Origin of the sequence: Abyssisolibacter fermentans (genome assembly GCF_001559865.1) — a bacterium.
Taxonomy (GTDB): domain Bacteria; phylum Bacillota; class Clostridia; order Tissierellales; family MCWD3; genus Abyssisolibacter; species Abyssisolibacter fermentans.
The window spans coordinates 173,015-276,689 of the sequence record NZ_LOHE01000090.1; the positions used below are offsets into that span (position 1 = coordinate 173,015).

The following is a 103,675-nucleotide window of genomic DNA, read 5'->3' on the forward strand; positions in this document are numbered from 1 at the left end:
CTAGGTTCGTATTTAGAAACTTCTATCTGCAAAGAATCTATTTCATCAGATGGAATATACGGGGGATTAGAAACAATTATATCAAAGCTTTTTTCTAATTCTTTATTTAACAACGGGCTTAACATGTCACCTTTGTATAGCTTAACTCTTTGTTTAACTTCTAAGTTTTCACTATTCCTCGTTGTTATCTTTAGAGCATTTTCACTAATATCCACACTATGCACTTTACATCTTGTTTCATATTTAGCTAAGCTTAGCCCTATCGCTCCACTTCCTGAGCCTATGTCAGCTATATTTATACTGCGTTTCTTAATAAAATTTTCACCTTTCATAATCTCCAATATTTTTTCAACTAATATTTCTGTATCCGGTCTGGGTATCAAAACATTTTCATCTACATAAAAATCTAGTCCCATAAACTCCTGCTTATTAGTTATATATTGAAGAGGACAACCTTTATATCTTTTTTCAAGTAGTTTATTAAATTCTTCAGCTTTTTGTAAATCTATTGTATCATTCATGTGGCAGTATAAAAATACTTTATCAACTTCTAATACATGACATAATAGCAGTTGTACATCTAATAGAGGGCTTGCTATTTTAGCAGTCTCTAATTTTTTTACCCCTTCATTGATTAAATCTCTAATGCTTATCAACATTAGGTTCCTCTTCTTCTATTACACCTTTTAATGCTGCTATACCTACTTCAAGCTGAGAATCATCAGGTTCATTTGTAGTTATTTTTTGTAGTAATAAGCCAGGATATGAAACTATAAAAGCAAATTTCGACTGACTTTTTCCAGTATATCTATTTATTTCATATGATATTCCTGCTATTACAGGAAGCATCACAATACGAGAAATAAACCTTAATAATGGGTTTGGCCATCCAAATAATGAAAAAACTAAAATACTAATAATCATAACAGTAAATAAAAAACTAGTACCACATCTTGGGTGCAGTGTTGTATATTTTCTAGCATTATCAACAGTTAATTCTTCATTATTTTCATAGCAGTGTATTGTTTTGTGTTCAGCACCATGATATTCAAAAACTCTTTTTATATCTTTAAGCTTTGAAACAGAGAATATATATATTAGGAATATTATAACTCTAATCAGTCCTTCAATTAAATTAAGTCCAATTGCGTTATTTATTTTACTTTTTAATAAATTAGTTATAAAGGATGGTCCTAACATAAATATTCCTATGGAAATCAACAATGATATGAACACAGAAAAATATATGATTACATCTTCAACTTTATCTTTAAATATCTTTTCCAAAAACTTATCGAATTTGCTTGGTTCATAATCTTCTTCCTCATAAAATTTAGCAGAGTACATCAATGCTTTTGTTCCTATTATCATAGCCTCAATTAAAGCTACTGAACCTCTAAAAAAAGGTAACCCCAAAAATTTATACTTTTCGGTAACTGGTGTTATCTTTCTTTTGTCAACTTCTATTTCACCATCAGGCTTTCTTACAGCTACAGAAACACTATTTTTACCTTTCATCATAACGCCCTCAATAATAGCCTGACCACCAACGTTTTTAGGTTCAACTTTTTGATATATTTTACTTCTATCAACTTTTAGTTTTCCCATATTTTTTCTCCTTCTAATGTTAATAATATAAACCCAGATTATTCATAGAAAATTAAATACTCTACTGCATCCTTCTGATTATAAGCTATCCATTAAATTCTCGACATACCTACTTGGTATGCCTTCGAATTCACTGGAATCTTCTAATTCAAAAACTTACAGCATATTTTTCAAAGTTATATGAATAATCAGGGTTAAGTATTACAAGATTTAAATATCTTTATCTTAATACTCATAACATTATTATATAGCATTATCCTATTTATTACAATTATTATACTCTTCGAACTTTTCATAATAACATTTTGCACAAAGAGATTGGTATTCTATAAGATCATTATCATCAATAGCAATCTGCTCTCCTTTAAAAACAAATTTACCATTTATTTTTCTTCCATTAAAAATTGCTTTCTTTCCACAAGTACATATTGTTTTTAATTCTTCTATACTATGTGCTAACTCTAAGAGTCTTGTACTTCCTGGGAAACCATTCATTTGAAAATCTGTTCTTAATCCATAACATATTGTTGGTATATTTAATTTTACAGCTATATTAAACAACTGCTGTGCTTGTTCTTGGGTGAAAAATTGTGCTTCATCAACTAAAATACAGTCAATGTTTTCTTGTTTATTTAACAATAAAATATGGTTATAAATATCAACCTCTTTAGTAGCCAATAAATCTACCTTTCTTTCTACTCCAAGTCTGGAACTAATCTTATCATCACCTTTAGTATCTATGCAAGGCTTTATCAATATGATTTTCATTCCTCTTTCTTCATAATTATGTGCTACTTGCAGTAAATTCGTAGATTTTCCACAATTCATTGCTCCATATCTAAAATATAGTTTGCTCATAAAAAATATCCTCCAAATTTTCTATTTATCATAAGATTTATGTTAACACAAATTATTATAGAAAATTATTAAACATTGTCAGTATATTTTGATTTTCTGCTTAAAAATAAAGGTTAGAAGATTATTTCTTCTAACCTGTTATTAACTAATTTATAAATATACTATTACTTCATGCCGTATTTCTTCTTGAATTTATCAACACGTCCACCTTTATCTACAAATTTTTGACGTCCTGTATAGAATGGATGGCACTCTGAACAAACTTCAACCTTTAAGCTATCTTTTACTGAACCTGTTTCAAATTCATTGCCGCATGCACAACGCACTTTAACTTTTTTATATTCTGGATGAATTCCTTTTTTCATCAAAATCACCTCTTTTCTCACATACCAAGCTTATTTATGAGTATCTACTTTTCAACTAATATAGTATATCATATTAGTAAATCCTATGCAACAATAATTCCTGTTTTAATTACACTCAATTTATTACATTTTATTTAATATATTTACAAACTCTTTATTATTATTGGTTGATATTAATTTGTCTATCATCATTTCTGTTACTTCTGCAGTAGAAGCATTGCTCATTGATTTTCTAATATTCCATATTGTTGCAAGTTCTTCTGAAGATAATAATAAATCTTCTCTTCTTGTACCAGATTTATTAATATCAATAGCAGGAAATATTCTTTTCTCAGATAACTTTCTATCTAAATGAACCTCCATATTACCAGTTCCTTTAAATTCTTCAAAAATCACATCATCCATTCTACTTCCTGTTTCGATTAATGCAGTAGCTAATATAGTTAAACTTCCACCAAATTCAATATTTCTAGCTGCCCCAAAGAATCTTTTAGGCTTATGCAAAGCACCAGGATCTAAACCTCCTGATAATGTTCTGCCAGTAGGAGGTATTGTAAGGTTATACGCTCTTGCAAGTCTCGTAATACTATCTAATAAAATTACAACATCCTTACCATGTTCAACAAGACGTTTAGCTCTTTCTAGTACCATCTCTGCAACTTTTGTATGGTGTTTTGGTACTTCATCAAATGTAGAATAAACTACATCTGCTTTGACTGATCTTTGCATATCTGTTACTTCTTCTGGTCGTTCATCAATTAATAATATTATTATTTCTATGTTAGGATGATTAGAAGCTATACTATTTGCTATCTTTTTAAGTAATATGGTTTTACCAGCTTTAGGAGGTGCTACTATCATACCTCTTTGACCTTTACCTATTGGTGCTATTAAATCAATTATTCTTGTAGATAATTCCCTCGCAGAAGTCTCTAGTGTCATTTTCTCATTTGGATATATAGGAGTAAGCGTTTCGAAATCTCGCCTTTTATTACATAATTCCGGATCTTCACCATTTATTTTTTTAACATATAATAATGCTTTATATTTCTCACTAGATTTTGGTGGTCTCGTAACACCAAACACTTTGTCACCAGTTTTTAAATTGAATCTTCTTATTTGAGACGGGGAAACATATATATCATTCTCACTAGATAAGTAGTTTTGACATCTTAAAAAACCATATCCATCGGTGTGAAGCTCTAATATACCATCAGCTGTATTCACTTCACCAGTTTTATTTATTTCATCACATAATCTTTCAGGTATACCTGCCTTGTTAGTATCAATACGTTTTTTTTCATACTCTTCCTTAGATTTATTATTATCATATCTTCTTTTCGGTTTAGTTTCTTCTTTATCTATAGTTTTATTAACCTCTACTTTTTTTACTTCTTTTTTAGTTTCATTATCAGTATTTTTCTGCATAATCAATTCTAGTAGTTCATTCTTTTTGTATTTTGTATATCCTTTTAGCCCTATAGCTTTTGCTATCTCTCTTAGTTCATTTAGTTTCTTACTACCAAGTTCATCATTACTATTCAAATTTATTTTCACCTCCGAAAAAACACAAAACAGCCACATATAAAACATAGATATATATTAAATAATAGGATTTTAAAAGAAAAGCTTTCAAAGACAGGCCAATCAATTTCATCATAGCACTTTCTCTTAATTTAGTCAACAATTACATAATCCCAGATTATTCATGAAAAATTATGAGTAGTGAACCCAAATCTTGATTTCGTGTTAATCACTTATTCTATAAAGGAACTGAATAGGAAATTCATCAATAATGTTCCTTCTGATTATAAGATATCCATTGAGTGGCTTGTATTCCAACTCGGTATGCCTTCGAATTCACTAATTAAGCGTTATAAATAATTAGAGATAATTTATATAATCCAGATTATTAATTGCTAAAGCACTTGTGTTATGATTTTATCCATAAATTATAAAATATAAACATAAGTAAAGAACTAAAATCTTCGGTTTTAAATCACTCACTTATTTGAAAAATAAGCCTAATTTCCTATTAATAACTATTCTATATTTGAATATGCAAGCAAAATCTATAAAAAATAGTTAGTATATATTGTATAATCTTATTTATTTAATTTTATGTAAATATCCTAAAAAGCTATGTATTATTAATTAGATAAATGTTAAAGTGATACCTAATCTTACTTATGTTTATTCATAAGTTCAGATAATACATCACTCTTGTCAAGCTTATGATATGCTTTAACAAATCTTACTGTACCTGTTTTTGACCTCATTACTATTGATTCTGTTAAGGCTGTATTATTCTCTTGATATATAACACCTTTTAATAATTCTCCATCACTTATACCAGTAGCACTAAAAAATACATCATCACCCTTAATAAGATCATCTAATCTTAGTACCTTATTTATATCTTCATCTGTTAAATTTAAATCTCTACATCTTTCCAATTCTTCATCTGACCTAATATTAAGCTTACTCTGAAACTCTCCACCCATGCATTTTAAAGCTGCTGCTGCTAAAACACCTTCCGGTGCTCCACCAATACCCATCAACATATCTACTCCTGTGTTGTCAAAGGCAGTCGCAATACATGCTGCAACATCGCCTTCAGAAAATAGTTTAATTCTAGCTCCAACTCTTCTTATTTCTTTAATTAAATCGTAATGTCTTTGTCTGTCCTGAACTATGACAGTCAAATCTCCAATGTTTTTATTGAGAGCTTTTGCAACTGCTTTAATATTTTCCTCAGTTGAAGCTTCAATGTCTATACATCCTGCAGCTTTGGGTCCTACTGCTATTTTTTTCATATAAGTATCAGGAGCATGTAGTAAACATCCTTTTGGTGCTATTGCTATAACTGCTATAGCATTTGGCAATCCCTTTGCAACAAGAGTAGTACCATCTAACGGGTCTACAGCTATATCAACCTCTAAAGAACCTTCTTTAGCTGCTCCTATAGTTTCTCCTATGTATAACATAGGTGCTTTGTCTTTTTCACCTTCACCAATAACAACTGTCCCTTTAACATCAACCATATCAAAAGCAGCTCTCATTCCATCTACAGCAGCTTGGTCAGCAGAAATCTTATCTCCTCTTCCCATATATTTAGCAGATGCCAAAGCAGCTGTTTCTGTAACTCTAACTAATGAAATAGCTAAATTTCTATCCATAAAAATCCCTCCAAAGTTTTTTATGTAATAAACCATATTATCTCTAAGTTTATTCAAAAAATACTTTATAATACCTATTTATTGTAATATGACTCTAATAAAATGCATCTATTTAGCATCATTTTTTACAATAATAAATTTTTTGAGTTAGTAAATTTAGCTAAGAACAATTATCAAAATAAGAAATAATTTTATATCCTTCTTTTTAGAAATGTACTTAAAATAAAAATTGATAAAGTAATAATTGATTTGAAAATATTCATGGTCAAATGTTGTTTTATTTTTCATTTTTACGTAAAAAACTGTCTTGAAATAATCAACTAATCATCCCAAGACAGTCATAGTATTATTTGTTTACACTTTCCCAATCTTTCAAAAAACGTTCTATTCCATTGTCTGTTAAAGGATGCTTGACCATAGCTTTGAACACCTTATATGGTATAGTTGCTATATGTGCACCTTCTTTTGCAGCTTTGATAACATGCATTGGAGTTCTAATACTTGCTGTTATTATTTCTGTCTTAATACCATGAAGATCAAAAACATCTACTATATCTCTAATAATATCTAAACCCTCATTACCAATGTCGTCCATTCTACCAACAAAGGGACTTACATAGGTAGCACCTGCTCTTGCTGCTAATAACGCTTGCGCGGCTGAAAATACTAAAGTAACATTTGTTTTAATACCTTTTTTAGTCAATTCTTTTACAGCCTTCAACCCTTCATCTGTCATAGGGATTTTAATTACTATATTAGGATGAATTTTTGCAAGCTCCTCAGCTTCTGTAAGCATATCATCTTTTTTTAAGCTTATTACTTCTGCACTTATAGGGCCATCAACTATTTCGATTATTTCTGAAATTACTTGTTTGAAGTCTCTTCCCTCTTTTGCAATTAATGATGGATTCGTTGTTACTCCACAAATTACACCCCACTCATTAATCTCTTTAATTTCATCAATATTTGCAGTATCAATAAACAGCTTCATAATCAGAATTTGCCTCCTTTTTTATTTCCAAGCTTTGCCTTCTGATCCAAACATCTTCATTTTTTCTGCTATTACTTGTGTCATTTCCTTTCTTGCAGCTCCAACAATTTTTCTTGGATCATATACATCAGGATTTTCTTCTACAAACTTTCTAACAGCTCTATTAAATGCCATTCTTATATCTGTATCAATATTGATTTTGTTTATTCCTAAGCTTACAGCTTTCCTAATGCTATCCTCTGGTACTCCTGAAGAACCATGTAATACTAGCGGAATATTTAATCTTTCTTTTATTACCTTGATTCTATCAAAATCTAATTTAGGCTCTCCTTTATAAGGACCATGTGCTGTTCCAACAGCTATAGCTAAAAAGTCTACTCCTGTTTCTTTTACAAATCTCTCTGCTTCATCAGGGTCTGTAAAAGTAGCTTCTCTTTCATCTACTGTTATATCGTCTTCTGTACCACCAATTTTTCCTAATTCAGCCTCTGCTGAAACTCCTACTGCATGGGCAATTTCAACAATATTTTTTGTTATTTCTATGTTTTTGTCTAATTCATGTTTAGAAGCATCAATCATAACTGATGTAAATCCATTTCTAATGCACTGCATAATTTGAACAAAATCTGTACCGTGGTCTAAGTGTATCGCTACTGGAACTGATGCATTTCTAGCTGCTACCTTAGCCATTTCTGCTATGTACTCAACTCCTGCGTATTTTAATCCTCCTTGGCTTGCCTGCATAATTACTGGAGATTGTGTTTGTTCAGCTGCTTCAATTATAGCTTGAACTATCTCCATATTGTTTACATTAAAAGCTCCTACTGCATAACCGTTCTCATGTGCATGTTTCATTAAATCTGATCCTGATACTAACAATGTAACTCCTCCTTTACCTTGTGCCCAGATTATTCACAGAAAATAATACTACACTGCATATTATTCAATGATAATCCAAGCTAATAATTATATTATCTGCAAATTTAACGATTTTTACTTATCTGTCACATATATTATAATATATATTCAAACAAAAGCAAGTGTTATAACTAAACACTTGCTTTTTTAAAGCTGGAAACCCCAATTTCAATTTGGCATCAATCTAATATTCCTGCTAAGGAATTGAGCAGAAATTTCCTCTTTTCTGCCTATTAAAGCCATATTATTAAAATTATATTTTATAAACACTTTAATTTAGATATATTTTCCAAACTATTGTATATTCCTATTTTAAACCTAGTATTTCTCTTGCTTCATCTGGTGTTGCTACCTCTCTGCCCAGTTCTTTAGCTAATCGAGCTATTCTCTCTACTAACTGAGCATTGGATTTTGCAATCTCACCTTTTTTATAATATATATTATCTTCAAATCCTACTCTTACATGTCCTCCCAGCATTATACTTGCTGTTGCTAACGGTAATTCATATCTACCTATTCCTGCAACTGTCCAAGTACTTCCAGCTGGTATACTTTCTACTAAGTATAATAAATCTCTCAATTCTCCAGGTATTGCACCTGGAACTCCCATAACGAAATCAAAGTGCATTGGTGTTTTTACTAAGCCTTTTTTAGCTAATCTGATAGCATTGTTTATCATGCCTCTTTCAAAAACTTCTATTTCTGGTTTAACACCTAGCTCTTTCATTCTTAAAGCAAACTTTTCCATATAGTCTTGAGAATTCATAAATACATCTGCACCAAAATTACATGTTCCTGCACTTAAAGTAGCCATTTCTGGTTTTAGCTCAACAGGTTGTAATCGTTCTTCTGGACTGTGCCACACTGCCCCACCTGTTGAAGGTTGAAATATTACTGGACATCTTTTTTCTACTTCTTCTTTTATAGCTTTATAAGTATTAAAATCTTGAGTAGGCTTTCCATCCTTATCTCTTGCATGAATATGAACAATACTAACTCCTGCTTTATACGCTTCATATGCAGCTTCCCCTATCTCCTGTGGTGTAATAGGAAGATTAGGTTGTTGCTCTCTTGTAACTTCAGCTCCTGTTAAAGCTGCTGTTATTATAAGTTTTTGCATAAAATATTCCCCCCAAAGAATAAATTAATTAGCTAGTTAATCCTATTTTCTTTGCTTATCTTTTGGCACTACGCATGTTCCTACAGCTTTGCAAACTATAATAGGTTCATCTAATGCATCACAAGCAGAATCATTTATATCAGGTCTAGGAATTATAACCTTCCTAGCTTCAAATTCCATTTTTCTAGAACTGTTACCCACTTTAGTTATTGTTCCTACAGCTTCAATATAATCTCCTGCATAAACAGGTGCTAAAAACTGTACATCTTCATAACCAGCAAATAAACCTTCATCTCCATCATTTCTTATAAGTAGTTCTGTTGCAACATCACCAAAAAGCTGAAGCATCTTAGCTCCATCTACTAGATTGCCACCATAATGAGCATCATGCATACTCATTCTTAATCTAATCATAGCTTTTTCCATTGTCCTTCCCCCTAAACACAATATTTAAAACCTTATCTCAATAACAAGCTTATAACTTTTATAATAAATTGTAAACCCCTAACCTATACCATTAATTAATATATCCAAAAATTTATCTAATTCTTCTTCACTTAATTCATTATCATCTACCATTATTTTCTTTATAAAGTATTGTGCTATCGAACCATTTAGTATCATACATACCATATCTGCATCAACATCACTTCTTATTTGACCATTATCTATAGCTTCCTTAGTAATTGTTTTAAATAAATTTAATGCTTTAATCCTAGAATCATGTATATTAGAGCATAAATCATTTGGCATATTTATTTCTGATTGCATTATTCTTATTAAAAAGCTGTGTTTGCACATATATTTCCAATGAAACTTTGAAAATTCTCTTATTTTATCATGAAAATCATTATTTGATTGAAGTATTACCAATGCCTCTTCTATATATTGATGTGTACCTTCCTTTATTAGATTTTCAAATAGAGATTTTTTACTCTCAAAATATTCATATACTGTTCCCTTACCAACACCAGCATCTTTTGCAATATCATATATTTTAGCTTTATAAAACCCATTTTTAGAAAAATTCTTTAAAGCAGATTCTAATATAGCCTTTCGCTTATCAACTTTTGATGCCATTTGATTCATCCTTTCATACTAATTACTTTTTCCTTTTATTTTCCTAGTTAAAAAAACCTTTATATCATCAAATATAGTATACACTACAGGTATAAAAACAAGTATTAAAAATGTAGAAAGTAACATACCACCTATAACTACTGAACCTAAAGGTGCTAAAGCCTCTGAGCCTTCACCTATACCTATAGCTATAGGCACTAAACCTAACACTGTCGTAAATGTAGTCATTAGTATAGGTCTTAGTCTAATTGGTCCAGCATTTAATATAGCTGCTTCTCTATCCTCGCCCTCACTTCTTCTTGTATTAATATAATCTACTAATACAATAGAATCATTAACAACTATACCTGTTAAAATTATAAAACCTATTATAGCAGGCACACTTACAGCTCTTTGAGAAATAAATAAACCTAATGCACCTCCTGCAAATGCTAAAGGCACTGACAACATTATTACAAACGGATGTAATAGTGATTCAAACTGTGAAGCCAGTATCATATATACAAGTAATATCGCCAATACTAACGCTAATCCTAAATCTTTAAATGCATCAACTAATTCCTTGTTTTGACCTTCTATCTCATAAACATAACCTTGTGGCATCTCATAGTTACTAAGTTTTTCTTTGACATCTGTTCCTACACTACCAAGGTCTCTTCCAATTATACTGCCTGTTATTTTAACAACTCTAGCTTGACCTTCTCTATTAATAGAAATAGGACCTCTTTTGATATCTACTTCTGCAACTAATCCTAAAGGTATACTAATTCCTGCTGGAGTTTGTATATTTAAGTGTTTTAACTGTGATATACTTTCTGTATATACACCACTTCCCTTAACTATAACATCTATCTCGTCTCCTTCGTATTTATACCTTGTAGATATTTTACCTTTGGCAGTTGATTTAACTGCATTAGCAATTTGTCCTGCTGATAATCCATAGCTAGATGCATTAAGCCTGTTTATAACTACTTGAACCTCTGGTATACCTTCGCTCATATCACTTGTAACTTCAATAGTTCCTTCTACCTCTTGAATTATATTTTTAATATCTTCGCCTATATCTTTTAATGTTTCTAAATTATCACCTTTAACACTTATGCTGACTGGCGCTCCTCCAAATGCACCACCCATCATTGCCGAAGATACTTTAACTTCAATATCAGCACCTGGTATATCCTTTACTAAATTCCTAACTTCATCTGCTATTTCACTAGTAGCTCTATCTCTTTTGTTAAGATCTTCTGTCATTACAAATATAGTAGCTGTATTCTCTGATTGACTTGTTATACCCATGCCACCATTTGAACCAATAGCTGAATAAATAATCTTTAAGTCCTTTACGTTGGTTAAAATGTTTTCTATTTCAGACACGACTTCTGTTGTTTTTTCTAATTCAACTCCTGTTGGCAAAGTTACATTAATATTAAACTGTCCCTCGTCAGATTCCGGGAAAAATTCAGCACCTACTGTAACTAGCGAAGAAATTGATCCTATAAATATTATTAATGCTAATAATACCGAAAGCTTTCTATGCGTAATACAATATGATAATAGTCTTTTATACCTTTTAACTAACTTCTCATATACTTTATCAAATGCCTTGTATAAGACTGCATTGAACTTAAGGTATTCACTATAATCACCAGCTTCTTTCTTGCTAACTTTTAATATCTTAGATGACAGCATTGGAATTAAAGTTAATGAAACAACCAAAGATGCTACTAAAGATAATGTAACCGTTAATGCAAGTTCTCTAAATATAGTTGATGTAATTCCTTCAACATAGACTATTGGCAAGAACACTGCAATAGTTGTTAATGTAGACGCAGTTACTGCCATTCCGACTTCTTTAGCTCCTTTTATTGCAGCCTCTGCTCTAGAATAGCCATCTTGTCTATATCTATAGATATTTTCTAAAACAACTATAGCATTATCAACAAGCATTCCAACACCTAACGCTAAACCTCCTAATGTCATTAGATTTAGTGTAATATCACTCATATATAATAATACAAAAGTGACAATTATTGAAACAGGTATAGATGTTCCTATTATAAAAGTTGTTCTTAGATTTTTTAAGAAAATATATAAAATAATAATTGCTAATAATGCGCCAAATAAAGCGTCTTTTACTACTCCATTTATAGCTGCTTTTATATATTGTGACTGATCTATTACAGATTCTATTTTTATATTTTGATATTCATTTTTTATTTTTTTAAGTTCATTATTAACCTTATCTGCAACTTTTACAGTATTTGTCCCGGATTGCTTTTGCAAAGAAAGATTTATACTTCTTAGTCCATTCATCCTATTTAATGATGATGTACGCTTGCTAGTAAAATCAACCTCTGCAACATCTTTTAACTTGACCACTCCGCCGTTTCTTAATGGTATCGGTAAGTTCTTTATCTCATTAATACTTGTAAATTCACCTATCGTTCTAATTATAAGTCTCTTATCTCCTTTTTCTACTTCCCCACCAGGTAGATTAAGATTCTCAGCAGAAATAACATTAGAAACATAATCTTGTGATAAACCATAGCCTTCTGCCTTTGATTTATCCAATACTATTTCAACTTGTTTTTCATGTCCTCCAGTTACATCAACAGAAGCAACTCCTTCTAATCTCTCTAATCTTGGCTTTATTATATCTTCTGCGAAATTTTGCAAATATGCTAAATCTTTATTTCCATACAGCGAAACTTGCATTATAGGCATAGCATTTGGGTCTATTTTCATAACCATTGGTTCAGCTGCTTCATCTGGTAAAAAGCCTTTTATTAAGTCAACCTTTTCTCTCATTTCCAACGCAGCAAAATCCATATCCGTACCAAAATTAAGCTCTGCTATAACTATAGAACTACCCTCACTCGATATGGAGGTAACTTCTTTTATATTATTCATAGTAGCTATAGATTCTTCTATAGGCTTCGTTACTAGCTTTTCTATCTCCTGTGGACCAACGCCTGAATAATTTGTAATTACTATAGCTATTGGCACTTCAAAATCTGGCAATAAATCTATTGGTAGCCTTGTAAGAGACACTCCCCCTAAAAGAATGGCTATTAAGACAATCATAATAATTGTAACAGGTCTCTTAACCGCAAATTTATATATACCCATTAATTTTCACCTCTTACAACTTTTATAACTGATCCTTCTTGCACAAAATTTTGACCTTTGATTATTACTTTGTCACCAACCTTCAAACCCGATAATATTTCAACATGTATTCCATTATCTAATCCCAACTCAACTTCATTTCGCACAGCTTTATTATCACTAACGGTATATACAACATCCATATTATCTTCTTTAATAACAGCATCGCTTGGAACTGTCAAAGTATTTTCTCTAATATCAATATTCAATGACACAGCTGCAAACATACCTGCTTTAATTTTCCCAGCTTCATTATTTAGTAATATTTTCACTGGATAAAGCTGTGTTCTTGCATCTGCTGAAGGACTTACTGCATATATCTTTCCTTTTATGTTTTCTAATCCGGCTGCATTAATTGATACTAATATTTCTTTATCTTTATAAATCTGATTAACAATATCCTCTGTTATATCAACTTGAACTGATACAATCGAATCATCAACTATTGTTATAGCTGGCTGTGCAGTTGTGGCATATTCACCTTCATCTATATTTACACTTGCAATTGTACCGCTTATAGGTGCTTTTACGGTTATGTTTTTAAGTGCATCTACTGTTTGGTCATAAGCAACTTGTGCTTGATTGACACTTGCCTCTACCGCTTCTATATTCTTGTCCGAAGCTGCTAATTCTGCTTGTTCATATTGAGCCTTTGATATAGCACCTTCTTCATATAGCTGTTTAGTCCTTTCAAAGGATACCTTTGCATTTTTCACCTGTTCTCTTGTTCTTTCATAATTTACCTTTGCAGAATCTAATGATGTTTTAGCTTGAGTTACTTGTTTTTCTATGTCACTTTTATCTAATGTAAACAATACATCATCTTTTTGAACATTCTGTCCTACTTCAACATTAATTTTTACAACCTTACCTACTATTTTAGGTATTATCATAACATCCTTATCAGGATATACCTTTCCATTTACAGTTATTTCATTTGATATGGTCATTTGCTTACAGCTACTAACCTCAACTGGTATATATTTTTCTTCTTGATTTTGTTCACCATTTTCTTTACTACTGCTACATCCAGTTATTAATGTTAAAGTTAATAATATTGTTAATATAACTATTACATATTTTTTCACGGAACTTCCTCCTCCAAAACTATTTTATCAAAACTGACTAGTCAGTCAATATATCATAATAATATTTTATTGTACATACTTATGTCAAGAAATATTTTAAAATTATGTGATCTTGTAATTATATCCAAATAAATTTGCTTATAATCATAGTCTACTGTATAATAAATACAGTAGAGGAGGGATTTTTTGAAAAAGATAAAATTATTAAGTGTTTTATGTATTCTGTGTTTGATTTTATGCAGCTGTGGAGAATCTGATTCTAATTCGCCTAAAGGTACTGTTAATGCTTTTTTTGAATGTGTGCAAAATGGTAATTATGATAAATTAGCTGAGTACGTTGTTAATGCAGAGGAATATGGAATTGGACAAGTTGCTGATGAAGACGAAGACAAGGAAAAAACTGAAATCATAATTAAAGCTATGTCTAAAATCAAGTTCGAAATAAAGGACGAAGAGATTAATGACGATAATGCTGTTGTAAAGGTAAACTTAGACATTCCTAATATCGGTAATGTAATGTTAGAAGTTATGCAGGAAGCAATGGTAGCGGCTTTTTCACAGGCAGCAGATGATACATCTGAAAAAAGCCAAGAAGAAATAACAGCCGATATTGAAAAATCTATGATTGAAAAGCTACAAGGAGACATAGAAACTATATCAAAAGATTTGGAAGTTAAATTAGTTCAAAAAGACGGCAAATGGTTAATCGAAGCTGATAATGATATTGCTAATGCTGTTGCAGGTAACATGCTTGAAGCTTTTCAAGGTATGATGGATATGCAATAATTTTGTAACAACCAAATAGGTAGTTACAAAACTAAAATTAAAAAAATGTGGATAACTTACAATGAGTTAGCTCACAAGTTTTGGACGAGGGGACCCATCTCATAATCTTTGACAGCTGGGCAAGAGCCCGTTTCTTTTAGTAGATAAGAAACTCACTACTCACTGCGTTCCTAGCAGTAAGTGATTCACTCAAAATCGTAGATTTTGGTTCTCTACTTAGCAGCGATGAAGAAACGAACTCTTGAAGTCACGCTTTCAAAGAAACATGAGATGGTTCCCTAGTAACTATATTGGTGATATTTACAACTACTGTATGGGGGAAAATGAGTCGCTTTAAACATGCAAAATGGAATTTATAAGCAGCATAGAGTTCTGTGACTAACTAAACAACCAAAAAAGGGGGCAACTCAAAGAAATATTTTGAGTTGTCCCCTCTTAAAATTCTATTTTAAATCTATAGAACAAGACTTAATTATTATCTGTGTTTTCATAGATATCTTTAAATACATTCATTGAATCTTCAAGGTATTCAGATATTATGTTTTGTATATTTGAATCTTTTAGAATTATTGATATCTCTATTCTCCTGTTTTTAGCATGAGCTTCTTTACTATTACCTTTACTAATCGGTCTAAATTCAGAATATGCACTTGCGACAAAATATCTACCATATTTGTTTTCTAAATTCTTATTTGAACTCATTATATAATTCAATACAGATGTGGCTCTTTTAGCTGAAAGTTCTCTGTTGTATTGTGCTGAACTCTCTGTATCTGTATGTCCTTGGATACTGATAGCATCTATATTGCCTCTTACGCTTGAATCGTCTAGTACATTTTCAAATGCCTTTGCAAGGTTGTCCAATAATTCTTTACCTTCTTTTTTAACTGTTGAAGAGTTATAATCAAATACTAAGCCTTCGTTTATAACTATATTTCCATTGTCAGCTATAGATACAAGCTGCTCACCAGCATCATTCGTACTTCCAAGTTCGTTTTCTACAGATGCTTTAACTTTTTTAAGTACTCCTACTCTCAAGAAAGCAACCCCTTGAAGCTTAGATCTTAAATTGCCAAGTTCTTTGTTACTTTCAGCAATTATTTCTTTTTGAAGCTCTACTTCTTCCTCAGAAAGCTTTAATGCTATCTCGCCCTTTTTAACTTCTGCTCTCGCCTTATCTATTTTATCTTCCAATAATCTCAATTGTCTTTCAGCCCTACTAATTTCTGCATTTGACGCTTCCAGCATTTTCTCTTTATCTAATACCTGTTTTTTTGCATACTCAAGATTACTACCCGAAATTATATTTTGTATGTATGCCAAAATCATGAGAAAAAATAGTATTAGCGCTATTGTAGAAATCATATCTGTAAAAGAAGGCCAAAAATTTTGAGTATCACTATCCTTTACAAATCGCCTGCTTCTTGCTTTCATGTTCATTGCCTCCTTTCGTCTCCTCTATAATATCTAATTCTTTTTTTCTATTTTATCTAAAGATGTTGCTATCTGATTATATACTTCGTGACATTTTGTTAAGTTTCTCATGTTACCTTTTATATCTTCTGTAAAGTTTGCAAATGCTACGTTCATTCTTTCTATATTAGTTCTAAGATTATAGTTGAATTCTCCAAAATCTCTTGTGTTTTCTGCAAATTTATTTAAAGATTCATCAAATTTTTCTGTTGTTTTAAATAATGTCAATGAAGCATTTTCTATTGATTTAGTTGACATTGCAACATTTTCACTGTATGTTTTCATCATAAATTTGAAGCTTTCTTCTATATTGCCACTTAAATCTGTAAAGCTTTTAGTTAAGTTTGTTGATATCTCTGATAATCTGTTTTCTTTAGTTATTGTAAACTCTTTAGCAACTACGTTATCTAGATATTCTTCCATATCTACCATAACCGCTACTTTTTCTCCTTCTACATCATAGAATATCTTTAATATTGTCATAATAATAGCTGATCCTATACCAAACAATGATGTTACAAATGCAACTGACATACCTTTTACAGAGTTTATTAATCCTGAAACAACAGAATCCATAGAATTCAATACATCTGTGTTAGAGCTTGCACTTAATAATTCAACTAGCTTTCCTATTGATAGTGTTAATCCATAAAAAGTACCCAATAAACCTAATATTATCATCAATGAAACTGAAGCTTTAACAAACCTCTCTCCAAAGATTGACTTAGACAAATGATTTGAAAAATTCTTTTCTATTATTGCTTGAGTGTTAACTTGATCTATATTCTCACCAGCAGCTACTTTATAGTCATTAACAATTTGGCTTAATAATTGACTGCTGCTCTCATTACCTTCCTTTAGTGCCTTTAACTCTTTACTAATCCTTCTATACTTATTTCTAATTTTTATACTAGCTATAACAGCAACTACAAGTATAATCATTATTACTATTATAATACTCACTGCAAAAGGATTTAATTTTGTGAATAAATGTGTCATATCTCTTCCGTTGCCAAAACTCTATAAAACTCTATAAAGTCTGTTTAATTCCCTGTTCAACGTACTCCATTTTGCCTAAGCTACTTTGGTTTGTATAGTACTCCAAGGGCTTAACTTCGGATACAACGAATCCTACACCTCAAACATAACTGTTTAAGTAATTATGCTGAATATCTACTTAAATTAATCGCAGCATTGAAATCTCTATCAATTACTGCTCCACATTCTTCGCAGATATAAGTTCTTTCTGATAGTGATAATTTAGATTTTATATGACCACACTCACTACAAGTTTTTGATGATGGATACCATTTATCAGCTTCAACAAATTCAATTCCATAGAACTCACATTTATACTGAAGTTTTCTTTTGAATTCATATAACCCTTGCTGTGCTATAGCTTTAGATAGATGTTTATTCTTCATCATGCCTTTAATATTAAGTGTTTCCATAACTACTCTTGATGGCTTGGTTTTCACTATCTTAATAGTTGCTTGGTGTAAGTAATTGTTCCTAATATTAGATAATCTTCTATGAAGTAATCTAATTTGCTTTTCGAGTTTTATAATGTTGCTTGTTTTGACGAACTTCCTCCCTTCTTTATTTAATTCATATTTTCTTGATATTTTACGTTGCAACCTACGTAATCTTTTTTCTAATTTCTTAACTAATCTTGTTTTATTAATATTTTTGAAAGTCATTCCATTTGAGCATATTGCTAACTCCTTTACTCCTACATCAATTCCAATACTTTCATTAGTTAATTCCACTTTTGGATTTTCTTTCTCAATACCTACAGATATATACCAATACTTCCCATCAAAGCTTACTCTTGGATTCGTATATTTAACATTCATAGGTATTTGTTCTGCTGTTTTAATCCAACCTACTTTTTCAATCAGAACCATTTTAGATTTAACTTTTAACTTCATATTGTCATTATAGAATGATGGCTTACTTTTCTTTCGATTTTTAAATCTTGGCTTATCTGCTAATCCTTTAAAAAAACTTATGTATGCATTACACGCATCTTTTACAGCTTGTTTTGCTACATTATTTGATACTTCTTTAAGCCACCTATATTCTTCTGTTTGTTTCATTATGGTGATTTCTTTTCTTAAATCACCATCTGATATAAATTTACCACCATTCTTATAATTTTCTTCTTGTTTTACCAGTGTCCAATTATATATGAATCTTGCAGTTCCAACTGACTGCCATAATTTTTGTTCCTGTTCTACATTTGGAATAATTCTAATCTTCTTTACCAGTATCATCTTTCAATAACTCCTTAATCATTTTCTTTGCCTTATTAGCTCTTTTATCTTGAAATCCGCAACTAAAAACTGTAACAATTTGAATTAAATCCTCAACTAATTCCTGTTCTTCTGTCTTTTCTGTATTGTCTATGATTTCAATAGTAGTTCCATATTTATTACATAGATTTTCTATAAGTTCAAATCCAAACCTTATTAATCTATCCTTATACAAAATTACCACTTTATCAACTTCTGAATTAGTTATCATATCTATTAGTTGATTTAATCCTTTTTTATTGTAATTAATCCCACTTCCTATATCCTTTATAATAGCAAACTGATAACCCTTAGCATACATATAGGTTTTAACATTTTCAATTTGTCTTTCAAGGTCATCTTTTTGTTTGTGAGAACTAACTCTACAATACCCTATTACTTTTCTATTTAGTTGTTTTTCTCCTTTAATTCCTAAAAAATGATTAAGTTGCTCTTGTGAATAATATCTAAAACCACCTTTAGATATATGATGCGGTTTTTTAATTTGCCATTATTATCCCAATTTCTTAAAGTTTGTATTGTCTTATCAATCAATCTTGAAAACTCACCTATTGAATAATATTTCATTTTTATCACCTCATATAAATATTAAACTATGATTTGTATAATATTTATATAGGTTTTTATAGATATTTATATATATTTTACAACTGTTGTTACCCCCCTTGTTATTCTTAATTTTAGGGATATTATATCATATGTCATAAGACTATAATACACTTGCCACTAACTTGTAAATGAAATGATATAAAGCTATAATATTTCTTAATATGTTTGTAATATTATGCGTCTAAAAGATAAGGGGTGTCTCAAATAATGAATTGAAACACCCCATAGAAGACTAACTCAAAATACATTTGGTCTAATGTTCACTTGTAACAATGACTGTTTTAGCCTTAAATATTCCTCCATCAGACTCGCCTATTACTATAACTTTATCATGTTCATCTAAATATCTGAATCTAGTTGAATCTCCAGATATATCTATGAATGATGTTTTATCAGTTACATCTACTCTTACATCTTCTGTTTCCTTTTTATCATAATTATAAACCGATATAATCATTACATTTGCATCTTCATTTATGTAGGTAATAGTACCTTCATATTGACTGCCTATACTTGTTGCCTTAGCATCTATTTCTACAATTTCATCACTCTCAACTTCTAGCTCTACAAAGTAACCTAGTCTTAAATCATATATAGTGCTTTTTTTGTTATCTATTTCTATTTCTACATTATTTGATAGAAAATATGATACTTCTTCTTTTTCTTTATTTGTAATCGTTAATTTGTTATTTTTTGCAATAAGTATTGCTTCTATTGTACCTTCATCATCAGTTTTTATGACACTTGCTTCAATTCTGTCTATAACATTGTATTCTACTTCAAGCTCAACTTTATCACCGATTTTTAAATCTGTTATTTCAGCTGATTTTTTATTTCTTTTTATTGATGCACTATTGTCTATCTCATATTCTAAAGTTATACCATTGTTATTTTCTATAGTTAATACAGGGTCAGGCTTGAAACTTAGATCTTTTATAACACCTGTTACATCTTTGTTTTTACTCTCTGCGTCAATAGCTACAATCATATTATTTCTAACATCTATAGTAGCTATATCACCTTTATCTACTTGATATATAAAAGCATCCTTGCCGTCTAGTGTAACTTCTACGTCATCATCTACTTTAAAAGTCTCGTTATACTTTTTAGTACCTACCTTATATTCTATCTGTATTTTAACAGGATTAGCAAGTATTCTTTCTTTGATAGTTCCTTCGTATTCCTTAGATATAGTAGTACCATTTAGCTCTACGATTTTTTTGTCTTGAGTAACCTTAACTATAACATTTAAGCCTTCTGATAAATCATCAAAATCTTTTAGCTTACCATCTATATATATCTTACTATCAGGACCGGCTATATACACTACATCATCACTTTCAGGTCCATCAACTGTTATGTAAGCTTCTTTGCCAGCCAAAAGTAAGTCTGTAATACTTCCATCTATATCGACAGTTTTAACATCATTATTACTATCTTCATTGTCTCCTTCACCATCATCTATAACAGTACTTACATCATTATTTTGCATATAATCATAAGCTACACAAAGCATTTTAGCCATTACAGCTCTATTTACTGTTGATTTTGGATTAAATTTACCTTGTGCATCACCTGCTTTGTTTATTACCTCTTTTTCTATCATGACTTCGACGTAAGCTTGTACCTTTAATGCCATTAACTCTGAATCTATAAATGGAAGGTTTATTATAACCTTACTTTTTGCTTCACCTTCTAAACCCATTGCTCTAGTTAAATATATACATAGTTCATCTTTTTGTACTGTTTGAGGCACTTTAGCGACATAAAATTTGGTTTTTATTACATCCTTGCTAACTATACCAGAAGATAAACAAACAGCTACACCTTCTTTAGCCCAAGATGAAACTCCTACCTCATTCATAAATGCTTCATGCTCTTTTACAGCCTCTGCCTTTTTTTGGCTGTCCATTTTAAGCATTCTGCCTATCATTACCATTGCTTGTTCTCTAGTTACCTGACCATTTGGTCTAAATGTACCATCTCCATATCCAGTTATTATACCAGCTTCGTTCATTTTTTCTATATACGATTTTGCCCAATCAGGTACATCAGTAAATGTTTGAGCGAAAGCAGTTGTTTGCATTACTACTAAAATTGCTACAACTAATAAAATAAAATACTTACTTCTTCTAATCTTCATGCGAATGAACCGTTGCCAAAACCTTACAAAACTTTATAAAGCTTGTTTAATTCCCTTTTCAACATGTTCGATTTTGTAATTCCTAAGAATATACTACTTTCGTTTGATATAACACTCCAAGGGCTTAACTTCGGATACAACGAATCCTACACCTCAAACATAACTGTTTAAGTAGTTATGCTGAATATCTGCTTAAATTAATTGCAGCATTGAAATCTCTATCAATTACTGCTCCACATTCTTCGCAGATATAAGTTCTTTCTGATAGTGATAATTTAGATTTTATATGACCACACTCACTACAAGTTTTTGATGATGGATACCATTTATCAGCTTCAACAAATTCTATTCCATACAACTCACTTTTATACTGAAGTTGTCTTTTGAATTCATATAATCCTTGCTGTGCTATAGCTTTTGATAGATGTTTATTCTTCATCATGCCTTTAATATTAAGTGTTTCCATAACTACTCTTGATGGCTTGGTTTTCACTATCTTAGTAGTTACTTGGTGTAAGTGATTGTTCCTAATATTAGATAATCTTCTATGAAGTAATCTAATTTGCTTTTCAAGTTTTATAATGTTGCTTGTTTTGACGAACTTCCTCCCTTCTTTATTTAATTCATATTTTCTTGATATTTTACGTTGCAACCTACGTAATCTTTTTTCTAATTTCTTAACTAATCTTGTTTTATTAATATTTTTAAAAGTCATTCCATTTGAGCATACAGCAAGGTCTTTGACACCTACATCTATACCTATACTTTCATCCGTTAATTCTACTGCTTCATTTTCTTTTTCAATCCCTACAGATAAGTACCAGTACTTTCCGTCAAAGCTTACTCTTGGATTCGTATATTTTACATTCATAGGTATTTGTTCTGCTGTTTTAATCCAACCTACTTTTTCTATAAGAACTATTTTAGACTTTGCTTTTAACTTACTTGTATCATTGTAGAAATATGGCTTACTCTTCTTTCGATTTTTAAATCTTGGCTTATCTGCTAATCCTTTAAAAAAACTTTTGTATGCATTACACGCATCTTTTACAGCTTGTTTTGCTACATTATTTGATACTTCTTTAAGCCACCTATATTCTTCTGTTTGCTTCATTATGGTGATTTCTTTTCTTAAATCACCATCTGATATAAATTTACCACCATTCTTATAATTTTCTTCTTGTTTTACAAGTGTCCAATTATATATATATCTTGCAGTGCCAACTGATTGCCATAGTTTTTGTTCTTGAATAGGAGAAGGGAAAAGCCTAACTTTCTTCGCTAGTATCATCCTCTACCAACTCCTTAATCATTTTTTTAGCTTTGTTTGCTCTTTTACCTTGAAATTTAGCACTGAACACTTTACTATTTGAATCATATCTTCCACTAATTCCTGTTGCTCTGTTTTCTCTGTTGTATCTACAACCTCAATGTCGCAATTATATAAACTTGCAACATACTCTACTAATTCAAACCCAAATCTTAATAATCTATCCTCATATAAAACAACAACCTTATCAATTTCGTTTTGAGTTATACGTTTTATCTTTTTTCTTATAATTAATACCACTTCCTATATCGGTTATTATTTCAAAAGGAACTCCTTGAGCCATCAAGTATGTTTTCATATTTTGCATTTGCCTTTTAAGGTCTTCTTTTTGTTTATTACTTGAAACTCTGCAATATCCAATGACTTTTCTAGGCTTTTCTTTTATTCCTAGTATCTTGTTTAATTGTTCTTGAGAGTAATATCTGTAACCCTAACAGTGGTATGGTGTGGCTTTAATTTTCCTTTTTTATCCCAATTTCTTAATGTTTGTACTGACACATTTAATTTTTTTGACATTTCTGCTATTGATAAATACTTCAACTTAATCACCTCTTATATATATCATAAATAATTAAGCTATAAAAAATCAACACTGTTTTATAAAGTTTTATAATTTTGTTTCAACAGTTAATAACCCTCCTCCTTTTAATCACTATTTACTATATTCTTTATATTTCTGTTTTTTCCTTCATTGTAATCAATTTTTAATATTGATTATTTATTTAGAAATGAGCATAGTATTTAATCCTAGAACAAAATTTATGGACTTAATTCTATATTTAATTATACAACATTTGGGATGAATTTTACTATATTTATTAGTCTTTATTTGTAAGAACAATGTTCCATATAAAAAACTCCCACTCTAATAAGCAGGAGTTCTATATTTTAAAAATAATCTTTATTTTTTTTAATTTAATATCCTATTCCTAAGCCATATTTGAAATCAAGTTTTGCCATGTTATATGCATATATTTGTTTTGCTAAATTATATTTTGATTGTTCAAGACTAATTTGAGCACCTTTTACATCACTTGATTTTCCCTGTCCTATTTTAAAGCTAAGCTCTGAAAGCTTATAAGCTGACTCTGCTTTTGTAACAGCAAGCTCGTATGAAGCTATTTGTTTTTTAGCATTTTGCATTTGAATATAAGATGATCTAACAGCCATTTCAATACCATTTTTTGCTGTTTCTAGCTGTTTTTCTGATTGCATAACACTTATTTGCTGATCTTTATATTTAGTTGTATTTTCTGGATAATCTATTTTAACTACTTCTAGCGTTAACTTACCCAACTCTACGTTTTGCTCAGCCATATATACTGAAAAGTTGTTTTCTAAAGCTGTTTTAATCGACTCATTTAAATCTACGGCTTCTTCTTTTTCAACATCAAATTCAAATTTATCTACTAGTTTTACCTTTGTATCATAATCAAGACCTATAGTTCTATTAAAATTAAGTTTTTGTAAATCATATGCCATTACTGCATTATCATATCCAGATTTAGCATTTGATAAATTTAGCTCTGATTCTAAAAGCTGTTGTTTGGATATAGTACCTAGTTCAAACATTTTCTTGCTGTGATCATACTGTTCCTGTGATAACTTTCTGCCCTCATCTGCTATTTCTACTTGTTTTTCTGCTTGCAATATGTCAAAATATGCTTTTTCTACATCGTATTTTATTCGATTTATCTTTATTTCTTTATTTTTGTTAGCTGTTTCTAAACCTAGTTCATCTTGCTTCTCAACAACACCTTTGATCATCCTGTTATACAAGTCCCTATTATACGCTTTAAGTGATAATTTATACTCTTTATCATCATTAAATTTTTCAATTTGTCTCTTAACTTGTCTATGTGATAGTTCTGCTTTTTGAATATTTAGATTCTCTATATCCATATCCTTATTATGTTCTAATGCATAATTGACTGCTTGCTCCAAAGTCATATTAAGCTGATCAGTATTCTCTGCATATGTAGCACCTATCAATGAAAATGCTGTAAGTATTACTAAAAACATCACACTAATCTTTTTCAAGTTGATTCCTCCCTTTTTTGATTTTTATAATTTTAGATTATATCATTTATAAAATTGTGTCAATAAATTTTTAGAAATTTAATTTATATATTAATTTTGACTTAACCTGTAGTTCTTTCACTTCATAGTTTTTACTCCATATATAAATTTTTGGTCATTAAGTTATATTAACTTAAACAAAATTATTATTAATATATCTCATTAAACAAAGTAAATATCTATAATATTCTACTTGTTTACTTCTATATCTATCTTCAAAAATATGCTTTTTTTATGTATTTATTATTATGATAAGTAACATATTCACAAGTTAATTCTTTTCATCAAAATAAATTAATTAATAAACAGTTTATGATTAGTTAATAAAAAATTAATAATTAATTTTCAATTATTTAACCTCCATAATTTATTATAGACTTATGATAATTTAAAGGATGGTGATTAACATTGAATAATGATCCTAAGAATGTATTAGGAAAAATATCGAATTTTTTTATTGAAAAATTTCGAGTAGTTTATTTAATTATCGCAGCAATAATTCTATTAGGCATACAATCATATTTTGCTTTGCCTAGAGAAGAAATGCCAGAAATTGTATTGCCTTATGGAATAGTTACAGTAAATTATGCTGGTGCTGCACCTCAGGAAGTTGAAAGCTTGATTACGGATAAAATTGAAGCACAGCTTAAGGATATTGATGGTGTTGGATCAATAACGTCCACTTCAAGTAATGGTCTAGTAAATATAACTGTAGAATTCGATTTTGAGTGTGATATTAATGATAAAGTTAATGAAATGACAAACAAGATATCAGAGATTCAAAATGAATTACCTGAGGATTGTAGTACACCTATTATTAGAGGGTTTGAATCTAGTGATAAGCCTATTATGACATTAAATATAAGTGGAGATTATGACTTCATTACACTTAAAAAGGTGTCAGAGGATATACAAAGTGAGATTGAAAAAGTAGCTGGAGTTAATGAAGTTACTATGGTAGGTGGACTTGAAAGAGAAATAATTATACATGTAGATATATCAAAGCTTGCTACTTATAATATTTCAATTAACCAAATAAAGAATGCTATAGTAAACTCAAATATTAATTTTCCAGGTGGAAATATTGATTTAGATGATATGCACTATACAGTTCGTACTGTGGCACAATTTAATGAAATAAAAGAGATTGAAGATACAATCATTTCAGTTCAAAATGATACTCCGATTTATTTAAAGGATATAGCCAGTGTTGAAGATACCTATGAAGATGTTACATCTTGAAATATATCAAAAAGGATTATCAGCAGAAAGAAGTGTTACACCTACAATTACTTTATCTATAACAAGAGATAATAATTCAGATACTATTGGAATTAGTGATGAAATAAAAGAAAGAATTGTAAAACATGGCAAAGGAACAATATATCCTGAGGATGTATTTATATCTATTACAGGAGATACAGCTATAGAAGTAGATAAGGCGCTTAATGATGTAGTAGGAAATGCTCTGTCAGGACTATTGATAGTTATTATCGTACTATTCCTATTTATTGGTTTTAGAGAATCATTAATTGTAGCTTTTGTTATTCCTTTATCATTACTCTCCAGCCTTACTTTATTAGAATATAATGGCATGTCACTTAACACAATGTCATTAGTTGCATTGATTCTAGCACTAGGTATGCTTGTTGATAATGCTATTGTAATAATGGAGAATATCGATAGAATTCGAGATGAAGGTTTAGATGTAGTCAGTGCTTCTAAGATTGCTACAAATCAGGTAGCTCCGGCAGTCTTTGCTGCTACACTAACAACTATGTCTGCGTTTCTTCCTATGGCCATAACATCAGGAATAATAGGATTATTTATAAAAGCTATACCAGTAACTGTAATATTTGCTATAGCAGCTTCTTTTGTTATATCCCTTGTTATTACACCTGCTTTATGCTCAAGATTTTTGAGTAAGTATAAAGTTAAAAATAATAGCAATAAGAGTAGACTACCACTGTTGAAAAAAATAATATCAGTAGCTCTTGTATTTGTTCTTTCTTTAATTGCTTTTATGGAAAATGGAAAATTTGGGTTGTTATCATGGATTTTTGCTATTACTTTTTCAATTGCAATGTTTTATAAACAATTTAAGAATACAAATTCATCTAATGAAGAGTTAAAGATTATAAAAAGATATGCAAATTGGATGGATAAAATATTAAGAAGTAAGTCGAAGAAAATAGCTTTAATAGTTATATCTATAGTAATATTTTTCAGCAGTCTATTAACTATTCCATTAGGTCTTCTGAAGATAGAATTATTTCCTACAACAGATAGTACATCCTTTACTATAGATGTGGAAACTCCATCAGGATATTTATTGGAAGATACGGGCAATGTTGTTAGAGAAATAGAAACAGTATTATTTAACTATCCTGAAGTTGAAGCATTTGTAAGTAAGGTAGGTAGTACTGGAACGAGGTTTACGACTGCAGGAGATAATCCTAAATTTGCTGACATTTCCGTAGATTTAGTACCTGAAAACGAAAGAACTAAAAGTAGCATGGAAATAATAGATAGTTTAAGAAATGACCTGAAAAATATTGCAGGAGCTAAAATAACTCTTGAGCAAGAAGTAAAGGGACCAGAGTCAGAATATCCTATTAATATTAAGGTAATAGGCGAAGATTTGGATAAAATATCGTTAATTGCCAAAGATTTTGCAGGAATATTAAAAGAAATACCAGGTACTGCTGAAGTAAGTACAACTATAGGGGATAATCCTCCTGAAATTCAAATAGTCATAGATAAAGAAAAGACAAATTTACTAGGATTAGACGCAAGAAATATATCTGCTGAAATTAGAAATTCAATACATGGAGTTGAAGTTTCAACATTTATAGAAGATGAAGACGAAACCGATATCGTTATCCAAACAAGTAATGAAGAAATTACCTCAATTAACGATTTTGAAAAAATTTACTTTACATCAAGTAGAGGAGAGCAAATAGCTTTTTCTCAGGTTGCATCTCTTGTTGAAACAAAGGGTCTAAATGAAATTGAGCATGAAGATTTGAAAAAAATTATAAAGGTTCAAAGTAATTTAGCTAAAAATGGGAATTCCACTCAAATAATAGATGAATTTCAATCTAGAATAAGTGATTATCCTTTACCAAATGATGTTGAAATTTCATATGGTGGAGAGAATGAAGATATAAAAGAATCCTTTACAGACATGTTTAAGAATATGCTAATAGCTATTTTACTGGTATTTATTATATTAGCTATTCAATTTAATTCATTGTCACAACCAATGGTTGTATTATTCTCAGTACCGTTAGCTACAATTGGAGCACTGTTAGGTTTAATAATTACAAAAAACAATTTTGGTCTGTACTCCTTTACGGGCATAGTTGCATTAGTTGGTATAGCTGTTAATGATGCTATTGTGCTAGTCGATTATACGAATTATTTAAGAAGAAATGGATCAAGCTTAATTGAAGCAATAATTGAAGCTGGGAAAACTAGATTTATGCCAGTATTGGCTACATCAATAACTACAATAGGAGGGATACTTCCATTAGCATTAAAGGATCCTAACTATAGTCAAATGGGATATGCACTGATATTTGGGCTAGTGGCATCTACATTATTGACTCTTGTATATATTCCAATGCTATATTCAATTATTGAAGGATTTAAGGATAAAATAAGAAAAAGAGTTCCGATGTTTAGTGATAGAAGATAAGAATAGACAACTATAAAGTATAGTAAATTTTATTTGCAGCTATCTATAATCGAAAGGAGAGATTAAATTGAAGATAAAAAAATTATTAATGATATTTTTTATAATGATACCTATTACTTTGGCAGGCTGTAATAATGATTCAACTGAAAATGGTGATTCACATAATAGCATAGAACAAACAGAAGAAGCACAAGATAATAGTTTTGCTGTAGAGGTTATGAAGGTTGAAGCAAAAACTTTAACATGGGATTATAATACTATTGGTAAATTATATACTAGTGAAGAAGTAAATGTATCGAGTGAAATGAACGGAAAGGTAAAAAATATATATTTCAATGTAGGAGAGAAGGTAAAAAAAGGAGATGTTTTATATACATTAGATAATGGAGATATAAAAAATGAAGTTGACTTACAGATAAGCAAGCTTAAGACAAATTTAGAAGACTCTAAAATAAGATATGAAAATGAAGTGAAAAATTTTAATAATGTTAAATTATTATATGAATCAGGGAGTATAGCCAAAAAGGATTATGATAATGCGCAGAAAATTTATGAGCAGACAAAATTGAATTATGAACAAGCTCAAAAAGATTTATCTTCAAATTCCGTTAGCTTAAATTCAACAATAAATGATACAATAATAAAGAGCCCTATTGATGGTATTGTGTCAAATAGGAATATTGAGATTGGAGAAAAGACTTCTGTAAGCGACTTTGTTATAGTAAAATTGGATCCAATTACTGCAAAAGCTGATGTTTCTGAAAATGTTATAAATAAGATTTCTGTTGGAGATAAAGTTAGTGTAAATGTTCAGTCACAAGATTATTTAGGTACAATTAAAACCATAAGCCCTATAGGAAAAAATAATGGAAATATGTATCCTGTTGAAATTGAGATAGAAAATGAAAATTTAACATTAAAACCTGGTATGTTTGCTGGTATTTATTTTGAAATTGAGAAAATGGAAAATCAGATTGCAGTTCCTAGGAAGTCAGTATTGTCTGATGGAGATAAATACTACGTTTATATAGTTAAAGATAATCAGCCACAAAAAGTTGCTGTAGAAAAGGGTATTACTAAGGATGGATATGTTCAAATATCAGGAGAATTAACTGCTGGAGATATTTTAATAGTAAAAGGACATGAGTATATAAATGAAGAAAGCTCTATAAAAATAGTTAATGAATTTACTTTAAATAAATAGATAATAGGAAGTGTCTTAAAATATAATCCATTGAGACACTTCCTTAAAGACTTTGGAGGTATGTATGTCAATTAAGTTTAGATTAATGTTCTCTTACATTGGGATGATAGTAATACCGATTGTTTTAATTATTGTATTGAACTTTATGTTTGGCTTTTTTTATTTTGGTGAACCCAAAAGTTTTAAGAATTTGCCTGGACCTGGCAAAGTTTTAAACGAAACTCTTTATAAAAGCAGTAATTTGAATCGTAAAATCAATATGATATTATTGGATGATAAAGAAAAATTAAAGGATGCTATATACATAAAAACTTTAGGTGATGAATTTAAAGAAGTATATGCAGGAGTAGTTTTGAGAAAAGGTAGTGAGATATTATATGCTTCAGAAATGCTAGATAATGAGTTTGATTTAGATACTTTACCAAAGTTTAAAGAGGAATTTCATGAAAGCAATTTTTATAATAAGCGCAGTAGATTTGTTATGAATTCTCAAAATGATTTCTATTTTGAGGATGGGGCTGAGGCTTCAATATTTGTAGTTACAGATACTGAACTTGCTCAGCAAGATATTAACCAAAGTAGAAATATTGCCACTTTAATTATTATTTCTGTATTAATTTTAACTACCTTAGCACTCACCTATTCAATCTACAAAGATATTATAAAGGGTATAAGGGAATTAACAAATGCAGCAACTGAAATTAAAAATGGGAATTTGGATTATGAGGTAAAAAAATATTCAAAGGATGAAATAGGAGAACTCAGTCTAACATTTGAGAAAATGCGTTTAAAGCTAAAGGAATCCTTAGAGATACAAAAAAAATATGAAGAAAACAGGAAAAACCTAATATCAAATATTTCTCATGATCTTAAGACACCAATAATGTCTATAAAAGGTCATATTGAGGGAATAAAGGATGGGATTGCTCATTCTCCTGAAAGAATGGATAAATATATAGATACTATTTACGAAAAATCAAAGGATATGGAATTATTGATTAATGAACTCTTTTTGTATTCAAGATTAGACTTAGAAAAAGAAGAATTTAATTTTCAAATTATTGATATTATAGAATTTCTAAGGTTTAGTGTTGAAGATTTAAGCTTTGACTTAGAAAAAATAGGTGGAAAAATAAGATTAAAATATGATTATGAACCAATATTTGTTAATATAGATTTACAAAAGCTAAAGCGAATTATATTAAATATTGTTGGTAATTCTATAAAATATAGGGGAGAAGGACCTCTTATACTAGATATTAATGTGAAAAAGATTGATGAAGAAATAGTTGTTGAAATCAAAGATAATGGAAAGGGAATTTCTCAGGAAAATTTATCTCTTATTTTTGATAGATTCTATCGTGCAGACAAGTCTAGAAATACTTCTGTAGTTGGAAGTGGATTAGGACTTGCAATATCAAAGCAGATTGTTGAAAAGCATGGCGGTAAGATTTGGGCTGAAAGCAAAGAAAATATAGGAACTAGTATTTTCTTTTCGTTAAAAGAATGTTAGGTAGTTGCAAAACGTAAATTTAAAAATGTAGATAACTATCATCATTTTTGCTCATTAATTTTTGGCGAGGGGAACCATCTCTACACGTTATCATATAGCTTTTTCAATATGTGTATAATCTTTGACGGTTCCGACAAGAGCCCGTTTCTAAATAAAGAAGAAACTCACTACTCACTACGTTCCTAGGAATAAGTGATTTACTCAAAATCGTAGATTTTGGTTCTCTACTTAGAAGCGATGAAGAAACGAACTCTTGAAGTCACGCTTTCAAAGAAACATTAGAGAGTTCCCTAGTAACTATATTAGTGATTTTTGCAGCAGATATATGCTCTAAATGGGGAAAACTGAGTTGTTTCAATAAATTTAAATGTAGTATTTATGAATATGTAGCATTTCGTAATTAACTAATAAAAGAATGTAAAAAAGGGGAATCATTTATGAAAAAAATATTGATTATTGAAGATGATATTAGTATTGCAGAATTAGAAAAAGACTACCTTGAGATAAATGGTTTTGATGTAAAACTAGAGAATTCTGGGATGAAGGGAATAGAAAGAACTAGAAAAGAAAAATTCGATTTAATTATATTAGATTTAATGCTTCCTGGGATTGATGGTTTTCAAATATGTAAGGAATTAAGAGATGGATTGGATATTCCTATACTGATGGTTTCTGCCAAAGGAGAAGGAATTGACAAAATTAGAGGACTCGGTCTAGGGGCAGACGACTATATAACTAAGCCCTTTAGCCCTAATGAATTGGTTGCTAGAGTTAAAGCACATCTTAACAGATATGAAAGATTGACCAGTAAAGATAAGAACCAGAGTGAAATAATAGAGAACAATGGACTCTCATTAGATAGTTATTCAAAAAGAGTATATGTAAATGATAAGGAAGTTACTTTAACTTCAAAGGAATTTGATATTTTACATTTGTTAGCTAAAAACCCTAATCGTGCTTTTAGCAAAGATGAAATATTTGAAAGAATCTGGGGATTTAATTCATTGGGTGAGATATCCACCGTAACAGTTCATATTCGAAAAATACGTGAAAAAATAGAACCAGACCCTACTAATCCTAAATATATTGAAACATTATGGGGAATTGGATATAGGTTTAAATTATAAAGAAAGCTAATTTATTATAGGGCTATATATAAAAAAGTATGATTGATAGAGCCTGTAAAAGCTCTATTTAGCTAAATACTTTTACTCTCATATAGTACTATTTTACTTATAATTGCATTTTTATTGCTCGATAATAAAGTATATCTTCTTTAAATATATATAATATATGATAACTATAATCGAGAAGTTTACAAACCATCTGAATTTCTAAATTACACGCTTTTTCAATTTTATTGATAATTGCAAAAATATAAAATTAACAAAATAAAAAAGCAATAAAAATGAAATTTCTTTAGTGGTTAGATATATATTTTATAATATTTTAAAGTTAATAATTAAAGTCATAAATATAAAACATATATATTATTTTTCTATAAAAAAGCCTATTTCTACTCTAATAGAGCCCTCTTATTTTTATTTACTTTAGCTTAATCCGTCTTAAATACCTTTTCTATTGATTGATACTACTGATATTATGCCTTGTAATCGTCTTCATGTGACTCTTCACAAATAACTCTCTTTAATTTTTCAATAAATGCATGGTCTTGTTCATACACTTCTATAGCTTTATCTGTACTTAGCACAAATTCTTGTATTGTATTTTGTACTGATTTCATCTCTTTTATATCTTTTTTTACTGTTAGTAGTTCTTTATTTATATCTTTTATGTCTTCCTTTACTGTCACTAGTTTTTTATTTATATCTTTTATGTCTTCCTTTACTGTCACTAGTTCCTTATTTATATCCCTTATGTCATTTTTTATCTCATGCTGTTCTCTTTCAATATTACCAAGTTTGTCTAGTATCATAAATAGTATTTTTTCTTGATCCATTAATAAAACCCCCTTTACTTACATTTTGATTATATCAAATAGTTATGATCTAGTCAAAATCTTTAACTAATGGTATATAATGGTGGATATAGTAACTCTTTATGTTTCTATAATATAAATATTGCTGTCTTTCTTGAATATTTTTGAATCAATTCCTAGAAGAAAGTTAAATATTATATTATAAAATATAATATTTAAAGTATAATAATTAAGGTCATAATTATATGAATACATTATAAATTATTTTTCTGCAAAAAAATCCTATTTTTTGAAATATAGCTTTTCTTATTCTTACCTAGTTTTAACTTAATCTACTGAAGACCTTTTTTCTTTTGATTAATTAGTCTATTTTGATTCTTTATCTAAGTTCAATATAAATTTCTTTGCCTAATCCTTTTGCCACTTTATATAAAAAATCTAATGATGGATTATAGTTACCACTTTCTAATCTACTAATATTTGATTTCTGTGTACCAGTACGAAAAGCAAGTTCTTCTTGGGTCATGTTTTGTTCAGCTCTTGCTTTTATTATTTCTGAAATAATTGCATATCGTGGTTTAAGCTTTTCATATTCAGCTTTAAATTCTATATCTTTCATTAAATCTTCTTTAACTTTTGAAAATGACACACCTGCTTTACTCATCATAGCACCTCTTTTCGTAATCGTTTTTATATTTTATCGCTTTTTCTAACTCTATTTGAGTAGTTCATTAGATTTATTTTATACCATACAAAATGCCATTTCCAGTACGCATACATCAATTATTTATTATTCTAACCCAAGTTCTTAGGCAACACCAATTGTTACAGAAACTATTTATCCATAGCTTTACTGACTTTTCTAACTGTTTCTCTATTAACTTCCATCATCTCTGCTATTTTTCTCTGTGATAATTTTGTCTTACTAACAAGGATTTCTATAACCTTTTCTTTTAACTCTAGTTTATTTATATCTTTTATTCCGCTCTTATCTCTAAAATAGTCTTCAACAAGCCTCCAACCTTTTTCTTCTTCAATTTCTTTTTTATATCTATCTCCTTCTAAGTAAGTATTATCATCATGTATTTTATGATATTTTTTGAACTCTTCAATTAGAAATCCCTTACCTTCAATTGAAAACATATCTATTATAAAGTCAACATCTGTTATAATTGAAGATTTACTTATATAGTCATTATAGCTACTCCATTTATATTCTTCAGGTTCTTTAGTCATTTTAGCTTCAACAGGATTATTATGAATATATCTCATTAAACAAAGTAGATATCTATCATCTTCTACAGGTTCACTTCTAAACCTATCTTGAAATACATGTCCTATTTTATTGTACTTTGTGTTAAAATATGCTGCATACCTAAGGTTTATTTTTTTCATTAAATTACTTAGATTTTCTTCTTCTTTTAATAATAAATGTATATGGTTATCCATTATACAATAAGCTAATAATTTAAAGCCTGTCGCTTCTTTTATTTTCATCATTATATCCAATAATTTTGCTTTATCTCTGTTTTTTTCATATATCCTCTTTCTATTATTACCTCTCATCATTACATGATAATATCCTGATTTACTTAGTTGTCTTTTACATCTAGGCACTATTATCACCTTCCTTATTAATATAAATTTTATCAATTATTTATATTAATTTCAATATTAAGTTTTTTTTACCTTTAGCGAAATGTTCTTGCCTTATCCTAGATTTCGAATTTCAAACTCATTTATATTCAATTTTATTATTTTTGTATCGCTAGCAACACTTCACACAAAAAAAACCCTATTTCTTTCGAAATAGAGCTTCTCTTATTCTTACCTATTTATAACTTAACCCGTCTGGATTACCTGTTTTCTTTTGATTAAATATCAATGGTATTCATTTCATTCCCACCCAAAAAGAACCGTCCCCAGTGGGTGTTAAATAAGCCCTATTTCTTTTGAAATAGAGCTTCTCTTATTCTTACTTATTTATAACTTAACCCGTCTGGAATACCTTTTTCTTTTGATAGAATATCAATGCTATTTATTTCATTTCCACCCAAAAAGAACCGTCCCCAGTGGGTGTGTCATATAGTATTCTACTTCCCATTGCATTTTTATTCCTCCATACTACAGTATATTTTCCTTTTCAATTAAATGTTATCATATACGATAACTATAGTCAATAGTTTTTTACATTACTACATTCCTACTCACTCAATATAGTCTTCTCAGCTAAATTAGATGCTTATTTCTTTTATCCACTTTAATGTAAAATAAACCCTATTTCTTTCGAAATAGAGCTTCTCTTATTCTTACCTATTTATAACTTAACCCGTCTGAAATACCTGTTTTCTTTTGATTGAATATCAATGCTATTTATTTCATTCCCACCCAAAAAGAACCGTCGCCAGTGGGTGTCCATCTAGGCACTATTATCACCTTCCTTATTAATATCAATTTTATCAATTATTTATATTAATTTCAATATTTAGTTTTTTACCACTAACGGAATGTCCTTGCCTTCTCCTAGATTTTAAACTCATTTATACTCAATTTTATTATTTTTGTATCACTAGCAACACTTCACACAAAAAAACCCTATTTCTTTCGAAATAGAGTTTCTCTTATTCTTACCTAGTTATAACTTAACCTGTCTGGAATACCTGTTTCTTTTGACTAAATATTAATGGTATTTATTTTATTTCCACCCAAAAAGAACCGTCCCCAGTGGGTGTTAAATCTACATCAAACTATTAATAAAAAAGAGCATATTAAGTATTATTTTGATGCAAAATTAGCCCTATTTCTTTCGAAATAGAGCTTCTCTTATTCTTACCTATTTATAACTTAACTTCGTCTGAAATACCTGTTTCCTTTTGATTGAATATCAATGCTATTCATTTCCACCCAAAAAGAACCGTCCCCAGTGGGTATGTGTGTTGTTGAACTTAAAGCAAATGAAGGTACTCCCATTATAAATATCATGCTCATTACACATAAAATAGCTAAAAATTTTTTCACTTATTACTCCTCCTTTGATTATCATTTAAACTTGTATTTAATCTATGAGATAAATCTCATATACCTTTAATCAACTTAATAGACTTCCGAATAATTACTATATTAATTGCATATGCAATATTTATATAATAACTTTACAACATAAAAAGTTATTATAGTAACAATTTGTATTAAATATGATTTACATTTTTCACTATACTTTATTATATATTTCTACTTTTTATATATTTTTCCTTCTTTTTATATATTTAATTTATTTAACATTTACAATTATTTATTTTATATTTTTTCATTTTTATATAGGATGCATTAATTAAACTAGCTAAAAATAGGAATGATTTGTGTTGTATTCTTGGGAATAGATAACATATTCATGATTATTAAATCTACATCAAACTATTAATAAAAAAGAGCATATTAAGTATTATTTTGATGCAAAATTAGCCCTATTTCTTTCGAAATAGAGCTTCTCTTATTCTTACCTATTTATAACTTAACTTCGTCTGAAATACCTGTTTCCTTTTGATTGAATATCAATGCTATTCATTTCCACCCAAAAAGAACCGTCCCCAGTGGGTATGCAGTGGGTGTGTTGTCCAGTGGGTGGGTATTAAAAAGAACCCCTTTGGATTTCTCCGCTGGGGTCCTTCTTTGGTTGAGAACTGCTGAGTCCTCAAGTTCATTTTTAATTAATTAAGTGTTACATTAAATGTAGTATCAAAAGTATCTATACCATCATTAGCTGTTACAGTAATTATAGTTGTACCAGTTCCAACAGGTACAATTATTACTTCGCCATCATTAACTATAGCAGTTGCTGTAGCAGGTGTGCCACTAACTACAGTGTAAGTTAAGTTGTCATCATCTGCATCCTCAAATACTCCTGCTAAATCAACAGTTATATTTCCATCAACAACGTTTGCTGTAATATCACTTATAACATTCGCTACTGCTGGCTTATGGTTGATAACATATACTACTGTATAAGTCTTAGTTGCTTTTTTATCTTCTGCTGTTACTACAACAGTTGCAGTACGTTCTGCTTCAGTACCTTCAACATCTGTTGCTTGTGTTATTGTTACATCGTCTGCATTTGCACAAGTTGCTGTTGCTGTTACAGTAGGTTCAGTAGTTGTACCTTCTGCTAATACTACAGTGTATGTTTCAGTATCTGCATCGAATCCAGTTACTAAAGTTGCGTCAACATTTAAAGCTTTTAATGTTGCATCTTTACTTTCTACTACAGTAACTGGTAATTCTGAATCAAAAGTTGTAGCACCACTAGTAATTGTTACAATTACTGTGTATTCTCCAATTCCTAAACCTGCTTCTTTAATTGAACCCAATTTTATTGTTTTACCTTTTAATATTACTATATTTTCAGATGGACCTATTTTCGCAGATGCTACTTCAACAGTACCATCAGCATTATTTACAATTGTATATGTTGCATCATCTTTGTTAATGCTAACATTCGCATCTGAATCGTTAGTAAATTTAACATCTACGTCTAACTCTTCTCCATGTACAAGAGTTACTTCTGTTACAGCCTTAGTACCATCAATATAAGTTATTGTACCCTCTCCATCCTCTGGTGTAGGAGGTGCACTATTAGTTTTTACAGCATATTGTAAATATCTATCACTCTTGTCGTCAGTTTCACCTGCGAAATAAGGGATTAAATTATCTCCTACTTCTAAATCGCTAATATCTATTTCATCCATATCTTTATCATAGATAACTGCGTCGTTTGCAAATTCATAAACCTTAGCATCAGGAGTAGTAGTATCTTCTACAGTTTTCTTAGAAGTACTAATTTTTGAAATTTCAAAAGTAGTACCTGCTGTTGCTTCATCCCAATCAACTATTAGTTCAGTTTCTTGATCTACATGAATAGTTACAAGTGCATCTTCAGCAACTTTATCATTGTCTATTAATTTTTCTAAATCGCTAAACTCATCAGCATCTGTTGTAAATGCTTTAGACTCACCATTTATATCTATTTCAACATCCCACTCGTCATCACCTGCATTGTAGTCTAAATCAGTAATCATACCAGTGTATTCATCAGTCTCATTAGCGTCTCTAGAAGTTTCTCTAATTACTATTACAACTGCATCTCCATCAACTGCAATAATGTCAGCATCTTTAACTTCATCAAAATCATCTTTAACTTCTCCCCAAGTTGAAACTTCGATATCATCAACATCGTCAGAAGTTTTGTATTCTTCTATATCAAATACTACTGCGTTACTTACTAATTTTATACCATCTACATATTTTTTATCTGTTTTAAAATTAGCTGATGGCTTATCAATTTTTGAAAATTCTAAAGTATCTAATTCAGCATCTTCATCTACTGTTACTTTTACAATATCTTTGTTGTCTATATCTCCACCACCAGATATATTTTCTACAATATCTGTAAAATCAGCTTCAAGTATATCATAATCAGCTTCGTTTCCATCTTCTTTTATAATGTCAACTGGCCATGTTTTACCATCTCTAGGCGTAAAGAATTCTGAATCCTTTGTTACCATAGCATAGAATGAAGATGTATCTTCTTCTCCTAAATCTCCAGCAACGAATACTACATCACCAGCAGGATTGAAGAATATTTCAACGTCGCCTTCATCTTGCATAGTTTCTAAATCATCTTCAGTTATTGAATCTAACTCATCATCTTTGTTTACGAATTTAGTATAAGCACCAAAAGCATATTCGTCTCCATCCATTTTGAAAGAATCATCATATACTTTACCAAGTTCTCCACTTGTAGAGTCATTGTAAACTACAGCATACTCATCACCTTTGTTATAGAACACGATGTCGCCATCTTCTATATCTTCGAATGATATTGTGTTACCTTCTTTGTCAATTATTGTGTAATCTTCAAATTTAACTTCGTCACCATAGCTATAAACTATTTCTTTGCTTTCGTTAGTATTTTCAACTACGAAAGGTTTTAAAGTGTGACCATCAAAGAATATTATTTCATCATCATCATTTAAAACAACTTTTGCATAGTCAACATCATAGTCAACTTTGTCTGTTCCAACTTTTGTTTGTTTTTCACCATCGATGTAAACAACAGCGTCTTTATTGATTTCAAATGTATCATCTGTATTTATTAATTCTACATCATCATCGTCTTTTGCAGCAGCATCATAGATAACATCATCATTGATAGTGTAAGTTAAAACATCATCACCATCGCACCAAGCTGTGATTTCTAGACCGAAAGTAGCTTCAAAATCAAAACCTTCTTCAACTGTTAATTTGTCTCCATCAACAACGATTTCCATATCATCTTCATCGAAGCTTGATACAACACCAGTAACTTTGTCTGTTCCTAATTTAGATAATAACTTTGGTTCATCTTTCTTGTTTTGATAGTTACCATCTTCATCTTTTTCAACTAAGTTACAATCTAAAGTGTTGTTTAAAAGTACAAATACGTTACCTCTAATAGCATCGCCATCAACTATAGCTACATCATCAGTGATGTCTAGTTCATTAGCTTTTACTATATAGTTGTAAGGCCATTTTCCTGATAAACCTTCATCATCATAACCTAATGCTCTTACTAAGATTGTAAGTGCTTGAGCGTAAGTTATTTCGTCTCCTAAACCAAATGTTCCATCTCCATAACCTTTGATTAAACCTTTTGCAGAAGCTATGTTAATGTATCCATTTGCCCAATTAGTAGCAGGTACGTCTACGAATAAACTATCTTCTTTAGCATAGTCTACAAGATCTCCCATACCTAATGTAATAACCATAAGTTTTGCAAATTGCTCTCTTGTTATTGAGTCTTCTGGTCTGATAGTTCCATCAGTGAACCCATCAACAACTCCTAATGCCATTAATCTCTCAACAGCATCTTCATAATCTGTACCAACTACGTCACTTGGTGTTGCAGCAAAAGCCATGCTGAAAGTTCCTAATACAAGTGCGAAAGCAAGTACTAATGATAATACTTTCTTCATTTAGAAATCTCCTCCTTATAATTGTATTCATTTTTTTGAAAGAGTTAGCTTTATGTAGCTAAACTGTAACTCCCTCATAACCAGCTTAGCATTTCAAGCTACGAATGTAAAATAGTACAATCTCACATTCTACACTTAATTATAGCATCATGTTTTTTAACAGTCAATAATGTAGCAATCCTTGTAATGCAAATGTAATATTAATTGCTCATTAATAACTGCTTCTATTAAATTATATACTACTAACTGAATTTAATCCATTACAAATCCATTACAGATGGTTTACATTTTGCTTTCTTTTGATGCTTTGATGAAATCTCTGAATAATGGATGGCTTCTGGTTGGTCTTGATTTGAACTCTGGGTGGAATTGTGCTGCTACAAACCACGGATGTTCTTTTAGCTCGACTATTTCTACTAATCTTTCATCTGGTGATATTCCACTGATGATAAGTCCCTTTTGCTCTAAAGTTTCTCTGTATTGATTGCTAAATTCATATCTGTGTCTATGTCTTTCATATACTAGGCTTTCACCATATGCCTGCTCTGCTTTTGAGCCTTTGAGTATCTTACATGGATATAAACCTAATCTCATTGTACCGCCTTTGTCTTCTATATCGAGCTGTTCCGGCATTATATCTATTACTGGATACTGCGTTGTTTCATCTAATTCTGAGCTGTGTGCTCCTTTCAAGCCTGCTACATTTCTCGCAAACTCTACTACTGACATCTGCATACCTAAGCATATTCCTAAGAATGGTATGTTGTTTTCTCTGGCATATTTTGTTGCACATATCTTTCCTTCTATTCCTCTGTCTCCAAAACCTCCCGGCACTAGTATACCGTCTACCCCTTGGAGCTTCTCTGTGCAATTTGCATCGTCTATGTGTTCTGAATGTATCCAATCTATATCTATCTCTACATCGTTTGCTATCCCTGCATGTCTTAGTGCTTCTGCTACTGAAAGGTAAGCATCTTTTAATTCTACGTATTTTCCTACTAGTGCTATTTTTACTTTGCCTTGTGGATTTTTGGATTTGTTGACCATATCTGTCCAAGGCTTTAGATTTGGTTTTTCACATTGTAGGTTTAATCTCTTTATTACCATTTGAGGTAGTCCTTCTTTTTCTAACATAAGTGGTACTTCATAAAGTGTATCAGCATCTAAGTTTTGCACTACGTTGTTATGATCGAGGTTGCAGAAAAGACCTATCTTTTCTTTTACTTCTATTGTAAGTGGTTTTTCTGTTCTACATACTATTACGTCTGGTTGTATTCCTATGCTTCTCAGTTCTTTTACGCTGTGTTGTGTAGGTTTTGTTTTTATTTCGCCTGCTTTTGCTAGATATGGCACTAATGTAACGTGTATATACATTACATTGTCTCTGCCTACATCATATTTCACCTGTCTGATTGCTTCTAAAAATGGTAAACTCTCTATATCGCCTACTGTTCCTCCTATTTCTGTTATTACTACATCTACTTTTTTTTCTTTTGATACTCTATAGACCCTTTCTTTGATTTCGTTTGTTATATGAGGTATTACCTGTACTGTCCCACCTAAGTAATCGCCTTTTCTTTCTTTTGTGATTACTGACCAATATACTTTTCCTGTTGTTACATTATTACTCTTGCCTAAGTTTATATCTATAAATCTTTCGTAATGACCTAAATCTAAGTCTGTTTCTGCTCCATCATCTGTTACAAATACTTCACCATGCTGATACGGACTCATTGTACCCGGATCTACATTTATATATGGATCAAATTTTTGTATTGTTACGTTTAAACCTCTGCTTTTTAATAACTGTCCTAATGACGCTGCTGTTATTCCTTTTCCTAATGATGATACAACTCCACCTGTTATAAAGATGTATTTGGTAGACATACTATATACCTCCTTCTATTTATTTAATAACCCAGATTATTCATAGAAAATTATGAACAGTGAACCCAAATCTTGATTTGGTGTGAGTCGCTTATTCCTATGAAGGAACTGAATAGGAGCTTCATTAATAAAGTTCCTTCCGCTTATAAGAATTATACTAAATTCTCGACGTACCAACTAGGTATGCCTTCCAATTCACTACACGCCTTCTAAATCAAATTTATTCTACATTATATAAATAATCAAAGTTTTTAATAATCATTACATTATATACGTTAGTCATTTTGGCTTTTTTTAATACGTTGTTTTGATTTTAGTTCTCTTCTTAACTTTAATAGACTATATAAAAATTTCTTAATTGTCAATGGATATTTTGTGTGTTTATATGGTATTTTATTCCTGTTGGTGAGATGTTGAAATATTAAAGGTTGTTTTTAATGCATGGTTTTGATTGTTTCATTAAAAATAACTACTTTTAAGTTATATACTTAATCTTTCAATAGGAAACTCCTACTCAGTTCCTTCCTAGGAGTAAGCGGCTCACATAAAATCACAGATTTTAGTTCCCTGCTTAAAAGTCAATGGTTATTTTATGTGTTAGCAGTGATATTTAATTCTCCATGATGTGTTGTTATTTTAATCCACAATTTGCTGTCTACTATCTATTTGTTATCCACATTTATTTACTTTATCAACAATGCTGTATACTAGTTAATTTTCTGTTAAAATTCTTTGAAAATATGATATAGTCATGCTTTGTAGGTCATATAGCTCGCTACTCACTACGTTCCTATGAGTAAGTGATTCACTCAAAATCTTAGATTTTGGTTCTCTACTTAAAAGCATTGAAGAAACAAGTTCTTAAAGTCGCTCTCCGAAGAAACATTAGAGAGACCCTAGTTACATATTGGTTATACTCTTTTTCAGCTATATTTAGAGTCAAATTTAAAACATTCATATTTGTAACTTAAAAATAATAACTACTCAAACCTAAAATAATTACTACAACAACTATTTCAAACAATAAATTCACTATAGCTCAATTTGAGGTTTCTTTGTAAGAAGTAATTTTTCCAACTTATATAATCAATAAAATTTCTTTTCCTATTATATATAAAAGCTGTCTTACCATAGAATTGCTTCTACTTTAAGACAGCCTTTTTTATTTATTCTATTTGTTTTCGAGTATTTCTATTGCTTTGTTTAACTGTTTGTCCATTGCATCACTGTTTACGTACTCTATTAATGCTTCTACTAACATTGCTTGTGTATCGCTGTTTAATACTCCGTCTGTTGTCAAGTTGTTGTCATGTTGGAATTCTTTTAAGCATTGCTCTGTTCTTTTATCCAATACTCCATCTACGGTTTTTATGTCATAGCCCATGAAGTCTAGTATTTCTTCTGTTGCTAGTACTTCTAATGCTACTGAACCTATTGAACATTTTTTCTTTCCATCTAATTTTTCTATTAATATTGTTTCTATTTCTTCGTCTAAGTAATCAAATATATCTTTTACTATTACATCTGGTGTAATACCTACCTTGTCAACTTTGTTGTTATTTGGTGTAAAGTATTCTGCTTTTGTTATTTTAAAGCCTGCTTCGTTTACTAATGGTATAACTTCTTGAACTGATCCTTTTCCATAGGTTGTTGTTCCTACTATTTTTCCTGCTCTTGTATCTTGTATTGCTCCTGCGAATATTTCTGAAGCACTTGCACTACCGCCATTTACTAAGACTACTAATTCGTATTTTTTATTTTCTAACTCTGAATATTTCGTTTCTACCGTTCCATCTGCATTTTTGATGTGAACTATTGGTCCTTTTGGAACGAAGTTTTGTAAAACCATTGATACTTGGTTTAAGTATCCTCCACCGTTATTTCTTAAATCTATTATAAGTTTCTTTATTTTTTTATCATCAAATTCTTTTAGTACCTTATTCATTTCTTTGTTTGTGTTTGAATTGAATCTCTTCAATTTAATATAGCCTATATCGTCTCTTATTATTTTTGTGGTTATAGGGTTCTCTTTTATTAATGTTCTTTCCAATTCATAGTTTTGGATTGATTCTTGTTTTTCTCTTATTACACCTATTTTTACTTTTGTTCCTACTTTCCCTTTTATAAGGTCCACTGCATCATATAAGGTATAATCTACTATATTTACATCATCTACTGTTACTATCTTGTCTTTTGCTCTTATTCCAGCTTTGGCACTAGGTCCTCCATCTATTGTGTTCATTACTGTTAAATAACCGTCTTTTACTGTTACTGTTACTCCTATACCTCCAAAGTTACCTGAGGTATCTTGTGTAAGCTTTCTAAATTCTTCTGGTGTATAAAAATTGCTGTGTTCGTCTAATTGCTCAAAGACTCCTTTGTACGCTCCTTCTAAAAGCGTATTTGTATCTATTTCATCTACATAGTTTGCTTCTACATAATTTATAAGCTTACCTAAAAATACTAAACCATTTTCTAAATCATCATTTTTCTCTCTGGCTATCACTGAACCTGAGGTTAACACTATTACTAATGCCAAAACTACTACTAATCCAATTATTTTGCCCGTTCTTTTATTTTTTATCATATAGTCTCTCCCTCCTAGCATAGTTTTTTTATACATTCAAAGAGAATGTCTCAAAATAACGAATTTCTTCGTTATTGAAATATCTCACGACTAATCACGTACAATTAAGTACGCTCTTATCCGTGAGAATTTCAATGCCTTGAACTTCATTCATTTTGAAACATCCCTAAACGATCTCAAAATGCATTTCATAAAGCTGCTTTTATTTCTATTGTCTTCTCAATGCTTCTACAGGTGGAACTGATGATGCTGATACTGCTGGATATACTCCAAATAGTAATCCACTACCAAGTGCAACTACTGTCGCTATCTTGATTGACTGTATACTTACTGCTGTATTGAAACCATGACCATCAAATACATTCATGCCCCAAATTCCTGCTACTATACCTGTAATTGCACCTATGATACTTACAAATAATGCTTCTAGTAGGAATTGAATCAATAAGTCTGCTTTTTTTGCTCCTAATGCTCTTCTAACTCCTATTTCTTCTGTTCTTTCTGTTACTGCTACAAGCATGATATTCATTATACCTAAACCACCAACTAATAACGATACTGCTGCTATACCTCCTAGTAACAGTGTCATAACTCTGTTTGCGTTATCTGCTTCTTCTACTAATTGGTTTAAGTTTGTTATTGTTATTACATCTTCACCAGCTCCAGGCAGTTCTTGTTTTTTTGGTTTTTCTCTTGGTGGTATTGGCTTGCTGCTTCCATCATCCTCTATTGCTACGCCGCCTTCACTTTCTCCGCCTTCTCCACCTTCACCGCCTGTGTCTCTATGAACGGTTGGAGCATTTTGGTCTAAACCTAGCTTTCTCTTTATAATCCTTCCAAGCTGTACTACTGCTAAGTCAGCTTCATCTGCTGAACCTGCTTTTGCCCAAATCTCTTCTATGGTTCTTTTTTCTGCTATTTTTTGAGCTGATGTATATGGTATAACTACTTTGTTATCTACATCATTTGCGTTACCTGATCCTTTTTTGTCAAGTACGCCTATTATTCTATAACTATTTCCATTTAAGGAGATACTACGTCCTACTGGACTTCTACCACCGTTTAGCTGAGTTCCTATATTGTATCCCAGTACTGCGACGGGAGACCGCTGCAAAACATGCCACTTGGTAAAAAAGTGTCCGGTTAGTAATTCATGATCTCTTATATCAGGATACTGTTCGTTTACTCCTATTAGCTTCATACTCCCTCTAGCACGTTTCCATTTCATGTTGGCTTTTGTGTTAATTACAGGTGTTGCCAAATCCATTCCCTGTACTCTATCTACTAGATCAGCTATTTCCTCAGGTTTAAATTCTAATGTTGGTTCATGAACATTAATAGATATAACATTCGCACCTAAGCTTTTAAACTGCTCTACTACTGCAAGTCTAGCTCCTTCACCTATACCCATCAAGCATACTACTGATGCAACCCCTATTGCTACTCCTAGTATTGTAAGTGCAGATCTTAATGGATTTGATAGTATACCATGAGCCGCCATTCTAGCAGTAAACCACCATCTAGCTAAGAAGGAATGTATACTCTTTTTTTGAGCCATAATAAATTCCCCCTAGACTATTCATTTGATTCTGAATCGTCATTATTATCAGAACCATCATTGTTATCATCATTTTTATCTGGTAAAATAGGGTCTTTTGATTTAATATGCTGACTTGGAAGTAAGTCTGCACTACTTCCTGTTATAACCTTATCACCTTCTTTAAGTCCCTCTGTAACTTCTGCTTCTCTATCATTCATTAAACCTATTTTTACTTGTGTAAGTTTCGCTGATCCATCTTCTTGAAGAACTTCTACCATTGATTTGCCATCTTCTTCAAATAAAGCTTCTAATGGTATCAATAATACGCCTTCTGCACTACCAGCATCTATAAATGCATTTGCTTGCATTCCCGGTTTAAGCTTTTCATTACCATATACTTCTATTGAAACTTCATAATTTGTAACACCGTTGTTATTATCTCCTCTTGTATTTACATGCATTACTTTACCTTCAAATACTTCTCCTGGCATTGCATCGACTGTTACTTCTACTGGAGCGTCTTGTTTTACGTTTAGTATGTCTATATCGTCTACTTGTGTCCACATCATCATTCTACCTGTGTCAAATATAGAGCCTATCCATCCTCCAGCTCTAGCTGATTCGCCCTCTTCTGCTTCCAAGTATCCAATCATACCATCCATAGAAGCTTTTACGTCCAAATTATCAAACTTACTGTTTAAATCATTTATTTGTCTTTTTAATTCAAATATTTCGTCTAATTTATCTTGAATTGATTTCTGCATGTCTGCTCCAGCCATTGAAACTATATTGTCACCTTTTTTTATGATATCCATGTTGTGAACGAATACTTGTGTTACAATACCTTCTGCTCTATTTAGAACTCTCTTTTCTTCTCCAAAACCTTCTACATTTCCTTGATTAGTGAAAAATAATACCGTGTCTTTGTTTACTTCATCTCTTACACCTACTTGAACTTGCATGTTTGGTTGAATAAGTCCTGGATTATCTCCTTCTATTGTCATCCAATGAACGAAGCCTTTTGCTGTACCATTGTTATCTACATCAGGTACTGCGTTTTTGTTGATTTCTTTAACTATTGCTTTGTATGTACCTTCGAAGTTTGCAAATTTAAGCTCTACCTCTGAACCTGCTTTAACTAATTTGTATTCTACAGGTGATACTTTTGCTCTTACTATAAATTTTGAATCGTCTACTATTCTACTTACAACGTGTCCAAGCTTTAATTCGTCTCCTTCTTCTGCATCAAGGTTTATTACTCTACCATCTATTGGTGATTTTATTGTTATACCTTTTGAAGGATTGATATCATCAACCTCATCTATAGATACGCCTGTCATATCTGCTAATTGTTCTCTTTTTGATTTTAGTCTATCTTTTGCTTCTTTTATCTTTGAATCTAAATCTGGTGAACTTAGTCTAACTAATAATTGATCTTTTTTAACACTATCTCCATCTTCTACAAATACTTTCTCTATAACATAGTTAATTTGTGTTCCTGAGTATCTGTCTCCAGGGATTTTTATTCCACCACCATGTGTTTCATTAACCCTTCCTGAAGTATCTACCCCTACTGAAATATTTCCTTTTACAACATCCTGTGTTGAATATATTGGTCCTTGAGCCTCTGCTACGTCATTATTTGGTACTAATTCGTTGTATGCATAAAACCCTCCGAAAATAACTACTGCTAATATTAAAATTATCATTAATACACGTTGAAACATTTTCAACACCTCCTATTTCGACTTTTGTGTTACTTCTTCAATATTTTCTACTAACCCATCTCTAAGATGGTATATTTTGTGTCCATAAAGAGCTATTTCTCTTTCATGTGTTACTTGGACAATTGTTATGCCTGTATTCTCGTTTAGTTCTGTAAATATATCCATTATTTTTTTACCTGATGCTGTATCTAATGCTCCTGTTGGTTCGTCAGCCAATATTAATGCAGGTTTACTAGCTAAGGCTCTGGCTATAGCAACTCTCTGCTGCTGACCCCCTGAAAGCTGTGAAGGCAAGTGATTCATTCTATCTTCTAGTCCTACTGCTTTTAATGCCTCTTTTGCTCTTACTTTTCTTTCTTTTCCGTATATCCCTTGATAAATCAGGGGTAGTTCAACATTTTCTAAGGCATTAAGATTTGATAACAAATGGAACCTTTGAAATACAAAGCCAATAAATTGATTTCTGATTTCTGCTAGTTTTCCATCTCTCAATTTTTCTACATGTACTCCGTTAATCTTATATGTCCCTTTTGTTGGCAAATCTAAACAGCCAATTAGATTTAATATTGTAGATTTACCTGAACCGGATGGACCCATTATTGAAACGAAATCTCCTTTGTCTATAGTTAAATCCACGCCCTTTAGAGCTTGAACTTTTATTTGTCCCGTATTATAACTACGTGTTATCCCTTTTAGTTCTAAAATAGCTGTCAATATTATATACCCTCCTTTGTACATATATTTTCCCATTTATATAGACGCATAAAGCATAAAAAAAGTTTCATTTTTTTAACTATTTTTTATGGAAATTATGTAATGTTGCTTTTGCTTATTTATAACTGTAACTCATGTAATATTTTTAATCTCAATATTCATTTGGTTAAGTTATAGAATGTTGAATTTTGCCTATTTTTAAAATTACAGTATCAACCTATATTTTAGTCTATTATGTGAATTTTAGCAAATACTATTTTCTTGTTTAAGTACTTAAACCCTGTTTTTTTCATTGTTATCTCATTTATATTAAAATTGTTTTACAAATATTAAGATTCTAAAGAATTGATGATATAATAATTAATTAACAATTTTTAAGTTTTATAATTTTTAAAATGAAGCTCCTACTCACTTCGTTCCTAGCAGTAAGCGATTCACACCAAATCCATATTTGGGTTCTCTGCTTAATAAAACTCCTACTTAATTACTAGTAGGAGTACAATGAGTTCATCATATTCAATTTGTTATAATCCATAGTTTATAATATTATCTCTATATTCCTTTTTAAGTTCTGTTTGTAAATAGTTTATAAATCTATTTATAAATGCTGCTGCTTCTTCTCTAGTCATATAATCATTTGGATGTATATATCCTGCGTTACCTCTTGCTAGATTTATTTGGTTTGCTACGTATATCGATTTTTTTGCCCAAAGCGGTATGTCTTTATCGTCCTTGAAAGGCGTTGTAAATGGTGGATTTGGTGCTAATCTTTCAAGACCTATTGAACGAATTACTATTGTTACTGCTTGTGCTCTGGTAAGCTTTCCTTTTGGCATAAATGTACCATTGCCTACGCCTGTCATTATACCTCTTTCTTTGATTGCTTTTATATATTCATAATCCAAGTTTTTATTTGTTACGTCTGCAAATACTGGTGGATTTACTTCTTCTTTTGTAAAGGATCTCTTTGGTTTATCTTCTTTGTCTACAAGCTGCATTGCTTTTGATAACCATCTTGCAAATTCTGCTCTTTCTGTTGGCAGTTTGGGACCGAAAAATTTCTTTGAACTATCAAATACTCCTAAGCCTGCTAATCGTTTTATATCCCATTCTGACCATATTCCTTTTATATCTTCAAATTTAGGTATATAAAGCTTTTTCTGTGTTGGTAATGTATCAAAACGCTCTGTTGCTGTTCCTCTGTTTCTCACATCTGCTATTTCTCCATCTTTATCAAAGTATGGCATGTCATAATCATATACCATGACTGTTTCTTTTTTTTCTGTAAGTGTATAGCCTCCTGAAAAGCTTGTTTGGTATGGCAAGTTATCAAAATATTCCATATTCTTTGTTCTATTAAATGATATGTTTATTTCTGAACTGCCTGTCCAATCTATTTCGTCATCTATTACATCAGTCTGTGTTATATATTGTTTTATTTTTTGAGTTTCTGTTGCTCCCCAAAAATGATCATAACCATATATGTTACCTGTTATATCTATACTCAATTTTTTTTCACCATCATTTACTTTATACACCTTTGTTCCTAACCAGTTACCTGAGTAATAATTTACTATCGGTTGATTATCATCAATGGTGGAATTATGAAATTGGTAATCTTCTAATGTATATGTATTTCCGATACTATCACTTATTTCTTCTTTGTATTTTATTATGTTGTTTTCTTCTACTACCTGTTTTATATCTTCGGCACTTTCTATGATTCTATCTATTTCAATGTGCTTCTTCATTGTCACTGAGCCATCTTTGCTTTTCATATTTACATAGTCATATGTCAGTTTTTTATCTTTTATTGATATTTTTACTTTTCCGTACATTACTACAGGATTTCCTGTTACAAATATAACTTCTTTATACTGTTTTTCTTTTTTGTAATCTTGTTCATCCTTGTGAATACCGCCTTCAAAACCTGCATTGTTTATCTGTGCATAGGAAGGTAATGCTTGTAATAATAGTATCATGGCTAATAAAAGTATTCTTTTTTTCATATTTACACCTCCTCATCTTTGGTTATTTGATTATTATTATATCTCCTCTGCTATTCTTTCGTAAAATATACAGACTGTCACCTTTTTTAACATGATTATAGCTAACTATTTTACCATTCTTTATAAATATACATTTCTGTGTTGTTAAATCTAAGGCTGTTTCGTTTAAATTCCATTTCTTTTTAAAGAAACTATAATCCTTTACATTTTTTAAGTTTAGGCTAATATTAGCCTTGTCTATTTTTTCTACTGTAGCTGTTGATATAACCTGTGCTTTTGTGTCATTTGATATTATGTTGAGTGCTATTATCATGTTGTTATATTCTACTGCATAAGCATATTTTTTATAATAGTTATTATCTTTGTCATCTTCTTTTAGATATTTGCTGTTTAAAAAGTCATCTACTGATACTGCTTTTACCTCAGCTCCTCTTGTATCTATAATCTTTGTATCGTTACTTATTTTAAAGGTAGTTTGTTTTGTCTCATGCTGCCAATTATTATTTTCTAATATATCAATTTTATCTAAATCTATTTTATACTGACCTATATCGTCTATTCTACCTCTGTATACTACTACTCCCTCAGTATCTTCGTCTTGTACTGATATAAATGCCGCATGAGGATTTGATACTCCATAGGAATATACTAATATGTCATCACCTTTTTTCAAGTTATATGGATGTATAAGTCTGTTATCTTTAACTATGATAGTACTGTCATAGTCAAAACCTACTTTTGTATAATCTACTTTTAAAGTATTTGCTCCATATTCTATGTTTTGTATTGAATTGTTATATTTTGTCTCATAGTCATTTTTCATTACTAATTTGATTATTTGGTTTTGACCAAAATTATTTTCTACTGCTACATATGCTTCGTTTCCTGTATATTGTTTCAAGTCTTCCAAGCTTAAGCTAGTGTTTCCTGTATATATTTTGCAATTCGGACTAATCTGTATCGCCTGTTTTCCTGATTGTTTTGTCCAGCTCCCATGATTATACAGGTTAAGCTCTCCTAATATTATTTGACTACGTGATGTTATTACATCCTGTAATTGTGCTTTGTATAGCGAAGCTATTTGTATGTCTGCTGATGATATATATATGTTTAGCGGTTTATTTGTATCATACTCATCAAATTCCAGTCTTAAATAATCTCCATCTTTTATTGCATCAAAGCTTACATTTTCTCCATCTTTGATTATATGTGCATATCCATCTATTGTAAACTGCTTTACTTCATCTGGTGTTGTTAGTGTTACGACTCTACTATATTTATCCTTTGATAATACTTTTCCTGTGTAAATCTTATCTCCCGGTTGTATATACCCTTCATCACCTGTCTCAAGCTCTCCTGTTATTAATGTGATTTTGTCATTTACCAGTTTTACCGATACCTCTTGACCATATAATAAATCCTCTACGGGTATAACGTTTCCGTTGATTAATACATTTGCTCCGTTTGCTATTTCAAATTTATAGGTTATATCGTTAAAATCCTTGAAAGTTATATATTTATCTTCTACCTTTTCTATAAATACGTCTAACACTAAATTATTTGCATCTAATCTCTCTGCTAATATTACTTTGTCATTTGGATCTATGTAATACCTTATATAATCGCCATTTTTTAATTTATCCATTGTTGATAAATGCTTGCCATCTATAAATATAAATCCTTTTGAACCAATCTCATCTTTTGATTCTTGTATATAAATATTTTGAATACCGACATCATTTTTTATTCTAATCGTTTTTCCTACTACTGCATAGGTTCTGCCTGTTAGTGGATCACTATTTGTAAATATGGATTCTTCTATGTTTTCTATCATACCTGTATTAATTTTATAACCATTCTTTTGTAATAATGGTCTTGCTATCTGATACATTATTTTTGTCATTTCTGCTCTGGTTAATGAAGCTTTGGGTTTAAATTCTCCTCTACTATTGCCAGACATTATTCCACTTTGCAAAACTGCTTCTATTAATGATAAGTTACTTGGAGATATATCCTTCCAATCCTTTAAGTTATAAACATTTTGCTGCTCGCTTCCTGTTATTGGCTCTAGGTTCATTATTCTAGCTGTCCAAATAGCTACTTTTTCTCTACTGACAGGCTTTTGCCAAGTATATTTTCTTGTAATTTTCTCTTTTAACTGTTTTCTTATATTGTTTAACTGAGTCTGTGTTATGTTAAAGTTTGGTTCATATGATGCCATTTTTGAATCTACTTCGTCGTTTATTCTTTCGGTTGTAGTCTGATTTATATTAGTTATTAGATTAACTTCTTCTTGTGTTATTATACCGTTATTTATCGATGTGTCTATGTATCCTTTTATCCAATAATCATATGCTGTGAGTATGTTATATCCTGCTGTGTCTATATTTGTTACCATGTCTTGACCTTTTTGCTGAGCTTCTTGTCCTAAACCCATAAGCCTAACTAATAGTATCAGTGCTTGTTCATGAGTGAGCTTTTCATTTGGGTTGAAATGTTGTTTGCCCATACCTTTAATAATAGACAGAGCACTCATAGTATTTATATATTTTTCTGCCCAATGATTTTTTACATCTTTGAAGTTTATGTTTTTATATAAATTGTCATATGTAGATGTACCTTCAAAAGCTTGTCCTGCTTCAGCTAATACTGTTGACGTAGCTAAAACTACTATTAATAATACGGCTATTAAAACCTTCTTTTTTCTCATGCAAACACCTCATTTTCCATTATATATTGTATTTTTATTTCTCAGTGAACAAACGAGAAATTCATAGATTTTGCGTTTTCAAATATCGTTCATTTAGGGGTGTTTTAAAAACACCCCTTTTGATATTATCTATTATATATTACTATAAGCTCTTTGTCTTCCTTCATAACTATATTTATGTTATACATAGACTTTTGACCTATATAGTCAACTGTATTTGAAACCGTATAAACTTCTGGCTTTAGTTTGTTTTCCGCTTCGCTAAAGCTCATGATGCTTAGTTTTTCTTTTTTGATATTTGTTGAATCTACTAACATACTAAATGTAATTCCTTCTAGGAGACTAAAAGCATTTTTGTTTTTACTTTCTTGAATAGCTATACTCACGTTATAACAATCTGATACTGATTTTTGTTTTCTTGTTAGTCCTTTTGTTATTCTTGATTTTTCTTTTGACTCCATTTGATTTATGTTTAATATAATGTTGGTATCTTTTGTTTTGTCAAGATATTTATAGGCACTAACTTTTAAGTTCACTAATGGAACATAAACTTTAAAATCTTTTTTTATTACGTAAACATAGCCTACACCTGCACTTATAGCTTTCATAGGTACACTTATAGATACTGTTTTGCTTTTACTGTAAATATCATCTCTTAAATCTATTATATATTCGCTTTGCTTGTATTTTTCAGGTAATTTTATAAATATGCTGTTTTGACTCACTGATAATTCTGTTTTTTCTTGTACTTCATCTAAATATTTGTCGTCAGCATCATCTTCGTCTTCTTCTTTTGTTGTACAATTAGCATATGCATATCCTTTTGATTCGTCGTATTTATTGACTGACCATAGTTTAAAATAATATTTAGTGTCTGGCTCTAAATCTTTTATATAATATTCCAGCTTTGTTGTTTCTCCTATATAGCAATAATCTCTACTATCTTTTGATTTACCATATATTTTATACTTGTCAGCTTCTTGTGTTTCATCCCATTTTAGCACTACTGATCTTTCATTTCCAGGTATCGCTACAAATCCTGTTGGATCGCTTGGTCTTGGAAGCACATATTTTATTCCATTCTCTAAAACTGCTATACCTCCATCTTTATTTACTATTTTGACATCCTTGTAACCCAAGTCCTTGATTGTTGCAACGGGTGTTTCTGCTTTTATTGTATTTGCATCAACAATTATTACTTTAGGACACGCTAATTCTCCAAAATAAACTTCTGCATCTAGCATAAACTGACTTCCTTTTATTGTTACTTCCTGTCCTCCTGTTATAAATACTTCGCTTGGTGTTATACTGTTAGCATCTATTGTAGGATACGATATATATTCAAATGCATCTTCTTTTACATTACTTGTTCTATAATCGACATTTTCGATATATACATCCACTAAACCCAAGATATCACTTGGCGGTACTTTTACGACTAGTTTATTTATAGTCCTTTCTAATACTTCTGCTCCAGAGCCATCTGCACTAGAACCAAATATTACTTTTACTTTTTCTGCAAAATTCTTCCCTTTTATTGTTACTGTATATCCTCCTGCTGCACTTCCTTTTGCTGGCTCTATGCTTGTTATTTCAGGCTTGTCACCACTAATCTGTAAATACCTATAGTATACGTTTATATTTTCTGTTGTTGCTCTTGCACCATCTTCATTTTGGACTTCTATCAAATAATCCAAATCTGTGCTTAAGTTGGGATTCATTATATGAGGTTTTACTAATATCCTATTTTCATTGATATATTCAAAATCTTCTTCTTTTAATGGATATCCTCCTATCCTAACTGTTATCCCTTCTTTTATAAAATCTGTACCCATTATATTAAATGGTTGTCCTCCTGTTGTAGGTGCTTGTACTATATGTCTTGAACCTTCGTCTTTAAATGGTACTCCTGTTATTGCTGTTATTGTTGGATTGCTTATTGGGTTTTTGTATGTGTAAGAAACAGCATTTGAAACACTGTCTGGGTTTTCTACTACTACCTCAACTGTTTCAACTGTATGGTAATTAGGTGACTTTAATTCTATTTGGTCATTGTATTTTAAAAATGAACTTTTTGAATAACCTCTACTTACTAATACTCTGCCATCATCTACTTCTACTTTTATATATTCATAACCAACGTAATTCGAAGATGTACCATCAGTATTTTCGAGCTTAGCTACATCTATGAACTTAGTTTCATCATTATAAATATATGTTTGTTTATAAGTCTTGTCCCCATTCTTGTCGCTTACTCTTATTGTTGGTGTTAATAAAATATTGCCTGTTGCACTGTCTAATACATAATCTACTGTCAATCCACCTTTTAATTCAACATGTGCTCGTCCGTTTATTATCCTTCCTGAATTGTTCTCATCCTTCGCTAGTTCTTTATTAGATATATTCCCAAATTTCACTAAATATATATTTTCTTTATCTATTATGTTTTCATCTACATCAAATATTTCTATAAGACTTTTTTTGAATCCGCTACCTATTATATTTACTGTTTCATTCCCTTCTTTTTTACCCATGTTTGGTGTTATCATAGATATTTTAGGGTTTGATTTTCTATATGTGTATGATACTGTGTTTGACTTTCCTGAATCATTGTTTATTAAACATATATCTACTGTTCCTGCTTTTGGATATGGCGGTGCTATTACTTGTATATAACCTGTTGCTGAGTTAAAAACAACTATTTTTGCTTCTAAGTTACCAAAATATACTGTTGGTAATACTGGTGAATCATAATAATAATCATATTTATCATGTATTAAGTCTTTTTTATATTTTGAATCCACATCTGCTTGTGTACTCATATTGTCCCAATGTGTATCTTCGTCTAAATCATCAAATTCAAAATCAGATTCTCCTATCTCTCCCTTATAAGGCTCATAGAATCTAAAATCATATCCAAATATATCTACTATTTCCCCTCCTGCTGCACTACCTTCAACTGGATAAATTTCATCTATTCTTGGCGTACTGTTTGCTATAATATATGTGAATCCATCATCTTTTACAGCTTTACCTCCATCTTCATTTACTATAACTACAGGCACTGTTTTTCTGTCTGTTATAAAGTCTTCATCAACATTGCCCGGATACTTAGGCACTATAACTGTCAGTTCCTTCATATTATTGCTTATTGTAACGTCTTTATCTGGTACTTTGATTCCTCCTATATATACAGAACCAGTGCTTTGGAACTGATCTCCTGTTATTTTAATTGGTGTGCCACCCTCTGTTGTGCCTTGTTTCGGAACTATGCTTATTATTTCCGGATTTGACTGAGGACTTTTAAAATATAGAAATCCATCTTCGTCATATTTTGTATCGCTTTTTGTATCTGGGTTTTTGACTGTAACGTCGTACCATTTTTGTATGTCTAATGCTGGTACCTTAAACCATATTTCGTTTTTATTTATTACTCTTGTTCTATGTCCTGTTATAATATTATTTGCATCAACATAATATGGCGTTACTATATCTAATTTTACATTTGTATTGTCTTTATCTATTACAACTTGCGTTCTATCTGCACTTATTTCATAAGTATATTTAGTGGTATTTTTTATAGCTACTAATTCATCTGAGTCTATTTTTATATTATATTCTAAATCATTCCCATTACTTATTTTAATATTGCCTCTTTGATCCACAAACATTTTTAAGTATTTATTGTGCAAGCTATCATAGAAAAATATACTATCGTAATAATCTGCAACCTGTATTTTTTTAGATCCATTTTCAAGTTTTTTTATTGATAATAATTCATAATCAAACTTCGCCTCTAGACTTACTGAATCAACTGTTATGTTATTATCATTTACTGTTACGCTTACATCTATTGAACCGTCTTTTATACATGTATAATTACCATCTTCATCTACTGAAATTGTGTAATATGTGCCATTTCTTGATAATACAGCATTTTTATCCGAATCTATTGTAACCGAATAAATATTATCAGGTGATGCTGTCTCTGAAACTGTTGCATATTCATAGTATTTTGAAATATTTAATTCATTGTCTTTTATTTGTAAAAGTTTTTCATCATTTAATTCAGGTAATGTGTATGATATTGGTTTTTCAGGTACTTCGGGATTCCCGTTATATGTGTTTACATCTTTGTTATCCAGTAAAACTCTTGTACCTAACAGGTTATATATACCCATACCTGATATGTCTGCTACTGTTAAATCAGGTCTAAAAAAGTTTGTCCCTTTTACAACTACTAACGTTCCTTTTGAGCCCTTGTTTGGTCCTATCGTGTCAATTTCAGGATCTTGATTGCTGGATTTAACATATACAAACTCTGCACTGTCTGAACCTCCATCTAAGTTCATAACCTGCAAGATGGTAATTCCTTCTCTTCCGCTTGGTGCATTAAATGTAAGCGTACCTTCTGTTGTTATAGGGTCTGTATCTCTTATTACTCCATTTACTTCTTTACCATCTATGAATACTTTAACACCATCTTGAAAATTTGTTCCTATTACTACTATTTTTTCTCCACCATTTATTGTTACTATGTTTGGTTTGACATCTATAATTTCAGGACTATCTGCTGTTTTGACAAATGTTATTCCAGTTCTTTCGTTGTTTTCAGAAACCATTGGACCATTGTTTTCTGTGCCTTTTATTGGGTTTGCTATTGCAACTGCTGATTTTACACCTATAAGCCCTTGTTTTAACTGTATTCCTGACGGTATTTTTACAACTATTATTGATCCTGTTTCATTTCCTGCTACCCCGTCTACTTTATTACCAAGATCATCTAAAACCTCAAAGGTTGCTCCAGGAATTGGATTACCAACACTGTCGACAACTATATCTTCGCTTCCTTGTCTTTTTAAGTATATTTCTCCGTCATTTACTGTTGTTCCATTAACTCCCAACACCACTATTGGATAATTAACCTTTACTTCAGGATCCCCTGTCGTTGTATCTGTATAACTATAGACTTTAAAATTTTTACCTTGTATGCATATGACAGTATCTTCTTTTATTGAGTATGGATTATCTCCAACTACTTGAATTTTGTTTGGAGTTACCATTTCTATTTCTGGTTCAACAAAACTAGCTTCAAAAGTATATGCATCTTCTTTAACTGCTGTTTCTGTGATAACTACTTTACCACCTGATTCAAGTTCTAGAGTTGTAGTAATTTCAATGACTACATCTTTTACAGGGTCTTTTAATTCATCAGCTGATATTGGTTTTGTCTTAACATACAGTTTATCAAAGCCATCTGCACCTGAATTAAATTCATTTTTGTCAATATCTGCTTGCAAAAATAATGCGTTTCTACCTATTGTAACTAATAGCTTTCTCTCTATACTCTTTACATCTTTTTTATTATATTGGATGTCATTAGCATTATATGTAATCTTTAATTTTTCATCATCCACTGCTACGCTGTCATATTCTAAATTGCCCGAACCACTTACTGTTAGTCCTTCTATATTTAATTCTTCTAAATATTTACCAATAATATTTACATAAGAACCTGAATCAGGTCCTGATGATGGCTGAACAAACTGTATTTGTGGGGCTATTTTTGCATCTACTACTACAAAGTTTCCTATCTCTTTTTGTTTTATTACATATTTTGTTAAGTCATCATTGTTGTTTGAACCTGTATAAGAAATTTTGTTAGTCAATATTACTTTGTATGTTTCTCCTGAGTCAAGCATGTCCGGAACTTTTATTTTTATTGTCTTTGCATCTACACTTTTAAAATATTCTCTTCCCATATATCCATACTTAAATGGGTCTGTTATATCCTTCATGAAGAATATTGAATAATCCTCATTAAATGTATCTGTTGTATTTATTGTTACTTGTGTTCCTATTTTTCCTTTATTCGGGAATATCGTTATATTATCAGGATTTACCGCTATGTCATCATATATACGAAAGGCATCTGTATATCTATATGACAAACTTACGTCTATGCCATCTTTTACATATTCTTTATCTACTCTTATGTCTTGAAGTCCGAGCCCTAAGTCTACTGTTACATCAGCAATACCACTTCCTGCTGCTCCACTAAGCTCAGTTGATATGTCTTTGTGAGTTAATGCATTTGTATATTTTACTGATATTGTTTGTTTTGGTGTTTCTGTTGTACCAATCTTATCAAAATTTATTCCTTCTATTTTAATATTGTTATTTTTTTTAACTAGTTTAGGATCTACGCCTCTTATTTCCGGCATATCATTTTCGTGTATATCGTATTGAACTCCATTAATCAAAAACATTGAACCCATATCTGAAGGATCAATTGTATATTGTACTGATGTATTACCAGGAGAATTTGGGTATAAATTAACTAATTCCCCTTCGTTATTTTGCATTTTTACAGAAACATTATCTAGGTCTTTTCCCAGTAATGTAAGATAAAATACTGTTGGTGTTTCAAATCCGCCTTTGTAAGTTTTTACTATTTCGATTTTGTTTATTACTGGCGATGCTGCATATACTTTTATTGTGCTTTGTGGCATGAGCCCTATTAGCATCATAAATACTGTTAAAATACTCAATCCTTTCTTTAGCCAGCTTTTTTTCATAGTTTCCTCCCCTTACTTGTTATTCATTGATGTTATGTACTGTATAGTTTATTGTTACATTTTGATTACAGTTGTTTTATGTTAATAAATTGTTACATTGCCAAGTGAAACACTTACTTATTTCGTTCCTAGGAGCAAGCAACTCTCATAAAATCAGAGTTTTTAATTCTCTGCTCAAACTACCTTATTTATAATATCGGCATGTTTTTATAAAATCTTTATTACTATATTATTACATATATTGTTTCTATTATATTACATGGTTTGATATAGCTTTTTTTCAGATTATGACTAAAAATGGTCGTATTCTTAAATATTTCGCCATACAAGGCATTTTCCCTTCTATTTTGAATCTTTTACATGAGTATTTCTAATGACATATTGTGTAATCTGCTTTATTTATCTGTAATAAAACTGAAACATACATGTTGCTAAAGTTCTGATATAATAGAGTTAGTCGGAGGTGAATCAGTTTTGAAAAAAAGAATATTTTTAGTAATATTCATGGTTTTAATTCTAACTTCAAATACAATAATAAATGCACAAGCTACAAATGAAGAAGTAGAAGCAGGTAATAAGCTAAAGCTTTTAGGAATATACAAAGGTTATGAAGATGGCAGCCTTAAGCTGGACAATAATATTACCAGAGCTGAATTCACTACTCTTGCAGTAAGGCTTATTTGCAAAGATAATGAGAACTTTAATAACACAGATAATGCATTCAATGATGCAGATTCTCATTGGGCAAAAAATTATATTAATACAGCCTCTGAGATAGGTTTGATTAATGGTTATCCTGACGGAAGCTTTAAACCTGACAATCAAATTTCTAATGCAGAAGTTTTAACTGTTTTGATAAGACTTCTTGGATATGATGATACTTTGGATGTAAATAAGACATGGCCTGAAAATTATATGGATAGGTCACTAAACTTAAATATTTCTGATAATGAAACCAGTCCAAGTATTATGTCTACTAGAGGTAATGTAGCTGTTTATATTAGTAGATGTCTTACTATAAACATGAAAAAAAGCTATTAATGCTTTTAATCCGACTACATAATTGATTTCAACAGAAGGAGTAAATATATATACTCACTGTTGATATAAACTCCTTAATAGTTTTTCATAAATGATAATATTATAATGAAGAATTATCGTATAAATCTCCTTCCAAATATATATAAAGATAACAGCAAGCTTTGTGCTTGCTGTTTTTTTGTTTAACATCTCTAAATTCACGCGAGTTACTTACTATATTAAATCTCTTTTTACTATTTCTGATACTATAAATGTTGCTACATCATCTGCAAAGCTTCCTGTTGTAAAGCCTGCGTCATAACCTAATTCTTTTGCTAGTTCATGAGATAATCTTGGTCCGCCACAGCAAAGAACTATTTTGTCTCTTATTCCTTCTGCTTCCATTATTTCAACTAACTCTGTCAAATTAGGTATATGAACATTTTTCTGTGTTACTATCTGAGAAACTAGTATTGCATCTGCATTTGTTTCTATTGCTTTAGCTACTAACTCCTCGTTCGGAACTTGACTACCCATGTTTATTGCATTTACCATCTTATATCTCTCTAGCCCATAATGACCTGCATATCCTTTCATGTTCATGATTGCATCAATTCCTACTGTATGTGCATCTGTTCCTGTACAAGCTCCTACTATGGTTATCTCTCTCTTTATATTACTTTTTATATAATCTTCAACTGCATATTTATCCATTGTTTTAACTTCTACTTTTGGAACTTCTATTTTTGTATAATCAACTGTGTGAACACAATGTCCATATACTACAAAAAATGTATATCCTCCTACGTCTTCATAATGAACTACTTCAGGATCTTCTAAGCCCATTTTTCTTGCGAGTATTCTTGCAGTCTCTTTTGCTTCATCACCATAGGGAATAGGCAATGTAAATGAAGTTTGAACCATACCATCATTTAATGTATCTCCATAAGGTTTAACTTTTGTTAAATCAACTTTTTGAACTTCTGACATTACCTATCACCTCCTAACATTAACTCTACAAACGGGTTGTAATACTTATTGTCTTTTTCCACTACTCCGTCTAAACCTTTACCGCCATCTCTTGGTCTTTTAACTGATGCAAATTTACCTTTTTCTATTGTGGAAAATAATCCTTCATTTTCTATTTCTATTAATAATTCTTCTGCTTTTTTTAGTACTTGCTGCGCTCTTGTCTGTATTATTCCGCCCTCTTTGAACTCTATTTCATCACCTAAGTTTCTAGCATTGTTGAATATATATTTTGCATTTTCTATAGCGAGCTTTCTATCATGTAAGTGCGGAGTATGAATTGCTTCTGTCATCATTCCCAATAATTGAATTCCTTGATTAGTCCATATTGATATCAAGTTAAATAGTGCATCTTGTATATGACCTTTAAATATATTGCCTGTCATAAATTTAGTTGGAGGCATATATTTAAGCGGTGCTTTTGGAAAAATCTCTCTTGCCATTTGTGCTTGAGCCAGTTCTAAAAGAAATCCGTTTTCTATGTTAGGATTCATTTCAAATGCATGACCTAGTCCCATCTGTTCTTCTGGTATTCCTGCCATTAGTGCAAATTGTTCATTCATAAGTTGTGATGCTAATACTGTATGTGCTTCTTCTACTGCATCTGAGGTAGTGAGATAATTGTCTTCTCCTGTGTTTATTATTACTCCAGCATAGCCGTTTATTATCCTTGAAAAATACTGGTCAACTAATGTTCTTTGCATGTTAATATCTCTAAATAATATTCCATATAATGCATCATTAAGCATCACATCTAATCTTTCTAATGCTCCCATTGCTGCTATTTCCGGCATACATAAGCCTGAGCAGTAATTGCACAATCTTATATATCTTCCTACTTCCTGCCCAACCTCATCTAGTGCTCGTCTCATCAATTTAAAGTTCTCTTGTGTTGCATAAGTTCCACCAAAGCCCTCTGTTGTTGCTCCATAAGGAACATAATCCAGTAAACTCTGTGCTGTTGTTCTTATTACTGCTATGACATCTGCCCCCTGTCTTGCAGCTGCCTTTGCTTGAACTATATCTTCATATATATTACCTGTTGCTACTATTACATACAAATATGGCTTTGGTCCTTCTCCTAACTGCTCTAAATAATTATCTCTTGTTTGCCTCATATTTTTTATCTTATCTACTGTAGATTTAGCTATTTCATATATTTTTTCTTTTATTTCTTCTTCAGGTGCTATATCTAATTTCATCAAATCAAGTTCATTTTGACTTACTTTTACTGCAATCTCCTGTGGCGATAAACTTGTGTTAACCATTGCATTGCCTATCCAATATGCTGTTCCCAGTGATAATCCTCCATCTTCTTTTATGTTGTCTACTACAACATTAGGAAGAGGTCTTTCTATATCATCTACTCCGTCTATGCCTAACAGCCTTGCTACCGTTCTCTCTACTGAAACTGTTGTATGCATATCTATAAATTCCTGCATTTCTTCGGCTATATTTCTGGCGGCATTTCTGGCACTATCTATAATATCCGAATTTAAATTTAGTTTGCTCATATTCCAACCTCCTTTGTTAATATTTTTCTCTCATTATTTCCTCTGCATCCGATACTATACTTTCTTCCATCCCCATTAATCTTGCTATATTTATAGCATCTCTTGGAACTTGCTCAGTATTTGTTACTTCTTTTAATCTGTAGTCCATCAACAGTCTCACTGACTCAATGCCTTCTGAGCCTACTGCTATGACAGTCTTTAGTTTTTCATAGTCAATATTTTCAAGCCCTATCACTTGCAAATGTTTAACTTTACTAATGTTTGCAACATTATCAAAATGTGTTGTTATAATACTTATGCTTGTTTTATTTAGTAAGTATTTAACTAACGCCTTTGATAAAGCGTACCCTTCTGAAGGGTTAGTTCCACTGGCAAGTTCATCTATTAATATCAAACCCCTTTTATCACTTTTCTTAATAGCTTCATTTATTCCATGTATTTCTCCCCCAAATGTACTTAAACCCATTCCTATTGACTGCATATCTCCTATTGATATGAATATGAAATCATGTAATGAAGTTTTCATGTACTTACATGGAACAAATAGTCCATACTGTGTCATTAAACAAAGCATCCCTATTAATTTTATAGATATAGTTTTTCCCCCCATGTTTGCACCTGTTATACAGGTTACTCCTTTATCTATATCTACACTAATAGGCATGTATTCATGTCCTTTACTACTTAATTCTTCTGATACCTTAAGATGCCTACCTTGCTGTATTCTAATCATATGTGTATTTTCTATTATCGGCTTTATGCTGTCTGTTTTTATTGCCATAAATGCTTTGGCTATAATAAAATCAAGATTTGCTATTTTTTCAAAGCTATCGTTCAGTTTATCCCCTAACTCAGCTATTCTATTTGATATCTGTTTTCTTACCTTTAGCTCTTCTTCTTCTTCTTTAGCTTTTAAAGTATCCATTTCTTTTAAACAATCTTCTACCTCTTCACTCATCTTTATTTTATATTTGAAACTTATGTAGGTTTCTGATGAATATTCAAGAAGACCGCTTTTTTTCACTTTTTCCAACAGCTCTAAGTCGTCTTTTGGTACTGTTATCTCTCCATTTGTTCGTACATTTAATTTTAAGTTTTGTTTTATGACAGTTTTTATTTTATTGTTTTCTTTTTTTATAGCTGATGCAAGTTCTCTTTTCTGTTTTCTTATGTCTTCTAATTCTTTTGAGTACTCATCATATATAAAAAATGTTTTTATGCCGTTTTTCTTTGGATCTAAAAGATTTTCCAGTTCATGTATTTGCTTTAAGCTAATGCTTTCAGGAAGCTTACATTCTAAGTTTTTTAATTTAATTTCAAGTTCTTTTAGTATAAATATATAAAATTTAATTTCAAACAACTCTACTATAGTTAGAATATTTTTATTTTTTGCTCTTTCTAATGAACCTCTGATATCTTTTGTATGAGCCAAACTTGATTTTATCCTAATAAATGCTTTTTGGTTTTTTCTTATTTGATTCACTACAATCTCTAATATCTCAAATTCTTCTTTTAGTTTATCTTCACTACCGCAAAGATACGGTTTTAAATTGTTTTTTTTATCTAAACCATATGGAGTTAAAACTTCTATTTTCCCAAGTATATAATCAAAATCTAACTGCTCTTTTGCCTTATTATTGATAAAATCATTCAATTTACTTCACCACCACAACTTTGCTGTGACATTTCTTCTATAATAACATCTATTACGGGAATGTCTTTAATCCTCGCTCTCATCTTTGATAAAAACTCCTTAGGATTAAAGTAATATCCTTTTGGTGAATATGGATTTAATGTTACTGCTTTAACATTAATCTTATTTAATACTTTTACTTTAAGACCTTTTCTTCTCAACTGCATCCATTTATTAGCATCTACAAATATCTTTGTACCATCTTTTACTACTACTATTACATCCTTGTTTTTTGTATTTTCTATAATATCAGCAGCTGTTTTGTTTGTTAGACTTCCTGGTAATATCACGTATAATGTATTATTTTTTATATTTGATGCTATTGTATTCCCGCAATTTATAGCTGTTTTTATGTTTAAATGATTTATTTTTAAATCCTTGTCTATAAATGTAATCTTATTGTTATCAGATTCTATTAAACTCTTTATTTTACTATCTACCTCATCTAACTGCATTAAGTTAACTGTATGAACTGTTTCTGTTATTACTCTATCCATACTTCTACTCAAGACAGCACCTGATGCTAATATTGCAGCTTCAGAAACATCTACTGAAGCTGAAGCTATTCGATTGATTGAGCCATCTACTAAAACCAGCTGAGCTCCAAACTTTAGCATCAGCTCTGAAATCGTTTTCAGCTGCGCGTTAGTTTGAGGCCCCGCTATTTGTATATTTCCCTCTTCTATAACTCTTGCTATAATTACATACCCCATTGGAGTTGTATAATCTGTTGTATAAATTATTTCTAATTTTGCGTCTCCTGTATCAAAAACATGATCTGTTGTAGTTATAATCGTGCCTTTTGGTACAAATATTAATGGTTTCTTAGTATTAGTCACTACATCTTCTTCTTCTCCATCTCTGCCAGTTGATGTTATTCCTAACACTATATCAGTTTCTAAGCTGTCCTGTATTAGTCTATTTAATACTACTGTTTTACCTGCATTTTTAGACATACCAACTATTGAAACTATCTTGCCAGCTTTTTGTATTATATCAAATAATGACATTTTATTTTTTCTTTTCTTCTAATAGATGTCTTCTCTCGGCTCTATCATTTCTTAATAATTTTGTAGGCTCTAATGATATGTCTTTACTATGCATTAAACCTGCTACTCCAGTATATATATGATTTGCTTCACTCTCTATTGTATCTAAGTTTTCAGGTCCTTCTATATATTGTGGCTCATCATAAGTTGTTATAACTCCTTCGAAGTTTCTAAGTATGACTCTATTCCTAGACATAGAAACTATATAATTAGGCATAACTGGTATCTTACCTCCTCCTCCAGGAGCATCTACTACGAATGTTGGTACTGCAAAGCCTGATGTATGTCCTCTTAATCCTTCCATTATTTCTAGACCTTTGGATACTGAAGTTCTAAAATGTTCTATTCCCATTGATAAGTCACATTGATATATATAGTATGGTCTTACTCTAATTTTCACTAACTCTTGAACTAATCTTCTCATAACATTTACACTGTCATTTATACCTCTAAGCAATACTGATTGATTACCTAATGGTATACCAGCATCTGCAAGCTTTCTACAAGCTTCCATACTTTCTTTTGTTATTTCTTTAGGATGATTAAAGTGTGTATTTAACCATATTGGATGATATTTTTTCAGCATATTAACTAAGTCGTCTGTTATTCTTTGAGGTAATACTACAGGAGTACGACTTCCTAATCTTATTATTTCTACATGAGGTATTTCTCTAAGCTTCTTGATAATATATTCTAATCTATCATCAGATACTAGTAAACAATCCCCCCCGGATAATAATACATCTCTAACTTCTGGTGTGTTTCTGATATATTCTATCGCTTTGTCTACTCTATCTAATGGTGACTCCTGGTCGTTATGTCCTGCAAATCTTCTTCTTGTGCAATGTCTACAGTACATAGAACACTGATCTGTTATTAAAAATAGTACTCTATCAGGATACCTGTGTGTTAAACCTGGAACAGGTGAATCTGTATCTTCATGTAACGGATCTAGCATATCAGAACTACTAATATGCACCTCGCCTAACGTTGGTACTGCTTGCATTCTAATAGGACAATTACGATTTTCTTTGTCCATCAATAATGCATAATATGGTGTTATACCCATTCTGAATTTTTTTAGTACTTCTTTTATGTTTTGTTCTTCTTCAGGTGATACATTGATGATTTGCTTTAGATCTTCTACAGTGTCGATTCTATTTCTGACTTGCCATTTCCAGTCATTCCACTGCTCGTCAGTTACATCTTTCCAAAGCTCTATATCTTTATATGACCTCATTTATACAAAACCTCCCTATCCCCCATTTAAAGCTTAAGCATATAACTCTTCGTACAATTTTCTCAATTCTTCACTTTCTCTCATTATCTGTAATGCTATTTCTGCATGACCTTTTGTATAACCGTTTCCTATAATCATAGTAGTGTCTCTACCTACTCCTTCTGCTCCTAATGCTGCTTTTGTAAAGCTGGTTGCCATACTAAAGAAATATATTAGACCATCATCTTTAGTTGCTAATATGCTTGACATCTCTGTATTTTGTATATTTACATTGTTAATTGTTATGTCTGCCATCTTACCATCTGTAACTTCTTCTACTTTTTTTAGAACTTCTACTGCATTAGTTGCATCTGCTTTGATATAAACATCAGCTAAGTTTACTTTTTTAACTCTTTCAAGACTTTTTTCACTATGACCTAAGCATATAACTTTTCCTGTAACTCCAACTCTCTTTTTAGCTTCGTAAAGACAAAGCATACCTGATTTACCAGTTCCCCCAATAACTAATACTGTATCTCCAGGTCCAACAAGCTTTGCTGTTTGTGCAGGTGCTCCTGCTACGTCTAGTACTGATAATGCTAAGTTTTCAGGTATATCGTTTGGAATAACTGCATAAATACCACTTTCAAATAATATTGCTTTACCTTTGATATCAACTTGATCAATGTCTTTTCTTACTTCTAATATTTCATCAATTCTTAAAGGAGTCAAAGAAAGTGATACTAATGTAGCTATCTTATCGCCAACTTTTAGGTCTGTTTTGCCTTCAAGCGCAGGACCTATTTTTTCTATTGTTCCTATAAGCATTCCGCCTGAACCTGTTACAGGATTTTGATGTTTTCCTCTTTCAGATACTATTCTTAACATTATTTCTTTAATTTTTTCTATGTCACCATTTGCTTCATTTTTGATTTGTGTAAAACTTGCTGAATCGATGTTTAATGTTTTAACATCTATTAGTATTTCATTGTCGTATATCTCCATATTATTGTCTATTTTTGTTGCTGGTTGTGGTAATTTACCCTTTGGTTCAATCACTCTATGAGTCCCGTAAGGACATCCTTTTTTCATTATTATAACCCCCTTATTCACACTATAATTTACATATATCATAAATTGTTGCAAAATCTATGCCATATAATAATTATTTTGCCCTCCCGCTAATTATTCATACTTAAGCTATTTTCTTATTATTTTTAAAATAAAAACATGCCCAATATTAGGCATGTTTCTTATTTTCTTATATTATACTTAGCTATTTTGTATTGAAGTGTTTGTCTAGGTATTTCTATTAATTTTGCTGTTTTTGATATATTCCAATCTGATTCATTAAGTGCTTGCAAGATTATGCTTTCTTCTAATTCTCTTACTGCACTTGTCAATGAAGGTATTTTATTTTGGTCAAATCTACTGAAGCTTGAGCTGTTAAATTTCTTTGGTAAATGCTCTATCCCTATTTCTTCTATATCATTAATTGATATTGCCGCTTCTATTATATGTTCTAGTTCTCTGACATTTCCTGGCCATTTATGCTGCATAAAAATCTCCATTACTTCTTTTGATACACCTTTCGTTTTCTTGTTGTATTCAACGTTAGTTTTGTTTATAAAATAATTGACTAACATTGGTATATCATCTTTTCTTTCTCTTAATGGAGGTATATTTAAGTTAATAACACTAAGTCTGTAATATAAATCATTTCTGAGTGTATTTTCTGTTATTGCCTTGCTAGGCAGTATATTTACCGCACTTATTATTCTTACATCAACCTTTGTTGTTTTCAGTGATCCAAGCCTTCTTATTGTTTTATTCTGTATAACTCTTAAAAGCTTTGCTTGCAATTCTAACGGCATAGAGTTTATTTCATCTAAGAATATTGTGCCTGTATTAGCAAGCTCAAACAAACCTGGTCTGTCTACTGCTCCTGTAAAACTTCCTTTTACTGTTCCAAACAATATGCTCTCCAGTAGATTACTTGGTAATGCTGCACAGTTTTGTGCCACAAAAGGCTTGCTTTTTCTCTTGCCTGTATTATGTATTGCTTGTACAAACAGTTCTTTTCCTGTTCCTGTTTCGCCGTATATTAATATGGGTGAATCTGTCTTTGCTGCTTTTAATGCTAGTGATTTTAGTTCTTTTATTGTCTTATTTTGCCCAATTATATCCATAAATGTACATTTGAATCCATCACAAGTATCAACACTTTTATTATCGTCGTTTTTTAATAATTCTTTTTGCAAATCTACTATTTTTTCTGATAATTCTCTAACACGTGTAATATCTTTTGATATCTCTAGCGCACCTTTTATTTTATTATTTGCTATTATTGGTACAGAGGAGTTTATTGTTGTTATCTTATCCCCTTTATAATTGATAAACGTTTGCTCAACATTAAAAACAGGTTCTCTTGTATTGATAACCTTAAGTAGTGTGCTGGTTTCATCCGATAGGGAAGGATAAATATCTAATATATGCTTACCTTTCACATCATCTTTGTTTATTCCATCCAATCTTTGAGCCGCTTTATTGTAATATACACTTTTCCCTTTGTTGTCTATAATGTGAATTCCCTCATCCATGTAGTCTAATATTTCAAAAATATTTTCTCTAAAGAAAAGGTCCTTCATATCGAGCCTCCTTTGCTTAATATTCGGCACATGTGCCCAATATTTAGCACTCATAACGCTAAATATTAGTTTAATAATTTTTTATAACAACAGAAGCAATTACGTAGTAATTGCAACACACCGTTTCAACAAGGGTGGAGATATCTTACGCCTTGTTATATTTATTATCTTATCATATTTTTAGCAAATTCATTATTTTTTCTACAACTTCTGTGTATATTTTTAGTATGAATAGATTAACTTCTATTCTATTTTTGTTCATTTTTCTAATCAATAATTTATTATTATACTCATAAAATATATCGCTTAATTCTTTTAGAAATGCTAGAAGTTTATAAGGTTCATAGTATTTTACTGCTTCTGTTATAACGTCTCCTATTGTTAAATATTTGAGGAATAACTCTCTTGCTTTATTATCATCAAATAAATATTCTGCATTTATATTATTATAGTTATATCCTTCGTTTTTAAGTAATTTTATTATATTATTAGCTCTTAAATATGGGTATGTCACATAGTTATATGGATTATTTAAGCTATTTGTAAATGCTTTGTCTAATGATATGTTTACAAGTGTTGATCTATTTTTGCTACATGAATAAAAAAACATATTTTCTACACTTAAATTTACAAAACATTCTTCGTCTTGTTGAAATGGCTTAACTACTATATTGGTCTTGTCTTTGTTTTGTTTTCTACTCACATTTATAATTTTGACATCCTTATTACCATTTTGTTTTTTATTTATTATTTCTATAATATTATTCATCTGCTCCGTTATTAAATAAGCTCTATTATACATGTTATTTTTTGCTTTGTCGATATATTTAAATAAACAATTTTCTATGCTTATTTTATGAATTAATATACTATTTTCAATCAATTCTCTACCATATATTTCAAACCATTTGTCTGTAAGAATGAAATTTATAAATCCGGGTTCTATAAAATCTATCCTTTTTATATTTAGTGAAGTATATGAAATTTGACCTTTTATTATTTGGTATACTTCTCTAGGTGTTCTATTTAGCTTTTTTGAGAATTTTAATGCAATGTTACTTGTTAAATGTCCAAATTCTTTTGATTTAGGTACTGAAATGTCAACTTCTTCGTCTACATTGAGTATATTTTTCATCTCATTTTGTAATTCTGTATATATTTTGTTCATTTATATATCCTCTTACATTATTTCAATTGATAATGTATTTGCACTCTCTGCTATCTTGGATATGTTTAACCTATAACTCATCTCGATTTTACCTTTGCCATTATCACTAATATCCATGTTAAGCTTGTTTGTTAGAACTTCCATCGTCATTTCTCCATATGCTGTGATGTAATCTGTTACATGTTTTTTTCCTTTTTCAAATATTAGTTTTGAGCTATTTGTTCCGAATCTTCTCATTTGTACTTTATGTTCTTGTATTTTTAGAGTTGTTGTTGAACCTTGCATTCCAGATATTTCCGATTCATCATAAACTACATAATATATATCATTTTTTTTATAAAATTTGCCTTCTGTTATTAATTCTATTGTATTTTCTTCTCCTTGTAAGCCAGTTTGTTTTCCTACTATCTTTACTTTTACATCCTTCATATTATCTTCCTTTCATTAGTGCTTCTAATAGATCTATATTTAATATTTTATAATTCCATATTAATTATATTACATATCTCAGATTATTCATAGAATATTATGAGCAGTGAACTAAAATCTCTGATTTTATGTGAATCGCTTACTCCTAGGAAAAATGAGTAGGAGTTACATATCGCCGCTTACTCCTATGAAGGAACGGAATAGGAGATTCATTAATAAGTATTCCTTATGATTATAACAAGGCGCAAGATGCCCTCACCTCTATAGGTAGCGGGTATAAATTATATTTAACAGGTGGTGCGCAATCTTGCGCCTTGTTGAAACGGTGTGTTGCAATTATTACGTAATTGCCTTCGTTGTTATAAGAAGTCCATTAAATTCTCGACATACCAACTCGGTATACCTTCGAATTCAAATTTAGATGTACCTCAGACTTATTACTTCGTCTGAATAAGCGATTCACCCTAAATTAAAATTTAGGTTCTCTGCTCATAATTCAGAACTATACATCATATTATTCAAAGTTATATGAATAATCAGGGATCATTTATAGTTTTTGCTTGTATAAAATTAAAAAGAAGCTGTTTTTAACTAAAGATCACTTTTTGTTTAAAACAGCTTCTCTTATTCTATATCATCAATATACCATTCTTGCCCATTATAATCTTTAATATTTTTTGTTCTCTTCCAGTTTCTGCATTTATATATACTATAAAATCAAAGCCTTTATATTTCCCTTTGAATTCATAACATAAAACATCTTTTTGCCCTCTATCTGGTATTATTGCTAATCTTACGCTAGATATATCAAAATTGTATCTCACTTTTTCTCTAGCCTGTTCTTGTGTCAATGTTGGAGGTGGTATGCTTCGTTCATGATGACTTTTTAGGTAATTTGATGCATCTATTCCTATAATCTCTCCTGTATCTAGTGCAACCTTAACTTTTATCAAATCAGAATATACTGTGATATCATTTTCTTTATATGCATAGTTAAATAAGATAAAGCCATCATACTCTTGTGAATAATTAGGCTCCATGCTACTATAACCTATATTGTTCAAGAACTCTACTGCCTTTTTACCCGCATCTTCTGATGATAAGGTTCGCTCTTTAATTTCTTTACTATGCTCCATCCATATAATTTTACCGCCTGTTCTGCTGACTCCTATATACGCTGTAGTATCATCTTTCATTTTGACGGCAAAGGTATAAGCTGGTATGCTGATTGTTTTCAATTTTTCTCCCATTTCTAGTGCTTCTATACTTTTTACGCCTTTGAATTCTAAAAACTTTCTCGCTATATCTTCTGCTTTTTTTTGATCTACTGTTCCTTCTCCTAATCCTCTAGGTTTTATATTTAGTACTTGATCTGAAAATGGTCCATCATATATTAGTTCTGGATACTGGGTCATTTGTTCTTCTTCATATTTTGTAATCCCTGTATCAAACATTACTTTATTTGATTCTTTTATTTCTTTATCATTATATTGCACTGACTGCATATCTATTTCTCCATTTACTACCTTTGCAAAAGTTTGTTCCATTTCTGCAGATAAGGTACTCATATAATCTTGTAGTTTAAATAAGGTTTGCCTTTGTTTGTTGTCTAGTTCTTTTTCATCTAAGTGATCTTGTATTAATGCATAGCTATAATCAGCTACATGATTTAAGAATTTTTCTGTATTTGCTAATTCTTTATGCATCAATGGTAATTGTGTTAATCTATCTTGTGCAAAATATGCTTGCTGATAAATCTGGGATAATAGTAGTATGTTTCTCTCTCTTGATTCGGATAATAGTGCTTTTTCTAATGATGTTTGTACTGTTTCTATGTTATCCTTCATGTCATAAAAATATCTTTGGTACTGGCTATTTAAGCTTCTTTTGTAAATAATCTTTTGTCTGTACTGCGTATATCCCCATCCTATGGCTACAACTAAAGCTAAGCTTAGTATCATAGACAATGTACCATATCTTCTTTTTTTCATAACCATCATCCTTTCTAGTTACCAAACCAATGTTTACCGATTTTTACGACTACTTCTCTTGACCATATCCATGAACTTGTTGCAGTTGCTGGATTCCAATAGTATCTACATCCATAAGTAGGATCCCATCCATTCATTGCGTCTTCAGCAGCTTTTATTGATTCCTGATCAGGTGATAAATTTATCTGGCCATCGTATACTGCTGTAAAAGCTCCTGGTTGATATATTACACTAGCTATGGTATTTGGAAATGACGGGTGTTCTACTCTATTTAATATTACTGCTGCTACTGCTACTTTTCCTATGTATGATTCGCCTCTTGCTTCTCCATGAATAGCTCTTGCAAGCATATAAATATTATCATTATTATTTACACTACTGCCTGATGGTTTCTTTATATTTATACCAAGTGCTGCATAAGTTTTTGGTCCTACTATTCCATCAGCTAATAACCCATTTTTCTTTTGAAAGTTTATTATTGCCCTATAGGTATCTTCTCCGTATATCCCATCTGCCGCACCATCTAGGTATTTCCACTTTTTCAGTTTTGTTTGAACTTCTCTTACATCATCACCTCTTGCTCCCCAATACAAGTTTCTAGACGACATAGCTCTTGCAAGGTGTATCTGTGACGCACTGACTGAATCTTGATTTTGCATATATATTATTGTCCCTGATAAAACAACTATTACCGCCAGACTTGTTATTAGCAATAATTTTTTCATCTAATTTAGCCTCCTTATATAATGATCTATTATCTATTCATTATTTTCTGTAAAAAGGCTATCATTTATTCAATAATGTGATTTATATAACAAAAAAAGGACTAACTCAAAATATTTTTTTGAGTCGCCCTTTTGGGTTATTTCAAAATGAGCAAAGTTCAAGGCTATTTTTTTAATATTGCTGAAACTCCTACTCATTACATTCCTAGGAGTAAGCAACTCACTAGAAATCATAGATTTCTGTTCGTTACTCATCTCAGAAATTTGCCATTTTGAGATAACCTCCTATTTTTTAGCTCTAGCCCCTACCAACACATTTGCTAATTTAATTTTTGTTTCTTCTAATATTTCTACAACTTTTGATTTCAGTTTAACTTCTGATTGAACATAATTTTCTGATTTAACTATCATATTGTACTCTTCTTGTGTTAAAATGCTCTTAAGCTCTGCTTCTGATCTCTTATCTGTCAAACCATTACTAACGTCTATATAGCATAAGGGTGGAAACATGACACACCACCAATTTTTACCCTTACCATTTCCTAATACTATTCTTACTGCTTCGTACTCTCCAGCTGGTAAAACTATATTTCCATATTTTTTTGTTGGGAAATGGCATTTTTGCAAATACACTTTTGATTTATAGTCTCTTGTATTTTCTAAAATAACAGCATCTGCAATTTCTTGTATATAATCTATATTTTCTCTAATGATATTTCTTGATTCTTCTATGTCTGTTACATTTTCTATTTTAGAGCCTATTTTTTTTAGAACACTATCTCTAACCTTTAATTTCAATGCCTGATCATACTCAGAATCACTGTTAGCTATTACATGAAAACGAATAAGTTTTTCCTTATAAGTATTTTCTGCCATAGCTGTATTAGTGTTGTTATCTTTAAAAAAAACTGCTATTAAAAAAGTTAAACATATTATAATTGCTGTTATTCTTGTAAAAAATACTATCTTCTTTGATTTTTTCATCTAATCACCCCAATATATTAATATTGTATCTGTACCATAATTCTTTCTTTACTTAAAGTATTAACAAAAAGTACAATTATTAAACTTACATTTGAAATATTTCCAAGGTAATATTTGTTTATTTAATCGTTGCTATTTATCGTCCCAAGGAATATAATATGGTTAATTAAATTTATGTAAAGTGAGGTGTTTACTGTAAATAAAATAATAATTAATATTGTTTTAATAGTAACAATATCTTCATGTTTAATCGGATGTAATAGTACAGATAAAAAAATTGAAGAATCTATAATTAAAGCTGAAGTACTAGATAAAAAATTTGCAAATTTTCAAATTAGCTATGATGATTATATGAGTGAAATTGAAGATATTTATAATAGTAAATACTACACAGAAGATGAACATATTAAAAGAACTCATCCTATTATAGACATTAATAAAGAGAATTATATCAAAGCTCAAAAGCAAGCAACTAAAGATGCCATAAGATATGATGCAGAAATTCAGATTTCTAAAGTTTATAATGATAAAAATAATATGAAGATTGTTTTTACTAAAGTAAAAATAATACCTAGAAACAAGAACTTACCAATTCAACATCTTTCAAAAAAATATTATTTTTCAAAGGAAAATAATGAATGGAAGATTATTGGTAAAGATGCTATGTGTTACTACGAAAAATTTGACAAACCTATAATGTATACCACTTTTGATGGAAAGCCTATAGAATATATTCAAAAGGTAAATCTATTTCCTTAGCTTAGATAATATTGCAAATAACATAATGAATTGTAAAATATAAGTAAGCAATTTCACTAAAACTCTAACTAAAAAATACATACAACAAATTGTATGTATTTTTTAGTATAGTTGCACATAAGAATTCTCATATAACCGTTCAAAACTACTTAATCATCCCAATCCTTCTTATTTTAACGTCTACTTCAACTTTTAACATTATATTTCGAAACTTTTTATCCCAATCTTTTTTATAATCCTCCCAAATTTCAGGTTCGTATTTACTCAAATATTCTCCTATCCCTAAAATATCTGCATTATAATCTTTTTGGATTTTCTTTATTATTTTTAATAATTGTTCTTTTATTTCTAATTCAACTTCTTTTTCCATATCTTTGACTAAATCTGATTGCAGCATCTTTTCTTCTGTTTCTAACTTATACTGCTCAATATAACCTTCTATATTTACATCAAATTTAATTGTTAAATCCTCTTTGTTTTTCTCCACGCTTTTGCTACACTTTGAATTGGTTATAATATAAGGTACATTTATACCATTATAGTTAAAGCTTATTTCATCTAATTTTAATTCATTTAATAAGATCATTAAATTCTCATTTTCAAAATTATCTAAATATCCTATAAATCTATATTCTCTGAGTACTGCCGAGCCGTCAATTTTAAATTTGTTTTTATAAGGCCTAACAAAAGGCATTATGGCTGTTCCGTTATTATGTAGTTTTTGCAATAAATCTCCTATTGTTATTGGGAAAAATCTTCCTCCTCTTTCTTTGGCTTTTAAAAGCTCTGATATATACACTCCTAGCATAGGTTCAACTTCAGCCTCTACCTGTAGTAAATCTTTAGCCTTTCCCTGAGCTACTAGAACGTTAGCTTTTCTTCCTATGTCCGGATCTCTTGACATACCATCAAGTATTTTTTGTAGTACAACTGGCTGTCTGACTAATTCTTCTCCTAATACTATTGCTTTTGTATGTGCTAAGAATATAGTTTTATTAGATGTAGTTGTCAGCTTTTTTGATACTTCAAACATATTATCTCCAACATCGCTTATTGTAAATATCGGTGTTCCTTGGCCTTTTTTCCCTATTGCCTTTAAATTCGGATAGACATATGTAACCTCAAATTTATTTGGCTCAGTAGATATTTCACTTTCATTGTCAGTATATTTATCTATTCCTATTACTGAAACAAAAGCCCTTTCATTTATTTCTATTTTATCCCAGCAACCTACTAGAAATAGGCTTGTTAGTATCAAAAAAAAGAGTACACAGTAATTTCTCTTATTCACTTTCAGCACTTCCTTTTTTCTTTTTCTTAATTAATGCTATCCCATAATATAAGAATGGAACTACTATTAAAAGAAAAAAAGATAAGTATTTATCTATTAATTTTATATAATCATATACTTCTGCTATATTATCAGGTAATAATGCTATAAAATATATAAATAAAATCATCGGTAAAACAAAAAAATCAAACTCTTTTGAACCTGTAACTCTTGACAGCACTTGTGCTCCACAATAAAATTGTGTTACTAATGAGCCTAATACCATTAAAACCCAAAATGCCATTACCACCCCTTCTACATTTTCAATAAATGCTCCAGGAAGATTTATCGTTTTCATTAGTGATAAAGTAGGCCATATTAAGTGAATGGTTTCTTCTTTTCCAAATCTAAAAATACTAACCAAAAATGCTAAAATATAAATTCCTAGTATGCTTAATAATGCAATTAAGTTGTGCTTAACACTACCCTCTGGATTCTTTACGTATATAGTTGTAAAATATATTATTTCAAATCCGACAAAACTAAAGAATGTTGAAGGAACGCCTTTAATTATGGTCATGAAATCCACTTGAAATACTGGTAAAATATTGCTAATATCTAGGTCAGGAAATAGAGATATCCATAATACAAATATTGGTATGATAACCAAGGGTATGATAACTTGAATTATTCTAGCTATGCATTCTATACCTTTTCTTGTAAGATATGCTGTTGTCAAAAGCATAGTGATTATTATTACTTCTAAGGGTGTATTATTTAAGAGAAACATTTTTACAACTTCAGCAAATACCCTTACTACAACAGATATGAATGCTATTGTATATGTAAGATATACTAATGATACTATATCACCTAGAAATCTACCTACTAATTCTCTTCCCATTTCTACCAATGTATAATCCTTATATAATAATACAAGCTTTGTCATAACAAACAAAACTATTATAGTCGCTAATCCCGTTATAAGTAATGTTACCCATCCGTCAGCACCTACGATTTCTGCTAAATTACTAGGTAGTGAAAGAATCCCAACGCCTATAACTGTAGATATTATCATTGCTGCATTTTGTGATTTTGTTATTTTTCTATTATTAGCTATCATTTTTTTCACCTCTTTGATTGTCTTTTTTATTTTCCCTCATCCTAACCTTGTTTTTGACCTCTAGAAATACAGGTCTTTTTTTCATCAATTTTAATGGATATTTAACATAACTATCTTCTATATCTTGTCTATAATCTAATATACTAGAGTATGGAGACAGATATGGAGTTCCAAAGCTTTTTAAATCTGCTAAATGGGTACCCAATATTATTAATGCTAACATTATTCCATATAAGCCTAAAGCTGCTGCTACTATCATCATAAAGAATCTTGCAAGTCTAATTGCGGATGAAAAGCTGTAATTTGGTAAGACAAATGATGAAATTGTTGTTAAAGCTACTATAATAACCATTAGGGGACTTACTATTCCTGCCTCAACTGAAGCCTGACCAATTACAAGTCCTCCTACAATTCCTATTGTAGTTCCTATAGGACCTGCTATTCTTGTTCCTGATTCTCTTAACAACTCTAATGTTATCTCCATCATAAATGCTTCTATAAAAGCTGGAAAAGGAACTCCCATTCTTGTAGCAGCAACATATAACGCTAGTCCTGTTGGTAACATACCAGGATGATATGATGTAATTGCTATGTATAATGCTGGAAGAATTAATGTAAGTACTAACGCTATATATCTTATTAATCTTATAAATGACGCTACTGTCCATCTATCATAGTAGTCTTCAGAAGATTGCAGCATTATATCTAGCGTTGCAGGTACTAGCAAGGCAAATGGTGTATTATCAACTACTATTGCTACTCTACCTTCGTACAAAGCTGCTGATACTGCATCTGGACGCTCTGTATTTTCAATTTGAGGAAATGGAGAAATCCAATCATCTTGAATTAGCTGTTCTATATATGAGCTGTCTATTATAGCATCTATATCAATGCTTTTAAGCCTATCGTTTACTTCTTTTAATAGTTCATTATTGCATATATCTTCTATATACATAATAGCTATGTCTGTCTTTGACCTTTTACCTATTTGGATATATTTCAGCTTAAGTTTAGGGTCTCTGATTCTTCTCCTAATTAAAGATGTATTGACTTTACCTGTCTCTACAAAACCATCTCTGGGTCCTCTTATTACTGTCTCAGTTTCTGGTTCTGATATCCCTCTTATTGGCCAACCTCTAGTACCTATAACTACCGCTTTCTTGTATCCATCTAGCAATAGTACAGTTTCTCCAATTAAAATATTATCTATTGCTTCTTGCAAATCTTCTATCTCATTAATTTCAGTCATTGCTATATTACCTTTTACTGCTAAATCATAGAGATCAAATTTATTGTCATCTACGTTCGGCTTTGTAAGTCTAGCTTGCTGCATAAGTGATTCCAGCACAAAATTACTTACCTGATCTTTATTGGCAAGTCCATCAGTGAAAATAACTGATAACTTATGATTCTGTTCTTGACCTATTTTAAATTCTCTATATATTACATCATCACAATCTTTAAGTATTTCTTTTATGTTGGATAGATTTTTTTCTATATCAGCTTCAATTGGTATTTTAATTTCTTTTTTATTTTGATCATCATCTTTCCTATTCAAAAACTTCATATATAAACTCCTTTATCCTGTCTATTTTGCTATTTTAGACAAACCATATAATACCGGTCCTAATATCATGTAAGTCAATCCGATTCCTTTAGCTATTTTAGTTTCTTTTTTTAACCCCAATCTTTCAAATCTCTTTGCATCTCCAAAATATGTAAATACGCCTATGAAAACTATTAATATGACAAAATAGATATTCGTCAAATTATTTATTTGCTTTAAAAATTCTTCCATTATATCACCTACACTTTGTTAAAACTCACTCGTAAACATATTTCTATTATTTGCTATAGATATTATAGTTATACACATTTTCTAGTCATAATGCTAATGATCTAATGATTGATTTAAAACCAATATTTTGTATTTAAGTTATATTTTTATCTATATTTTATATTTTCTCTCTAATGTGATATACTAATATAGTAAAGTGTATTTAACCAAGGATATTTTCTATTTATTTAACTTTAAGAATTGTTTAAGTAGAATAACATCTCAATGATTAGTCATTTTTAATCAATTTACCATTCTTTAATATTTCAATAAAATTCTTCTTATAAAAAATCTATTATGAAAATTTAAAGTAATTTTCAAAAATATTTTTGAGGAAATGTATTAAAATACAAAAAAATAGAATATCTAAAGGTTTTAACCTAAAAATAGTACTGAGGAGTGATGCTAGTGACAAAATGGAAAAAAAATCTTGCTAAAAGCATTGTATCGATTGATGAATTGGCTCAAAATATTCATCTTTCAAATACAGAAAGACAGGAATTAATAGAAATCTCTAAAAGGCACCCTATGAGGATTACAAAATATTACTATGATCTTATTGATTGGGATGATCCAAACGACCCTATTAGAAAACTTTCAATTCCATCTATCAAGGAACTTGATAAAGAGGGAGACTATGATACAAGTGGAGAATCTACAAACACTAAAATGCCCGGTCTTCAACATAAATATAAAGCAACAGCACTTGTACTTTCTACCAATATTTGCTTTATGTATTGCCGGTACTGTTTTAGAAAGAGAATGGTTGGTTACTCATCTGATGAAATTCTAAGTCGCTTAGATGAATCTACTTCCTACATCAAAAAACATAAAGAAATAAACAACGTTCTTATAACAGGTGGTGATGCCTTTACTCTTTCAAATGATATGATAGAAAATTATCTTAAAGAGCTAACTGAAATAGATCACCTTGATTTTATAAGATTTGGAACTCGAATACCTGTTGTTTTTCCAGAAAGAATTTATAATGACAATGAGTTATTAAATATACTGAAGCATTATAATACGAAAAAGAAAATTATCATAGTAACACAATTTAACCATCCTAAAGAATTAACAAATGAGGCCTACAAAAGTAGCCAAGCTCTCCTTAATGCCGGTCTTAACATTAGAAATCAAACAGTCCTACTCAAGGGTGTCAATGATAATCCTTTGACTTTGTCAAAGCTTTTGAATAATCTTCCAAAATTTGGGGTTCATCCTTATTATGTATTCCAATGTCGTCCTGTAAAAGGCGTAAAGAATAATTTCCAGTTACCAATTTATGAAGGTATCAAAATCATACAAGAAACAAAGCATTATTTAAATGGTATCAGTAAAGGTTTTAGATTTGCGATGTCTCATCCACGAGGTAAAATCGAAATCCTTGGCGTAACGGATAATAAATTTATTTTCAAATTTCATCAAAATAAATATGATGAAGATGAAGGAAAAATATTCTTAAGGGATATTGATAAAAAAGCACGTTGGCTCGATAAAGATCTAAATCCTATCATTTAGTATTACTATAGTTATATCTATCTCTTACCCATTCATAGAGGTAAGTGAATTCACAAGAAATCATAGATTTCTGCTCTCTATTCATAAGTAAGAGAATCATGTAAACTTTAGAATAGGTGCCTGTCATAATATAAATTTTGAGATTTCTCTTATGGCAAAGTTAAAAGCAATTGAATAATATAGGTTTAAAATACTAAAAAAACCATGATTAATCAAATGCTGTTTAATCATGGTTTTTAATAAATTATTTATGCAATTTTATACTCATAATACCTGATTTCATAATTGTTTTCCTAATAGTAGATTGATACATAGCAGGACTTTTGAGATTTTTACATATTATATTCATTTTAAGTAAATTAGCTCTCTTTTCATAATTACTTAGTACGTTTTCTGCCCTTAATTCTATGGCTTGTGCTAATTCCATTGCACTTCTAAATGCATAACTTATACCTTCTGCTGAACTAGGACTAATGAATCCCGCTGCCTCACCTACCAATATAATATTTTCCTCTCCTAAGCATATCTGATTTAATTTTTTAGGTCTCATTATAAATGCACCATTTCTTTTTACTTTGTTTTCAAGATTAAATCCATATTTAATCAATTTTTGTTTCAATAATTCAAACTTTTGTATTGCTTTACTATCGTCTTTTAGTGCGGATCCGATTATTAAATACTCTTGCTTTGGTATTATCCAAGAGTAAAAGTCTGTTATTTCTTCATCAAATATTGCACCATAATACGAATGTTCATCATTTGTAGCAAACCAATCTTGTATAGAAATATATTTTTGTGGCATTGGTTTATATTTAAACGCTTTTCTTCTTATCATAGAGTTAGCTCCGTCAGCACCAATGAGATATTTAGTTCTAAGACTGTATGATTTACCATCCTGAGTATAATTTATTACTAATTCATTATCTTTTTTTTCATATTTTTTAAATATACATCCGGTTTTAATTTCTACATTTGAACTAACTAACGATAACAACCATCTATCAAATTTTTGCCTATCAATATTAATATAATGCCTTTGATAATACTTTTCTACAGAATTATTTATATCAATAGTTCGAACGGCAAACAATTGTGGGCTTTGAAGAACCGAATTAGGAATACCAAGACCAAATTTTGCAAGCATTTTTTGTGCATCTGGAGCTAGTAAACCTCCACAACATTTCTGACTTGGGGATTCAAATTTATCTTCAAATGTTCTCTTTTCCAATATTAAAACCTTGTATTTTTTATTAATCAATCTTCCTAAAGTTGCTCCAGCAGGCCCACCTCCGACAATCACATAATCATACATTTTGCCCACTCCTTTCATATTTTACATAAGAAATATTTTCTAAAAACTATATATATCATATATCCTAAAATTATACCTGTTGAGTTTAGTATAATATCATCTATATCAAAACATCCTACTGCAAAAACTATCTGTAATATTTCAATTAGTAGACTGGAAACCACTCCAATTATCAACGTATATCTAAATTTAGATAATCTTTTAAATATTAATGGTAAGAAAAATCCTAATGGCATAAAAGCTATTATATTTCCAAAAATATTAAAAAACCATACTGTAAAATTTACTCTCTCATAATACTTAATATAATTAATTATAGTCTTTAATGGATATAAATTATAACTTATACTTGAAACTTGGACTCTATCATAAGTTCCATATGCTCGTATGAATACTTGATATATAAGAATCAGTACATATATTATAAATAATACCAATATAATACTTTTAATAATTTTTGACTTATTTTTTAGGTTTACTTTTGTATTTCCCACGCTGCACCTCTATTTAATAATTTATATATAATCCTAGATTATTTATAAAAATTAATGCTTTGTTTCTCTACCAAGAATTTTACCATAGATAGATTAAATTGTCTTCAATATCGGAATAATCGTCGAAAAATCAGATGATAATAAAATAGGAGTAAGCAACTCACACCAATAAAAAAAACGGCTTTTAGCCATTTATTTTATTCACCAATTGTATTTTTTGATTGTTTTATGATGTTATTTTTTAATGATTCTATATGTTGTTGTGCATATTCTCTTGCTTTTTCACAGTCTCTATTGACTATCGCATTAAGAATCCTCTCATGCTCTACCCCTACTTTATGAGCTAAGTCATAACTATTCATATATGTTTTTCTATATCTTCCTACTTGTTCTCTAAGATTATCAAGCATATTAATTAACCTACTATTTCTAGTCGCTTTATAAATAATATCATGAAATTCGATATCCTTTTGAAGCTTCAAATCTACATCTTTTTTATAAAAACAACTTTCAAATTCAGAATGTTTTGCTTGTAAAAGCATTAATTCTCGCTCACTCATTCTCTGTGTTGCTAAGTATGAAGCTAATCCCTCTAGTGCCATTCTAACTTCAAATATATTAATTACATCATTTAACGATACATCTGCAACATATGCTCCTTTTCTAGCTACCATTACAACTAAACCTTCTAATTCTAGTTTTCTAATAGCCTCTCTTACTGGTGTTCTACTAACTCCCAGCTTCTCTGCTAACTGTATTTCCATAAGTCTTTGTCCTGGTTTTAATACTCCCCCAATAATAGCTTCTCTCAGGTGATTAAAAACTATTTCTCTCAAAGGCTTATAATTATTTAAATTTAACCCTTCCAGTTCATTCACCGTAACCATCCTCCAATCAGATTTTATTTCTTAAATTGATTTTGTTTTTTTTACAAATGGAATAAATTTTTTAATTTCACAATAGCAATTTTCCAAATCTTCTTCATTATCAAATAATCCGAACACTGTTGGTCCACTTCCACTCATAAGACTTCCTATTGACCCATTATTTATCATTTTTTCCTTTATTGTTTTTATTATATCATATTTTTTTATTGTAACTGTTTCTAAAACATTCCCCATGTTTTTTGATAAAGTATACAAATCATTTTTTTCTATACTTTCAACTATTTTATCTATGTTTGGATGATCATTTACATTACTTAATTGAAGATTATTATATACATATGCTGTAGATACATCAATATCTGGTTTTGCAATTAATACTAGTCTATTTTTAAATGATTTTAACTCAGTAATCTCATTTCCTATCCCTTGAGCTAAAGCAGTGCCTCCACAAATACAATACGGTACATCGGCTCCTATTAAAACTCCTATTTCCATCAATTCCGTTTTTGTCAATTTCAGATTCCATAGCTTATTTAAACCAATCAATACAGCTGCTGCATCTGAGCTTCCGCCCGCTAAACCTGCGGCTATAGGTATGTTTTTTTCTATTATCACCCGTACTCCCTTTTGTATATTATACTTTGTACACATAATATTCCATGCTTTATAAGCTAAATTACTTGCATCTGTAGGTACTTTTGAACAGTTACATTCTATTTGGGCTGTGTTTCCTTCTTCAATTAATGTTACTTTGTCATATATATCTATTTGCTGCATAATCATTTTTAAGTTATGATATCCATCTTCTCTTTTCGATATAACATCTAATGAAAGATTTATTTTTGCATATGCTTTTAAAAGTAGACTGTTCATAAAATCAACTCCATTTAAGTGTTTATAATAACAACATATATAAAAACTAGATTTCGTTAGGTATATAATACTATACTATCTTATATAATCCATATCAAGGATAATCATTATCATGTTTTATTAATTATATAACATTTAGATAGTATAAAGCAAAAACTTTTTTACTAAAATTAGGCTTTCAATCTTTTAATATTTCATAATCAAACTGTTTTCTCTCCTACTCAGTTTCTTACTAGGGTTCAATCCAAATTTTTTTGGTTTCACTGCTAACAAAAACTGTCTTTAATGATTTTTATAATCATTTAAAGACAGTTAATTTTTAGTATTTTATTGTATCATTTACAGAAAATTATATTGTGTATATCTTTTTCTGAATAATAATTTTTTCACCTGGCATTATATTATCTAGTGAAATTATGTCATTTGTTAATACTAAATCATCAATAGTAGTTCTAAATTTTTTAGCTATATCCCATATTGTCTCATTTGGCTGTACCATATAAACTGTTAAACTAGGCTGCTTTAGCAAATCAATATCTTCATCTAATTCTTCCATATTTGTTACCAAACTAATACTTCTGATTCTATTAACCTTTATACTGTTCTTTAATGACATTTCTACTTCTACTTCTCTAGAATTTGTCTTGCTGTATTTAACATTGTCTAATTCTACTTTTATTTCTGCAATAGTACCTTCTTGTGCTCCATCTATATCAACATAAGATTTAAATGGTAAATCTGCGGTTGAATTTTTAATTTCATTACTATCTTCTTCTAAATACAACATTGTAAGTTCTATAACACCCTCTATTATAACTTTGTTTTCAATTGTCCGCTGGTCTGTTAGCATTGGTTTAGCATTTATATTATATATATACTTTATTATATCTGCTTCATCCACAACTTTGATATTTCCTTTAAAGACTTCTTTAGTTTTACTATGTCCTAAACATTCTATTAAATCGACATCTTGTTTTTCTAAATTATAAGCTTTTTTCACAGAGTATGTATCTATTGCTACTTCTTTTTCTTTTTGTTCAAATACTTCACATGAAACATCTACAAATGCTTCAAAATCAATAATTCTCTTGTTGCCTCCAATATCCTCATTAACTTTGGTTGTTGGCTGTAAAATTTTTAAATTAATACTTGAATCCATATCTTTTACTGCTCCTGTTATTTCAGCAAAATGTGTAAATGCAATTTCTCTTTGAATATTATTAATGTTTTCATTTCCGCCATAATAAATTATTGATACGTCAACTACTCCACCTATTATAACTTTCCCATCAACAACTTTTGTTTCCCTCTCATAAGCTCTTGCATTTACTCTTAAAATATCTATAATATCAGGCATTCCTTCTTTAATTTCAAATGCTTCTTTTACCAATGCTTTGTTACTACTATTTCCAATTACATCATTGTATTTTATATTTTCTTTTCTGACCTGTAAATCTTGTGAGCCACTTATGTTTTTAATTACTTCTATGGTATTCTGTGACTTTACCTTACTATCTAGTGTTAATACAGCTTTTACATCTACCTTATGTTCATCGTTTTTATTATATTCTAAGTGCTCTATTTCGACATCAACTTCAGGTATCATCATATCATCTGCTCCTGAAATATCTATTTCTTCATTAAAATTAGTTTTTGCCTTTATGTTGTTAATAGGCTGTTCTTCTTCCATTGATCTGTATAACAAATCAAATTTAATTTCTCCACTTACTAATAATTTATCCTTTATTATTTTTATCTCTGTGATCTCCGCTTTACCATCTAAATTTAAAATTTTATCTATTTGTGGCTTTGTATCTGGACAAAGTATTTCTCCCTCTACTAACGCTTGTATTTGTTCTTTTCCTACGGTTTGTTCTATTTTCAGTAAATCTTTAATTAATTCTACAGACATATTCACCCTCCTTATCAATTTATAAGACTCCTCTTCATTAAATGAAAGTAGGAGTTCACTCCTTATCTATATATACAGACCTATATTTATTATATATGCATGAATTTATGTTAAAATGTCCAAATAATTATTAAATTTAACAATATATCTTTGATATATTGTAAATTTGTTATATCACCGAAAGAGTTACTACTGGTTCTTCATGGGGATCAATTACTATTATTATAGCTCTTGCTGTTAATATAGGTGGCATTGACATGCTAATTCCTGTAGTTGAAGCTGTTTTATCGGGTGCTGTTTTTGAAGATCATTGTTCTCCTGTATCTGATACTACTACAATATCCTTTGTGGCGAGTACTTGTGACCATATAGCACATGTTAAAACACAATCGCCATATGCAATAACTACTGTGTTTGTAGCTATAATATGCGACTTTATACCTGCTGGTTTTGGTATTAGTCCTTTAATTTCACTTCTTCGCGGAATTGTTTTATTATTTATAATTATTAATGTTTTTGGTGCGACATCGTTTTAATCACTTTATCTTATCAACAGATGGTGATATAATACTGAGAATTGTATTTTAAAAAGCTGTCTTGAAATGTTTTTTCAAATCATTTCAAGACAGCTTTTATTAGTATATTAAAACTTTAGAACCTGCTGGTACATTTTCGTAAATATATTTTGCCATTTCAACTGGTAATCTTATACACCCATGACTCGCTGGTTGTCCAATTTTTTTCGCTTCATCTTCTAATAACTGTTTTTTCTCATCATATGGTACTGAGTGGAATAGATATACACCTTTAAATCCAACCCAATATTTAAATCCCATTTCAAATCTTGGTATATAAGCCCATTTTCCTCTTCTTTTCTTCTCTAATTCAAATACTCCTTTAGGTGTGAAGTGATCCCATAATCCACTTGAACCTAAGCTTTCTTTAACTAATTCTCCGTCTTTATAGATTTTTAGTTTTTGATCGCTATGAGTAAAAACCAAATTGTATCCTTCTGCCTTTTCACTATACTCATGAGGAGGTATTTCTTTTGTTCTAACTAATCTCGCATCCATATATCCTATTTTGCTATCATCTGTTTCAACTTTGAACCATCCATACGGAACTGATTCTAGTAATTTAATCATCTCTAAATCTTTAAGCGTTCCAATAACCTTGCTCTTACTATCAGGTTTTTCATATATTTTAACTGAACCATTTTTTTTAGAAGAACTAAGAGCTTGTCCATAGTATTCTTTAATTTCATTTGTTTCCGATTCTGGTGTTTCTGGTTTTGATTCTGTTTCTGATTCTAAATCAGTACTTTCTTCATTTACTACACTATTATCTTTTGTCTGTTCATCTCCAGTTTGACTAACTGGTTTTGTTTTTTCACTACATCCTACACATAATATTAAAACTAGTATAAGAAGTAAACTTAGCTTTTTCAAAAAATTCATCCCCTTTTGTAAAAATATCTGCTACCCTTATTATAGCAAAGTTTAGCTTATAATTAATATTAATAAATCATTAAGTTTTTTATGTAGGCTAAAAATGTATAAATATAGATTAACTACAACATTTTTAGCTATACAATATTATTTTATACAAAAAAATTATGCAAAACGAAAACCGCCTATTGGGCGGCTAACATTTTAGCATATTTGTATCTTTTTTTCTTCTTTACAAATTACCACTTCTACTGTTTCAGTCAAAATATCAGAATAACTATATGATACTCTTCTTATAGAGTTATATCCACCATTAATTTTCACAACAAATATACTTGGATATGCATTTTCTAATACGCCTTCTCTAACTGTAGTTCGTTTTCTGCCCTTATTTGCTTTAAGTCTAACTTTTTCCCCTATATAACCTTTGACATTTTCTCTAATCTGATCTAAACTGCTTCTTCTTGCCAGGTTTTCTCTATGAGCCAAACAATCACCTTCTTTCAGTTCAACATACATAATCCATTATATTTATGATACCACATCTGTAGGCAATTGTCAACTATAAATATTTATTATACTATTATATTGCATGTATTGTCAAATACTATTTTTCAATATATGGCGGATATTTTTAAAATATTATACTTTTACTCTTATAATCTTATTATTCTCTTGATTTATAATTTAATACAAAAAATATTCAATTATCGAATCGGATATTACTTTTGAAATATCTTCTAGATATTTTTTTGAACTTAATTTAATAGCTTCTTTGTCATTGGATAAATATTCAACCTCTATATGAAGTGAACTAACGCCTATTTCACGTAAAAGATAAAAATCGGCATTTTTTACTCCTCTTTTTACTATACCTAAAGTTTCATTTAGTTTATTCAAAATTATTTTGCCTATTATATGACTTTCTTCATCGTCTCTATAGTGATATATTTCACATCCATGAAGATTTTTATTTTTAAAATAATTCATATGAAAGCTTATAAAAAAATCTGGCCTTATATCATTACACATATCGGCTCTCTTTTTTAAAGATTTAAACTCATCTGCTTCTCTAGTCATATATACGGTAACCCCTAAGTCTTCTAACATTGTTTTTAAAATTTTTGTTATATACAATACTAAATCCTTTTCTCTTATACCATTAAACGCTATAGCATCTTCTGAATCATGACCACCATGGCCAGCGTCAAGCATTATTTTTTTATTTAACAATGGTTTTTTTATACTTGGCTTTATAGCTTTTGTAACTTTTGTACCGGTATAATAATACTCAATAACTTCTTCAATTGTAGACCCATTTTGAAGCATCTCTTTTGCTCCCCATTGACATAATCCTAATCCATCCCCTTTTCCTCTTGTAATAAACCTTATTGATACAGGAGATATATTAAATCGAGTAGATTCCAGTCCTAGCAATTTTACTGCTTCTAAACCAGTAAAGTTTTTTCCTCCTATTTTCAAACTGGAAACCCTGCCTGTTTCATCTCTCTCTATATTTTCTATAAAACCTTTGATACTTGAACTATTCTTACCTGTATCTATTGTAGGAAATTTAATACCTAGTTTCTGTTCTATTTCATCTATACTTAGCTCCTTTATCTTTTTCCATTCAGGTGATTTTTGGCAATAATTACACAAAACTCTCCTTAGATAAATAACTTTACTATGAATTATATTTTCTGAGTTTTCTGTTCCTCCGCCGCAAGTATAGCTGAACCTTGCATCAATGAGATTATTTTCATATGTTATTATTAATCCATCTGTCTCTTTTATTGCTTTTTTTATTAGATTTAAATTGTCTTCGTAATTGTCTTGCCATAATACTTTCATCTCATCATGCGTTATTAAATCTATACAATGTCCACTGTTGCACAAATCACAATTTCTATGCTTTTCACAACATTTACCACCATATAGTTGTGACTTCCTTAATAAATTAGTTCGTGAAATTATCGCTTGTAGTTTCAAAAAATCAAAACCAAAGCTTATGTCTGCTTGAATAGCCAATACTGATTCTATAATTAAACTCAACTGGTTTCTTAATATTTTATTTGTATTTATATCAAAAATTCTTAAATATATTTCATTATCAAAAGACAACCTATTTCCCCCTAACATGTTACCTCAAATAAGTTTATTCGAAATAGACTTTTTATTTACAATACATATCAATATAATTCTATAGTTTCGGCTTATACTGCCAATCTTTTAACACTATATATAATTTGCTTATTCACAAAATTAAGTACTTTAGTGTTTATTGCATCTCCCAATGTGTGTAAAAATCTTATAAAGAAAATATTAATCACTGATTATTCATATAACTCCCAAATAATATACTGTATAGTTCTTATTAGAAAATTTCAGTTGATTCGAAAGCATACCGAGTTGGTACGCTCGTCATTCTTTAAACAGAAGGTGAGCAGAATATTTAATTTTCTACGAATAATCTGGGTTAATATATTTGAGGGCATTAAAACTACATATAATATATTATGTAAATATAGCCTTTTACGTGAAATATATTAGGACTGTATACTATAAAAACTCCATTGGTATTATCCTAGCTCAAATATTAGCATTAGGCTAAAAACTTCACTATTTATTTTTGAAATGATTTATAGTTTTGTATATAAAAAAAACAGATAGAACACAAGATTTTCTTGCACTTTATCTGTTTTATAATGTATTAAAACATATTCTTTTTTAATAAAAACACATAAGTTATCAAACAAAATACTATAGATGTTCCTACTATTGCAATAAAGGCGTACGGTGAATTTTGCATTGGCAAGCTTACATTCATTCCAAAAAAACTTGCAAACATTGTTGGTATAGCCATTATTATGGTTATTGATGTAAGAATTTTCATTACAATATTTAAGTTGTTTGATATTACAGATGCGAAAGCATCCATCATACCACTTAATATATTACTATATATTGTCGCCATTTCAATAGCCTGTTTATTTTCAATAATAACATCTTCTAACAAATCTTGATCATCAGGGTAAAGTTTGACTACCTCTAATTTAAGTATTTTTTCCAAAACTATTTCATTTGCTTTTAATGATGTTGAGAAATAAACCAAGCTTTTTTCTAAATCTAATAATTGTATAAGTTCTTTATTCTTCATTGATTTGTGTAATTTTCTTTGTATATTGCTGCTCATTTTGTCTACTTGTTTTAAATATATAAGATACCTAGATGATATTCTAAATAAAAGTTGTAAAAGAAATCTATTCCTTTTATAAGTATAAAATGACTTAATTTTATTATCTATAAATTGCTCGATAATATAATTTTCTTTTAAACATATAGTTATTATATATTTACCTACTAAAATAATACCTAATGGAAGCGTGTAATATACATAAGAACCTTCTTCTTTTTCAGCTACAGGTATATCAACTAGAATGAATATTTGATCATTCTCTATTTCAATCCTTGAGCTTTCTTCATCATCTAGTGGTGCTTTTAAAAAGTCAATGTCTACGTTCAGTTCAGTAGCAACTTTTTCTATTTCTTTTGTCGTTGGATTTGTTAGGTTAATCCAGCACTTTTCTTCAAATTCGTTTATTTCTACTAGCTTTTCTTCTAACGTCTTGTAAATATTAAGCATCTATATCACCTCTTGCATTATTTCCTAAGGCTTTTATTTATCAAGACACTATAATAAAGACTCTACATTAACCCATCTTATACATAAAAACATTATATGAATTTTAAAGATTAAATTGCTAAAGTCTCCAAAATTAGGTGTGATGAAAATAGATCAGCCATTTCTAGGATTATAAAGTTTTTAATAATAAAATACGGCAAACCAGGTCCTTCATCCATTTTCACCACTCCCTTCTAGTCATCATTAACTTACATTTTGTAAAATACTATCTAAAAAACCCTTCATAGACAGTAGAAGGGTTAAAATGCTTCTTTTTTATTTTATTCTATTCAAGGCTTAATTTCAAGTGCTATCTATTTATTTAAAATTATATGATTAATTTTTAGTGTTAATTCATACTTTTTACGATACTCACTTTCTAAGTCTATATCTTTTTAATCTTAACGAATTACTTACTACAGATACTGAACTAAATGCCATTGCACCTCCTGCTATCATAGGATTAAGATACCCTAATGCGGCTAATGGTATACCTGCTATATTATATATAAACGCCCAAAACAGGTTTTGCTTTATTGTTCTCATTGTCTTTTTACTTAACTCTATGGCAAACACAACATCCATTAAATTACCCCTCATTAGCGTTATATCTGCTGCTTCTACTGCTACATCTGCACCTGTACCTATAGCAAATCCTACATCTGCTACTGCTAGTGCTGGAGCATCATTTATACCATCTCCAACCATTCCTATGACTTTACCATCTTTTTTTATATCGTTAACGTAATTTGACTTATCTTGAGGCAAAACATCTGCAATAACATTTTTTATACCAACCTGCTCAGCTATTGAATGTGCAGTTCTTTCGTTATCACCAGTAATCATATAGACATCTATGTTCATTTTTAATAATTTATTTATTGCTTCTTTGGACCTTTCTTTAACAACATCTGCAATACCTATTATCCCTATAACTGCTCTATTCTCGGCTACTATTATTGCAGTCTTACCTTGTTTTTGCAACTGCTTTATATCGCCTTCAATTTCACTTGTATTTATATTTTCAAAATCCATTAGTTTTTGATTCCCTATATGGATATTATTACCTCCAATTATACAATTAACACCTTTACCCGGTATGGCTTCAAATTTTTCTGGTTCTTTTAAATCAAGCTTCATCTGTTTAGCTTTATTTAAAACAGCTTTGCTTAAAGGATGTTCTGAAAGCATCTCTGCTTGTGCTGCTGTCTGCATTAATTCTTCTATGGAGCGATTGTAAGGTTTTATATCTGTCAGTTCTGGTTTGCCTTTAGTTATTGTACCCGTTTTATCTAATACTATAACTTCAAGCTTATGAGCTTTTTCTAGATATTCGCCACCTTTAATCAATATTCCATTTTCCGCGCCTTTACCTGTACCAACCATTATAGCTGTTGGTGTAGCTAAGCCTAATGCACAAGGACATGCTATTACTAAAACGGCTACTGAATTTATTAAAGCTATTGAAAAATCACCTGTATACAAAAATGTTGCTACAAATGTTATTATTGAAATTGCTACTACTGTTGGAACAAATACTCCTGCAATTTTATCAGCTAATCTTTGAACAGGTGCTTTTGATACTTGAGCATCCTCTACTAGTTTAATTATTTGAGCTAGTGCAGTATCTTTTCCAACTTTAGTTGCTTTGTATTTAAAACTGCCATATTTGTTTATAGTAGCACCAATTACTTGGTCTCCTGTCTTTTTATCAACTGGTATGCTTTCTCCTGTAAGCATTGATTCATCGATTGATGATGTACCTTGTATGATGATGCCGTCTACGGGTATTTTTTCACCGGGTCTAACAACAAGTATGTCGCCTTGGGAGACTTCATCTATCGGTATTTCTATCTCTACGTCATCTCTAATTATTTTAGCTGTTTTGGCTTTTAAATCCATTAATTTTTTTATAGCCTCAGACGTCTTTCCTTTTGCTACCGCTTCCATATATTTTCCTAATAGAATTAAAGTTATTATTATTGCACTTGCTTCAAAGTAATATTCATGGACATTTCTGAATAAATTATATATGCTATAAAAATAAGCAGCTGACGTTCCAGTACTTACTAGAACATCCATGTTTGCTCCTCCACCTTTTAACGAGTGATATGCCCCTTTATAAAATCTCATACCTATTAAAAATTGAACTATCGTAGCTGCCGCTAATTGGAAATATCCATTTGTTAGTATTGTTTTTATATTTGCCATGTGAAAAAACATTGCTAAAAACAAAGGCAAACTCAAAACTGCTGATAATATTAATGAAAATCTCAGCTCTTTTATTTCTCTATTTCTATTTTCTTCGATATCATTTACTTCTAATTCTTTATACTCTTCGGCTTCATATCCTGTATTACGTACCGTTTCAATGATGTCAGATTTTCGTAGCACCCCTTGGTTATAAACAACAACTGCTTTGTTAAGTGTAAGGTTTACATTAGCTTTTTCTACTCCCTCAAGAGCTGCTAAAGCCTTTTCAACTCTTGATACACATGCTGCACAACTCATACCAGTTATTAATAGGGTGAGCTTTTTATTTTCTACACTATAACCTGCTTTTTCTATAGTTATGATTATATCTTTTACTGATATTTCATTTTCATTATGTTTTATTGAAACGCTATTAGATAATAAATTGACATCTGCTTTTATAACACCATCTTTTTTTAATAGAGCATCCTCTATTCTCTTAGCACAGGATGCTCATGTCATTTTATTTACTGTTAGTATTGTATTCATTGTAATTTCTCCTATCATAAAGTTTTGGGCCAAAAATACCAAAATATTTTTAGCCCATATTTATTACAACATCAAGTATATATCCTTTTATTTTTCTACATTGTATCCTGTTTTTTCAATAATCAATATCATATCTTTTACCGATACTTTATTTTCATCATACTCAAGTAATACATTTTTAGATGATAGATTAATATCTATTTTTATTACTCCATCTTTTTTTGATAAAGCATCCTCTATTTTCTTTGCACAAGATGCACAGCCTATATTGTTTACTGTTAATGTTATTTTTTGACTCACTATAATTCTCCTATCATTATAATCTACAAAATATTACTTACACTTATCTGCAATTTGATGATGCACCATTAGCAGTTACATTAAATCCATTTCTCAACCAATTATTAGTATACTCAATATTAAAAACTGAATAATTGTGTAGTAAATCCTTGTCTACTATATAATTTATGTCATCTTCTACATATACTTCATCATTTTCTTTTTGCTCATCCAAAGCAATCCCAAATTTAGGGCCGCCTCAACCAATTCCAGCTATATATAATCTAACATATCCCTTATCTTCTGATTTTCCTTTTATGATTTCTTTTAATTTCTCTTGTGCATTTTTAGTAATATTAATTTTCATAATATCCCTCCTATTTTTATTATTTGTACTTATAGTTTTAAAATTCTTATTATTTTAAAATAATAGATTTTATTGTTGGCATATGCTAAAATGTTTTTAGCTATATAATTTATATACCCTATTTTTTGTTCTTTAAAAATATTTTTTTATTTTTTTATTTTTCATGTATTATTATTTTGTATATGATAATATTTTAAATACAGATAAATATAATTTATAATGTAAACGACTATTTAAATCTAAGATTTCATAGATATTAATTACCTGAACAAAACTTAAATCTATAATTTAATGTAATTGTTTAGTCAAGCAAATTAAGTTTGTGTTCATAATAAAGATACAAATAATATTTTAATACAATGAGGTGATTTATTTGAACGAAAAAAGATATGAAGAAGGTCAAAAAGTAATGTGGCTTACTGTTTTCTTGAATATTATACTTGGAATTATCAAAATCGTTATTGGTATAGTATATAATTCTAATGCTCTTGTTGCTGATGGTATACATACTATGTCTGATGTTTTAAGTTCTATTGGTTTAATAATTGGTTTTATAATTGCAAAAAAACCTCGAGACTTAGATCATCAATATGGACATGAAAAAGCAGAATCAATATCTGCTTTGGCGCTATCATTATTATTAATAGCTGTAGGTTTAAATATATGCTATTCTTCGATTAAACAAATTATTTCTATTTCAGATATTGTACCTGGCAATTTGGCCATCATAGCAGCTTTATTATCTATTGCTGTAAAGGAATTTCAATATCAAATTTCTATTAGAGTCGGCAAAAAAATACAAAGCAGTGCATTAATAGCTGATGCTTGGCATCACAGGTCTGATGCTCTTTCTTCTATTGCTGCATTGATTGGTATTGTAGGTTCTAAATTAGGCTATAGTTTTCTAGACCCTCTAGCAGGAATAATAGTCAGCTTAGTTGTTATAAAAACTGGTTTTGATATATTTAAAAATAGTTATAATGAGTTGATGGATACATCTTTAGATACTGAAATATTATCATTATTAATTGACAAAATATCTACACATAAGGATGTTAGAACTATCAATGATTTAAAGGCAAGAAAACATGGAAACCAATATTTTGTTGATGTTATAATAGCCGTTGATCCTGATATATCTGTAGCTATGGGACACAAGATAGCTGTAGATGTTGAAAATATAGTCTATCAAAATATTAATGCCAAGTATGTTTTAGTTCATGTAAATCCATGTTGTAATAATGAAAATATCGACTGTTCTAATTGTAGTCATATAATAAGTGATTTAGTAAAAGAAAAATTAAAAAAATAAAAAAGCTTTTGAATTTAGTCAATTTATTCAAAATTTAAACATTGATAAATAATGTCAGTTTAACACATACTTTCTTTGTATAATTCTTGTTTGTATGGTTAAAATATGCATGTTGGATTTATATTTATAAATTTAAACTAATTAACTAAAATTATTAGTACAATATAAACATTAAATATGTTATTATTATTACTATGAATATCTAACAAGGGAGGTATTACTTTGGCTATTACTAAAGATATGTTAATTGGTGAAATCTTAAGAGAGCGTCCTGATGCTGCTCCAATACTAATGAGATTTGGTATGGGATGTGTTGGTTGTCCTTCTGCTCAAATGGAATCTTTGGAACAAGCTGCGATTGTACACGGCTTAGACTTAGAACCATTGTTAAAAGCATTAAACGAATAAAAAGCGGCATTTAGCCGCTTTTTTTTAACATATAGAAAATTATAATTTTCTACTGCTTAATAATTGGATTTTTTCTATTCATAACAGGATGACATCTTGCCCTTGTTATAACACCGGAAGCAATTACGTAGTAATTGCAACACACCGTTTCAACAAGGGGTAAAATTACATACCACCTGTTTAATCTAATCGGTATCCGTACCTATAAAGATTGGAGGATATCTTGCCCCTTGTTATAATAATTGATCTAGTTTATTTTTATCAAACCCAGTGACTGTTTCATCATCTATCATAATAACAGGTACTCCCATGAACCCTTTTTTGATAAGTTCTTTTCTAGCATTAGGATCTGTTTGCACATTTTTTTCGGTATAGCTAATACCTTTTTCAGATAAATATTCCTTTACTGAAACACAATGAGGACATGTGCTGCTAGTATAAACTATTACTTCTTTAGTCATTTTAATTCCTCCTTCTAATATATGAATCTTGATTAGTTTTATAATACCCTTTTTTCTGCTTCTTAATCAAGATTTTTTTTGTTAATTAGATTTAGGAGGAGTTGGTTGTAAAGGTTTTGCATTCCTGCCAGTTAAACAATCTATGTGCAATAACCAATAGCCTAATCTTTCTCTATTTAATCCCTTTCTTGGGCACCACGTACAAAATCCCGTCATGCCTCCATATGGCTGTTCTGATTTGGTGAATCTACCAGGAATACCGTAAACATAATATTTAATGTCTTTATTTACTTTCATTGTCCCAAAAATATAATGTTTATATTTTTTAATAAGTTTATAAGTAGGTGTTACATTAAATATTGAAGAATATGGTAAGTTATTATTCAATATATAATTATGAAAAGGTAAAAATGACCTATAATAATTATTCTTGCTTTGGTATTCAATTTTCCACCATGTATATCCGTCTAACCTAGTTTTCAGCACATCTGTTTTTTCGAAAAATTTAATGATGTTTTTAGTATATTCATAAACTTGATTTTTATAATTAATAGCATTTTGCATGTAATTATATGTTTTATTAACAGAATATCCATAGTAATTGTCTATGTTTTGCCTATATTGTTCATCAAATGCATTATAATTAACAGCATTTGGTTTACTATCTTCTTGCTCATTTATAAAAGGGCTCATATCTTCATGTTCTTCTATAAACGAATTTAAATCTTCTTTGGGATAATTTTCTGTATTGGTATACAAATCATTTTTGTTTTCTTTAATCATTTGATTTATTACATCTTCTATGTTTTGTTCTTCTTGCTGTATGTCTGGTTCACTGCTTTGCTCAATATCTTCAGCTGTTTGTATTTCCGAATCACTATTTTGTTCAATATCTTTAACTGTTTGTATTTCTAATTCACTATTTTGTTCAATATCTTTAACTGTTTGTATTTCTAATTCACTATTTTGTTCAATATCTTTAACTGTTTGTATTTCTAATTCACTATTTTGCTCAATATTTTCAACTGTTGGTATTTCATCTATCTCTTCACTTACTTCTATATCTAATTCACTATTATCAATAATATCATTATTTGTTAATATCGTTTCATTTTCAATACCGTCTTCTTTAATAGCTTCATTTTCCATATTTATTGTTTCTTCTATTACTTCTTTTTGATTTACAAAGTCATCAACATCTTCAAGCTTATTACTTTCTTGATTTTCTATTTGATTATCCTCATTAACAACAATACTTATATCTTTTTCTTTGATTTTGGGCTGTTGCAATTCACTATCTAGTTTATGTTTTTTTTCGTTTATTATTTTTTCACTACTGTAAAATTGATTTATCAAGTCTCTAATTCCTTTTGAGGAATCTTTTAAAACCCCCGTAAGTTTTACTTGGGAAGAATTACTATCATTTAATTTATCTGCTTCTATAAGTACTATGTCGAAATCTTCCATTTTCAAGCCCGTATCATCTACTGATTTAGGATTGAATTCCCATTTTGAGTGTCCTTTTCCGCTTTGTTTTAAGTTTATTTCTCCTATATTTGCTTTAGTAAAATCATTGGAATTTTGTGCTAGAAAATAAGCTCTTAATATGCCCATCTCATCTGTACTACTCTTAAAACCATCTACATTTATTTCAGTTTTCCCTATTCCATTTCTTACCTCAAGCTTTACATAGCCTTTTATGTTTGAGTCTTTTTGATCTGTATATGGCTTTAGCATAATAAATTTTCTTAAATAAGCTGCATCACTCAATTACACCATCCTCCTTTACATACTTATTACTAATATATGTACGAAAGTTTAAATGTTTTACTTTTTTCATAAATTATAAAGACAATTTCTAATTTTAGTATGAATTAATCTTTTTTCTATAGTTTTTAATCCTGATTATTTTATAACTCCCCATAGTATAATATATAATTCGAATTACCGCAGAGAACCTAAATAAAAAAAAGCCCTCACTTGGGCTTAGTTTATAATCTATTTTTTACTATTGTATTAGTTATCTTTGCATAGTCTTCTATTGATAAGACTTCACCTCTTAGTTTAGGATCTATATTACACCTTTCTAATACATTTTTTACTTGTTCTTTATTTAAGGAAATAAAGCCAGAACTAAGTGCATTTAGTAAAGTTTTTCTTCGTTTAGCAAATGCAGATTTGACTACTTTAAAAAATAGAACTTCATCTTCTACATCTACTCTTGGTTTACCATATATATCAAGTACAACTACTGCTGAGTCTACATTCGGTTTAGGCATAAATACATTTCTAGGAACATTTAATGCTATTTCTGCCTTTGAGTAATAACCAACTGCTATAGATAATGCTCCATAATCCTTTGTCCCAGGTTTAGCCTGAATACGCATGGCAACTTCTTTTTGAACCATAACTGCTATCTTTTTTATTTTAAGATGACTTTCTAGAATCTTCATGATTATCGGAGTTGTGATATAGTACGGTAAATTAGCCGCTAGTTTTACACTGTCTCCTTCAAAATTTTCTTTTATTACTTTATGTAAATCAAGTTTTAATACATCGCTATTAATAATGCTAAAATTATCATGCTCTGAAAGGGTATCCTTTAATATCGGAATAAGTCTATCGTCAAGTTCTATTGCTAATACTTTTTTTGCTCTTTGGCATAATTCTTGAGATAATGTTCCTACACCAGGACCAATTTCTATAACTTCATCATTTTCATTTATGTCTGCTGCATTGCATATGTTTCTAACAACATTCCCATCTATTAAAAAATTTTGTCCCAATCCCTTTGAAAATCTAAACCCATGCTTTTCAATTACACCCTTTAGTACCTTAGGAGAATACAATTTGTTTTCTTCCATTAAATCAACCTCCTAACAGCCTGTTCTAGTTCTTCTCTAGTAATTGAATAGTTGTTAATTCTTTTTAGGAATTGTTTTGAATTGCATTTTCCAATCTTAAGTATTTTGCCTAGTTCTGCTCTTCTATTTGATGCATTTTCATTACCTATTAAGTTGTAATATACTAAATCATCAATGCAAAATTCGTTCCGTTCATTCTCAGTCTCAGCTTTAGCATTATTAAGTGCTTCAATTATATCTTCTGGTTTAGCATTTTCTATTCCTATATTACCGTCTTTTGTAGCTTTATCTCTTGGTAAAAATGCATGTTTACAGTTTTTAATTTTCTTTGATATTAATCCTCTTATTTTCTCACCAGCAAAATCTGGATCTGTAAAAATAATTATTCCTCTTTTTTTGCTAGCAGCTTCTATCCTATCCATCAAATCATCAGGAAAGCCAAAACCATTAGTTGTTATGATTTCAGCATCTACAGCTCTTTTAATGGCTGCTACATCATCCTTTCCTTCTACTACTATTATCTCTTTTATCACAATATCACCTCTTAGTGTATATAACTATAAAATACATTTTTTCCGTCTTATTTATTCTATCCAATTCACATTCATCAAAAACTTCTAATATAGTTAGTTGTACAATTTTATAAAAAATATTATTTTAGTATATAAACTTTAACCTTTTTAATTCCATATTTCTTTACAAATTCATGGTCATTATAAAATAAATCAATTCTATTACCTTTTATTGCTCCTCCTGTATCTCCAGCAACTGCAAACCCATAATTTTCAGACCCATCTAATGATTCAATATATAATCTGGTTCCTAGAGGTATTACTTTTGGGTCAACTGCAACGATACCTTTTTTAGCTTTAACCCCTGAAGCTGTAATGCCATAGTATTTATCTCCCGGTTTTTTACCTGTACTCTCATAAGACAAATCATAAGCCGAAGCCTTCATAATCATGCTCTTTTCAAATCTCACACCACTTCTTGATGTAATTACTTTAGGTTTAGAACCTTTTTCTATTATTTGATTGATTGGTTCTTTTTTTGTTATCTCTCTTATTATGAATTCACTATCAAGCTTTCCATTGATGAATTTTTGGTTTTTTTGTACTTCAACAATCCCTTCTTCTCCTTTTTGAACTTCTTTTTTTGTATCAATATAAAAATTTTTATTATATTTTATTATGCTTTGGTAAGGAATTTTATTATATTCAATTACTGTTTTTTCTTCTACTTTATCTACCTTTATAGTCATATTAGCTAATATTTTACTATCTAACTCTGGTGATATTATATCATCTTCATCATAATTTATTCCATGTTCATCTAGTGCTTCTTTTACAGTGTTTTCATAACTAAAGCTATTAATTGTTTGCTCTCCTTTTAAAATTTTAATTGGCACTAACGATTTTATAACTAGTATAGTTCCATCTGATATTTTTTGTGATTTATTTAAATTTATATAGTCATTGTCTTTTAATTCAATTTTATTATCTTTTAAAATATCCTCTATTTCATTAGAAAATGTACTAATACATGTTGATGAACCATTTACAATAATCTTAACATCATTTATTAGATAATCTCCTATATATAGTGTTAATATAGAAATTAGTATTAGTATTAATATTGATATATATTTTTTTAACATTTTTCCCTCCATCTATTTATAATCCCAAATTATTCATAGAAGATTGTGAACAGAGAACTAAAATCTCTGATTTTATGTGAATCGCTTACTCCTAGAAAAAATGAGTAGGAGTTACATATCGCCAATTACTCCTATGAAAAAAGGAATAGAAAATTCATTAATGAGTATTCCTTCTGATTATAACAAGGCACAAGATATCCCTCGCCTCCGTTGTTATAAGAAGTTCATTAAATGGCTGGCATACCAACTCGGTATGCCTTCGAATTCACTGAAATCTTCTAATTAGAAGCTTACACCATATTATGAGTTATATGAATAATCAGGCATAATTCAATAGTTTATGATAAAAAAATAATCTTGTCAAATTATATTATGTTTTTTCTAATTTTGAAAATTTTATACAAATAGATAGCTAAGCATTTTATCGCTTAGCCATAAATAATTTCTGAACTTTTTATCTTTAATTCTATTTAGGTTTCATTCCTGGTCCAGTATAGGGACCCTTTGCAGGCATTCTTGGTCCTGGTCTTGTTGAAGGACCCATCTCAGGCATTCTTGGTCCTGGTCCTGTCGAAGGACCCATCTCTGGCATTCCTGGCATCATTCCCGGCATTCCTGGCATTCCTGGCATCATTCCCGGCATTCCTGGCATCATTCCCGGCATCCCTGGCATCATTTCTGGCATTCCTGGCATCATTTCTGGCATTCCTGGCATCATCCCTGGCATTCCTGGCATCATCCCTGGCATTCCTGGCATCATCCCTGACATTCCT

General features: G+C 30.2%; 77 protein-coding genes and 4 pseudogenes (1 of these 81 only partly in view). 12 read left to right on the forward strand and 69 right to left on the reverse strand.

The window, feature by feature from the left end; translation table 11 throughout:
• The 13 genes from prmC to AYC61_RS17985 form a co-directional block, all read right to left on the reverse strand.
• A protein-coding gene (gene prmC / locus AYC61_RS17925) for a peptide chain release factor N(5)-glutamine methyltransferase (RefSeq protein WP_066506113.1) crosses the window boundary here: on the reverse strand, positions 1–659 show its 5' portion. Its footprint begins 229 nt before the window's first position; only the first 659 of its 888 coding nucleotides appear in the window; it begins with the start codon at positions 657–659; the stop codon falls past the left edge of the window.
• Positions 643–1,608 (reverse strand): DUF1385 domain-containing protein, encoded by a 966-nt coding sequence (locus AYC61_RS17930; protein ID WP_066506116.1) that lies wholly within the window; start codon positions 1,606–1,608, stop codon positions 643–645. The genes prmC and AYC61_RS17930 overlap by 17 nt, the downstream gene beginning before the upstream one ends.
• A 258-nt stretch (positions 1,609–1,866) precedes the next feature.
• Positions 1,867–2,466, reverse strand: a complete 600-nt coding sequence (locus AYC61_RS17935; RefSeq protein WP_066506119.1) for a thymidine kinase — start codon at positions 2,464–2,466, stop codon at positions 1,867–1,869.
• Between the two features lie 164 nt (positions 2,467–2,630).
• Positions 2,631–2,831 (reverse strand): 50S ribosomal protein L31, encoded by a 201-nt coding sequence (gene rpmE, locus AYC61_RS17940; protein ID WP_066506121.1) that lies wholly within the window; start codon positions 2,829–2,831, stop codon positions 2,631–2,633.
• 123 nt (positions 2,832–2,954) lie between these two features.
• Positions 2,955–4,415, reverse strand: coding sequence for a transcription termination factor Rho (rho, locus tag AYC61_RS17945; protein WP_066506123.1), 1,461 nt, complete (start codon positions 4,413–4,415; stop codon positions 2,955–2,957).
• Between the two features lie 599 nt (positions 4,416–5,014).
• A complete protein-coding gene (gene glpX, locus AYC61_RS17950) occupies positions 5,015–6,010 on the reverse strand; it encodes a class II fructose-bisphosphatase (RefSeq protein ID WP_066506126.1) in 996 nt (331 codons plus the stop codon).
• A gap of 346 nt (positions 6,011–6,356) precedes the next feature.
• Positions 6,357–7,001: a fructose-6-phosphate aldolase gene (gene fsa / locus AYC61_RS17955; protein WP_066506130.1), complete on the reverse strand. Its 645-nt coding sequence runs from the start codon at positions 6,999–7,001 to the stop codon at positions 6,357–6,359.
• A gap of 21 nt (positions 7,002–7,022) precedes the next feature.
• A complete protein-coding gene (locus tag AYC61_RS17960) occupies positions 7,023–7,880 on the reverse strand; it encodes a class II fructose-1,6-bisphosphate aldolase (protein WP_066506135.1) in 858 nt (285 codons plus the stop codon).
• A gap of 346 nt (positions 7,881–8,226) precedes the next feature.
• Positions 8,227–9,039 (reverse strand): 3-keto-5-aminohexanoate cleavage enzyme, encoded by an 813-nt coding sequence (gene kce, locus AYC61_RS17965; RefSeq protein WP_066506137.1) that lies wholly within the window; start codon positions 9,037–9,039, stop codon positions 8,227–8,229.
• A 42-nt stretch (positions 9,040–9,081) separates the two neighbouring features.
• A complete protein-coding gene (gene kal, locus AYC61_RS17970; protein ID WP_066506139.1) occupies positions 9,082–9,465 on the reverse strand; it encodes a 3-aminobutyryl-CoA ammonia lyase in 384 nt (127 codons plus the stop codon).
• A 78-nt stretch (positions 9,466–9,543) separates the two neighbouring features.
• Complete coding sequence (locus AYC61_RS17975) at positions 9,544–10,119, reverse strand: TetR/AcrR family transcriptional regulator (RefSeq protein ID WP_066506143.1); 576 nt, start codon at positions 10,117–10,119, stop codon at positions 9,544–9,546.
• A gap of 18 nt (positions 10,120–10,137) precedes the next feature.
• Complete coding sequence (locus AYC61_RS17980) at positions 10,138–13,248, reverse strand: efflux RND transporter permease subunit (protein WP_066506151.1); 3,111 nt, start codon at positions 13,246–13,248, stop codon at positions 10,138–10,140.
• Positions 13,248–14,375, reverse strand: coding sequence for an efflux RND transporter periplasmic adaptor subunit (locus tag AYC61_RS17985; protein WP_066506164.1), 1,128 nt, complete (start codon positions 14,373–14,375; stop codon positions 13,248–13,250). Before AYC61_RS17985 ends, AYC61_RS17980 begins: the two co-directional genes overlap by 1 nt.
• A gap of 186 nt (positions 14,376–14,561) precedes the next feature.
• Here AYC61_RS17985 and AYC61_RS17990 point away from each other — a divergent pair, with 186 nt between their 5' ends.
• Complete coding sequence (locus AYC61_RS17990; protein ID WP_066506172.1) at positions 14,562–15,161, forward strand: nuclear transport factor 2 family protein; 600 nt, start codon at positions 14,562–14,564, stop codon at positions 15,159–15,161.
• 468 nt (positions 15,162–15,629) lie between these two features.
• Here the strand turns inward: AYC61_RS17990 and AYC61_RS17995 are convergent, their stop codons facing one another.
• From AYC61_RS17995 to AYC61_RS18030, 8 genes and pseudogenes are all read right to left on the reverse strand, one after another.
• Entirely contained in the window at positions 15,630–16,595 is a 966-nt protein-coding gene (locus AYC61_RS17995; RefSeq protein ID WP_066506181.1) for an OmpA family protein, read from the reverse strand.
• A gap of 33 nt (positions 16,596–16,628) precedes the next feature.
• Positions 16,629–17,633 carry a MotA/TolQ/ExbB proton channel family protein gene (locus AYC61_RS18000; protein WP_066506192.1) on the reverse strand — a complete coding sequence of 335 codons (1,005 nt, stop codon included), beginning with the start codon at positions 17,631–17,633 and terminating at the stop codon, positions 16,629–16,631.
• 161 nt (positions 17,634–17,794) lie between these two features.
• On the reverse strand, positions 17,795–18,910 hold the full coding sequence (locus tag AYC61_RS18005; protein WP_066506202.1) for an RNA-guided endonuclease InsQ/TnpB family protein: 1,116 nt from the start codon (positions 18,908–18,910) through the stop codon (positions 17,795–17,797).
• A pseudogene (locus AYC61_RS20820) lies at positions 18,888–19,516 on the reverse strand (IS607 family transposase). The gene AYC61_RS18005 and the pseudogene AYC61_RS20820 overlap by 23 nt, the downstream one beginning before the upstream one ends.
• Positions 19,517–19,811: 295 nt before the next feature.
• On the reverse strand, positions 19,812–21,701 hold the full coding sequence (locus AYC61_RS18015; RefSeq protein WP_066506207.1) for an S-layer homology domain-containing protein: 1,890 nt from the start codon (positions 21,699–21,701) through the stop codon (positions 19,812–19,814).
• A 175-nt stretch (positions 21,702–21,876) separates the two neighbouring features.
• Positions 21,877–22,992, reverse strand: a complete 1,116-nt coding sequence (locus tag AYC61_RS18020) for an RNA-guided endonuclease InsQ/TnpB family protein (RefSeq protein ID WP_066506210.1) — start codon at positions 22,990–22,992, stop codon at positions 21,877–21,879.
• A pseudogene (locus tag AYC61_RS20825) lies at positions 22,970–23,571 on the reverse strand (IS607 family transposase). The gene AYC61_RS18020 and the pseudogene AYC61_RS20825 overlap by 23 nt, the downstream one beginning before the upstream one ends.
• A 375-nt stretch (positions 23,572–23,946) precedes the next feature.
• On the reverse strand, positions 23,947–25,071 hold the full coding sequence (locus AYC61_RS18030) for a TolC family protein (RefSeq protein ID WP_066506215.1): 1,125 nt from the start codon (positions 25,069–25,071) through the stop codon (positions 23,947–23,949).
• Between the two features lie 447 nt (positions 25,072–25,518).
• Here AYC61_RS18030 and AYC61_RS22140 point away from each other — a divergent pair, with 447 nt between their 5' ends.
• The 5 genes from AYC61_RS22140 (at position 25,519) to AYC61_RS18055 (ending at position 32,654) form a co-directional block, all read left to right on the forward strand.
• Positions 25,519–26,352 carry an efflux RND transporter permease subunit gene (locus AYC61_RS22140; RefSeq protein WP_066506225.1) on the forward strand — a complete coding sequence of 278 codons (834 nt, stop codon included), beginning with the start codon at positions 25,519–25,521 and terminating at the stop codon, positions 26,350–26,352.
• Positions 26,333–28,810, forward strand: a complete 2,478-nt coding sequence (locus tag AYC61_RS18040; RefSeq protein WP_156456520.1) for an efflux RND transporter permease subunit — start codon at positions 26,333–26,335, stop codon at positions 28,808–28,810. Before AYC61_RS22140 ends, AYC61_RS18040 begins: the two co-directional genes overlap by 20 nt.
• A gap of 67 nt (positions 28,811–28,877) precedes the next feature.
• Positions 28,878–30,014 carry an efflux RND transporter periplasmic adaptor subunit gene (locus tag AYC61_RS18045; RefSeq protein ID WP_066506234.1) on the forward strand — a complete coding sequence of 379 codons (1,137 nt, stop codon included), beginning with the start codon at positions 28,878–28,880 and terminating at the stop codon, positions 30,012–30,014.
• Between the two features lie 64 nt (positions 30,015–30,078).
• Positions 30,079–31,527 (forward strand): sensor histidine kinase, encoded by a 1,449-nt coding sequence (locus AYC61_RS18050; protein ID WP_066506237.1) that lies wholly within the window; start codon positions 30,079–30,081, stop codon positions 31,525–31,527.
• Positions 31,528–31,964: 437 nt separating this feature from the next.
• Positions 31,965–32,654: a response regulator transcription factor gene (locus AYC61_RS18055; protein WP_066506239.1), complete on the forward strand. Its 690-nt coding sequence runs from the start codon at positions 31,965–31,967 to the stop codon at positions 32,652–32,654.
• Between the two features lie 473 nt (positions 32,655–33,127).
• Here the strand turns inward: AYC61_RS18055 and AYC61_RS18060 are convergent, their stop codons facing one another.
• The 13 genes from AYC61_RS18060 to AYC61_RS18115 all read right to left on the reverse strand — a co-directional run bounded on the left by AYC61_RS18060 (position 33,128) and on the right by AYC61_RS18115 (position 60,225).
• Positions 33,128–33,487, reverse strand: coding sequence for a hypothetical protein (locus AYC61_RS18060; RefSeq protein WP_066506241.1), 360 nt, complete (start codon positions 33,485–33,487; stop codon positions 33,128–33,130).
• 358 nt (positions 33,488–33,845) lie between these two features.
• Complete coding sequence (locus AYC61_RS18065; protein WP_066506244.1) at positions 33,846–34,130, reverse strand: helix-turn-helix transcriptional regulator; 285 nt, start codon at positions 34,128–34,130, stop codon at positions 33,846–33,848.
• A 170-nt stretch (positions 34,131–34,300) separates the two neighbouring features.
• Positions 34,301–35,083 carry a transposase gene (locus tag AYC61_RS18070; RefSeq protein WP_066506247.1) on the reverse strand — a complete coding sequence of 261 codons (783 nt, stop codon included), beginning with the start codon at positions 35,081–35,083 and terminating at the stop codon, positions 34,301–34,303.
• 1,227 nt (positions 35,084–36,310) lie between these two features.
• Positions 36,311–36,484: a hypothetical protein gene (locus AYC61_RS21445; protein ID WP_156456521.1), complete on the reverse strand. Its 174-nt coding sequence runs from the start codon at positions 36,482–36,484 to the stop codon at positions 36,311–36,313.
• A gap of 689 nt (positions 36,485–37,173) precedes the next feature.
• The gene (locus AYC61_RS18075; RefSeq protein ID WP_066506251.1) at positions 37,174–40,473 is read right to left on the reverse strand and encodes an S-layer homology domain-containing protein; all 3,300 of its coding nucleotides are present in this window, start codon (positions 40,471–40,473) and stop codon (positions 37,174–37,176) included.
• Between the two features lie 282 nt (positions 40,474–40,755).
• Positions 40,756–42,360, reverse strand: coding sequence for a CTP synthase (locus tag AYC61_RS18080; protein ID WP_066506253.1), 1,605 nt, complete (start codon positions 42,358–42,360; stop codon positions 40,756–40,758).
• 1,171 nt (positions 42,361–43,531) lie between these two features.
• Positions 43,532–44,947, reverse strand: a complete 1,416-nt coding sequence (locus tag AYC61_RS18085) for a S41 family peptidase (RefSeq protein ID WP_066506255.1) — start codon at positions 44,945–44,947, stop codon at positions 43,532–43,534.
• Between the two features lie 208 nt (positions 44,948–45,155).
• On the reverse strand, positions 45,156–46,505 hold the full coding sequence (locus AYC61_RS18090; RefSeq protein WP_066506258.1) for an ABC transporter permease: 1,350 nt from the start codon (positions 46,503–46,505) through the stop codon (positions 45,156–45,158).
• Positions 46,506–46,522: 17 nt separating this feature from the next.
• Positions 46,523–48,214 carry an efflux RND transporter periplasmic adaptor subunit gene (locus tag AYC61_RS18095; protein ID WP_066506266.1) on the reverse strand — a complete coding sequence of 564 codons (1,692 nt, stop codon included), beginning with the start codon at positions 48,212–48,214 and terminating at the stop codon, positions 46,523–46,525.
• Between the two features lie 12 nt (positions 48,215–48,226).
• Positions 48,227–48,919, reverse strand: a complete 693-nt coding sequence (locus tag AYC61_RS18100; RefSeq protein ID WP_242866839.1) for an ABC transporter ATP-binding protein — start codon at positions 48,917–48,919, stop codon at positions 48,227–48,229.
• 533 nt (positions 48,920–49,452) lie between these two features.
• The gene (locus AYC61_RS18105) at positions 49,453–50,937 is read right to left on the reverse strand and encodes an S-layer homology domain-containing protein (RefSeq protein WP_066506274.1); all 1,485 of its coding nucleotides are present in this window, start codon (positions 50,935–50,937) and stop codon (positions 49,453–49,455) included.
• 22 nt (positions 50,938–50,959) lie between these two features.
• Positions 50,960–53,647, reverse strand: coding sequence for an S-layer homology domain-containing protein (locus tag AYC61_RS18110; RefSeq protein WP_066506279.1), 2,688 nt, complete (start codon positions 53,645–53,647; stop codon positions 50,960–50,962).
• 125 nt (positions 53,648–53,772) lie between these two features.
• Complete coding sequence (locus AYC61_RS18115) at positions 53,773–60,225, reverse strand: IPT/TIG domain-containing protein (RefSeq protein WP_066506282.1); 6,453 nt, start codon at positions 60,223–60,225, stop codon at positions 53,773–53,775.
• A gap of 474 nt (positions 60,226–60,699) precedes the next feature.
• Here AYC61_RS18115 and AYC61_RS18120 point away from each other — a divergent pair, with 474 nt between their 5' ends.
• A complete protein-coding gene (locus AYC61_RS18120; protein WP_066506291.1) occupies positions 60,700–61,266 on the forward strand; it encodes an S-layer homology domain-containing protein in 567 nt (188 codons plus the stop codon).
• A gap of 213 nt (positions 61,267–61,479) precedes the next feature.
• Here AYC61_RS18120 and kamE read toward each other — a convergent pair whose 3' ends face one another.
• The 12 genes from kamE to spoIIR all read right to left on the reverse strand — a co-directional run bounded on the left by kamE (position 61,480) and on the right by spoIIR (position 75,694).
• Positions 61,480–62,235, reverse strand: a complete 756-nt coding sequence (gene kamE, locus AYC61_RS18125) for a lysine 5,6-aminomutase subunit beta (RefSeq protein WP_066506300.1) — start codon at positions 62,233–62,235, stop codon at positions 61,480–61,482.
• Positions 62,235–63,788 (reverse strand): lysine 5,6-aminomutase subunit alpha, encoded by a 1,554-nt coding sequence (kamD, locus tag AYC61_RS18130; protein ID WP_066506302.1) that lies wholly within the window; start codon positions 63,786–63,788, stop codon positions 62,235–62,237. Before kamD ends, kamE begins: the two co-directional genes overlap by 1 nt.
• A gap of 16 nt (positions 63,789–63,804) precedes the next feature.
• The gene (gene kamC, locus AYC61_RS18135) at positions 63,805–65,442 is read right to left on the reverse strand and encodes a lysine 5,6-aminomutase reactivase ATPase KamC (RefSeq protein WP_066506303.1); all 1,638 of its coding nucleotides are present in this window, start codon (positions 65,440–65,442) and stop codon (positions 63,805–63,807) included.
• On the reverse strand, positions 65,439–66,491 hold the full coding sequence (kamB, locus tag AYC61_RS18140) for a lysine 5,6-aminomutase reactivase subunit KamB (RefSeq protein ID WP_066506305.1): 1,053 nt from the start codon (positions 66,489–66,491) through the stop codon (positions 65,439–65,441). Before kamB ends, kamC begins: the two co-directional genes overlap by 4 nt.
• 1 nt (position 66,492) lies before the next feature.
• Positions 66,493–67,770, reverse strand: a complete 1,278-nt coding sequence (gene kamA / locus AYC61_RS18145; RefSeq protein ID WP_066506306.1) for a lysine 2,3-aminomutase — start codon at positions 67,768–67,770, stop codon at positions 66,493–66,495.
• Between the two features lie 33 nt (positions 67,771–67,803).
• Positions 67,804–68,841: an L-erythro-3,5-diaminohexanoate dehydrogenase gene (gene kdd / locus AYC61_RS18150; RefSeq protein ID WP_066506308.1), complete on the reverse strand. Its 1,038-nt coding sequence runs from the start codon at positions 68,839–68,841 to the stop codon at positions 67,804–67,806.
• Positions 68,842–69,002: 161 nt separating this feature from the next.
• Positions 69,003–70,397 carry a sigma-54 interaction domain-containing protein gene (locus tag AYC61_RS18155; RefSeq protein ID WP_066506311.1) on the reverse strand — a complete coding sequence of 465 codons (1,395 nt, stop codon included), beginning with the start codon at positions 70,395–70,397 and terminating at the stop codon, positions 69,003–69,005.
• 172 nt (positions 70,398–70,569) lie between these two features.
• The gene (locus AYC61_RS18160) at positions 70,570–71,565 is read right to left on the reverse strand and encodes a DALR anticodon-binding domain-containing protein (protein ID WP_066506314.1); all 996 of its coding nucleotides are present in this window, start codon (positions 71,563–71,565) and stop codon (positions 70,570–70,572) included.
• A gap of 12 nt (positions 71,566–71,577) precedes the next feature.
• On the reverse strand, positions 71,578–71,994 hold the full coding sequence (locus AYC61_RS18165) for a YwiB family protein (RefSeq protein WP_066506322.1): 417 nt from the start codon (positions 71,992–71,994) through the stop codon (positions 71,578–71,580).
• Positions 71,995–72,623: 629 nt separating this feature from the next.
• Entirely contained in the window at positions 72,624–73,985 is a 1,362-nt protein-coding gene (gene ypeB, locus AYC61_RS18170) for a germination protein YpeB (RefSeq protein ID WP_066506325.1), read from the reverse strand.
• Positions 73,986–73,999: 14 nt separating this feature from the next.
• Positions 74,000–74,710, reverse strand: a complete 711-nt coding sequence (gene sleB, locus AYC61_RS18175; RefSeq protein ID WP_066506327.1) for a spore cortex-lytic enzyme — start codon at positions 74,708–74,710, stop codon at positions 74,000–74,002.
• A gap of 285 nt (positions 74,711–74,995) precedes the next feature.
• Positions 74,996–75,694 (reverse strand): stage II sporulation protein R, encoded by a 699-nt coding sequence (gene spoIIR, locus AYC61_RS18185; protein ID WP_066506334.1) that lies wholly within the window; start codon positions 75,692–75,694, stop codon positions 74,996–74,998.
• A 186-nt stretch (positions 75,695–75,880) separates the two neighbouring features.
• On the opposite strand from spoIIR, the gene AYC61_RS18190 reads away from it, so the two are divergent.
• Complete coding sequence (locus tag AYC61_RS18190) at positions 75,881–76,453, forward strand: hypothetical protein (protein ID WP_066506342.1); 573 nt, start codon at positions 75,881–75,883, stop codon at positions 76,451–76,453.
• Between the two features lie 145 nt (positions 76,454–76,598).
• Here the strand turns inward: AYC61_RS18190 and AYC61_RS18195 are convergent, their stop codons facing one another.
• From AYC61_RS18195 to AYC61_RS18210, 4 genes are read right to left on the reverse strand one after another with little or no spacing between them, the layout of a single operon-like run.
• Positions 76,599–77,744, reverse strand: coding sequence for a Ger(x)C family spore germination protein (locus tag AYC61_RS18195; RefSeq protein ID WP_066506345.1), 1,146 nt, complete (start codon positions 77,742–77,744; stop codon positions 76,599–76,601).
• On the reverse strand, positions 77,737–78,846 hold the full coding sequence (locus tag AYC61_RS18200; protein ID WP_066506347.1) for a GerAB/ArcD/ProY family transporter: 1,110 nt from the start codon (positions 78,844–78,846) through the stop codon (positions 77,737–77,739). The genes AYC61_RS18195 and AYC61_RS18200 overlap by 8 nt, the downstream gene beginning before the upstream one ends.
• Positions 78,836–80,413: a spore germination protein gene (locus AYC61_RS18205; protein ID WP_066506348.1), complete on the reverse strand. Its 1,578-nt coding sequence runs from the start codon at positions 80,411–80,413 to the stop codon at positions 78,836–78,838. The genes AYC61_RS18200 and AYC61_RS18205 overlap by 11 nt, the downstream gene beginning before the upstream one ends.
• Positions 80,414–80,434: 21 nt before the next feature.
• Positions 80,435–80,644 (reverse strand): CLC_0170 family protein, encoded by a 210-nt coding sequence (locus AYC61_RS18210; protein ID WP_066506356.1) that lies wholly within the window; start codon positions 80,642–80,644, stop codon positions 80,435–80,437.
• A gap of 447 nt (positions 80,645–81,091) precedes the next feature.
• On the opposite strand from AYC61_RS18210, the gene AYC61_RS18215 reads away from it, so the two are divergent.
• The gene (locus AYC61_RS18215; RefSeq protein ID WP_338026072.1) at positions 81,092–82,204 is read left to right on the forward strand and encodes a KamA family radical SAM protein; all 1,113 of its coding nucleotides are present in this window, start codon (positions 81,092–81,094) and stop codon (positions 82,202–82,204) included.
• Positions 82,205–82,448: 244 nt separating this feature from the next.
• On the opposite strand, the gene AYC61_RS18220 is transcribed toward AYC61_RS18215, so the two are convergent.
• The 5 genes from AYC61_RS18220 to AYC61_RS18240 all read right to left on the reverse strand — a co-directional run bounded on the left by AYC61_RS18220 (position 82,449) and on the right by AYC61_RS18240 (position 87,682).
• Complete coding sequence (locus tag AYC61_RS18220) at positions 82,449–83,516, reverse strand: FAD-binding protein (protein ID WP_066506371.1); 1,068 nt, start codon at positions 83,514–83,516, stop codon at positions 82,449–82,451.
• 14 nt (positions 83,517–83,530) lie between these two features.
• Positions 83,531–84,010 (reverse strand): VanZ family protein, encoded by a 480-nt coding sequence (locus AYC61_RS18225; protein ID WP_066506373.1) that lies wholly within the window; start codon positions 84,008–84,010, stop codon positions 83,531–83,533.
• A gap of 197 nt (positions 84,011–84,207) precedes the next feature.
• Entirely contained in the window at positions 84,208–84,897 is a 690-nt protein-coding gene (locus AYC61_RS18230) for a GntR family transcriptional regulator (protein WP_066506375.1), read from the reverse strand.
• A 21-nt stretch (positions 84,898–84,918) separates the two neighbouring features.
• Positions 84,919–85,770, reverse strand: a complete 852-nt coding sequence (ispE, locus tag AYC61_RS18235; RefSeq protein WP_066506378.1) for a 4-(cytidine 5'-diphospho)-2-C-methyl-D-erythritol kinase — start codon at positions 85,768–85,770, stop codon at positions 84,919–84,921.
• Positions 85,771–86,119: 349 nt separating this feature from the next.
• Positions 86,120–87,682 carry a DUF3794 and LysM peptidoglycan-binding domain-containing protein gene (locus AYC61_RS18240; RefSeq protein WP_066506381.1) on the reverse strand — a complete coding sequence of 521 codons (1,563 nt, stop codon included), beginning with the start codon at positions 87,680–87,682 and terminating at the stop codon, positions 86,120–86,122.
• 242 nt (positions 87,683–87,924) lie between these two features.
• On the opposite strand from AYC61_RS18240, the gene AYC61_RS18245 reads away from it, so the two are divergent.
• A complete protein-coding gene (locus AYC61_RS18245; protein WP_242866840.1) occupies positions 87,925–88,218 on the forward strand; it encodes a Na+/H+ antiporter NhaC family protein in 294 nt (97 codons plus the stop codon).
• A gap of 99 nt (positions 88,219–88,317) precedes the next feature.
• Here the strand turns inward: AYC61_RS18245 and AYC61_RS18250 are convergent, their stop codons facing one another.
• From AYC61_RS18250 to AYC61_RS21450, 8 genes and pseudogenes are all read right to left on the reverse strand, one after another.
• Complete coding sequence (locus AYC61_RS18250; protein WP_066506387.1) at positions 88,318–89,130, reverse strand: L,D-transpeptidase family protein; 813 nt, start codon at positions 89,128–89,130, stop codon at positions 88,318–88,320.
• Positions 89,131–89,334: 204 nt separating this feature from the next.
• Entirely contained in the window at positions 89,335–89,601 is a 267-nt protein-coding gene (locus AYC61_RS18255; protein ID WP_066506466.1) for a Veg family protein, read from the reverse strand.
• Positions 89,602–89,817: 216 nt separating this feature from the next.
• Entirely contained in the window at positions 89,818–91,251 is a 1,434-nt protein-coding gene (locus AYC61_RS18260) for an N-acetylmuramoyl-L-alanine amidase (protein WP_066506398.1), read from the reverse strand.
• Between the two features lie 589 nt (positions 91,252–91,840).
• Entirely contained in the window at positions 91,841–92,773 is a 933-nt protein-coding gene (locus AYC61_RS18265; protein ID WP_066506400.1) for a magnesium transporter CorA family protein, read from the reverse strand.
• Between the two features lie 411 nt (positions 92,774–93,184).
• Positions 93,185–95,035 (reverse strand): copper-translocating P-type ATPase, encoded by a 1,851-nt coding sequence (locus tag AYC61_RS18270; RefSeq protein WP_338026074.1) that lies wholly within the window; start codon positions 95,033–95,035, stop codon positions 93,185–93,187.
• Between the two features lie 126 nt (positions 95,036–95,161).
• Positions 95,162–95,506, reverse strand: a pseudogene (locus AYC61_RS22210) (heavy-metal-associated domain-containing protein); the annotation flags it as partial.
• A gap of 135 nt (positions 95,507–95,641) precedes the next feature.
• Entirely contained in the window at positions 95,642–95,854 is a 213-nt protein-coding gene (locus tag AYC61_RS18275) for a heavy-metal-associated domain-containing protein (RefSeq protein WP_066506405.1), read from the reverse strand.
• 43 nt (positions 95,855–95,897) lie between these two features.
• Positions 95,898–96,068, reverse strand: coding sequence for a hypothetical protein (locus AYC61_RS21450; protein WP_156456522.1), 171 nt, complete (start codon positions 96,066–96,068; stop codon positions 95,898–95,900).
• 505 nt (positions 96,069–96,573) lie between these two features.
• Between AYC61_RS21450 and AYC61_RS18280 the strand changes: the two genes are divergently transcribed.
• Together AYC61_RS18280 and AYC61_RS18285 are read left to right on the forward strand one after the other, a co-directional pair.
• Entirely contained in the window at positions 96,574–97,512 is a 939-nt protein-coding gene (locus AYC61_RS18280; protein WP_242866836.1) for a cation diffusion facilitator family transporter, read from the forward strand.
• Positions 97,513–97,734: 222 nt separating this feature from the next.
• Positions 97,735–97,920: a DUF1858 domain-containing protein gene (locus tag AYC61_RS18285; protein ID WP_242866837.1), complete on the forward strand. Its 186-nt coding sequence runs from the start codon at positions 97,735–97,737 to the stop codon at positions 97,918–97,920.
• A gap of 233 nt (positions 97,921–98,153) precedes the next feature.
• Here AYC61_RS18285 and AYC61_RS18290 read toward each other — a convergent pair whose 3' ends face one another.
• The 6 genes and pseudogenes from AYC61_RS18290 to AYC61_RS21745 form a co-directional block, all read right to left on the reverse strand.
• On the reverse strand, positions 98,154–98,381 hold the full coding sequence (locus AYC61_RS18290; protein ID WP_066506412.1) for a glutaredoxin family protein: 228 nt from the start codon (positions 98,379–98,381) through the stop codon (positions 98,154–98,156).
• Between the two features lie 81 nt (positions 98,382–98,462).
• A complete protein-coding gene (locus AYC61_RS18295; RefSeq protein ID WP_066506414.1) occupies positions 98,463–100,151 on the reverse strand; it encodes a ring-infected erythrocyte surface antigen domain-containing protein in 1,689 nt (562 codons plus the stop codon).
• Positions 100,152–100,372: 221 nt separating this feature from the next.
• Positions 100,373–101,245, reverse strand: coding sequence for a 16S rRNA (adenine(1518)-N(6)/adenine(1519)-N(6))-dimethyltransferase RsmA (rsmA, locus tag AYC61_RS18300; protein WP_066506416.1), 873 nt, complete (start codon positions 101,243–101,245; stop codon positions 100,373–100,375).
• On the reverse strand, positions 101,245–101,778 hold the full coding sequence (rnmV, locus tag AYC61_RS18305; protein ID WP_066506418.1) for a ribonuclease M5: 534 nt from the start codon (positions 101,776–101,778) through the stop codon (positions 101,245–101,247). The genes rsmA and rnmV overlap by 1 nt, the downstream gene beginning before the upstream one ends.
• Before the next feature lie 119 nt (positions 101,779–101,897).
• Positions 101,898–102,902, reverse strand: coding sequence for a 3D domain-containing protein (locus AYC61_RS18310; RefSeq protein WP_066506421.1), 1,005 nt, complete (start codon positions 102,900–102,902; stop codon positions 101,898–101,900).
• 466 nt (positions 102,903–103,368) lie between these two features.
• A pseudogene (locus AYC61_RS21745) lies at positions 103,369–103,675 on the reverse strand (hypothetical protein); the annotation flags it as partial.

Bases quoted from the DNA above. Each gene is read 5' to 3' on its own strand.
- AYC61_RS18000 (WP_066506192.1), bottom strand. From the start codon at position 17,633: ATGACACATTTATTCACAAAATTAAATCCTTTTGCAGTGAGTATTATA.
- AYC61_RS17995 (WP_066506181.1), bottom strand. From the start codon at position 16,595: ATGAAAGCAAGAAGCAGGCGATTTGTAAAGGATAGTGATACTCAAAAT.
- AYC61_RS18205 (WP_066506348.1), bottom strand. From the start codon at position 80,413: ATGAAGTTTTTGAATAGGAAAGATGATGATCAAAATAAAAAAGAAATT.
- kamA (WP_066506306.1), bottom strand. From the start codon at position 67,770: ATGAGGTCATATAAAGATATAGAGCTTTGGAAAGATGTAACTGACGAG.
- AYC61_RS18005 (WP_066506202.1), bottom strand. From the start codon at position 18,910: ATGATACTGGTAAAGAAGATTAGAATTATTCCAAATGTAGAACAGGAA.
- AYC61_RS18050 (WP_066506237.1), top strand. From the start codon at position 30,079: ATGTCAATTAAGTTTAGATTAATGTTCTCTTACATTGGGATGATAGTA.
- kamB (WP_066506305.1), bottom strand. From the start codon at position 66,491: ATGTCATTATTTGATATAATACAAAAAGCTGGCAAGATAGTTTCAATA.
- rho (WP_066506123.1), bottom strand. From the start codon at position 4,415: ATGTGGCTGTTTTGTGTTTTTTCGGAGGTGAAAATAAATTTGAATAGT.
- kce (WP_066506137.1), bottom strand. From the start codon at position 9,039: ATGCAAAAACTTATAATAACAGCAGCTTTAACAGGAGCTGAAGTTACA.
- kamD (WP_066506302.1), bottom strand. From the start codon at position 63,788: ATGAGCAAACTAAATTTAAATTCGGATATTATAGATAGTGCCAGAAAT.
- rsmA (WP_066506416.1), bottom strand. From the start codon at position 101,245: ATGGAAGAAAACAAATTGTATTCTCCTAAGGTACTAAAGGGTGTAATT.
- AYC61_RS18155 (WP_066506311.1), bottom strand. From the start codon at position 70,397: ATGAAGGACCTTTTCTTTAGAGAAAATATTTTTGAAATATTAGACTAC.
- AYC61_RS18110 (WP_066506279.1), bottom strand. From the start codon at position 53,647: ATGAGAAAAAAGAAGGTTTTAATAGCCGTATTATTAATAGTAGTTTTA.
- AYC61_RS18160 (WP_066506314.1), bottom strand. From the start codon at position 71,565: ATGAACAAAATATATACAGAATTACAAAATGAGATGAAAAATATACTC.
- AYC61_RS18115 (WP_066506282.1), bottom strand. From the start codon at position 60,225: ATGAAAAAAAGCTGGCTAAAGAAAGGATTGAGTATTTTAACAGTATTT.
- AYC61_RS18240 (WP_066506381.1), bottom strand. From the start codon at position 87,682: ATGTCTGTAGAATTAATTAAAGATTTACTGAAAATAGAACAAACCGTA.
- rpmE (WP_066506121.1), bottom strand. From the start codon at position 2,831: ATGAAAAAAGGAATTCATCCAGAATATAAAAAAGTTAAAGTGCGTTGT.
- AYC61_RS18105 (WP_066506274.1), bottom strand. From the start codon at position 50,937: ATGAAAAAAAGAATACTTTTATTAGCCATGATACTATTATTACAAGCA.
- AYC61_RS18040 (WP_156456520.1), top strand. From the start codon at position 26,333: ATGAAGATGTTACATCTTGAAATATATCAAAAAGGATTATCAGCAGAA.
- sleB (WP_066506327.1), bottom strand. From the start codon at position 74,710: ATGAAAAAATTATTGCTAATAACAAGTCTGGCGGTAATAGTTGTTTTA.
- AYC61_RS18065 (WP_066506244.1), bottom strand. From the start codon at position 34,130: ATGAGTAAAGCAGGTGTGTCATTTTCAAAAGTTAAAGAAGATTTAATG.
- kal (WP_066506139.1), bottom strand. From the start codon at position 9,465: ATGGAAAAAGCTATGATTAGATTAAGAATGAGTATGCATGATGCTCAT.
- AYC61_RS18095 (WP_066506266.1), bottom strand. From the start codon at position 48,214: ATGTTTCAACGTGTATTAATGATAATTTTAATATTAGCAGTAGTTATT.
- ypeB (WP_066506325.1), bottom strand. From the start codon at position 73,985: ATGAAAAAAAGAAGATATGGTACATTGTCTATGATACTAAGCTTAGCT.
- AYC61_RS18060 (WP_066506241.1), bottom strand. From the start codon at position 33,487: ATGGATCAAGAAAAAATACTATTTATGATACTAGACAAACTTGGTAAT.
- AYC61_RS18055 (WP_066506239.1), top strand. From the start codon at position 31,965: ATGAAAAAAATATTGATTATTGAAGATGATATTAGTATTGCAGAATTA.
- AYC61_RS17975 (WP_066506143.1), bottom strand. From the start codon at position 10,119: ATGGCATCAAAAGTTGATAAGCGAAAGGCTATATTAGAATCTGCTTTA.
- AYC61_RS18075 (WP_066506251.1), bottom strand. From the start codon at position 40,473: ATGAAGAAAGTATTATCATTAGTACTTGCTTTCGCACTTGTATTAGGA.
- kdd (WP_066506308.1), bottom strand. From the start codon at position 68,841: ATGAAAAAAGGATGTCCTTACGGGACTCATAGAGTGATTGAACCAAAG.
- ispE (WP_066506378.1), bottom strand. From the start codon at position 85,770: ATGAACAGTCTACTTTTAAAAGCATATGCAAAAATAAATCTTTCATTA.
- fsa (WP_066506130.1), bottom strand. From the start codon at position 7,001: ATGAAGCTGTTTATTGATACTGCAAATATTGATGAAATTAAAGAGATT.
- AYC61_RS18090 (WP_066506258.1), bottom strand. From the start codon at position 46,505: ATGGCTCAAAAAAAGAGTATACATTCCTTCTTAGCTAGATGGTGGTTT.
- AYC61_RS18015 (WP_066506207.1), bottom strand. From the start codon at position 21,701: ATGAAGATTAGAAGAAGTAAGTATTTTATTTTATTAGTTGTAGCAATT.
- AYC61_RS18310 (WP_066506421.1), bottom strand. From the start codon at position 102,902: ATGTTAAAAAAATATATATCAATATTAATACTAATACTAATTTCTATA.
- AYC61_RS18080 (WP_066506253.1), bottom strand. From the start codon at position 42,360: ATGTCTACCAAATACATCTTTATAACAGGTGGAGTTGTATCATCATTA.
- AYC61_RS18270 (WP_338026074.1), bottom strand. From the start codon at position 95,035: ATGTTTTTTCACATGGCAAATATAAAAACAATACTAACAAATGGATAT.
- AYC61_RS17935 (WP_066506119.1), bottom strand. From the start codon at position 2,466: ATGAGCAAACTATATTTTAGATATGGAGCAATGAATTGTGGAAAATCT.
- kamE (WP_066506300.1), bottom strand. From the start codon at position 62,235: ATGTCAGAAGTTCAAAAAGTTGATTTAACAAAAGTTAAACCTTATGGA.
- AYC61_RS18165 (WP_066506322.1), bottom strand. From the start codon at position 71,994: ATGAAGGATGTAAAAGTAAAGATAGTAGGAAAACAAACTGGCTTACAA.
- AYC61_RS18230 (WP_066506375.1), bottom strand. From the start codon at position 84,897: ATGGTTACGGTGAATGAACTGGAAGGGTTAAATTTAAATAATTATAAG.
- AYC61_RS18085 (WP_066506255.1), bottom strand. From the start codon at position 44,947: ATGATAAAAAATAAAAGAACGGGCAAAATAATTGGATTAGTAGTAGTT.
- spoIIR (WP_066506334.1), bottom strand. From the start codon at position 75,694: ATGAAAAAATCAAAGAAGATAGTATTTTTTACAAGAATAACAGCAATT.
- AYC61_RS18020 (WP_066506210.1), bottom strand. From the start codon at position 22,992: ATGATACTAGCGAAGAAAGTTAGGCTTTTCCCTTCTCCTATTCAAGAA.
- AYC61_RS17930 (WP_066506116.1), bottom strand. From the start codon at position 1,608: ATGGGAAAACTAAAAGTTGATAGAAGTAAAATATATCAAAAAGTTGAA.
- glpX (WP_066506126.1), bottom strand. From the start codon at position 6,010: ATGGATAGAAATTTAGCTATTTCATTAGTTAGAGTTACAGAAACAGCT.
- AYC61_RS18210 (WP_066506356.1), bottom strand. From the start codon at position 80,644: ATGGAAGAATTTTTAAAGCAAATAAATAATTTGACGAATATCTATTTT.
- AYC61_RS18200 (WP_066506347.1), bottom strand. From the start codon at position 78,846: ATGATAGCTAATAATAGAAAAATAACAAAATCACAAAATGCAGCAATG.
- AYC61_RS18220 (WP_066506371.1), bottom strand. From the start codon at position 83,516: ATGTATGATTATGTGATTGTCGGAGGTGGGCCTGCTGGAGCAACTTTA.
- AYC61_RS18265 (WP_066506400.1), bottom strand. From the start codon at position 92,773: ATGCTTAATATTTACAAGACGTTAGAAGAAAAGCTAGTAGAAATAAAC.
- AYC61_RS17980 (WP_066506151.1), bottom strand. From the start codon at position 13,248: ATGGGTATATATAAATTTGCGGTTAAGAGACCTGTTACAATTATTATG.
- AYC61_RS18290 (WP_066506412.1), bottom strand. From the start codon at position 98,381: ATGACTAAAGAAGTAATAGTTTATACTAGCAGCACATGTCCTCATTGT.